General features: G+C 49.3%; 85 protein-coding genes and 2 tRNA genes (1 of these 87 cut by a window edge). 39 read left to right on the forward strand and 48 right to left on the reverse strand.

The genetic code is table 11. From position 1 onward, the window contains the following. The 14 genes from JIN82_RS11205 to JIN82_RS11270 form a co-directional block, all read right to left on the reverse strand. Positions 1-707: the 5' end (the start) of a BatA domain-containing protein gene (locus JIN82_RS11205; protein WP_200311739.1), read on the reverse strand. 1054 nt of this gene lie to the left of the window's left edge; 707 of the gene's 1761 nt are visible here — the first part of the coding sequence; its start codon is at positions 705-707; its stop codon lies beyond the left edge, outside the window. A gap of 6 nt (positions 708-713) precedes the next feature. Further along, positions 714-1616 carry a DUF58 domain-containing protein gene (locus JIN82_RS11210; RefSeq protein ID WP_200311740.1) on the reverse strand — a complete coding sequence of 301 codons (903 nt, stop codon included), beginning with the start codon at positions 1614-1616 and terminating at the stop codon, positions 714-716. 3 nt (positions 1617-1619) lie between these two features. Next, on the reverse strand, positions 1620-3065 hold the full coding sequence (locus tag JIN82_RS11215) for a hypothetical protein (RefSeq protein ID WP_200311741.1): 1446 nt from the start codon (positions 3063-3065) through the stop codon (positions 1620-1622). 13 nt (positions 3066-3078) lie between these two features. Next, positions 3079-4059, reverse strand: coding sequence for an ABC transporter ATP-binding protein (locus JIN82_RS11220; RefSeq protein ID WP_200311742.1), 981 nt, complete (start codon positions 4057-4059; stop codon positions 3079-3081). A gap of 1 nt (position 4060) precedes the next feature. Next, positions 4061-5899 carry a hypothetical protein gene (locus tag JIN82_RS11225; RefSeq protein ID WP_200311743.1) on the reverse strand — a complete coding sequence of 613 codons (1839 nt, stop codon included), beginning with the start codon at positions 5897-5899 and terminating at the stop codon, positions 4061-4063. A gap of 151 nt (positions 5900-6050) precedes the next feature. Beyond that, entirely contained in the window at positions 6051-6755 is a 705-nt protein-coding gene (locus tag JIN82_RS11230; protein ID WP_200311744.1) for a L,D-transpeptidase, read from the reverse strand. 51 nt (positions 6756-6806) lie between these two features. Continuing rightward, a complete protein-coding gene (locus JIN82_RS11235) occupies positions 6807-7250 on the reverse strand; it encodes a hypothetical protein (RefSeq protein WP_200311745.1) in 444 nt (147 codons plus the stop codon). 61 nt (positions 7251-7311) lie between these two features. Further along, a complete protein-coding gene (locus tag JIN82_RS11240; RefSeq protein ID WP_200311746.1) occupies positions 7312-8895 on the reverse strand; it encodes a cell division protein FtsZ in 1584 nt (527 codons plus the stop codon). Positions 8896-8926: 31 nt separating this feature from the next. Beyond that, positions 8927-10153, reverse strand: a complete 1227-nt coding sequence (gene ftsA / locus JIN82_RS11245) for a cell division protein FtsA (RefSeq protein ID WP_200311747.1) — start codon at positions 10151-10153, stop codon at positions 8927-8929. A 51-nt stretch (positions 10154-10204) separates the two neighbouring features. After that, positions 10205-11125, reverse strand: a complete 921-nt coding sequence (locus JIN82_RS11250) for a cell division protein FtsQ/DivIB (RefSeq protein WP_200311748.1) — start codon at positions 11123-11125, stop codon at positions 10205-10207. 1 nt (position 11126) lies between these two features. Beyond that, the gene (locus tag JIN82_RS11255) at positions 11127-12044 is read right to left on the reverse strand and encodes a D-alanine--D-alanine ligase (RefSeq protein ID WP_200311749.1); all 918 of its coding nucleotides are present in this window, start codon (positions 12042-12044) and stop codon (positions 11127-11129) included. Between the two features lie 13 nt (positions 12045-12057). Further along, the gene (gene murC, locus JIN82_RS11260; RefSeq protein WP_200311750.1) at positions 12058-14355 is read right to left on the reverse strand and encodes a UDP-N-acetylmuramate--L-alanine ligase; all 2298 of its coding nucleotides are present in this window, start codon (positions 14353-14355) and stop codon (positions 12058-12060) included. A gap of 15 nt (positions 14356-14370) precedes the next feature. Next, entirely contained in the window at positions 14371-15453 is a 1083-nt protein-coding gene (murG, locus tag JIN82_RS11265; protein ID WP_200311751.1) for an undecaprenyldiphospho-muramoylpentapeptide beta-N-acetylglucosaminyltransferase, read from the reverse strand. Between the two features lie 235 nt (positions 15454-15688). Beyond that, positions 15689-16399, reverse strand: a complete 711-nt coding sequence (locus tag JIN82_RS11270; RefSeq protein WP_200311752.1) for a hypothetical protein — start codon at positions 16397-16399, stop codon at positions 15689-15691. Positions 16400-16686: 287 nt separating this feature from the next. Here JIN82_RS11270 and JIN82_RS11275 point away from each other — a divergent pair, with 287 nt between their 5' ends. The 5 genes from JIN82_RS11275 to JIN82_RS11295 all read left to right on the forward strand — a co-directional run bounded on the left by JIN82_RS11275 (position 16687) and on the right by JIN82_RS11295 (position 21301). Continuing rightward, positions 16687-17181, forward strand: coding sequence for a hypothetical protein (locus JIN82_RS11275; protein ID WP_200311753.1), 495 nt, complete (start codon positions 16687-16689; stop codon positions 17179-17181). 97 nt (positions 17182-17278) lie between these two features. Beyond that, positions 17279-18250 (forward strand): hypothetical protein, encoded by a 972-nt coding sequence (locus JIN82_RS11280; protein ID WP_234041950.1) that lies wholly within the window; start codon positions 17279-17281, stop codon positions 18248-18250. Further along, complete coding sequence (locus tag JIN82_RS11285) at positions 18225-18734, forward strand: hypothetical protein (RefSeq protein ID WP_200311755.1); 510 nt, start codon at positions 18225-18227, stop codon at positions 18732-18734. The genes JIN82_RS11280 and JIN82_RS11285 overlap by 26 nt, the downstream gene beginning before the upstream one ends. Before the next feature lies 1 nt (position 18735). Then, complete coding sequence (locus JIN82_RS11290; protein ID WP_200311756.1) at positions 18736-19311, forward strand: PilW family protein; 576 nt, start codon at positions 18736-18738, stop codon at positions 19309-19311. Beyond that, positions 19289-21301, forward strand: coding sequence for a hypothetical protein (locus JIN82_RS11295; protein WP_200311757.1), 2013 nt, complete (start codon positions 19289-19291; stop codon positions 21299-21301). The genes JIN82_RS11290 and JIN82_RS11295 overlap by 23 nt, the downstream gene beginning before the upstream one ends. Before the next feature lie 4 nt (positions 21302-21305). On the opposite strand, the gene JIN82_RS11300 is transcribed toward JIN82_RS11295, so the two are convergent. From JIN82_RS11300 to JIN82_RS11310, 3 genes are all read right to left on the reverse strand, one after another. Then, a complete protein-coding gene (locus tag JIN82_RS11300; protein ID WP_200311758.1) occupies positions 21306-21950 on the reverse strand; it encodes an HAD family hydrolase in 645 nt (214 codons plus the stop codon). A gap of 88 nt (positions 21951-22038) precedes the next feature. After that, positions 22039-23481 carry a sulfatase gene (locus JIN82_RS11305; RefSeq protein ID WP_200311759.1) on the reverse strand — a complete coding sequence of 481 codons (1443 nt, stop codon included), beginning with the start codon at positions 23479-23481 and terminating at the stop codon, positions 22039-22041. Positions 23482-23614: 133 nt separating this feature from the next. Then, positions 23615-25876 (reverse strand): right-handed parallel beta-helix repeat-containing protein, encoded by a 2262-nt coding sequence (locus tag JIN82_RS11310; protein WP_200311760.1) that lies wholly within the window; start codon positions 25874-25876, stop codon positions 23615-23617. A 117-nt stretch (positions 25877-25993) separates the two neighbouring features. On the opposite strand from JIN82_RS11310, the gene JIN82_RS11315 reads away from it, so the two are divergent. The 3 genes from JIN82_RS11315 (at position 25994) to JIN82_RS11325 (ending at position 28047) form a co-directional block, all read left to right on the forward strand. Then, complete coding sequence (locus JIN82_RS11315) at positions 25994-26956, forward strand: L,D-transpeptidase (RefSeq protein ID WP_200311761.1); 963 nt, start codon at positions 25994-25996, stop codon at positions 26954-26956. A 135-nt stretch (positions 26957-27091) separates the two neighbouring features. After that, positions 27092-27814 carry a PEP-CTERM sorting domain-containing protein gene (locus tag JIN82_RS11320; RefSeq protein WP_200311762.1) on the forward strand — a complete coding sequence of 241 codons (723 nt, stop codon included), beginning with the start codon at positions 27092-27094 and terminating at the stop codon, positions 27812-27814. 38 nt (positions 27815-27852) lie between these two features. Then, complete coding sequence (locus JIN82_RS11325) at positions 27853-28047, forward strand: hypothetical protein (protein WP_200311763.1); 195 nt, start codon at positions 27853-27855, stop codon at positions 28045-28047. A 1-nt stretch (position 28048) separates the two neighbouring features. Here JIN82_RS11325 and JIN82_RS11330 read toward each other — a convergent pair whose 3' ends face one another. The 3 genes from JIN82_RS11330 to JIN82_RS11340 all read right to left on the reverse strand — a co-directional run bounded on the left by JIN82_RS11330 (position 28049) and on the right by JIN82_RS11340 (position 31708). Then, positions 28049-28696: a C40 family peptidase gene (locus JIN82_RS11330; protein ID WP_200311764.1), complete on the reverse strand. Its 648-nt coding sequence runs from the start codon at positions 28694-28696 to the stop codon at positions 28049-28051. 5 nt (positions 28697-28701) lie between these two features. Then, entirely contained in the window at positions 28702-29652 is a 951-nt protein-coding gene (locus JIN82_RS11335) for a L,D-transpeptidase family protein (protein WP_200311765.1), read from the reverse strand. A gap of 412 nt (positions 29653-30064) precedes the next feature. Beyond that, entirely contained in the window at positions 30065-31708 is a 1644-nt protein-coding gene (locus tag JIN82_RS11340) for a sulfatase family protein (RefSeq protein WP_200311766.1), read from the reverse strand. A gap of 753 nt (positions 31709-32461) precedes the next feature. On the opposite strand from JIN82_RS11340, the gene JIN82_RS11345 reads away from it, so the two are divergent. From JIN82_RS11345 to JIN82_RS11355, 3 genes are all read left to right on the forward strand, one after another. After that, positions 32462-34225: an assimilatory sulfite reductase (NADPH) flavoprotein subunit gene (locus tag JIN82_RS11345; RefSeq protein WP_200311767.1), complete on the forward strand. Its 1764-nt coding sequence runs from the start codon at positions 32462-32464 to the stop codon at positions 34223-34225. Between the two features lie 45 nt (positions 34226-34270). Then, positions 34271-35989, forward strand: coding sequence for an NADPH-dependent assimilatory sulfite reductase hemoprotein subunit (locus tag JIN82_RS11350; RefSeq protein ID WP_200311768.1), 1719 nt, complete (start codon positions 34271-34273; stop codon positions 35987-35989). A 105-nt stretch (positions 35990-36094) separates the two neighbouring features. Beyond that, positions 36095-36823, forward strand: a complete 729-nt coding sequence (locus JIN82_RS11355) for a phosphoadenylyl-sulfate reductase (RefSeq protein ID WP_200311769.1) — start codon at positions 36095-36097, stop codon at positions 36821-36823. A 151-nt stretch (positions 36824-36974) separates the two neighbouring features. Here JIN82_RS11355 and trpC read toward each other — a convergent pair whose 3' ends face one another. Continuing rightward, entirely contained in the window at positions 36975-37772 is a 798-nt protein-coding gene (gene trpC / locus JIN82_RS11360) for an indole-3-glycerol phosphate synthase TrpC (RefSeq protein WP_200311770.1), read from the reverse strand. A gap of 222 nt (positions 37773-37994) precedes the next feature. Here trpC and JIN82_RS11365 point away from each other — a divergent pair. Next, positions 37995-38069: transfer RNA gene (locus tag JIN82_RS11365), tRNA-Gly, on the forward strand. A 30-nt stretch (positions 38070-38099) separates the two neighbouring features. Next, positions 38100-38174 (forward strand) — tRNA-Gly (locus JIN82_RS11370). A 70-nt stretch (positions 38175-38244) separates the two neighbouring features. Here JIN82_RS11370 and JIN82_RS17500 read toward each other — a convergent pair. Then, the gene (locus JIN82_RS17500) at positions 38245-38379 is read right to left on the reverse strand and encodes a hypothetical protein (RefSeq protein ID WP_267906531.1); all 135 of its coding nucleotides are present in this window, start codon (positions 38377-38379) and stop codon (positions 38245-38247) included. A 469-nt stretch (positions 38380-38848) separates the two neighbouring features. On the opposite strand from JIN82_RS17500, the gene JIN82_RS11375 reads away from it, so the two are divergent. The 7 genes from JIN82_RS11375 to JIN82_RS11405 all read left to right on the forward strand — a co-directional run bounded on the left by JIN82_RS11375 (position 38849) and on the right by JIN82_RS11405 (position 46658). Further along, the gene (locus tag JIN82_RS11375; RefSeq protein ID WP_200311771.1) at positions 38849-40774 is read left to right on the forward strand and encodes a fructose-bisphosphatase class III; all 1926 of its coding nucleotides are present in this window, start codon (positions 38849-38851) and stop codon (positions 40772-40774) included. A 245-nt stretch (positions 40775-41019) separates the two neighbouring features. After that, complete coding sequence (locus tag JIN82_RS11380; protein ID WP_234041952.1) at positions 41020-41493, forward strand: hypothetical protein; 474 nt, start codon at positions 41020-41022, stop codon at positions 41491-41493. A 153-nt stretch (positions 41494-41646) separates the two neighbouring features. Beyond that, a complete protein-coding gene (locus JIN82_RS11385) occupies positions 41647-43062 on the forward strand; it encodes an efflux RND transporter periplasmic adaptor subunit (protein ID WP_200311773.1) in 1416 nt (471 codons plus the stop codon). 12 nt (positions 43063-43074) lie between these two features. Then, the gene (locus JIN82_RS11390; protein WP_200311774.1) at positions 43075-43785 is read left to right on the forward strand and encodes an ABC transporter ATP-binding protein; all 711 of its coding nucleotides are present in this window, start codon (positions 43075-43077) and stop codon (positions 43783-43785) included. Next, the gene (locus JIN82_RS11395; protein WP_200311775.1) at positions 43782-44921 is read left to right on the forward strand and encodes an ABC transporter permease; all 1140 of its coding nucleotides are present in this window, start codon (positions 43782-43784) and stop codon (positions 44919-44921) included. Before JIN82_RS11390 ends, JIN82_RS11395 begins: the two co-directional genes overlap by 4 nt. A 6-nt stretch (positions 44922-44927) precedes the next feature. Then, the gene (locus tag JIN82_RS11400) at positions 44928-46076 is read left to right on the forward strand and encodes an ABC transporter permease (RefSeq protein ID WP_200311776.1); all 1149 of its coding nucleotides are present in this window, start codon (positions 44928-44930) and stop codon (positions 46074-46076) included. Between the two features lie 45 nt (positions 46077-46121). After that, positions 46122-46658, forward strand: a complete 537-nt coding sequence (locus JIN82_RS11405) for a hypothetical protein (protein WP_200311777.1) — start codon at positions 46122-46124, stop codon at positions 46656-46658. A gap of 72 nt (positions 46659-46730) precedes the next feature. Here JIN82_RS11405 and JIN82_RS11410 read toward each other — a convergent pair whose 3' ends face one another. Further along, complete coding sequence (locus JIN82_RS11410; RefSeq protein ID WP_200311778.1) at positions 46731-48110, reverse strand: hypothetical protein; 1380 nt, start codon at positions 48108-48110, stop codon at positions 46731-46733. Between the two features lie 70 nt (positions 48111-48180). Further along, positions 48181-50025: a hypothetical protein gene (locus tag JIN82_RS11415; RefSeq protein ID WP_200311779.1), complete on the reverse strand. Its 1845-nt coding sequence runs from the start codon at positions 50023-50025 to the stop codon at positions 48181-48183. Between JIN82_RS11415 and JIN82_RS11420 the strand changes: the two genes are divergently transcribed. The 3 genes from JIN82_RS11420 to JIN82_RS11430 all read left to right on the forward strand — a co-directional run bounded on the left by JIN82_RS11420 (position 50024) and on the right by JIN82_RS11430 (position 56142). Beyond that, positions 50024-50470, forward strand: a complete 447-nt coding sequence (locus tag JIN82_RS11420; RefSeq protein ID WP_234041983.1) for a low molecular weight protein-tyrosine-phosphatase — start codon at positions 50024-50026, stop codon at positions 50468-50470. The genes JIN82_RS11415 and JIN82_RS11420 overlap by 2 nt on opposite strands. Before the next feature lie 90 nt (positions 50471-50560). Then, positions 50561-54106: a translocation/assembly module TamB domain-containing protein gene (locus tag JIN82_RS11425; protein ID WP_200311781.1), complete on the forward strand. Its 3546-nt coding sequence runs from the start codon at positions 50561-50563 to the stop codon at positions 54104-54106. Between the two features lie 5 nt (positions 54107-54111). Next, entirely contained in the window at positions 54112-56142 is a 2031-nt protein-coding gene (locus JIN82_RS11430; protein ID WP_200311782.1) for a BamA/OMP85 family outer membrane protein, read from the forward strand. A gap of 3 nt (positions 56143-56145) precedes the next feature. Here JIN82_RS11430 and JIN82_RS11435 read toward each other — a convergent pair whose 3' ends face one another. The 5 genes from JIN82_RS11435 to ffh all read right to left on the reverse strand — a co-directional run bounded on the left by JIN82_RS11435 (position 56146) and on the right by ffh (position 60662). Beyond that, a complete protein-coding gene (locus JIN82_RS11435; protein WP_200311783.1) occupies positions 56146-57195 on the reverse strand; it encodes a DUF481 domain-containing protein in 1050 nt (349 codons plus the stop codon). Positions 57196-57272: 77 nt separating this feature from the next. Further along, complete coding sequence (locus JIN82_RS11440) at positions 57273-58013, reverse strand: sulfite exporter TauE/SafE family protein (protein WP_200311784.1); 741 nt, start codon at positions 58011-58013, stop codon at positions 57273-57275. Between the two features lie 63 nt (positions 58014-58076). Beyond that, complete coding sequence (locus tag JIN82_RS11445) at positions 58077-58634, reverse strand: C39 family peptidase (RefSeq protein WP_200311785.1); 558 nt, start codon at positions 58632-58634, stop codon at positions 58077-58079. 198 nt (positions 58635-58832) lie between these two features. Further along, positions 58833-59084 (reverse strand): 30S ribosomal protein S16, encoded by a 252-nt coding sequence (gene rpsP / locus JIN82_RS11450; RefSeq protein WP_200311786.1) that lies wholly within the window; start codon positions 59082-59084, stop codon positions 58833-58835. Positions 59085-59234: 150 nt separating this feature from the next. Next, positions 59235-60662 (reverse strand): signal recognition particle protein, encoded by a 1428-nt coding sequence (ffh, locus tag JIN82_RS11455; RefSeq protein WP_200311787.1) that lies wholly within the window; start codon positions 60660-60662, stop codon positions 59235-59237. A 712-nt stretch (positions 60663-61374) separates the two neighbouring features. On the opposite strand from ffh, the gene JIN82_RS11460 reads away from it, so the two are divergent. Further along, positions 61375-61635 (forward strand): hypothetical protein, encoded by a 261-nt coding sequence (locus JIN82_RS11460; protein WP_200311788.1) that lies wholly within the window; start codon positions 61375-61377, stop codon positions 61633-61635. A gap of 84 nt (positions 61636-61719) precedes the next feature. On the opposite strand, the gene pbpC is transcribed toward JIN82_RS11460, so the two are convergent. Next, the gene (gene pbpC / locus JIN82_RS11465) at positions 61720-63882 is read right to left on the reverse strand and encodes a penicillin-binding protein 1C (protein ID WP_200311789.1); all 2163 of its coding nucleotides are present in this window, start codon (positions 63880-63882) and stop codon (positions 61720-61722) included. Between the two features lie 353 nt (positions 63883-64235). On the opposite strand from pbpC, the gene JIN82_RS11470 reads away from it, so the two are divergent. Then, positions 64236-65723, forward strand: a complete 1488-nt coding sequence (locus tag JIN82_RS11470; RefSeq protein ID WP_234041953.1) for a cryptochrome/photolyase family protein — start codon at positions 64236-64238, stop codon at positions 65721-65723. Between the two features lie 61 nt (positions 65724-65784). Then, positions 65785-66606 (forward strand): NAD-dependent epimerase/dehydratase family protein, encoded by an 822-nt coding sequence (locus tag JIN82_RS11475; protein ID WP_200311791.1) that lies wholly within the window; start codon positions 65785-65787, stop codon positions 66604-66606. 52 nt (positions 66607-66658) lie between these two features. Here the strand turns inward: JIN82_RS11475 and JIN82_RS11480 are convergent, their stop codons facing one another. Genes JIN82_RS11480 through JIN82_RS11495 form a run of 4 tightly spaced genes read right to left on the reverse strand, consistent with a single transcriptional unit; the run spans position 66659 to position 73015 of the window. Next, entirely contained in the window at positions 66659-69832 is a 3174-nt protein-coding gene (locus JIN82_RS11480; protein WP_200311792.1) for an efflux RND transporter permease subunit, read from the reverse strand. Beyond that, positions 69822-71012, reverse strand: a complete 1191-nt coding sequence (locus tag JIN82_RS11485; RefSeq protein ID WP_200311793.1) for an efflux RND transporter periplasmic adaptor subunit — start codon at positions 71010-71012, stop codon at positions 69822-69824. Before JIN82_RS11485 ends, JIN82_RS11480 begins: the two co-directional genes overlap by 11 nt. Positions 71013-71028: 16 nt before the next feature. After that, positions 71029-72384, reverse strand: coding sequence for an efflux transporter outer membrane subunit (locus JIN82_RS11490; RefSeq protein ID WP_200311794.1), 1356 nt, complete (start codon positions 72382-72384; stop codon positions 71029-71031). 4 nt (positions 72385-72388) lie between these two features. After that, positions 72389-73015, reverse strand: a complete 627-nt coding sequence (locus JIN82_RS11495; RefSeq protein ID WP_200311795.1) for a TetR/AcrR family transcriptional regulator — start codon at positions 73013-73015, stop codon at positions 72389-72391. Positions 73016-73285: 270 nt separating this feature from the next. Between JIN82_RS11495 and JIN82_RS11500 the strand changes: the two genes are divergently transcribed. The 5 genes from JIN82_RS11500 to JIN82_RS11520 all read left to right on the forward strand — a co-directional run bounded on the left by JIN82_RS11500 (position 73286) and on the right by JIN82_RS11520 (position 78664). Next, positions 73286-73765 (forward strand): PTS sugar transporter subunit IIA, encoded by a 480-nt coding sequence (locus JIN82_RS11500; RefSeq protein ID WP_200311796.1) that lies wholly within the window; start codon positions 73286-73288, stop codon positions 73763-73765. An 88-nt stretch (positions 73766-73853) separates the two neighbouring features. Further along, positions 73854-75566 (forward strand): arginine--tRNA ligase, encoded by a 1713-nt coding sequence (gene argS / locus JIN82_RS11505; RefSeq protein WP_200311797.1) that lies wholly within the window; start codon positions 73854-73856, stop codon positions 75564-75566. Between the two features lie 152 nt (positions 75567-75718). Beyond that, entirely contained in the window at positions 75719-76618 is a 900-nt protein-coding gene (locus JIN82_RS11510) for a hypothetical protein (RefSeq protein ID WP_200311798.1), read from the forward strand. A gap of 153 nt (positions 76619-76771) precedes the next feature. Continuing rightward, positions 76772-77449, forward strand: coding sequence for a hypothetical protein (locus JIN82_RS11515; RefSeq protein ID WP_200311799.1), 678 nt, complete (start codon positions 76772-76774; stop codon positions 77447-77449). Between the two features lie 918 nt (positions 77450-78367). Next, complete coding sequence (locus JIN82_RS11520) at positions 78368-78664, forward strand: HigA family addiction module antitoxin (protein WP_200311800.1); 297 nt, start codon at positions 78368-78370, stop codon at positions 78662-78664. 26 nt (positions 78665-78690) lie between these two features. Here JIN82_RS11520 and JIN82_RS11525 read toward each other — a convergent pair whose 3' ends face one another. Further along, complete coding sequence (locus JIN82_RS11525) at positions 78691-79083, reverse strand: hypothetical protein (RefSeq protein ID WP_200311801.1); 393 nt, start codon at positions 79081-79083, stop codon at positions 78691-78693. A gap of 82 nt (positions 79084-79165) precedes the next feature. Here JIN82_RS11525 and JIN82_RS11530 point away from each other — a divergent pair, with 82 nt between their 5' ends. Beyond that, on the forward strand, positions 79166-79729 hold the full coding sequence (locus tag JIN82_RS11530; RefSeq protein ID WP_200311802.1) for a hypothetical protein: 564 nt from the start codon (positions 79166-79168) through the stop codon (positions 79727-79729). A 149-nt stretch (positions 79730-79878) separates the two neighbouring features. Here the strand turns inward: JIN82_RS11530 and JIN82_RS11535 are convergent, their stop codons facing one another. Then, the gene (locus JIN82_RS11535) at positions 79879-80475 is read right to left on the reverse strand and encodes a helicase-related protein (protein ID WP_200311803.1); all 597 of its coding nucleotides are present in this window, start codon (positions 80473-80475) and stop codon (positions 79879-79881) included. On the opposite strand from JIN82_RS11535, the gene JIN82_RS11540 reads away from it, so the two are divergent. Next, the gene (locus JIN82_RS11540) at positions 80474-80656 is read left to right on the forward strand and encodes a hypothetical protein (RefSeq protein WP_200311804.1); all 183 of its coding nucleotides are present in this window, start codon (positions 80474-80476) and stop codon (positions 80654-80656) included. The two genes, JIN82_RS11535 and JIN82_RS11540, sit on opposite strands and share 2 nt — an antisense overlap. Before the next feature lie 255 nt (positions 80657-80911). On the opposite strand, the gene tsf is transcribed toward JIN82_RS11540, so the two are convergent. Beyond that, positions 80912-81787, reverse strand: a complete 876-nt coding sequence (gene tsf / locus JIN82_RS11545) for a translation elongation factor Ts (protein ID WP_200311805.1) — start codon at positions 81785-81787, stop codon at positions 80912-80914. Between the two features lie 72 nt (positions 81788-81859). Further along, on the reverse strand, positions 81860-82582 hold the full coding sequence (gene rpsB / locus JIN82_RS11550; RefSeq protein WP_200311806.1) for a 30S ribosomal protein S2: 723 nt from the start codon (positions 82580-82582) through the stop codon (positions 81860-81862). A gap of 359 nt (positions 82583-82941) precedes the next feature. On the opposite strand from rpsB, the gene JIN82_RS11555 reads away from it, so the two are divergent. From JIN82_RS11555 to JIN82_RS11570, 4 genes are all read left to right on the forward strand, one after another. Then, positions 82942-83637, forward strand: coding sequence for a pseudouridine synthase (locus tag JIN82_RS11555; RefSeq protein ID WP_200311807.1), 696 nt, complete (start codon positions 82942-82944; stop codon positions 83635-83637). Positions 83638-83688: 51 nt separating this feature from the next. Further along, the gene (locus JIN82_RS11560) at positions 83689-84393 is read left to right on the forward strand and encodes an SDR family oxidoreductase (RefSeq protein WP_200311808.1); all 705 of its coding nucleotides are present in this window, start codon (positions 83689-83691) and stop codon (positions 84391-84393) included. A 242-nt stretch (positions 84394-84635) separates the two neighbouring features. Continuing rightward, positions 84636-84803, forward strand: coding sequence for a hypothetical protein (locus tag JIN82_RS11565; protein ID WP_234041954.1), 168 nt, complete (start codon positions 84636-84638; stop codon positions 84801-84803). Between the two features lie 134 nt (positions 84804-84937). Continuing rightward, on the forward strand, positions 84938-86626 hold the full coding sequence (locus JIN82_RS11570; RefSeq protein ID WP_200311810.1) for a cation:proton antiporter: 1689 nt from the start codon (positions 84938-84940) through the stop codon (positions 86624-86626). Here JIN82_RS11570 and JIN82_RS11575 read toward each other — a convergent pair. The 6 genes from JIN82_RS11575 to aroC all read right to left on the reverse strand — a co-directional run bounded on the left by JIN82_RS11575 (position 86623) and on the right by aroC (position 92865). Continuing rightward, positions 86623-87465 (reverse strand): DUF1853 family protein, encoded by an 843-nt coding sequence (locus tag JIN82_RS11575; RefSeq protein WP_200311811.1) that lies wholly within the window; start codon positions 87463-87465, stop codon positions 86623-86625. The two genes, JIN82_RS11570 and JIN82_RS11575, sit on opposite strands and share 4 nt — an antisense overlap. A 50-nt stretch (positions 87466-87515) precedes the next feature. Beyond that, the gene (locus JIN82_RS11580) at positions 87516-88526 is read right to left on the reverse strand and encodes a trypsin-like peptidase domain-containing protein (RefSeq protein WP_234041955.1); all 1011 of its coding nucleotides are present in this window, start codon (positions 88524-88526) and stop codon (positions 87516-87518) included. A 251-nt stretch (positions 88527-88777) separates the two neighbouring features. Further along, positions 88778-89302 carry a hypothetical protein gene (locus tag JIN82_RS11585; protein ID WP_234041956.1) on the reverse strand — a complete coding sequence of 175 codons (525 nt, stop codon included), beginning with the start codon at positions 89300-89302 and terminating at the stop codon, positions 88778-88780. A 131-nt stretch (positions 89303-89433) separates the two neighbouring features. Next, positions 89434-90897: an Asp-tRNA(Asn)/Glu-tRNA(Gln) amidotransferase subunit GatB gene (gene gatB / locus JIN82_RS11590; RefSeq protein WP_200311814.1), complete on the reverse strand. Its 1464-nt coding sequence runs from the start codon at positions 90895-90897 to the stop codon at positions 89434-89436. 39 nt (positions 90898-90936) lie between these two features. Beyond that, a complete protein-coding gene (locus tag JIN82_RS11595) occupies positions 90937-91743 on the reverse strand; it encodes a CvpA family protein (protein ID WP_200311815.1) in 807 nt (268 codons plus the stop codon). A gap of 36 nt (positions 91744-91779) precedes the next feature. Next, positions 91780-92865 (reverse strand): chorismate synthase, encoded by a 1086-nt coding sequence (aroC, locus tag JIN82_RS11600; RefSeq protein ID WP_200311816.1) that lies wholly within the window; start codon positions 92863-92865, stop codon positions 91780-91782. 1028 nt (positions 92866-93893) lie between these two features. On the opposite strand from aroC, the gene JIN82_RS17240 reads away from it, so the two are divergent. Further along, positions 93894-94103, forward strand: a complete 210-nt coding sequence (locus JIN82_RS17240; RefSeq protein ID WP_234041957.1) for a hypothetical protein — start codon at positions 93894-93896, stop codon at positions 94101-94103. A 226-nt stretch (positions 94104-94329) separates the two neighbouring features. On the opposite strand, the gene JIN82_RS17595 is transcribed toward JIN82_RS17240, so the two are convergent. The 4 genes from JIN82_RS17595 to glmM form a co-directional block, all read right to left on the reverse strand. Further along, on the reverse strand, positions 94330-95589 hold the full coding sequence (locus tag JIN82_RS17595) for a thrombospondin type 3 repeat-containing protein (protein WP_325099504.1): 1260 nt from the start codon (positions 95587-95589) through the stop codon (positions 94330-94332). 212 nt (positions 95590-95801) lie between these two features. Continuing rightward, on the reverse strand, positions 95802-97643 hold the full coding sequence (gene glmS / locus JIN82_RS11610; protein ID WP_200311818.1) for a glutamine--fructose-6-phosphate transaminase (isomerizing): 1842 nt from the start codon (positions 97641-97643) through the stop codon (positions 95802-95804). Positions 97644-97665: 22 nt separating this feature from the next. Continuing rightward, positions 97666-98538 carry a DapH/DapD/GlmU-related protein gene (locus JIN82_RS11615; protein WP_200311819.1) on the reverse strand — a complete coding sequence of 291 codons (873 nt, stop codon included), beginning with the start codon at positions 98536-98538 and terminating at the stop codon, positions 97666-97668. A gap of 2 nt (positions 98539-98540) precedes the next feature. Next, positions 98541-99887, reverse strand: coding sequence for a phosphoglucosamine mutase (gene glmM, locus JIN82_RS11620; protein ID WP_200311820.1), 1347 nt, complete (start codon positions 99885-99887; stop codon positions 98541-98543). Between the two features lie 637 nt (positions 99888-100524). On the opposite strand from glmM, the gene JIN82_RS11625 reads away from it, so the two are divergent. Next, the coding region (locus JIN82_RS11625; RefSeq protein WP_200311821.1) for a transposase at positions 100525-101120 on the forward strand (596 nt) is incomplete at its 3' end.

Genomic DNA, 101120 nt, shown 5'->3' on the forward strand with positions numbered 1-101120 from the left:
GTGGCTATAGAAGTATGGTTTTTTACCAAGGCTTTCCACATGAGTCCGTCGGCGCTTGTCTGATAGTCAATGCCTGTGATGCCGACGTTATTGATGGGGTAGCCGATGCTGAGCTCTGCAGCATCGAAAGGTAGTGTTTGGCGGCTCGGCGTATCAGTGAGGTAACAAACGGCACCCTGTGGACCTGCTAGGCTGCGCGCTAGCTGCAGTGATTGGTTAGGCGAAACGGCACCGGTGGCACTTTGGTTTTCGCTGATAGCTAGCGTCGCAGCCTCGATGTCATTGCCGTAATAGATGCGGGGAAGTCGGTGGTCGCTTGGCAGTACCCAGATTTCCGCGTGTGGTGCCACGCCCTTGAGGTCGGCCATCATTTTGCCAACAGGTTCAGGCATGGATTTTTTGAATGCCTGCATCGATGCCGAACTATCAACCACAATGGCAATGCGCTGGCTGGAATTTGATGCCAAATAGCGCGGTTGGACAATCAGCCAAGTAATCAATAGAATGGCTAGAATCTGCAGCAATAGGGGAATGGAGAGAATGAGTCTATCAAAACGGCGACCTTTGGCTGAGACGTAAGCCGCTTGGTTTAACAGAAACAAGGTGCTGGTCGCATAGGTCTTGCTCTTGCGCTGGAGAAAATGAATCGCCAGCAAGGCTGGAATAGCCAGTAGGGCAAAAAATCCATATGGGTTAGCAAATTGCATGATCGGTTAGCTGTTGGTGCTCAGCGCTTGTTTGGGTAGTGCTTGTAGCTGCAGCGATTCTATCAATGAGAGCTCAGCTGGGATTCTAGCAAGCGGTGCTTGAAATTTCTGCGCGCACTGCTGCCACAAACTAAAGTGGTTGTTATAGGCAGTTTTGTAGGCATCGAGCTGTTTGGGATTAATATGCACCTGATGGTCACGCCCTTGCTCAGTATCTTTGAGGTTGCAGTTACCGCGCCAGGCTGGGTTTTCTTCCTCGCTGCAGTAGGGGATAAATAGGCTCATCACGCCTTGGCCGCGCGCTAGCTGATGCAGCCAGCTGGTTGGGTCGCCTAAGTACAATCCGTCAGTCAGTATAAGTCGGAAGCTTTTGGCGCGTAGCGGTAAGTGGTCGACGCGTGGTAAGCTCGGTCCATCAGCCTCGGCTGTTTTTTTCTGCTTGCTAGAAAAGTTAGCTACTTTTTCGAACCATGCGTGAGAGGCTAATTGGTCGCGCTCCACTCTGAGATGGTGGTCACCGTGTAGCAGGTAGATCTGTACCGCCGAGCCAGATTTTTCAGCCAGTGCGTGAAGTAGGTAAATCATCTCGCAGCTACGCATGGCTTTCTGCTTGGTTAGAAACATCGACGGGGTGACGTCCACGATTAGCTCTACCAGCGGGCGCACTTCCTCGCGGTAAAGTTTCATGGTGTAGCTGCCATTGCGCGCGTATGCCTGCCAGTTGATGTGGCGCGGGTCATCACCGGGGTGGTAGTCGCGCTGGTCGTGAAAATCGATAGACGAGCCCGTGCCTGAGCCAGCAAATTCGCCAGCTGGCCCCGACCAATTTTTACCAGCCAGCGGCAGCGCGAGGTGCTGGCTGGCGGCTTGAGCATTTTCTAATGCCAGCTGGAGATCGTCGATGGTCACGTGTTAGTCAGCTGAGTTAGCAATTTGTTTGAGAGCGACGCTTTCCACTTCACGGATATGTTTCCACGCTGGGATAGATTTGAACCATAGGATAATCAAATAGGTGCCTGTGACGAGGCAGCTAATGACCAGCTGTGAGCTATCAGAGACAGTATTATCAAAACTGAGAGCCAGTGCGCCAACTGGCAGCCAACAGAATAATAAGAGCACATCATCAGAGGTGGTGGCAGCCATGATGCCTAGCAGAATCATAAAACCCCAGTGGATACAGAAGATCAGTAGATAGACGGTGAATAGGTTTTTGTATTTTTTGAAAAATAGTTGGGTGATAGCAGCTGGAAAAATGAGTATGCCAAAGTAGGCGATGAAGGCTGATAGGTCTTCTGGCTGAAAACCGTAGGAAGAATTAGATAATGAGCAAATGGTTATCATTACCGGCAAGAGTAATAGTCCAATAATCGTGCAATAGAAGGTACCCGTAGCCCAACCAGGGTAGAGCAGTCGTCCTGCTAGCTGGCCAATTCTGCCACGTTTGACGAATGGTTTGCAAATGCTAGGTACCAGCTGGTGGGTACGAATGAGCGCGCTAACAAAGAGCGGGGTAATGACCGCCATGGTGCCCATGATGATGGCCTCTGGTGAAGTATTGGCGAACATCAATGAGATGCTAACAATGACAGCAGCGATAAAGCCAATGACGCGCTTGATCGTATCACGGTTCTCGGCCAGTGGAGCAATGATAGAAGTGGCAATTTCTAGCATGAGCCAGCTGGTGTAGAGGCTACCAGCAATGATGGCAATGAAGACTGCTGTGAAATCTGAATCAGTAAATGTGAGTTGTTCGATTATGTTGTTGAAAGAATAGGAATTACTAAAGGCTCCGGCAATGGAGATAAAGACGAACATGGATCCTATCAGAGGAATGATACCACGCAGCAAAATGGATGGTGTGGCGCTGAGGCCAACGGTGATGGCACTGAAAAAACCTGAGAAAACCAAGATAGTCATCAGCAATGTGAGCTCCGGCAAAATCTGCATGTTACCAAAGAAGTAACGCATGATTAGATAGGGAAGAATGGCGCTAGCTATCAGTAGCGACTGCGCTACTAACGAGATCCATTTGCCAAAAACAATAGACCAAGCTGACATGCGGGTGAGCTGCAGCATGTCTAGTGTTTTGGCTTTCAGCTCGCTGGATATCCCATTGCAACCACGCAGTGGCTGGACGATGAGCAGGCAGAATGAGAAACAGAAAAAGATCAGCTGGGAGATGTGGGTTCCAGTATCTTGTGAGCTGCTTGAGAGAGTGGCCGTTAGGAGTAAGATCAGCGAGAGGATGATCTGCAAGGTGATGAAGAGGATGAGAAATCCTTTGCCGCGCAGATCTTGGCGAAGTTCTTTGACTACTATCGGGCTGAGCCGATCTGAGAAGTCGTTAGTGAGATTCATGTAGGTAGGAAAATTAAGAGTTAGGTAGAGCTGGAGGAATTGGGTTGGCGTTCGCTTCTTCTAGCGAGCCGAGCATGTCGATGAAGGCGTCTTCGAGGTTGCGTTGCTCGCGGTGGAATTCGGTGACTTCGAGGCCATCGCGTAGCATGTTAGCGAGCACTCTAGCGGCGAGCGCCTTGTCGTCGCCCTCTACTTTAATGCGTCCGCCGTGTTTGCGAGATTCTATCAACTCGACGTATGGCGAGGTGGCTGCCCAGTCGCAGAGTGACTGTGGATCACCGAGAATTTGCACATCGTAGAGCAGTCCAGCGTCTTTGTTATTATGGTTTTTCAGCGAGTCTGAATCGCCGTGGTGGACGATTTTTCCGCTATTGATGAATAGGAGGTGGTCGCACATTTCTCCCAGTTCGGAGAGAATGTGGGAGGAAATGAGAATCGTTTTGCCTTCATCTGCTAGGAGGCGAATGAGGTGCTTGAGTTCGACTCGAGCTTTGGGATCGAGACCGGCCGCGGGCTCATCCATGATGAGAACTTCAGGGTCTTGCAGCAGCGCGCGCGCTAGGCAGAGCCGCTGAGTCATGCCTTTGGAGAGTTTGTCTGAATCCCGATCTACCAATGTATGCAGGTCGGTGAAATCCATCACCTCGTTGAGCCTCTCTTGGCGTTCTTCTCCTTTATAGCCGAGCGCCCTAGCGTAGAAATCGAGGTATTCCCACACCGTCATGTTGGAGTAGTTGCCAATGTCATCGGGCATCCAGCCGAGTTTTTTTCTCACCTCGTCTGGCCTATCCATGATGTCGATGTCACAGATTCTAACTTCACCTTCGTCTGGGTAGTCGAGAGTAGCTAGAATGCGCATGGTGGTGGTTTTACCGGCGCCGTTAGCGCCGACAAACCCACAGACTGAGCCAGCTGGGACGTCGAAGCTGATGCCGTCGACGGCTTTGAGCGCGGCAAAGTTGCGGTGCAGGTTTTTTACAGAAATGGCATTCATGTTAGTTTGTGAGTTTGGCTTTGCCGGTGATGATAGATGTTTTATCGTTCCAGCTGATTTGCTCAAAGCTAGAGATGAATGGTGGCTGGTCGCTGAGCGCAAAGAACCTTTCGTTCTGGCTGCTTAGTAGCTGGATGCGATCACGTAATGTTTCCGAGTAGGCTTTTTGATTGTTAGCTAGGAAGGTTTCAAATTTCTGATTGTGTTCGTCTTTGCTCAGCTGTGTTAGTTTGCCAGGGGTGAGTGATTTTGCCCACCAGACTTGTCCCTCTGCATCGCGGTAGCAAAACTCATTGAGCACCTTGTCGAATGATGAGGTGGCAGCTGGCTGGCCATTGTTGTGGCTGAGCTCAACTTTCGCACGGGTCGGCATTTGCTGTTCGAGATAGAATCCCAGGTCGCTGCGTGAGAGTAACCAATCCCCACTGAGTTGTTTGCCATTTTCACTATCAGCATACTTGAGCCGCAGCGAGGATTCATTCATCGATGAGACTCGAGTCCAATCTGAGACTGGCATCTTGATAGGGCTGATGAAGACGTCGTCGGCTATTTCGCCGCGCGCTTCAACTAGCACGCCAGCTCGCAAACATTGATCTTGTTGGATAATGAATTGGTGGTTGGCTGGATCGACTTCTACTAAGGCTACACGGGCTCCTTTGCCGTTGATGCCATCGATGATTAGAATCAGTGCGATCATTAACAAGCTGGCAATGATGGAGATGGCTGGTGTGGTAATGAAGAGGCGGTGACGTTTGCCTTTTTTGGCAAAGCAGAAAAAGTTGACCGGACCAACGATTAGAGCAAAGAGAACTAGGATGATAACAAAAAACTCTACGAAGCTGGATTTGACACCAAGTGAGCGGTACAGGCTCCAGTCGTGGCTAGTGCGCCCGTTAGCCAGCTGAGTCGACTGCGTGTTGTCTGCTAGGTCGCTCATGGACATGACCAAGTCGGCTTTGTTTTTGATGCTAGAGGTTGAGTTTAGCTGATAGAACTGGATGGTGCCCATGCCCAGCGCGGTGCTGCCTTTGTGTTTGAGTTCCGCTGGCTCAGTGGTGACATTGAATAGCTGCGATGTAGTTAGGCTGCTAGCTGAGTCGCATATGGTTAGCTGGCCACCTTGCTCCACCCAACGCTGAATGGTTTTCTGTGAGGTCGCTGGAGTTTTGCGCCATTCATCGAGCGAGATGAGCATGGCATTAAAACCTGAGTAGATTCGCCAGTCGCTAGGTAATTCCTCGGCGATGAAGGTGCCGGCAAATTTATCGTAGCTGGAGTGCCCCCTAGAGCTAGATTTCGTTAGGTAGGTGACTAGTTCAGATTCTAACTTGCTTAAGTTGTTAACCGACAGCTGATTACTAATGAGGGCTGAGGGCCAATTGTTTTCCTGGGGCATTGAGCTCATTGATCCTTGTTGCTTGCGCTCACCTGAAGCGTAGACGTCAAGCTTTAGAGCGGTGCCGTTAGAGTAGCTGCTGTAGCTTCTGATGCTTGAGCTTAATAGTGAGACTAAGGGCACACTGAGCTCGTAACGTTGTTTGGCGCCAGCTGGGCAGCTAAGGTTATAGCTAGATTCAACGATACTATCCTTAGAATCAAAGCTGTCAGTCCTGTGGATGGAGCGGAATGCAAAGTTCCAGCTGCGTTCGCGGTTGCTGCCATTGCTGAGCTCAACCACGATGGGCGCGTGACCACTAGCAGGGAGGATGTCGAATTTGTTAGTCACTGTGACGGTGCAAAGCCCGTTGCTTTCGCTGTAGTCGATTATTCGTTCTTGCGCTGAGGCCGTTAGCCAGCTCAGAGCCAGAATGACCGACAGAAAATTGATTAGAGATCTCATCTTGCTAGTGAGATTAGTTGATAGATTGACTGTGACAATTACAGAAATGAGAAATTTCTCTCATGTCTCCAGCTGGCTAGAATTTCTATCAAGACAAAAAAATAGCCCATGCCGTGAGTCGGCATGGGCTAGAAATATGGTAATGATTAGATTACTGGAATTTCACAGGTTTGTGATCTGTGAAGATGTTGTTCTTCAGCATTTCCTGTGGGTAGTAATCTGGCAGTGGACCCGCATCTGGAGGACGTGGAATGTTGCGGCCAATAGTCGCGTCTTCAGGCTGCGAGTAGGCGATGTTGATAGGAGTGCCGCTCTTCACTAGGGCAAAGAACTTAGGCGCTACGTTGACATGCAGGCGGATACATCCGTGGGTGCATGGACGATCTTTCATCCAACCAGCATGGATACCATAGGCTGGGGTGAACTCTACCCAGTATGGCATAGGTGTTCCTTTGAATTTCCAGCCAGCTGGCTTTTTCGCAAGGTAAGTTTGGCGGATTTGGCCACTGTCGGTATAGGCGAAACCGTGAGTGTTAGCACGACGGTAGTGTTCCTTGTTAAAGGCACGGAAGTTACCTCTAGGTGTCGGTGTTCCAGCTTTGCCCACACTAGCTGGTGCTATGAGGAGTGGTTCATTGCCTTCCATTACGTAGACCATCTGGTTTTTAAGTGAGATCTTAACGCGAACATTGTTCGGGTTAGATGGTTTTTTAGCAGGTCTGTCGTAAGAGAAGTAGCGTGCTGAAGCTCCACCACCTGGGTGAGTTGATGGTTTGAACGAGCTGCCACCCGTTGAATCACATGAGGTGAAGCAGATGGCTGTTAGTCCGGCGAGGATTAGGGATAGGTATTTCATAGACAAGCGGTATTGTATTGTGTTTGTGGGGGCTTGGTGAAATATTTTGTATTACTCAGCTGGTTGCTGCATTTTTTCCCAGCGTGCGACTTTGTCGTTGGTTAGGAATACGGAAGCTGATTTGTAGGGGATGTAGGTGACTTCAGGAGTGGGCCCACCGTAGCTGCCGACGCCGTAATAGCCGCGTGGGTAGTATCCGTAGCCCCAGTAGTTCCAAGTATAGACAGGCTTAAGGTTGGTGTAATCCCAGCGGACAAATGGGGTATTTCCTTTTTGTCCTTCGCTTTTGGTAGCTGGAGCGCCCCATGCGAGGAAAACGCCGCCGCTTGGCATGCCATTGGAGATGTGTCCTTGGGCGACTTGTTCTTTCTGAGAATCGCTGAGGCTATTGTAGATCTCAGGGTGTTTGGCGATTCTAGATTCGGGGGTTTGTGGTGCGCAGTTGGCTAGCAAAAGCGCGAGCGGAGCAAGCAGGAAGAAGAGTATATTTTTCATGTTGGCTAAAGTTAGTTAAATGAATGTATACCCTGATCTTCCGCTTGTCGCACCATTAGATTTACTTTTTTTTGCGAAGGAATGGAGGGATGTCGAGGTCCTCACCGTCGTAGAGGTTTGGTTTCTCGCCTTCGAATTTACCTTTTGGTCCACCGTCGAGCTCAAGTTCAGCTTGGTCAGGAGAAACGGCTGGTTTGGCTGGGTCAACTGGATCCGCTGAGCTATCAGGGAGTTCGATTTCATCACTGACCTCCTCTTTTACTGGAGGTAGATCGGCTTCGTTGATTGGTGCAAAAATTGAATCAGATACTTTGTCTTCATCTTTCTCGCTTGGTGTAGACCACTCGGCGATAGCGACTTCAGGTTTCTCCTCATCGCTTGAAGAAGTGAGGTCTTCAAAAACTGGTGCGTTGAGGCGAACGATGTCATCATCGTTAGAAGGTGTTTCAGTTAGTCCGCCTTCGATAGTTTGATTGAGCAGATCTAGCGGGTTTTCACTTTCTTCACTAGCTGGAGTGATGCTGCCAAAGTCTGGTGTTGGAGTGCTTTCCTGAGGAGTCACTTCAGCTGGTGTTGAGGCAACTGGCTCAGCGATAGCTGGGCTAGGAACTACTTGGGCAACTGGCTCGAGCTTTGGCTCAGCCTGAACAACTGGCTCTGGCTTGGCATGCAGAGCAGCTTCTGGCAGCGAGCTAATGAGAGTGACGGATACATCGTCTTGCATGCTAGGGTCGACGGCCACACCAAAGAGGATGTGAGCATTGTCTGGCACGTGCTTGCTGAGTGACTGCATGAGAAGCTCAACTTCGTAGAGTGATAGATTGTCACCACCGCAGATGTGAACGAGCACGGTGTCAGCGCGCTTGAGCAGAGCGCCTTTGTCTAGCAGAGGGCTGGTGAGTGCGTTTTCTAATGACTTTGTGCTGCGGTTTTCGCCAGATGCTAGACCTGAACCAAACAGGCAGCGTGAGCTGGTAGTGTTGAGAGCGGTCATCAGATCATCGAGACCGATGTTGATGATGCCTGGGCGAGAAACGATGCGTGTAACGGCCTGGATGCTCTGTGCGATCATGCGGTCAGCAGCGGAGAAGGCATCGTGGATGCCTTTGTCTGCTAGGACGAGTTCACCCATGCGCTGGTTATCAAAAGTGATGAGAGCGTTAGAAAGAACTGAGAGTTCGTTGAGTGATGTCTCAGCTTGTTCGCGGCGGCGCTTGCCTTCAAATGGGAATGGCATGGTGGCAAAAACCACCACAAATGCGCCAGCTTCACGAGCGAGGCGAGCAAGTAGCGGTGCGGCGCCTGAGCCAGTACCACCACCTAAACCTACGCAGATGAAGACGATTTTGTGATTTTTCAGAGAAGCTAGCAGCTCGTCTTGATTTTCTCTAGCAGCGTTGAGACCAACTTCAGGGTCACCACCCGCACCGAGTCCACGAGTAAGGTCGCGTCCGATCTGGATTTTCTCTTTGGCGACAGAAGTAGACAGCGAGCGCATGTCTGTATTGATGGTGAGCATGTCGATGCCACCAAAGCCGTCGAGGGCTGCGCGGTCGATGATGTTAGCGCCTGCGCCACCAATGCCTACGAGCTTGATAGCAGATTCGGGGATCGTTTGTTGCGGATCATTTTTGTAACCGATCATAATAAATTTTTAGTGTGGAGTATGTGTTAAATTAACCGAATGGCCAGATTGCTCGTCCTAATGTTCGAACAAAACGGCTGATTTTGTTGCCGCCGGTGGTTGCTTGTCGTTCGCTATCGATTAGCTGAGCGTAGCGAATGAGACCGATAGCGGTGGCGTATTGGGGAGATCTGAAGTTGGCGTGAACGCCGCTGATGTCTGGCTGATCAGCCTCGTAAACAGGGAGGTCAAAGACGCTGTTTACCAGCTGGGAAAAGCCACGCATCTGGCTGGCTCCACCAGTGAGGAAGACACCGGTGCCGACGCGGCTGAGTTCTTCTTTTGGTAGATTGTTTTTTACTAACTGGAGTGTTTCTTCCAGTCGGTAGTTGATGATGCCATTGAGTGTTTCGCGCTCGATCTCTGTTTCTGTGAAACCTTTGTCGTCGGTAACGCGGATTTTTCCCACGTTGTGAGCCGGGTTTCCGGAGGCGTCACCTTCTGTTTTTTTGACTTTCTCAGCCTCTGATAGAGGGATGCGAGTGACTAGGTGGATGTCATTGGTGACGTGCTCGCCGCCTACTGGGATGCAGCCAGAAGCCGCGATTGAGCCATTGTGATAGAGAACGTAGTCGGTGGTGCCGCCGCCCATGTCGATGACTAAGGCGCCGGAATCTTTGCCTTCGCGGTCCAGCGCCACGAGGGCTGAAGCGATAGGTGAAAATACAACATCATCCACTTCTAGCGGAATCTCACGCACGCATTTGATACTGTTTTGAATGCGTGTGCGGATGCCGTGAACGATGTGGTAGTCGACATCTAGTGTGCGCCCGTGAAGACCAACTGGGCTGACATTGTGGTCGTGGCCGTCGAGGCGGTAGTTGCGGATCAGAGAGTGGAGGTAAACGTTGTCGCTAGGAATGGATACATCTCTAGCAATTTCGGTAGCCTCGGTGACATGGCCGATGTGCACTTCCTCTTCCTCTTCTGGTAGACGGTAGGTGCCACGGTTGTTGACGCCTTTAATGTGTGATCCTGTGACCGCTAGAAATACGCTGTTAATTTCTACGTCGCTGAGGTCTTCAGCCTCCAGCAATGCGGATTTCACCCCAGCTCTAGCGAGCGGGTAATCTGAGATTTCTCCACGTCTAACCCCCGCTGAGCCATTTTCACTGACCGCAAGGATTTTGAGCGAGTCGTCGGGTTTTACCTCAGCAACGACCATGCAGGTTTTGCTGGTGCCTATTTCAAGGCCGACATGAATTTTAGACTTCGCCATAGATGTGGTATTAAAAAAGTTTTAATTATTACGTTTGGTGTGTGGAGAGGTTTATTGATTGGAGGGGGTATTCGTCTCAGCAGGTAGTTCAGGTGACTGGACAAAGCGCACTGGGATGTTCTTATCTGGAATAAGGTTAATGTGTGCGATTTGTCGACCTGTTTTCTTGCAGTGGTTCTGCGCTTGCAGCAAATCAGAGAGTTGACGGTCATGGTCGTACAGGCCAAATATTGCCTCCGTGCCATCCATACAACTCGCTTGCATGGAATAAAAATTTAGCACCTCGACTTTGTCAAATCTCCACTGCTCATTATCCACTTTTTCTTGTGACAGCAGTATTAAATTGAGCGCCCGCTTGATCTCGGTGGAGCCAATCTCTTCGCCTAACTTGATTTTTCTATAATCTTCATCCGAGCATTTGATTAGCGGCAGGTCTTTGGCGTGTTGCCAATAATCAGCATGGCAGAAAAAGGGCACGCCCGATTTGTCTAGCAAAACGCCAGAACCTATCCTGCGCGAGCCGTCATGAGCAACCCAGGCGCGAGCTTCGCGCTCTTCTATCTGCACTTTGATGGTGCCTGGTAGAATGCGCTCAATCTCACAGCTGATGACTTCTGGTTGATCAAGAATGCGTTGACGCGCGTCAGGGAGATCAATGGTGAGAACGTTCGCTTCTGTGTCGATGTTAGTGAGTTGGAGAAACCTGCGGTGGCTGAGATAACCATCAGTTTTCAGCTCGAGCTCTTGTAGCTGGTAGGCTTCATTTTCAATAAACATCTCACGTACGCCAATCGCAGCGGCGACAATCAGGCCGGCGACGATAGCTAACAATAAGGTGGTTTTCATGGCAGACCTCAGAGCATGCATGGACTGGTGCATGACGATGCGCGGCGAGCTTACCTGCAAGTATTGCTTGCGGTAATCGCGGTCGCGGCGCGATCGTGGCGCTCTTGAGGTCCTGCGTTTTGCCATGTTACGAGCGTATAGTTAGCGAGAGTTCAGCTATTCTAATACAAAGAGCTGGGAAGTCGATGCCAGAAGCGGCTGCTGACTTAGGTAATAGGCTGCTAGCAGTCATACCGGGAATGGTATTTGCTTCCAGTACGTAAGGATTATTGTCGCTGTCTAGCAGGACGTCGACGCGTGAATAAACTTCGGTGCCGAGCGAGCGGTGAGCTTCTAACGCTGCCTGTTGGACTTTTTTTGTAGTCTCTTCATCGAGCTCAGCTGGGCAGAAATAATCGGTGCCTCCTTCGTTATTGAGCCATGGGTATTTATTGCTCATGTCATAGAAGCCACTGCGCGGGACAATGTGCACGATAGGCAGGGCTGTATCATCTAAGATGCCTACGGTGAGCTCTTTACCTTCAATAAATTGTTCGATTAGAATTTCCTCACCGTACTTGGCGGCGTCTTGTAGAGCTGGCTGGACGTCGGCTTGTTCTTTGACAATGTGGATGCCTACGCTGGATCCCTCGCGCGGTGGTTTTACCACGTAGGGAATAGGCATTTCTGGCTGCACGATGCCACGGCTACAGTCTATCATTTCTGATTTAGGTGTTGGCACACCAGCGGCTACAAAGGCTTCTTTGCTAGCTGCTTTATCAAAAGCGAGTCGGCTGCTAGATGCGCCAGCACCAGTGTAAGCGATGCCCTTGGCGTCGAGAATATCTTGCAGGGTGCCGTCTTCTCCAAAGGTGCCGTGAATCGTATTGTAGCAGAGCTCCGTGCCCTCAGGCAGCTCAAGTTCGCTGCTAGTGACGTCTACAGCTACGGCATTATAGCCAGCGGTAGTAAGAGCTTCTAACACAGCGTTTCCTGATGCGAGTGATACTTGGCGTTCGGATCCAGGTCCGCCCATGAGGACGGCGATGAGAGTGTTCTTATTCATGATGGTTTGTCAGTTAGAAATGGACTTGGTTGTCACCGATGATTTGCACTTCGGTTTCGAGATCGATGTTGCGTTGAGTTTTTGCTTTATCTTGGATGCGAGAAATCAGCTCTAGCACATCACTTGCAGTGGCTTTGCCGCGGTTGATGATGAAGTTTCCATGAGCCGCGGAAACCTGCGCATTGCCTTGGCTGGCTTCTTTCATACCGAGTTCGTCTACCAGTTTTCCAGCTGGGATTTCAGCTGGATTTTTAAAGATGCATCCGGCGCTAGCGGCAATGGGCTGCGATTCGCGGCGCTTTTGTTTCGACTCCGCGATGCGCTGGTGGATAGATGAGGTATCGGCGGGTGATCCGCGGAAGGTCGCTTGCAGAGCAAAGTTGCGGCGAATTTCTGGCACATTGCGGTAGAATGTTTTGATTTCGTCACGTGTGCGCGTGCGGATTTCTCCATCTTCATCGAGGAAGGTGACACTAACCACATGATCAAATGTCTCCCAGCCCATGGCTCCAGCATTCATGCGCAGGCCACCTCCAACATTGCCTGGTACACCTTCCATCCACTCCATGTCGCCAAGTCCGTTAGCTTCGGCTACGCTGGTAATCTTTTTAAAGCGCACGCCAGAACCAGCGCTGATGAGGTTGCCGTCCACGGTGACTTCGGAGAACTCGCCGCCTTTGGGATGAATAACCGCGCCGCGGATACCACCGTCTCTAACGAGGAGGTTGGAGCCGCGCCCAATCACGCGCAAGGGAATGCTGCGTTCGCGTAAGTAGTTAGTCAGTTTTTGAAATTGGACGAAAGTTGTTGGTTCTAGCCAGAACTGAGCTGGGCCACCCACTAACATGGTGGTGTGGCGGCGCATTGGTTCGTAGAGTTTGTGTTTCATTTCCCCGCAGAAACGCATCATTTCTTCGAGCGTCTGCATGTCGTTGGCAATCTTGGTGCCAGCTTCGTGAACGTTGCCAGCTCCCAGAGTGATGAGCAGGTCTCCTTCCGCTAGTTGGTTGCCGAGCTGGTGGTGAGCGCTGCTAACAGCACCAATGTACTCAGCTGGTGTATCGCCGTGACGCGCCATGGCGTCTACGATCGTTTGGCCGGTGATGCCTTCTATCGGCAGCTCGCTAGCTGGATAGATGTCGGTGATAAATACCCGATCGGCAGCCTGGAGAGCGGCGCCAAATTCATCGGCGAGTTTTTGAGTGCGTGAGAATCGATGTGGCTGGAAGAGCACAACCAAGCGCTTTGGTTTTAGTGAACGCGCTGTTTGTAGAGTAGCCGCTAGTTCTGTTGGGTGATGACCGTAGTCATCAATGATGCGCAGTGTTGGCGAGAGGTATTTGGTTTCAAATCGGCGCTTGGCTCCAGCAAAGCTAGAAAGCGCGCGGGCAATTTGTTGGTGGCTGACACCAGCTGTATCAGCAACTGCGATAGCTGCTAGGCTGTTAAGTACATTGTGGCGGCCTGGAATACCCAGCTCAATGCGGCCAAAATACTCGCCATTTTTTACTACGTCGAAATTCACTGTGCCACCAGTTTCTAGGATGTTAGTCGCTGTGAAATCAGCATTTTCAAAGCCGTAGGAGATGGTGTTTTCTCTATCGGCATTGAGTTTGCTAGCAACTGGACAGCCGGCAAAGTAGATGATAGGGCCAGATGTTTGGCTCTGCAGCTTGGTGAAGACCTCGCAGATATGATCTAGGCCGCTGTAAAAATCGAGGTGTTCTTCCTCGATGTTAAGCATCACGGTTATAGCTGGCTGATAGAGAGCGAGCGTGCCGTCACTTTCATCACCCTCAGCGACCATCAATTCGCCAGCCGGATCCCAACAAGCATTGGTGCCAAGAACTGGAATTTCGGCTCCAACATAATGGCTAGGTTTGACTTCTCCCTGGCGCAGAATGTGAGCACACATCGCAGAGGTGGTTGTTTTGCCGTGGGTGCCGGAGATGATGATACCTTTTTTGGTATGCAAGATGGCTGCTAGGCATTCTGCGCGGCGCATGGTTGGAATACCTAACTCTGTGGCTCGCGCGTAGGCTGGGTTTTCTGGACGGATGGCTGATGAATAGATGACGACTTCGGCGTCATCGACATCTTCGGCGCGATGCGGGCAGGAGAACATGAGGCCTTTGTTTTGCAGGCGTTCGGTTTCTCCGCTAGTCACTCGGTCGCAGCCACTCACTTTGTGGCCCATTCCCAAGAGCAGTGAAGCGAGTCCGCTCATTCCTGATCCGGCCACACCTATCAGGTGGACTCGCATCGGCTGGTCAGATTGGGTAAGTTTGCTGCTGAGGTCGGATATTTTCATGAAAATTCTGTTTTATTAGGCTGATTCGATGGCGCCACAGATCTGGCTGGCGGCGTCTTTGATGGCAATAGAGGCTGATTTTTCTGCCATTTCAGCGAGCTGGTTACTTTCAAAAAGGATTTGGGTGAGGTCGGCTAACAATGACCCGCTATCAAGATCTGCTTCCTGGCGCAGTAGTGCTGCTCCAGCATCGGCAAAAACTTCAGCGTTTTTGGTTTGGTGGTCGTCAGCGGCGTATGGGTAGGGGACTAGTATGGAGGCCATCTCCAAGTAGGAAATTTCACTCAAGCTGGAGGCGCCGGATCTGCATATTGTTAGGTCGCTGGCAGCGTAGGCGCTAGGCATGTCGTCGCAGAATGAAACAACGTGGTGGTTAGGGTGAGCGGCTGCAAGCTCGTTGACGCGATCAAAATCACGGTTTCCAGTTAGGTGGAGGAATTGCACATCAGGCATAGCTGACGCTGTAGTAGCGACTACGGTATTGAGCTGCTTGGCGCCCTGGCTACCACCCATGACGAGGATGGTTTTGAGCTCAGGATTGAGTTTCCATTTGGCTGCGGCGTCATCTCTGCTAGGGAGTTTGGTTAGCTCGCTGCGCACAGGAGTGCCGGTGATGACGACTTTGCTGTTGGGGAAGTAGCTGGATGCTTCTTCCAGACCTAGAAAAACGGCATTACACCAGCGGGAGGTTAGTCGATTTGCTTTTCCCGGTAGAGCGTTGGAGTCGTGGACAAAACTTTTCAGTCCCAATTTATGAGCCGCGTAGACAGGGGCCAGCGAGGTGAAGCCGCCCATGCCAAGCACGGCATCAGCATTGAGCTCTTTGAGGATTTTTTTGCACTGACCAATGGTTTGCCACATCTTCGCCATGAAGGGCACCATTTTGATAGAAAATGTAGCTGGTTTGGCAATCGCAGGAATTGTGCGGAAATCTAGATCGCCGTATTTGCTAGATGCTTGAGCGTCTACTTTTTTCTCAGAAATAAGTAGGGTGACAGTGTGGCCGCGGCGGCGCATTTCTTCTGCTACGGCGATACCGGGAAATAGGTGGCCGCCTGTTCCTCCGCAGGCGATGACTACATTTAGTGATGATGGCATTCTCGATGAGTGGTGAATGCGCAAAGTATGAGAAAAATGGATATATTCAGCAACGCTTAAATACTAATTTGCTGGAGGTTCTGCAGAGTGATAGCAATTTCTCAGATGGTGAGAGGGAAAAATTCTAAAAGTCATCACGAGTCTATCAGAATTGTTGGTTTTTTGAGCTTGAGAAAAATAAAAGAGCGGCAGAAATTCTGCCGCTCTTTGTAGGAAAGAATGATGTTGTTATAGTTTATTCAAAGGTGACGAGAATCACGGCATCCTGGAGATCGTAGTAACTGTTATTTTCTTCTCCAATGTATCCGTAGGCTTCAAAGAAATAGATGACTTCGCGGCGGCCTAAAGTAACGTTTCCATCTTCATCGATGAACTTTTTGATGAAGTCTGCCGCGTCGCCTTGACCACTGTGACCAGTTACATCTGGAGCTTCATCTCCATCGATGCAGGCAACAAGAGTTAGGTACTTGCTGTTTTTATCCAAGTTGGTAGCACGCCAGTTAGCTCGGCTGCCGGTGTAACCATCTTGTTTGATGCGGAAGTCGATGCGGGTATTGCTGTTAACTACCTCACCTGTGCTGTTTGGGCCGTTAAGCACTTTTTCTGGTTGCACGTCACTACTTACACCTTGGAAGATACGTTGCCATGAGCCATTGGCTCCGACTCTGTACTCTACATAAATGTCACCTCTGGTCATTTCTGCAGCTTTGACGCGAATCATCATGCGTAGGCCGTCTACAGAGATTTCTATGGAGCCATCTTCTTCATCAATATCAACGATATCTGAGATGTCTGGGTAATCAATGTCCCATTCAACTTGTGTTTTACTTCCCCAACCCACTGAGTCAGGTACAATGAGCTTACCCGTAGGAATCTCATCATTAGCGGCGACTGTGAGCGAGAATAGAGCGGTCGCTAACAGGGTGATATAGCTTTTAATCTTCATACTTATGTTTTTGTTATGTTAGTATGAGGGCTTTTTTGTTCCTTCCGACAAAATCTAATTAGGCCCCTTGGACAGGACATGTTAAGTACTAAAATTAACGATTTAGTTCCAGTCGTTTGTTTCGGTTAATTTCTATCAAGCGATCGTATAAGTCGGTCATTTAATTGCGTTTGATAGATTTTATGTTAAATCGATTGACGGGTTGTCTGATAAGTTCATATTTGAGTGAAGGAAAGGGGATGCTAAACTGTTTTAGTTTGTCTGTCTATTTCTGATAATTTAATATTATGAAGGTTCTAACTATTGTAAAAAGAGCCCCCCATAACTTAGTTGCATTGCTTCTATCACTTTCACTGGCTGAAAGCGTTGTAGCTCAAGCATCGAAGGTTGAAGTCGTCGAGTTGCAAACTGAGACAGAGCCGCGAAGCAGGCCACAGTCTCAAACTCAATATATAACTGACAGCTCTAAACGTTACACCCGCGTGCCTAAGGGGGCAATTGTCTATCTACCGGAGCATATGCAACGGTTTGTGTCGGAACAAATGCCGCAGCGCGGTGTTGGTTATAAATATGTGAAATGGCAAGAGTTCACTAAGATTAATCGCAACCTTCTGACGACATTTGAGTTACCTGATAGCTTCCTAAGTCGTGACGTGGAGGAACCCTACACGGAAGATGAGTTAATCCGTTTTACCAGCCATAGCCGGATTGTGGTAACGACTCGAGGAGGCAAACCGACTCGAGCTGGAAATAACCCTCGGTTGATGAATACTAACAAATAATCGCAGGACAATGAAAAATAAAATATTCACCTCATTTGGAATCACACTGTTAGCTATAAATACCCTACTAGCTAGCGAACCAAGGTATTATAACTACATGAAGGAATTTTATTTCCTACCTGATGGTACAGGCCCTTGGGAGACCTTACACGACGGCATCGGCGTGAATGGTACTGATGTTTCTCAGTATAATATCTATGGGCAAGGAAGTTATTTTGAACTCTGGTGTGATGATACCGAGTTTAGTGTTCCTCATCTGTTGGATACCAAACTTGTGGGGCCAGCAGTGCCCAAAGCTGACATCGCGATCACTACGGTGGATCCGTATGTTGGAGATTTTAGACGTACCCGTGAAGATAAGGGGTTTAGCTATCAAGTCACTATGTCAGGCATGGTGGTAGATGGATCTAGCGAAGAAGGTAACCATATTCGTCCAGACGTTGTGCACCTGATTCATGACTTCATCGACTGGGGAAATAGCCACACTGTGGACACTAACCATAAGACCCGTGAACTAAAGGGCAATGGATCGACTGCTACCTACAATGAAGGTCAGCTTATCTCCTCTGGTTACGGTGAAGAAAAAGTCTACGTTAGAGCCGTGCTCGATGATGGAGATGGTGAGTATTCCAATCCGTGGATTGGTGAAGAGTTTCCTGAGTTCCTCGTCTATAAAAGAGAGACCGTTAGGGTTTTCCCTTACCCTTATGTTGCCTTTATAGGCATTACTAACGGTGAGACATTCACTTATGATATTCCTCAATGTCAGGTAACTGTGAGAAATGCTTATCCTGACAGTAGGGTCTTGATGAAGGCGTATATGCCAAGCCAGCAGTCGACCACCGAGAAGATTTTGGATCAACGGACTAACGGCAATTATGGATCAACGATCAACTACACGCTTTTCTCACCAACTGAGATGAACAAAGCGATAGATAGAAACGGGACTTGGACTATTGAAGTGATAGATTATTCACCAATCAGCCCTGAAGGAGAGTTGCGCTCAAAGGTGACCTTCAATGTTGATAGACGAATTTCAGTCAATGCAGATCTCCACACAGCACAATAGTAAGTGTGCTTCAAACAAGACGGTGCAGCGTGTGCGCCGTCTTGTTAAAGGAAGCGCTTTGGTGGAGCTTGCGGCGTCAATATGTCTGCTTGTTAGCTTCGCAGGCGTCACCATGAAGACGACTTACTCGAATCTATCAGCTAGAAACTGGGTGGTAACTCAGACGATGGTAGATGCCTATATGAATGTGATTGCTACGGAAGCGCAAGCAATTGCTTTTGAAGAAATTGATGACTTTGGCAGTCATTGGCCTGAGGCCAGTGAGATGAGAGAGACTGAAGTCGAACTGGGTAAGTTATCTTATGGTAAGCCGTTTATGGCTAAATTATACCAAGCACGTATGCCTGTTTATTCCTCAGCGGATATGAATGGTGATGGCGGCGATTATCTTAAGATGGACACGTGGCGGTTGCGCATGGTTATCAAATACGAAATTGATGGCAGGTCGTATGCGAGTTCTCGCACTGTAGTTAGAAATAAATAGTATGAAAAGAATGTCCCCAGCGAAGTCAAAAAGAAAGCTCAAAGGGTTCACTCTGGTAGAACTAACTGTAGCGATAGGTGTTAATCTAGTTATCATTGGAGCAGCGCTTGCTGTGTTGACCCAACAGAGCGCTATTAATAATGAAATCCGTAAGCGGAGTTTCATTCCTGAGCAGGCACCACAGATAAATACTGTGGTGAGCAAAATGATTAAACGAGCAGATCGTTTTCAAATTTATAAAGATGTGGCGGCCGCTCAATCTGCAAATGCAGCTACCAGTTTAGCCGATTGTTCTGCAATTTTGTTAGTTTATCGAGATTCTATAGGAGGAAGGGTTTTTGGGTTAATTGGCGTGGAAGAAGTCGGCGATCAGGTGAACCTTAATTATTATCTGAATTCAGGTTCAGGTTGGGGGGGCGCGCCTAGCTGGAAAATTGCTAGCTGGGGGAAATCTGATACGATCAAAGATAACAACGATCTACCATTTGATCTTTCGGTAGAGAATGGAGTTCTACGGATGAAGTTAACAGGACCATTAGATGAGGAGGTTACTTATGCATCATTGTCAGCATATTAAAAATTCTACTCGTGCTGGATTCTCTTCAGTGCTGAGTATTATCACGATTTTCATTATCGTTATGGGGCTGGTTGTTGTGGGTACCAAGCGTGCAATGTTAGGCCTGGATACAAAACGTGATTCATTGCTGCGCTCTGATTACGCGCAAAAGGAAGAGGCCTTCCAACAAGCGCTGCTGCGGATCTTACCTGAGCGGGCGATGAAAGGCATGGACAGCGGTTCGAAGATTGGCAATGAAGATGACCTTGTCTCGTGGAGTCGCATTTTCAGAGATGCCATTCGCGATGCCAATGCGGCTAACGATGCTGGAGATTTGAGTGATGATATTCTCAGTAAGATTCTGGAAGACGGGGTGATCTCTGGCAATACAGGCTCAACGGAGCTAACTGTAGCCAATTTTAACACCGCGAGTGTGAAAGATCTTCAAGGTGTTAGTGGCCGTGCTACTTCGATTCCAATTGCTGGTCATGATTTTCCTCCTGAGTGGTCGGTGCTAGCTTCTGGTCAAACTTTGGATTCATTAGGCCCTGTAGTTAGCTTGAATAAAACTTATACAAATGGAGGTTCTAGTGGAGATGCCTTTGGCATGGTTGAATACCCGAATGTACGCTTTGGCTATGCGGAAGCGGGCAGTGAGATTGTAGCACGACACAACTGGTGGGCTATCTCTGTTGATTTTTCTGAAGGAGATAGAGAGTCGACAGGGATTGCAGATGGAAAGAAAAAATATCTACTATCACTTTATGAAATACCATCTCAGTTACCGATTACTGCAGATGCTTTGATGGAATTTGGTAACTGGGATAGGCAGAAGGTCACCATTGATGGTAGAGTTTATGCCTCTTCAGCAACTCAGGTCGGCAACCAAGTGGGGACTCAAGATATAGCGGGCATAGCTACTCGTGATGGTGTTGATTTCTCAAACATGTCAGTGATAGAAGGCATTGATGATAGTATGGTTTCTCGTGACGATTTTGAGGCTCAGCATGCAAACCTATACGAGGATGAGATATTTTTTCCTATTTCACAAGTAGGTGATGGAACCAAAGTAGCGTTCTTACCAATCAACCCAGGTAGAGACTTTTATACCGACTACTATGTTGATGGCGCTTATGATGATTTGAATTCTCATTCAGATTCAGCTTGGGATCAATATGCTAGAGGTTCGAAGAAGTGTCAGATTCGTGTGGTTATTGTTGATACTTCTCCAATGACCAGTGAGTATCCAGCGCAGGTCAATACGATTAAAGTGTTAGCTAGAGGGGCTGACGGTTCTGATGTCGTTAGGTATTATTACCGCTTGGAGTTTCCAGAGGTATTGGACACTAGTCACCCTGGGGCACAACATATAACGTGGGAGACATCGAGCCAAACCTTCCCCTTCTCTGTGGACGAAATCGAAAATATTGATGGTAATGGAGGTGCTCAGAGTTCGTTAAATATTGATTTTGCTAAGTTAGCTAACTACATCACGAACGACCTGAGCTTATCCTTGGATGATAATCATACTTTGGTAGTGACTCATCAAGCAGCCGCTCGAGATGGATACTATGTGAATAGTGAACGCTTTAGCTTTCCGCCCGATGACGATGATATCGCTCTAGTGATCAACGGCGCGACTGACATGACGGTTTGGGGAAACCAGGGGTTTTCGTTAGTCAGTAATATGAGGACCTACTTTGATAACGACTTTAACGTCGTCGACCGAAGTTCAGGTGCTGGTAGAGGCAGCCCTCCTCCCGTGAGTATTTTTACTCCAGAGCAGCGTTTCAGTACTCTCTATATTATGGATGTTGATATTACTGGCCGCATACATGTGGTTCATACAGAGACTGGCGAGAGTGTTGACCCCTTGGAAATACGCGGACGTGATGGCACGGTTAATGATAGTAGTACTTCTAGCTTTAATCTGGGGCAGATCAAACGGGTTGAGGATCTACCGCCGATCTTCTTTATGAATTGGCTAGTCGTTATCCGAGAACTACGTTAGGCAATTAGATAGCATCTATCAGCTGACAGAGATGTTGTGGGCTTTGCGCTATCTGATTGGCCTGGCTAGCAGTGAGTTCATCAATGGAACCGTACCCCCAGCTGACACCAATGCTTTTGATATTGTTGTTAGTGGCTCCGATGATGTCGTGTTTGCGATCACCAATCATAACAGCTTCGTCAGCTGGGATCTCATGGCGCTGCAGAATGTAGCTGATTAGTTCGGTTTTATCTGCACGGGTGCCGTCGAGCTCGGCGCCGTGGATGGCAGTGAAAAAATGATCGATTTCAAAATGGGCGAGAATTTTTTCAGCAAAGACACGCGGTTTTGAGGTGGCTATGATGAGCTGGTGACCGTGTTCTTTTAGCTCTGCTAGAATCTGCGGAATGTGCTGGTAGAGCTCATTTTCAAACATGCCCACAGTGGTAAAATATTCGCGTGAGATGAGCACGGCATTGCGCGCCTCGTCATCATTGTCTGTGTCTAGCAGCTTCTTAAATGACTCTGGCATGGGCGGGCCAATGCACCATTTCAGCTCAGCTGGATCAGGTAATGGTTGGCCAAGTTTTTCAAGTGCGTAGATGAAGCTGTTAGCGATGCCGGTAAATGGGTCGCTGAGTGTGCCGTCGAGATCAAAGAGCAGAGTCATAGTAGCAGGTGTGCCGCGAAATATAGGGGGAAATAAAAACGGTGCAAGCCGAACAAGGCCTGCACCGATTGAGTTGATAGAATGACTATTATTTAGCCGGCCAGACCTTGCGATGCTCAGCGGTCATTTGCTCAACCATTTTTTCGTATTCTGGATCAGTTGATAGGTTTTGGTTGCCAGCGGGATCTTCTTGTAGGTCATACAGTTCGATGCCAACGATTTCCTTGTTTTTATCTTTTTCCCAAATGGTGAATCGATAGCGATCTGAGCGGATCGAACGGCCCATGACAGGACCTTTTTTCAGCTGGCTGAAGGCAAATTTGCGTGCGGGTAAGGATGGATCTTTGACTAAGGGAACTAAGCTAGATCCTTCACAATGTGCTGGCGTTTTGATGCCGCTGGCCTCGCAGAGGCTTGGGTACACATCGAGAAATTCTACCAGACCATTGACGCGAACGGCTTTCTTTTGTCCGGCTGTGCGCAGGATGAGAGGGGCGTGGTTAGAGCTTTCCCAGTTGACGCCTTTAGCCCAAGTATTGTGGTTGCCGAGTTGGTAGCCATGGTCACCCCAAATCACAATGACGGTATTGTCGTAGAGACCAGCTTCTTTGAGTGCGCTGACTACTTTGCCGAGTTGTGCGTCTACGTAGCTAACACATGCTAGATAGCCATGTATGGACTGGCGCATTTGCGCTTCAGTTAGCGGGTGCTTTTCTGGAATATCGCTGTAGCCGCCAAGCTCTCCAACAGATTTTTTTAATGCGATCTGTGGAGCATCTTTTGGGTAGTAGTTGTTGTCAGCCAGAGGAAGCGCATCGCGGTCGTACATGTCCCAGTATTTCTTGGGCGCACACCACGGGAGGTGTGGGTGCCTGAAACCCAGCGCCATAAAGAATGGCTTGTCTGAGCCAGAGCGCGCGAGAATTTCCTTAACCGCTGCATCGGCAGCTTGGCCGTCGCAGTAAGCATCATCAGCAACATCTTCTAGCTCGATAGAAGGTGGTAGGCCCTGAGATTTTTTTGGATTGAAAAAGGTAGCTGCTAGTTTCTTGTTTTCAGGACGAATGTGGTCTAACCACTTGGTTTTGAAATACGGCTTTGACCAGCCATCATTCGGGCCTTCGCTAGCGTGATAGATTTTGCCGATACCGATGACGTCGAAGCCTTGCTGCATGAAGTATTTATTCATGACCAAGGTGTCAGTTAGTTCATTGTGAGCTGGCTGGTTATTTCCGTAGACCCCAGAACTATCTGGGCGCAGGCCGCTCATCAAGCTGGTGCGTGAGGCGTTACAGATGGGGTACTGGCAGTAGGCTCTCTCAAATACAGTGCTTTCTTGTGCCAGTTGGTCAATATGGGGAGTTTTGGCTAGCTCGTCACCGTAACATCCAAGTGCTGGCATCAGGTCGTCAATGACGACCATCAGCACGTTTTTTTTCTCCTCAGCGGCTATGGAGGCAGCTGAACACAGCAAAATCCCAGCTGTGAGCTTGAGCATTTTTGCCCAATGTTTGATTCCGAATTTCGACATATCGTTCATTAAGTGGTGTTAAATGAACGATAGTATGATGTTTATTGCAGCTGTTAGCGATCCTTTGTTTACTCCTTATGTTTCAGCTGGGGATGAGCCAGGAGCCATTCTCTAGCTGGCGCGATGTCTTTACTTAGTTCTTAGCTGGTGAGATCTCAATGAAATCTAGCGGAGCTCTGGATTCGCCACTAGCTAGAGCCTTGACCATGATGCGGTCGTATTTTTTCAGAGCAACGTTTTTCAGGTGATGGACAGCAGGTTGTGGGAGGTCTTTGATCTGGCTGGATGCCCACATCCAGCTTGGGTTAGCCTCGGTGCGGTCGTGGTCACATTCGATTTCAAATCTGTAGTTAGCAGAGTTTTTCTCGCCGCCATCAAAGAGAACATCACGCAGGTAGCCGACTTCGATATCATAGCTGCCGTCTTCACCGGTAAAGATAAACTCAGCTTCAGCCCATTGTGGGTTGCCTGATAGATGATCAGTAATCAGCCCTGCCATGGCGACAGCCATGCCGCTAGAAGCTCTATCAGTAGGCATTTTTCTATAAAGGGAAAGGTGCATGTCCTCTGCTTCAATGCGCGAATCCGCAGTAGGCATGGCGAGCTGTTTAGCTCTGAGTTGGCGGAAATCATTTTCTAGGCCAGCTTTGGATTTCACCTCAGCTAGGAGCGGCGAATCAGCTGGAATTGGGGTATTGATCATTGGGCAGTATTCGGCGCCTTTGTTCTGAATGTTGATACGTGGGCCAGTGACTGCGTTGTCTTTAAAGATGATGAATCGGCTTTGAGTTTCTGATTTAGGTCCACCGTCGGTGTATAAGTTGCCTGTCCATGTACGATCGATTCCGTGGCACCAGTTTTCATAAATATAGCTGTTTTGGTAATCTGGATTTTGTTCAGGGTTTTCATCTTCTGCACTGATTCCCTGAAGCCCGAATGTATAGATATTGCCGCCGTCATTCATCGTCTGCATGCTGCGATAGATGTGGTTTCTGCGGACGATGTTGCGGCGCATGCCAGTGTCTCTAACTTTCAGGGTATTGCGTCCTGTTTGGATGCCGATGTATGGCACATCTGAGATGTCATTGTGTTCAACGATGACGTCTTTATGGAAAGTACCTCCAGCGATTCCCTGGGCGCTAAAGTAGTTTCTACCAACCAGGCGAATGATGTTATTCTTCACGGTGACAGACTCAGTTTGTACAGCTGGGTCAATGCTCATATTCATGCCTAACTGGATGCCATTACCCATGATAGTATGGAACACATTGCCTGTGATTTGGGCATTTTTGAAGGTATCAATGATGAGTAGACCACTGTGGCCAGCAGCTTGTACGGTGTTGTTGCTGAACTCGATGTGATGCGCGTTTCTAGCTTCTACCATGCCGCGCATTTTTGGGCCGCGACGTAATCCCTGAGTTAGGTCTAAACCCATGTGATCAGGATCTAGCCAGTTGGTGTGCTCTAGGGTTAGGTTGCTGATTTTGATGTGCTGAGTAATTTTGTCGTCAGCTTGGCCAATTTGAATGAGCGAGACGATTTTTGGCGCAACGATATCTAGCTGGTTAGGATCTACTCCTGGCTCAGGGATGTAGTAGACCACTTGCTCTTGAGCATCGTGGTACCATTCGTTTTGGTCATCTAGCAGCGCGTAGTGACCTTCGAGAAATGACTCTCGTTTGGCGTAGTGGTGGGCGCCAGTATGCACGAGGTTTTCGAAGTTAGGCGAGTGTGCAAAAACTTGATCGCCCTCGGCTGTGTACGAGTCAATGCGCATGCGGGTATGGTACCATACGCCGTGGATGATAAGCTCGAGCTGTTTGCAGTCAGCTGGATCAATGGCAAATCCTTCGATTTCTTTTTTATCGAACTGGAAGTGGTGTTGGTTGAAATCGATCTCGCGGTTGAGGAAGTAGGGTTGCTGTGAATAATAGTCTAGCTGGTTTGGGTGGCGAGCGCGCACCGCATCTTTGCCGTCAACGTAGAGCTGGCGGAAATTGCTGCCGATTGGTTTGCTACTGGCTTTCCAGATGTTTTTCTCAGCATCGTGGATTTCCCAGTTATTAATTTTTCTGCCGCCGCTGATAGAAACGGTGGCTCCATCTTGGGCGCTCAGCGTTGTGGGTGAGTCTGCTGATCCTGACCAGTTAGAAGTTATGCGAATCGGTTCATTGGCCTCGTAATGGCCAGCTGTGAAGATGATATTTAGGCTAGCCTCAGGGTCTAGGGTGGCGACTTTGCCATTGAGACCGTCAATGTGGCCGGGGGATTCTTGAGAGAACGATTGACCTGAGCCGTCTGGAGCTAGATAGATATCGATGGGGCCATCAGCCATTAGTGATGAACTGGTGAGCAGACTAGCTGAAATCGTAGCGAAAATGAATCTTGCGCGCATGATTGTATAGCATCAGGTTTTTTGTAAAATTCAAGCGCAGGTGAATCTATCAATTTTGTCAGATAGAAACGGATTTGGCTCTTGACGCATGCTAATGAAATAGAGAGAACACTTTTGATGAAAACGTTTATTAGAGTATTTCTAGCTGGAATTTTTATCGCGGCTAGCAGTTTGATTCCTTCATGTGCCCCGGTGAGCACGCAAACTAAACTGCAGCCGGGGCAGTACGAGTGGAATCCTGAGCGGGCGACGAGCGGGCCAGTATTGATGGTTGTTAGTATCGATGATCAAATGGCTTATGTTTACCGCAACGGCATACAGATTGGTCGTTCAACAGTAAGTACTGGCCGCGAAGGTAAGGAGACGCCAACCGGTGTATTTACCATCTTGCAGCGCAAAGTGGAACATGAGTCCAACATTTATAAAGGCGCTCAGATGCCATACATGCAGCGTCTAACTTGGTCAGGCATTGCGATGCACGCTGGTCAACTTCCCGGCTACCCAGCCTCTGGCGGGTGTATTCGTCTGCCATATGAATTTTCACAAAAGCTCTATAGTGTAACGGCTAACGGCACGACCGTAGTGATTACCAAGAAGAATACTATTCCTTCGAGCTCATCCACCCCAGCGAGTGTATTGTTAGCTTCCAAATCTAAGACTGGCGAAAAAGTTCATCCAGATCCAGAAGGTCGCATTGTTTGGAATCCATCGAAGTCTCCATCAGGTCCTGTGAATGCGGTGATCAGCTATGGTGATCGCACGATTTATCTGTTCCGCAATGGTGTTGAGATTGGTCAAGCTCCAGTTGGCATCCACGGGACAGGATCACTTCCTGAAGGTGTTTTTGTTAAGTTAGAATCTCCTGGAGGTGTGCCATCATGGTCAGTACTGAGCCTCAAAGGTGGCTCCATCCGTGGTGATGTGGCTAAGGGAATTAAAGATCGCATTACCATCCCAGCGAGCTTCCGTGCTAAAGCGGGTGACCTGCTAGCTCCGGGTAGCATCTTACTGATCACCAAAGAATCTAGCAATGCCGGAACTCGTTCAGGTACTGATTTTGACATCATGAAACCTGAATAGCTTTCATTTCACCCTCAGCTTAGGCAATGGCTGAGGGAGGAAATTTCTAGCTGGCTACCTCGGTAGCCAGCTTTTTTTTTGGCTCAGCCAGATGGCTTGCATTAATAGAATTTCGTATTACTTTACCCATTAGCTATGAACGAGTTTTCAAAGCCATTTGTGTTTGCTGTGATTGCTGGCGGGCTGGCGACTCCGTGTAGCGACGCGGCTATCTTGCGTGATTATCAGAAATCGATCCTCAGCGACCCTGACGTCGTTCTAGCTACAGCGATTCCTGCAGCGGATAAGTCAGGAAAAGCTGATGTCGTGCGCACCACCTCAAACAAATACAATAAGACCGGGCAGGTGATTGAGAGTAGTGCGCTGGATGGCGATGAATTTAATATCTCGTCAATGGTGCTGCAGGCTGGCAGTAGTGGCTCTCTTCCAGATACTGGCATACACCAAATGGAAGTCTGGATAGGCAGCTGGGATGATTCAACAGATTCGCCTGGAGCCGTAATTCACAGTGAAGTCTTTGATCTAACTGGATTTGATTACCAAGACGGCGAATTTTATGAATTTGTCTTCAGCTCGACATTCGATCTAGCTGCGGGAAGTGAATACACCTTTCAGACATGGTGGACGAGTGATGATGCCAGCCACTCACTCAGCTGGGAGCGAGCCAATGGTCAAGGCATCATCGCAGGCGGATTGATTAATGATAGCTCCTCATCAACTTCATTTCCATTTTCTGATACCCCTGAGCCAACACAGGATCTTGTTTTTGCATTTATTCAAGTGCCAGAGCCGTCGAGTGCATTGCTCAGTCTAGCGGGCATGAGCTTGTTGTTATTTAGACGTGGGCGCAAACATTGAGCCTTGAATAGGAGGGTTTTGTTAGCTAGTTAGCTTCTATGAAGTTATGTTTGATGGTTGTAAGCTGTGGTTCTTTTCTTGTTCTATTCTTATCTAGCTGCGTCACTGAGCGCACGGTGACTAACGAATCTGGTGATGTCTTATTGAAAGAGACAGTGGTTAATAAGCCATTTGAGAGTGAGGCAGAAAAACAAGCAGAGGTGCAAGAAGAGCTTCGCCAGCATGGATGGTAGCTTAGCTGCTAGGTGGCGACCCGTAACCAACAAATTTTGATTTCGACTTTGAGCTAGGAAGTTTGAAGTCGAAAACACCAAACCCGCAGCGCGCTTTTCCTTGATAGCTGCGACCGTCGCTAGAGCCTATCATGATGGCTTTGCCCCTTGCTTTTTCTACTCCCAAGTACATCTGGACATGAGTGATTTTATTAGCGCGTTTGTCTTTAGGGGAATAGGTTCCAGACCAAAATAACAAATCGCCTGGCTGGAGATCGGCGAAGGCAGGGTCATCTAGCGAGCTCGTTCCAGCTGGCACGGAATGAATTTCGCCAGCTGATTTGAGCCATTCGTATTGTGCCGATGAGCTACGTGGTGGCTGGTAGCCACATTGCTTTAACAGATAGAAGATCGAACCTGAGCAGTCGAAGCCACCTTTGCTAGGGTCGGCGCTGGCGTAAACGTAGCTGTTGAGTTTTAATTCCTTAGCTTCGCTTAGCGAGGTGTCTACCAGCTTTTTCTGAGCTGCCGAGAATTGTTTATAGTCAGCAATATCTTGGCTGGCGACGAGGCCGGGTAGTGGTCTGTTGGATGGATTTTCTGCGTGACTGCAAGCAGCCAGTAACCAAGCGCCCAGTAGACCTGAGACTAGATAGTGGGGAAGTTTCATGGTATCTACTCGGCTTTTTCTTCCTTGTGGCCAATCAGAATACTAAAGTCGTTTTGGCTGCGTTTGTTAGCGCCTGAGCTTTCGTTAGTAACAATCAAGTTAGTTCCTGGCCCAACGACTTCTGTGAGGTGTTTCTGGAAGGCGGCTGGCATCTTGAACCACTCGTTGAGTTGGTTTTCGTGGTTGCTTTCGTGTCCACCTACTTGTGTCCAGCTAGCGGTTTTCGTACCATCGCGGCCATTGTTTTGCCATTCATGGAAAACAAACGCGCTGGTGCCTTTTGGCCTTTTATCAAACCAGCCTGTGTGCACGGCGCATTCACCAATGGCATGGCCATTGCGAATGACGTAGAGTTTTTTATCTGCCTGACTATATAACAATGACACTGGCCCAGCTGGAGATGCCTGTGGGTTCCAGCTGAATTCACCATCCGTACCTGAGTGGAAGCTCAAGCTATGGCTGCTCGTCACTGGCACACTTGGCGTATCATTAGAAACGACCACTGTGGTTCCTTTGTGAGTCAGGGTGAAAAGCTTTTTAGCAAATTCATAGGGCAGGTGGATGCAGCCGTGTGAGGATGGATAGCCAGGTAGGCCACCGGCATGTAGCGCTACGCCATCCCAGGTCAACCTTTCAGAGTAGGGCATGGATGCATTGCCGTAGGTTTTAGAGTGGTGGTCAGCGTCTTTATTGAGAATTTGAAATACTCCAGTTGGGGTTTCGTGCCCCGGTTTGCCTGAGCTCACTTCACAGTGGCCAATGCGGATACCGTTTCGATAGACCGCAGCGACTTGGCTTTTTAGGCTAACAGAGATAATGATGGGACCTTCTTTTGAGAGCTCAGGGTGCCATGAATAACTGTCTTCGCTGTACTGGCGATCTTTGTGTTGGGCTAGGACGGAGGCGGCTGAGAGTCCAGCTAGGGTTAGGGTGAGTAGGAGATGTTTAGCTTTCACAATAAACTTTTTAGAGTTCAGCTAATATGATGACAAGAGGATTTTCGTTAGCTGGGGTGTTTGAATTGTTTACGGTGATGCAAAATCAGCTGGAATTTGCGAATTCTCTATGGAGGCTAATTATCGTGTATGCACGATTTTACAGCCGCTCTAGCTGCCGTAGCTAGGAGCGCAGCAATGCACTCGTAATTAATGGAGTGGCGGTTCATGTCTGTCTGGCTGCGCCGTTTTTTTGTGACGAATAGTACGCTTGAGATGGATTTTTTCACGGCGCGCTGGGTGGTTCTTTTTTCTGATCCAGCTTACGTTTCTATCATATCTAATGCATGAGAGCTGATGCATCAGGTTTGATAGAACAAAAAAAACGCGCTGGAGGTGACCTCCAGCGCGTTTTATTTGTTAGCGAAATGTGTTATTTCTTTTTCTTGCCTCTGTTGGCAATAGCATCGTCCATTTCTTTTCTGTAAGCGGCAGAGATTTCGATGGCTTCAGCGCGGTTCTCTTCTGTGTAGTCCCAGAATTTATTGATCACCTCGTTGAATGGGAATTTTGGATCGTCGTACTTGTAGTCTGAGCGCAATTGTTTGAGATCAGCTTTGAGCTTTTCGACGATCTCTTTGTACTCAGGGTTGTCGTAGACGTTGTTCATCTCGTTAGGATCTTTATTGAGATCGTAGAGTTCCCATGACGGTGGGGTTTGTGGAGTAGATTCATTCATGCCTGTACCGTAGAACATGATGAGTTTGTGGTTCTTTGTGCGGATGGCCAGGTGAGCTGGGTTTTGGTGGTGAGCCATGTGCAGCCAGTATTGGTAGTATGCCGCTTGTTTCCAGTCAGCTGGCTCTTTGCCAGTTTCGAGGATGGATTTGAAGTTTTTCCCCTGCATGTATTCAGGAGTTTTCTCGAGGCCAGCGAAGGCTAACATTGTAGGAGCAAAGTCGACGTTTTCAGTGATCGCATCTGAGCGGCTACCAGCTGGAATGGATTTAGGATAGCGCACGATGAATGGCATACGCATGCTTTGTTCGTAGGCCCAGCGTTTGTCGATGTAGTCGTGCTCGCCGAGGTAGAAACCTTGATCACCAGTGTAGATGACGACGGTATTGTCGAGGATGTCTTCGCTTTTCATGTAGTCGATGACACGCTTGAGGTTATCGTCGACACCTTTGACGCAGCGCAGGTAGGCTTTGAGGTATCCCTGATAGGCTGCTTTCTGAGCTTCTTCTGGGCTCATGTTAGTGAAGTCGATTTGCTTTGCCCAAGCACCTTGGCGGGTGTAGTTGCGGCGCAGTGAACGTGGGCCAATTGATGAGCCGATGTAACGCACCAGTTCGTCGTTATGACCGCGTGTGCCGATAGAGCCGTGATTGCCTCTAACGGCTAGGTTTTCTGGCTCAGGGATGTGAGTATCTTCGAGGTAGGACTCATAACGAGGCGCGTACTGGAACATATCGTGAGGAGCCTTGAAATGAAGCTTGAGGAAAAATGGTTTGTCCTTGGTGCGGATTTCTTTGAACCAATGGAGTGCTGAGTCTGCCACACAATCTGAGGAATGGCCTTCCATAGTCACTTTGGTACCTTTGATATCGCCTTTGGTTCCCTCCATGAAGTGAGGGTTAAAATATTCACCTTGGCGGATGAGTACTTTGTAGTAATCAAATGCAGCTGGGCGTTTGCTGAGGTGCCACTTGCCGATAACAGCCGTTTGATAACCAGCCTCGCCCATTTCGATGGCAAGGTATTGGTTTTCTGGGTCAAGCGGATCGTTGAGTTTTGGACAGCCATTTACTGAGCTGTACTGGCCGGTCATGATGCTGGCGCGGCTAGGCGTACAGATGGCGTTGTTGCAGAAGGTGTTTTCCATGACGATACCTTCTTTGGCTAAGGAATCGATGGTTGGTGTCGGGTTGAGCTTAGCTAGTCGACTACCGTAGGCACCAATTGCTTGGGATGTGTGGTCGTCGCTCATCACAAACATGATGTTGGGCTTGGCTTCTGCGTATAGAGCCGCTGGCATGACTAGGGCGGCTAGTGTTGAGGTGATTATCTGTTTCATTGTAGCTATATAGAAATCTGGCTAGTACGCGACTGTCTGCGTATGTTATTTCGAGTATATATACCTTGTGAAGTGGATGAATGTTTACATGAAAAAGTAATTTTTTTACCTGTCGGTTCAATTTGATGAATCTTTGGGCATAGAATAACGTGCTGAATCGTTCCAGCGCATTGGAGTTTGATTCGTCAGAGGGGGGGGATAGCTTTGTTCCTTTTGCCCGCTTTAATGAGTTTTTTGGAGGCGGTGGAGATTTCGTTAGCAGTAGCGCGGATTTCATCAGAGTGGTGTCAGCACGGATTGATGAGCTCATGGTAGTCAGTGGAGTCGCCGACCTTGTTGATTATTTGCTGAATAAATATTTTTTTGTTTCCGGCAGTGGCCTCGCGTCTGGTTTATAAATCTCTGGCTGATCTAGCGGTTTTCTTAGCTGCTTAGTTTTAGTCATTTTGTAAAATACTGAGCGGGTAAATGATTTGGCTATTTTGCTAGGGGGCACTGGCTAAGGGCATTTTTGCATGCCTGCAGAAGGCGCAATTGTTCACTACTTATATGGAACAGTAGTTTTTATTTTTTTGAAGAAAGCCGCTGAAGGGCAGTAGTTGACAGGTTTTTGATTGCTAGCGGGCAGTATTATTCAGATGTCTGTTTCGTCGCCAGCAAGTACTGGGCACGATTTGGCGAATTTGGTGTTGCGCAATTTTTTTTGCGTGGCATGGTGCGCACGTAAACGTAAGTAAGTTGATCTAAGAACTAATGATTGAATTTCCCACACACGCTCCATTTAACGATGGGCAGAAGAATTTGTTGTCACAAGCGCTGACTGGATTAGACGCCAACCAGACTTCGTGGCTGAGTGGATATTTGGCAGCGTGGCAGGGTGTTTCTGCTGGAGCCGCAGCTGTAGATACTTCCCTAACGGTACTCTTTGGTACAGAATCTGGTAACTCAGAAGGTCTAGCTGACCTGACGGTGAAGCGCGCTAAGAAAGCGGGCTTTAAGGCGACCATGCTGAACATGTCTGACGCCGAGCCTAAAGATCTCGAGAAAGTAACTAACTTGCTCGTGATCGTTAGTACTTGGGGTGACGGCGAACCACCAGAAGCCGCTGAAAATTTCTACAATACGCTACTCACTGAGAGTGTAAAACTCGACGACCTGAATTTCTCCGTCTGCGCACTGGGTGATACCAGCTACGATCAATTCTGCCAGACTGGTAAAGAAATCGACGAGCGACTTGCTGAGTTAGGCGCGAAGCGTTTGGTTGACCGTGCCGACTGTGATGTCGACTTCGACGACAGCTACGCAGCGTGGGCTGATAGTGTGTTTGATAAACTTGGATCTGCCGCATCGGCTGCTCCTGCAGCTGCTAGTTTTGCTGCAGCACCAGCGATCGAGTACGGCAAGAAAAACCCATTCCCAGCTGAAGTTCTCGACAGCGTGGTCCTCAATGGCGACTACTCGAAGAAAGAAACATTGCACCTTGAGTTCTCACTTGAGGGATCTGGCTTCAGCTATGAGCCGGGTGATGTGCTCTGCGTGGTTCCACAAAATGCCGACGACGTCATTGCTGACTTGCTAGAAGCAGCTGGCCTCAGCGGTGAGGAAGAAGTTGAACTCAAAGGTGGCGAGAAAAAAGCGCTCAAAGTTGCTCTCAAACAAGATCTCGATATCACCAGCCTCAGCCGCAAAGTCGTCAAAGCATGGCAGGAAATCTCTGGCTCATTGAAGCTAGCTGACCTGCTCGCTGACGATGCTAAAGCACAACTGAAAGAATGGATCAATGGCCGTCAGATCGTTGACCTTTTGGTAGAATTTCCAGCTAAAGAGCTCAGCGCAGCTCAGCTTGTTAGCTTGATGCGCAAACTGCCACCGCGTTTGTATTCTATCGCATCTAGCCCGAAGGCCCATGAAGGTGAAGTTCACCTAACTGTGGCTGCCGTGCGCTATAACAGCAATGGCAAAGACCGTAAGGGCGTCGCTTCTACTTTCCTCGCTGACGATGCGAAGAAAGGCGACAAAGTGCTCTGCTACATGCACCATAACAAAAACTTCCGTCTGCCAGAAAATGATGAAACTCCAATCATCATGGTGGGCCCAGGTACTGGGGTGGCACCATTCCGCGCATTTGTGGAAGAGCGCGCCGAGCGTGGTGCAAAAGGTGAGTCATGGTTATTCTTTGGCGACCAGCACTACAACGAGGATTTCCTCTACCAGCTAGAGTGGCAAGACCATCTCAAGAACGGCGATCTGACCAAGATCGATGTCGCCTTCTCACGTGACATGCCTGAGAAAGTGTACGTCCAACACAAGATGCTAGAGCGCGCTGAAGAGCTCTATCAGTGGCTGGAAAAAGGTGCTCATTTCTACGTTTGTGGTGATGCTTCCCGCATGGCTAGCGACGTCAATGACGCCCTGATCGAAGTGATCTCAAGCCAAGGTGGAAAATCAAAAGAAGATGCTGAAGCCTACATTGCCCAGCTCAAGAAAGACAAGCGTTACCAGCGTGATGTGTACTAAGCTAGCTGAATAAACCAACGCACTAACCATTTAAAAAAGAAAATCATGAGTAAGAAACTTTCTGCTAACGAGCCTCTCAAGGTGAACAGCAACTACCTGCGTGGTAATCTCGCCAATGAGATTGCCGACGTTTCTACCGGTGGTATTACTGAAGATAGCATCCAGCTGATCAAGTTCCACGGCGCCTACGTTCAGGATGACCGCGATGTTCGCGCTGGACGTCGCAAGAAGAAGTTAGAAAAATCCTACAGCTTCCTGATCCGCGTTCGCGTACCGGGTGGTGTAGCTACTTCTGACCAATGGCTGCAGATGGACCGCATCGCTGATGAGCTGGCTAACGGCACGCTCAAACTAACTACACGTCAGGCATTCCAGCTGCACGGTGTGATCAAGCGTAACCTCAAGCGTTCTATCCAGGAAATCAACCAAGCGGCGATGGACACCATCGCAGCCTGTGGTGATGTGAACCGCAACGTCATGGCTAACCCAAATCCAGATTTGAGTTTTGCCCACGCTGACGCGCTCAAGCTGGCTGAAGATATTTCAGCTCACCTCACACCACAGACTCGCGCTTACCACGAGATCTGGCTGGACGAGGAAAAAGTAATTTCTAGCGAAGAAGAGCAGGAACCGATCTACGGCAAGACCTATCTTCCGCGTAAGTTCAAGATCACCGTGGCTGTACCACCATCTAACGATGTGGACATCTACGCTCACTGTTTGTCATTTGTAGCTATCATTGATGGCGACAAAGTGGTTGGTTACAACATCGCCGTAGGCGGTGGCATGGGCATGACTCATGGCCAAACAGCGACATTCCCACGTACTGCAGACATCATCGGTTTCTGTACTCCAGAGCAGGCGGTTGATGTAGCTGAGAAGGTTGTGTTAGTACAGCGTGACTTTGGTGACCGTACTGACCGCAAGCATTCTCGCCTCAAGTACACTGTGGAAGACATGGGTGCTGATGGATTCCTCGCCAAGCTCAACGAGTACCTCGGCTACGATCTCGAGCCAGCTCGTCCATTTGAGTTCACTCACAATGGTGACCGCTTTGGTTGGGTAGAAGATACTAACGGCAACAGCCACCTCACTCTGTTTGTACAGGGTGGACGTGTGATTGATAAACCTGGTAGCCAGATGAAAACTGGCCTGCGTGAGATTGCTAAAATCCACAAAGGTGATTTCCGCCTGACCGCTAACCAGAATGTCATGCTGGCTAACATTACGCCAGAAACTCGCCCGCAGATTGAAGCATTGCTTGAGAAATATCAAATTTCTGAGAGCCACGTAGCCTCAGCGCTGCGCCTGAACTCAATCGCCTGTGTGTCTCTACCAACATGTGGACTCGCGCTGGCTGAAGCTGAGCGATTCCTACCTGACGTGATCACCGAGCTGGAAGAAGTCATCGAAGAAGCGGGTCTGCGTCACGACGCAATCACCATCCGCATGACTGGCTGTCCTAACGGCTGCGGTCGTCCGTTCCTCGGCGAGATTGGTTTTGTTGGACGTGCCCCAGGCAAGTACAACGTTTACCTTGGTGCTGGCTTCCACGGCGAGCGCCTCAACAAACTCTACCGTGAGTCATTCCCAGCTGAGAAAATCAAAGATCTTCTCAAGCCTATCATCAAGCAGTACGCCACCGAGCGTGAAGACGGCGAGCACTTCGGTGATTTCTGTGTACGCAAAGGGTTTGTTGCTGCGACTACTGCGGGAAATAACTTCCACGCTAACATCGACACGGAGAACCTCTCCAAAGTCTAATTTATTAACTTACTAACTGGTTAACGGCGGTGGTCTCCGCCGCCGTTATTATTTATCTGGCGAGCTCAGCACTCCTGGGCTCGACCATACAAATCATTGAGAATTGTGTCTGAATCTATCGAACTTTTATCAGAGGCACAGGAAGTGTCTGCTGCATTTGAACACCTTAAAGCTGGCGAGAGAATCGCTTGGCTTTACGAGAAATACGGCTCTAGAGTCGTGCTGAGTAGTAGCTTTGGCCTGCAGGCTGCAGTGATGCTCAGCTTGGTCAAAGAGCATGCGCCTGAGATGCCGATCGTGTGGTTAGATACAGGTTATCTTTTCCCCGAGACATACCGGTATGCTGAGCAGCTCATCGACAAGTTAGACCTCAACGTCACTGTCTATCAGCCGCAGATCACACCAGCGCGCCAAGAAGCGTTGTACGGAAAACTCTGGGAGCAGGGTGAAAAAGGCCACAGCAAATACGGCCTGATCAACAAAGTGGAGCCAATGGCTCGCGCGCTCAAGGAACTGCAGGCTGACGTCTGGGTGAGTGGGGTGAGACGTTCGCAGTCCAGCACCCGTAAAGGGCGCAACTTTGCTGAGCAGCAGAAAAAGACACTCAAAGTATACCCAATCCTTGATTGGGCGGATCCACAGGTGTCTGCTTATTTCTACGACAAAAAGCTACCTAAGCACCCGCTGGAAGCCGAAGGTTACCAAACCATGGGTGACTGGCATTCTACCAATCCTGTGGTCGAAGGCCAAGATGCGGAGTCATCTCGCTTTGGCGGACAGAAGTACGAGTGCGGCCTGCACTTGGACAGCGGCAATGCCGATTTCCAAATTTAACCATTGCCCAATTTCATCATCTATCACCAGCTGGCTGGAAATTCATCCCGCCAGCTGGATGCACAAAAAAGCGCGACTCATCAGAGCCGCGCTTTTTTAGTAAATAAAATCAGACTGGCTATATAGACCAGTCTAGTGACAGGCGAGGGGATTAGCTAGCTGGCTGGGTGCGGGTGAGCTGCGCCCACTCAGCGAGCGTGACCGCTGGATCATTCTCCTTCATCAGCGTTTCGCCAACGAGGATGGCATTGGCTCCAGCATCCAGCACACGCTGTACATCTGCGGTAGTTTTCAGGCCAGACTCGCTGACCAGCAGGCAATCATCCGGCGCCATTGCGGCGAGCTCTTCAGTCACCGCCAGGTCCGTGACAAATGTCTTCAGGTTGCGGTTATTAATACCAATCAGATCTGAGCCCAGATCGATGGCGCGGTACATTTCTTCTTTATTGTGCACCTCCACCAGCACATCCAGTTGGAAGTCGAGCGCTGTTTCGTACAGGTGGTTGAGCGTTTTGTCATCCAGCGCCGCCACAATGAGCAAGATCGCATCTGCTCCAGAAATGATCGCTTCATAAATCTGCGCTTCATGCACCATGAAATCTTTACGCAGCAGCGGGATGTCTGAAAAACGGGAAATCTGTGTGAGGTAGGAGAGTGAACCTTGGAAGTACTTTTCATCCGTCAGGATAGACATGCAGCTGGCGCCACCGTCTAAATACATTCTAGCCTGTTTCTCGGCGTCAAAGTTGGGATCAATGATGCCAGCACTCGGTGAGGCCTTTTTTACCTCAGCAATGATGCCGAGCTGATTTGGCCCACGATCCAGCGCTGAGCGGAACCCACCAAAGTCGTTTCGGTTCAGGGCTGCAGCGCGCAGCATGTCGATTCGTGGCATCAGCAGTTCCACTTCTTTATGTTTTTGGGCAATGATTTCGTCCAAGATGCTCATGGCGCAGATACTAATGCCAGAATGCCAAATGCCAACGGCGAAATGTGGCCAAAATGTTTCTTTTTGGTGTTTTGGTGTAGTTATTTGAAAATCAAATACTCAGAGCTATATTCTAATCAGAGAGGTAAAAAAAATACAAAATTCGTGCAGAAAAGTATTGTCATTTTTCTGAAATCGTGTAAATACCTCCCCGCCCTCCCGAGGGTAAACGAGAAAGTCAAAGCGGGTGTAGCTCAGGGGTAGAGCGCAACCTTGCCAAGGTCGAAGTCGAGAGTTCGAATCTCTTCACCCGCTCCATTTTCTCAACAACAAATCATTTGCATAAAAGCGGGTGTAGCTCAGGGGTAGAGCGCAACCTTGCCAAGGTCGAAGTCGAGAGTTCGAATCTCTTCACCCGCTCCATGCAAAACCAAAAAAGCCAACCAATCGGTTGGCTTTTTTGTTGCCCGCAAACCAGCAAATCCACCCACCGCTATCTCCCCGCGGAAATGCCTGCTGAAGGGAAATTCCAGCTGAGAGGAAATGCCAGCTGAGAGGAAATGCCAGCTGAGAGGAAATGCCAGCTGAGAGGAAATGCCAGCTGAAGGAAAATGCCAGCTTGAGCCATTAAATATCTAGCTAGATGGAGGAGCAAATGCCGAAGGCATACAACAGTCTAGCCTAGGGTAAGGTCGCGCCGAAGGTGCAACGCAACCCTAGGAAAAGGATCGAAAAATAAAAGAGGGCTGAAGGCCCGAGACAGCTCGATGCAGCTACTAATTACCCAGCAGGATATTTGGGAAATGCCAGCTGAGAGAAAATGCCAGCTTGAGCCATTAAATATCCAGCTAGGTCTACGAGCAAATGCCGATGGCATGCAACAGTCTAGCCTAGGGTAAGGTCGCGCCGAAGGTGCAACGCAACCCTAGGAAAAGGATCGAAAAATAAAAGAGGGCTGAAGGCCCGAGACAGCTCGTCGCCGCACCATCAGAGATAGATGCCATCTTTACCGGCTTCATTAGATCTTCTTGATTATTTAAAAATATTATTTACCTGTAAACTGGGCACGGCTTTTGCTATGGGGTGAGGCCGCAATCATGGCTGAACTCATACATAGCATTTTATCTCAAGATTTCCCTAATACCGAGCAAGCTAGCTACGAAATAGCAGCGCTAAAATCTCAGCTAGAAATCCCCAAAGGAGTGATTCATGTGATCTCAGACATTCACGGTGAGGCACGCAAACTCAAGCACGTGATCAATAACGCCTCGGGTCGACTTCGCCCGCTAGTTGATAGCTTGTTTTCCCACCGCCTAACGCCATCGCAGAAGCAAGAGCTGCTGAATGTGCTTTATTATCCGACGGAACTTCTCAGCAGCAAATCAAAAGCACTTTCCGAAAAAGAACGGCTGGCGTGGGTGATGGAGACACTACAGAACCAATTCTCTATCATCCGGGAAATCGTCAAAAACAAACGCCGCAATACCATCTGGAATTACACGCCTGTGGTCTATCGCGAGCTGTTTGATCTGCTGCTCAATTACCCAGCTGGCGGGCATAATCCCGTATTTCTCGAAGTCCAGCTGCAGGAGCTCGTCGCCCGAGAGATGGATTTTCTAGCCATCCAGGCGGCTTCTCGTTTGATCCGCAACCTCGCAGTCGAAGAGCTAATCGTGGCTGGTGATCTCGGCGACCGCGGGTCGCGAATCGATTGGGTCATTGATTACCTGAAACGCCAATCTTCAGTAAGTGTCGTCTGGGGCAACCACGATGTCAGCTGGATGGGCGCGTGCCTAGGAAACCAAGCGTTGATTGCCATCGTGCTGCGCATTTCTCTGCGCTACCGTCGATTATTTCAGCTCGAGGAAGGGTACGGAATTTTAACAAAAGCATTAGAAATATTGGTTGAGCACGTTTATCAAGACGATCCAGCGGCTGATTTTTACCCGAAGCGAGGTGGCGAGCGAGATAGCTTGCTGATTGCTCGTATGCAAAAGGCCATCTCGGTGATTCAGTTTAAGCTCGAGGGGCAGCTGATGGAGCGTCACCCAGAATGGAATATGGATGACCGCAATGTGATGAGCCGTATTGATTATGCCGCGGGCACGATCGAGATCTCAGGAAAAACCTATCAACTCAAAGACAGCTATTTTCCCACCGTTTCTCCAGATGATCCGAACAAACTATCCGCTGAGGAGCAACAGTGTATCGATAGATTGACGGAATCCTTCACCAGCTCAGCTAAACTTTGGCAGCACATGTCGTGGGTTGCTCAGTCTGGGTCGATGTGCCTAGTTAGAGATAAGGCGGTGATCTTCCATGCCTGTTTGGCGCTGGATGAAAACGAGCAATACGAAGCGCTAGAAATCGATGGTCAGACGCATGTAGGGCCGGAGTTATTTCCAGCATTTGATTCAGTGGTAAAGCGCGCCTTTCGGGCTGGAACCAACGCAACTGATGATGATAAAGATTGGTTTTATTACCTCTGGGCTGGGCCAAAATCTCCGCTGTTTGGTAAAGATAAAATGGCTAGTTTTGAAAGCTACTTCATTGCGGAAAAAGAAACTCATCAGGAGCAAAGAAATCCGTATTTTGAGAAACTTCATGATAGGGAGTTTTGTGACCAACTGTGCCGCGAAATCGGCGTGGCTGAAGATGGTCTCATCGTCAACGGCCACGTTCCCGTGAAGGTGGAAAAAGGGGAGAACCCAGTGAAGCGTGGTGGCAATGCCGTGACTATTGACGGTGCTTTTTCCGAGGCCTACGGTGATCGTGGTTACACACTCATCCTCTCGCCAGAAGGCGATGAATTGGCCGAACACCATGGCTTCCGCGACCCCGTTTCCATTGTGCGTTCAGGGGAAGATATCATCCCCAAAATGCAGAATATCCGTCGCCATTTCCCACCACGGCTGACCAAGGACACCGAGCAAGGTGCCGTCATCCGCGAGAAAATCAATGCGCTCGAAGGACTCGTTCAAGCCTACGCCAGCGGCGCCTTGACCGAACGATCCAGACCCTAGCTAGAATGATGGGCTGCAAGTCCGAGACTTCCCTCGGCAAGTGCTGAAAATGCGACGGACGATAGCTGGAAAAGACATATCAAAATGGGCACCGCTGGCGGAGGAAATCTACCAGCAATTGATTTAGCTAGAACCAATATCGTGGCTAAATAGATTGTCTGCAGCTGACTTTACCTGTCCACGTGAGGTCATTTTCCTTGATTTGTGGGGAATAATTTGCCAGCTAGTGTATCGTATTGATGTCTATGTTACACAAAATCACAGCTGCGATCATGCTCTGGATAATGGCCCTTATGGTGACCGTTGCCCAGCCTGGCGTATCTTATTGTTTGTGTGCGGAGGCATTAATTATCGGCGAATGTGATTGCCGCGAGCCCGCGGCAGCTCCATCCAGCTGCGAGAGCGGCTGCCATGACTGTAGCGCTCCGGCCCAGCTAGATGAGTTTAAATCCAGCCAGCCATCTCCTTGCAAGGATGACGATTGCATTCTCGAGCTAGAAATGGATGTCGGTCTGTACCCTGCTGCCTATGGGGCTAACGATTGGGGAAAAAATCCGCTGACTCATTTGGCTATTATCGGACAGTCAGCTGAAGCTGATTGGTCGATTCAAGCGCCTCATATCTTGGTTGACGCCCAAAGGACTCGCGGAAGCCCGCTAGACGAACTGGCATGCAATCCAGTGCCCATATTTATTTGGAATTCTGTTTATCGACTTTGATTCTACGCAATTAATGTCAGTTCTATCTGTTTGAGCTGACAGCGTTTTCTTTTGCCCGCTTGTGGGGCATTTCGCGGCTCTATCACACATTTATGTGAGGAGCGTGCATCAATCTATCAAAGTTATATTTAAACCAATTTCCATTTATCAATCATGTCATTAGACGTACTTAGAAACGCGCCAGCGGAACGGGGGGATCAACCTTCTCGCCGACGGCCAAAGTCATTAGCGTGGCTACTACCAGTGGCCTTGCTGCTAGGTTTTGCCCTCATTTTTGCCTTATTGTTTGGCGATCGCTTATTGCCAGCTCATGAAGTCCAAACCTCTGCAGTCGTTACCATTAGAACGGCTGCTCAAGTAACAGAGGCAGTTGGCAAGAAGGCTCAGCCAGCTGGAACTAGCAAGGGGGAGCTCGCTTTCCAAGCATCTGGCTGGGTGGAGCCAGATCCATACACAATCTATGTGCCGACTCTGCGAGATGGCGTGATAGATAGCGTTCACGTGCTAGAGGGGCAAGCGGTAAAGCAGGGGGATTTGTTAGCTGAGCTAGTTGATGATGACGAAGTTCTCAATCTCCAGCTAGCTGAGAATATGGTTGTTAGCATGCAGCAGACGATTAAGGCCCATTGTGTTGGTCTAGATATTATCGATGCTGAGGAGCACGCTGTAGAACGGCGGATTGAGTCATTGGAGGCTGAGTTAGAGGAGGCCAATGATTCATTTGAAAGGCTCGAACGCATTGGTTCTCGTGCTATTTCTGAACAACAAAAAGTACAGGCAAGGATAGCAGTGAAGCGCCGTGTGGCCTTACTTGATGAAGCCCGTGCCGAGTTGCCTCAGCTGGAGGCGAAGCGCTTGCAGATAAATGCTGAGAAGCTGGCGATGGAGGCAAAACTAGCTGAGCTGAAAACGGCTCGAGCTCAGGCACAGCTCCAGCTAGATCGCACAAGGATTAGCGCGCCAGTGGATGGAGTGGTGCTTCACCTTCACGCCGCGCCAGGTAAAAAGCGTATGTTAGGAATGGATGATCCTAAGTCGGCAGTGATTGTTGAGCTTTATCAGCCAGACAAATTACAAGCTAGGATTGATGTGCCGCTCAATGAAGCTGCGGCCCTACACGAAGGTCAATGGGTGGAACTCACTTGTGACCTTCTAGCTGAAAAAACTTTCAGCGGCATAGTGACACGCATCAATGGCGAGGCCGACATGCAACGCAATACGCTGCAAGCTAAAGTGGCGATCCAAGACCCAGATCCTAGATTGAGGCCTGAGATGCTCATGCGTGCTAGGTTTTTTGCTAGCTCGACTAGTACTGAGGCCAGTTCCGATCAAAGTACCGGACGTCTATCACTCTATGTCGATGAACAGGCTATTTTTGACGACAGTTTCGTCTGGGTAGTTTCTCCTGATGGAAAAGCTGAGCGACGCAGTGTGAAGTTAGGCCGTGAGCAACGTGATGGTTTTCGTCATGTTGAAGACGGTTTGTACTCTGGCGAGCATGTTATTTTACCGCCATTTAACGACCTCCAGCCAGCTAGTAGAGTTCGTGTAATTACTTCTAAACCATAAATTGTAACGATTATGAGTTCATTAATTTCTATCCAATCCGTGAGTAAATCTTTCACTAAGGGCAAGACGGTAATCACGCCATTAGACCAGCTGACACTTGAAGTTGCTAGAGGTGAATTCCTTTCTTTGATGGGGCCGTCGGGTTCAGGGAAAACGACTTTGCTTAACTTGATTGCAGGCATCGATACTCCCACATCTGGCGAGATTATTATTAACGGCGAGAACATCGCGGCGCTATCACGCGCGCAGTTGACCAAGTGGCGGTCCGTTCATGTTGGTTATATCTTCCAGCTCTATCACCTTGTGCCAATTTTATCTGCCTACGAGAATGTTGAGCTGCCATTATTACTGTCAAAGATGAGCAGAGCTGAGCGCAGAGAAAAAGTGCTCGCTGCGCTTGATCTGGTTGGCCTCGCTGATAGGGCTGACCATAGACCTAGCGAGCTTTCAGGGGGGCAAGAACAACGCGTTGCTATTGCTAGAGCGATTGTGCATGACCCTGATCTGTTAGTAGCTGACGAGCCCACTGGTGATCTTGATCGTGAGTCAGCGGATTCTATCTTGCAGCTGCTCAATGAGCTGACTGAGAAGTTTGGCAAAACCGTCATTATGGTGACGCATGATCCCAAGGCTTCAGCTGCGGCGCATCGTTCACTGCAGTTAGAAAAAGGCAAGTTCATCGAAGATGGACATTTGCTTAACAAACAACCCGCAGAGCAATGAGCCCATTACTTACATTAGCGATAAAAAACCTCTGGCGTAACAAGCTGCGCACGGTGCTAACTGTCCTTGGCGTTTCAGCGGGCATGTTCCTTTATGCAGCCGTGCAGACGATGCAACATTCGCTGTCATCTGCCACAGAAATGAATGCTAACGATACGACCTTAGTTGTCTATCGTGAGAACCGTTTTTGTCCGTCGACGTCTCGATTACCTGAGCATTATCTGCCTACGATTGAACGCATCGACGGCGTGCGCGAGGTGATCCCTATTCAGATAGCTGTCAATAACTGTGGGGCGTCGTTAGACGTGATTACTTTTCGAGGTGTACCGGCGGACTCTCTGCAAAAATATAACCCAGCCATCAATGTGATCGCAGGATCTTATGACGATTTCCTTAATCGTAGTGACGCGGCACTGGTTGGTAGAAACTTTGCCCAACGGCGAGGTCTATCACCTGGGGATAAGTTTGAAGCTGTGGGGGTGAATGTTTCCGTAGCTGGAATCATTAGCTCGGATTCCGCTACCGATGAAAATGTTGCCTACGTGCATCTAGCATTTCTCCAACAAGCTTCCCGAGTCGGCCTCGGTGTGGTCACTCAGTTTAACGTCAAAGTTGATTCTGCTGGCCAGCTAGATCGCGTGGCGAGTGAGATTGACGAGACATTCAGCTCAGACCAACAGCCTACCAATACACGTCCTGAGAAGGCCTTTTTTGCAGAAACTGCCAGACAGATGATAGAGTTAATTAGCTTTACCCGCTGGCTTGGTTTGGGCGCTGTTGTCGCTGTTCTAGGTCTTGTGGCTAATGCCGTGTTGTTGATCGTGCGCGGGCGAGTAAAAGAGACTGCCATTCTCCAAACCATCGGATTTTCTCGTCTAGCGATTGCGACGATTGTCCTTTTTGAAGGTCTGCTGCTAGGTCTAGCGGGAGGTTTCATTGGTGTCTTTGGTGCCGCGATCTTTTTCAAGATGCAGTCATTCACTTTAGGAAATGAAGGGCAAACTTTGGCCCTGATTCCATCCGCTAATGTGGTGGTTTCTGGCTTGCTCGTAGCCATCGTTCTCGGATTGTTAGCATCTGTCTACCCAGCGTGGAAAGCCACGTCTAAACCCTTAGTTCATTCATTAAACGCCTAATAGATCATGTTGCCATTTACTTATGCATTGAGAAATTTATTTCGTGATCCTAGCCGCTTGTTGCAAACTGTTGGCGGCTCGGCGCTAGTGGTATTTTTGCTTATCGCAGCCGTTGCGCTGACTCGTGGCATGGATGAAGTCCTATCAGCGTCGGGTTCCACTCAGAACGTACTCCTTGTGGGGAAAGGATCTGAGGAGTCGATAGAAAGGTCCGAGGTCCCTGTAGCTGCAGAGTCAGCTACTGCCACTTCAGTGGTTGGTATTGCTGAAAAGTTAGGTGTCACTGCAGTGTCAGGCGAGATTTTTTACCAAGCCCCTGTGCTCACGGAAGATGGTACGAAAGGGCCAGCATTGTTGCGCGGTGTGTTTGAAAGTGCTTTGTTAGTTCACGTGCAAGTTCGCTTGATAGATGGGCATTTTCCTTCACCTGGTGAAGTCATGGTTGGTCACCTAGCTCATCGTAAGTTGGGTGTGCCAGCCAGCCAGCTAGAAGTGGGGAAATCGATCTTCTGGGGTAATGAAGAGCTTAAAATTTCGGGTATCTTTGTGGCTCCCGGAACGGTGTTGGAGTCAGAGATTTGGTTTGATCGTAATGATCTAGCTAGCCTAACTCAGCGTGATTCGCTTTCTTCCGTCACCCTAAGAATGGACACCGCTGAGCTGGAAGATATCGAGCTCTTCACCTTTCAGCGCAACGATCTGGAACTCTCAGCGATTCGCGAAGATAGATATTATGCTAAGCTCAGCGAGTTCTATGAGCCAATCAAGTTGATGACTTGGGTGACCGCAATTCTCGTGGCTGCTGGCGCGGTATTTGGTGGCTTGAATACCTTGTATGCTGCATTTGCTGCTAGAATCAAAGAGATGGCCACCTTGCAGTCTATAGGATTTGGTCGCGTAGCTTTATTCATCTCGCTGATTCAGGAAAGTTTGTTAGCTACGATGACGGGCACACTACTAGCCTTTCTAGCAGCTTACTTTCTGCTGGATGGCCGCACCGTGCCATTTTCTACTGGGACATTTACCTTGGTTTTATCACCCGCGGTGATTCTCGCTGGATTGTCAGCTGGGCTGCTGCTCGGCTTGATTGGTACCATACCGCCAGCGGCTCGTTGTTTGTTGCCCAAATTACCGAGCGCGCTGAGATCGAACTAACTTTTTTACATACTGAATGAATTAATAACAAAACCAAAAACGATTATGAAAACAAAACTGATGATAGGAATTGGGGCTGCTCTGGCCATTGGCTTGAGCGCCTGTAGTAAAGACGAAGGTCAAGGAGTGGTTGAAAACTCCGCTGAGCAAGCAGCTCTAGCTGGACTGGTTATTTCCGAAAAACCAGCTGATGCGGTTAGCATCGTTCAGCTGCGCAAACAGGCTAAAGCTGGGGATACAGTTACTTTTACTGGCCATGCGCTAGGCAGCCGTTCTGTATTTGTCGACGGGCGAGCGGTGATGATTATGGGGGATCCAGAAGTGCTCATTTCATGTAGCCTGATAGAAGGGGATAACTGCAGCACGCCATGGGACGTATGCTGTGAAGATCCTGATGAAATCAAAGCCTCTATCGTTACCGTTCAGGTGCTTGATGGTGAGGGGAAAATCATCAAAGCTGGCTTGAAAGGTGTCGCTGGAATTACAGAACTTAGCGATCTAACGATTGTAGGTGAGGTTGCTGAAAAATCGACTGATGACAATATGCTCATCAATGCGACAGCGATCTACCTGAACCAGTAGAGGTGATAGTTTGAGAAAAAAAATCCGCAGCTGGAATTTCCAGCTGCGGATGAAAATAATGGCTAGCTAAGTCTAACGACCTCCGCGACCTCTGCCTCCACCCGGGCCGCCGCGACCGCCAGTACTGGTAGCTCTGCGTAGTACGCGCTCGCGCTCATCGTCGCTGATGTATTCGCTGGTATTGATGTATTCTTTAGCCGCTTCTGGATCATCTTTCATCCAAGTGGAAACCGCAGAGCTGATAGAGCGTGCTCTGGTGCCTTCATCACTGATAGTTTCGGCCACCTGCAGAGAGATATCATATTCCTTGCTGTTATTGTTTCTGACAAATGCGGTAGCTGCGGTATCGCGAACGTCGCCAGCTTCTTGGTTATTGAGCCAATCGATAGCGCCGTCGTTGTCGAGCCTAGCCCATGATGACATCACTTCGGACATGGCTGAGCCTTGGGCATCTGTTGATTCCTGCTCCATGACCCACAGCGCAGTAGCAGCTGGATCTTCACGCGCCCATTGCTGGCTGATGTTGCGGATGGTGCTATTTTTTTCATCACCATCTGGTAGAAGGGAAACATTTTCCGCTGCCAGCTTTGGATTGTCAGCAGCTAGACCGCGTAATGCTTGGGCATTAGCTTCATCTCTAGCGTCAGCTGGTAGAGTATTGATCCAAGCTTGAGCTTCGCCCCAATCTTGCGCTCCCCATTCTCTAGCAATGCTTTGGTAGGCCTGGCTACGTGCGTCTTCGTTAGTAATGGTTGCGGCTTGTAGTGCTGCTTCAGACGGATCTACCTTAGCTGTCTGGCTGAAGATACCACGCATGGCACCTGCTTGATCACCATCAGGCAGTGAGTTCGCCCATGTCAGTGCACCTTTTGGATCGATGCGCGCCCACTCGGAGGCAATCGTGCCAGCTGGGCTTGGGCCTCTGCCGTTAGTGTCGAAGCTAGAGCTGTTGGCTAGGTAGTACTGAGAAGCATTCACTGGATCTGTAGACGCCCAACTTTTCAGCACGGTGCCGTTCACAAATCTTCCCATCATGCCCATGCTATCGGTGTAGCTCATTGCCGTGATAGGGTCTTTTTCACCCCACTGCGAGAAGAGCAACTGCATGGCTATCATGCGTTCGCCAAAGGGCAGACGTTCTAGGCTGCGCGCTTCTGATTCAAATAAGCTAGGATCTAATTGAGCGTAATAATCTAGCATCGCCTGGATGCGATCATTCTGCCCCGGAGTGCTAAGCACATCTTGTAGTGATTCCGGTCGACTACTTGCGCGACGGTCTGAAGTGGAGGCAGGACCTGATAGAGATGTTGCAATACTTCTTTTGCTAGAAGTAGGAAGCTCACTCAGAGAATTCGAGCTAGCTTCAGAAGAGCTGTTGGATTGGCCAATGATAAAGCCGCCAGCGGCTCCGACTGCGAGGGTGGCAGCGGGAATGATGATATTAAGCTTCATGGTTAAATTTTTATAATATGTAGATTAAAGAGATTCAACTCAGATATTATCCAACAGTTGCGGAGAGTTTTTATTGTTTTAGCATTTCGGGTGTAATATCGACCTTTTTCTCGCCTAGACGTTTGATCTCAATGAATGGTGCACCGAGTAATTTGTCGGCGCCGAGTTGGTGAGTGAAAACACATTCTAGATGGAATATGCCGGGGTCTAGGTCCATCTGAGATGTAATTCGGCTGGCTCCCTCGTGAATTATTAGATTCATTCTACGGCTACCAATCTGCACGGTCATCTGGCCAGCTCGTAGTCCTGCTAGTCTTTGAAAATCTGCATGACCCGAAAGTGATTGAGGTAGTAAATAGGTTGTTAGCTCGTAATTGCCAGCTTGTTTGACATCGATACTCCAACCGCCTGATGTGGAAGGTATATGACGCCTATGCCGTTCCAGCTGGATGCTTCTGAGTAGCTCTACCAGCTGCTGTTGGGTTTGTAGACCTTGATGTTCTGGTGAATTTTTTTGACCGTCTTTGAAAACTGACTCACTCCACTGGTCGGCAGTTAGTGTGGTGGTTTTTTCATTGTCTGCGCCGACGGTAAATGGTCGTGGATTGTGGATTGCTTGGCGAGCAGCCGCCCACCAAGCTGACTGTTGGGTAATCAAATATTGGAACTCGGCTGGGTGGTCGGTCATAGCGAGCGGGGATGATTTTTCATCAAACCATGATTCCGGCTGGTCCGCTGGATAGAGGTCGATGCCATTGATTAAGGCGAGTTGCTTATTGCTAACGACTGAACCGCGAAAGCGTTCTTGCTCAACTTGCGCATCTTCTGGCCAGTTGGCTAGGTGGCTGTAGGCGAGTGAGCGATCCCATTGCACCGCGCTTGCTTGGGTGGACGATTGGCTTATTTTTAAAAGATAGGCATAGAGTTGGTGATCTGTGAGATTATCTTGCTTAGGAAATGGCTGTGCATATTCAGTCTGGCCAAAGATGGTCAGTTTTCCAGGGAAGTAGGTTAGGGTTTTTGTGAACCCACGATGAACGAGCTGAGCGGTGGGGTTAACTTGAGCGACTACGAGAATCTGTGCGCGCTGTGATTGTCTCTTAGCTAGGGTGTTAGCTAGCTGGACGGTAGCGTTTTCTAGCTGGCTAGTGTTTTGTTTACGTAGGCCAGCAGTCTGCTGCCTAGTGGAGTTCGCAATCATTGGTTTGATGAGGGTGAACAGAGGGGAACGATTAGCTGGGTGTTTATCTATCAGTCTGCTGGCGTTAGCCATGAAGTTTGCTGCTGAAATGGATGAGGGCTCTGACCATTGGTTAGAGATATTCAGTAGCGAGCTTGTCTCAGCTTCGCGCTTGCTTGCGTCGTCCAGCTGGCTTTCATGCCACCAGTTGGCGATACTGTTTGGGTTTTCGTCTGGCTGATAGCTAGCACTAGCAAAGCCAAAGTCTGCTGGCGAAAATGGCGCACATTTACCAAATGGCCAAATGCCGTAAAACTGGCTGTGATAAGCATTGAGCGAGCTGGCAAGTGGGTGAGTTACTAGCGCTGGACGCCGCCGCCAGTCAGCATCAGAGATGACTCCGTGAATCAGTGATTCGTTACCAGTTAGTAGGGCACAGAGGCTGGCGGAAGCGCCCGGTGAGAAATAGATATCTCCACTGTAGATTTGTGGTAAATGAGCGGCTAACTTTTCGCTATCGACTGCTGTCGCTGAATTGTTTGCGGCAGCTGATCCGTCTATCCAAATGATTGTGATGTCGGGCTGTTGGTTTTCACTATGCACAGCTAGGGAGCTGCCCATATATGTCATGAAAATAGAAATGATGAACCAAGCTTGTCTTGCCAGCATGAGATAATCCTTACAGGATACACAGAGTATGCCAAGAACGCCTTTTAGAGTATTGTTTGTTTGCATGGGAAATATTTGTAGATCCCCAGCAGGAGAAAATGTGTTTCGCCATTTTGTGGAATCAAAGGGCTTGCAAGATGTGATAGAAATTGATTCAGCTGGAACGATTGGCTTTCACACTGGAAAACTGCCGGACGCAAGAATGCGCAAGGCGCTCGCGCGCCGAAACTATCCAACTGGAGGTGCTGCGCGTCAGGTTGTTCGAGCCGATATTCAGAATTTTGATCTCATTCTAACCATGGATGATGACAATCTGCGCAACGTGCGGGAATACGTGAAGGATGATAGTGAATCAGCCAAGGTGAAGCGTTTTGTCGACTATTGTGAGCGCTTTGAGGATAAGGAAGTTCCTGACCCATATTACGGTGGTAATGGTGGATTTGAACACGTTCTCGATCTACTAGAAGACGGTTGTGAGAGTCTGTTGGAGGAGATCCAACAAAAGCTCTAGTCTATTTCTGCACAGACAAATTTATCAAGTATTAGAAAAATACTTGTTACGAGGGGAGTACGCAGTACAAAGTAATCAAATGTTTTTTCCATGACTGAGGCTAAGGAGACAAAAGAAAAGAAAGTGAAGCCAGCGAGAAGGCACCGCTGGAAGCGGTTGTTCTTCTTGCTTACTTTACTGCTGGCGGCACTTTTTTTGTTAATTAATGGTCCAGTCACTCGTGGTGTTGCTAGATGGGCTGTGAGGGAAGGTCTCAAAAAGGCTGAGATCGATGGAAGTTTTCATCTAGATGGCACATTGATTGGTGGTTTTCAGCTGACTAAGGTTGATTTGTATAGTGAGAAGGCGGGGATTCGCGGGCTAAGCGCTTCTTTGCTAGAAATTGATTACAGCTTGCGCAGCTTGATGAATAAAGAGATCGAGCTGGTGAAAGCTCGCGACCTTTATTGTTGGATTGATGTGGCTGCCTTTGAGTCTAGCGATGAGGTAAAAGAGCCTAGCGAATCGACTCCAGAGGAGATTGTGGAAATGGTGCGTCCCTACGTGTTGCCTATCGAGTTAGATATTCAGAATACGACGATCATCATTGATAAAGACGAAAAAACTTTGTGGCGGGCTGAGGGTATGAGCCTCACGCATCAGCAAGGAGCTTCAGAGATTTTACTTCATATCAGTCAATTTACTGACATTGAGGAAAAGGTGTTAGTTCAGCAGTCGGCTAAATTAGTGTGGCAAGAGAAGTCGATTGAGTTTGGCGGTTTCCCCGTGACTCACGATGTGATCTTCAGTCATCTCGAGTGGGATTTTGAAGATGCGGAGTCGATTGATTTCATCGCCGACATCCAATTGGGTACTTCTAACCTGAATGCCAAGATGCTTGCCTATACCTCGTTAGAGGTGAAACTAAATGAGGGCCCGCTGCTTCTTACCCTAGCTAACGAGTGGCTGCCTGAAGAGCATCATATTCAGGGGCAAGTTGATCAACTGGCTTTAAAAATAGCTGATCTGAAAGAGGTTCGAGCCCCTAGTGATGCTGAATTCTCGCTGGCGGTATCAGGGCTGAAATATCAAAAATACGCCTTAGATGCAATCCGTATAAGCACTGAGGCTAGCGATTCAGCACTCAACTTAAATTACTTTGTTAAAGATAGATCGACAGTCATTGACGGTACGCTTGGACTAAAACTCAATGATACTGAGAAACAAGAGTGGCAGCATTTTGCCTCTGATGTGGATGTCGCCTTGCAGCTGAAAATTGATCAATATCAAGATTACTTAGACGAGTTAGAGATCGAGGCCCCCATAGGTGGCTGGCCGAAGTTAGGGTTGCACGTGTCAGGTACTACAGCACTGGTGGCTGGGGCGCTACAAGATGCCCATGCTGATCTTGGAGTCACTGATTTTACTTGGGCTGGTTTGGATTATCAGGCTATCGATATCTCAGCTAACTGGCTGGCCTCTGAGCAAGTAGCTAAGGCAGCAGTGACGCTGAAGAAGGACGGACGTGAGGATATTGAGCTGGCAGGAAGCTATGGGATAGAGAGTCAAAATTATTCAGGTCAGTTAGCTTTGCAGTCATTTGTGTTGGATGATTTGCAACCATTGCTAGAAGTTTTCGAAGTCGATTACCCGCTGGCTGGTCAGCTAGATTTGAGTTGGCAAGGTGAGGGGAATGTGGCCGATGTGCTTAAGAGTGCAGGATCACTTCAGCTAACTGGGTCTGAAATATTTGTGGCTGATGAACAGCCAACGATTCAAGCGAAGTTAGATGCGAGTTACGGTGGCGTGAAGGTCGTGACACTCAAAGAGTTTGAAGTGGTTCGCGATAAGCTAGCTCTGACTAGTCGCGGTGCCTGGGCTGACGGCAAACTCGTGCTAGAGACATTGCAGCTTACTGATGACGGCGATACGATTTTTGCTGCTGAGATGGAGATTCCTGCGTCCGAAGAGATACGCGACCTGCAAGGGTTCCTAGAGCAAGAAGATGAGCTAAAGCTGCACATTCAAGCTGATAAATTGCCGCTGGCGAAAATCTATGAGCTTCTACCAATGCTTCCTAACGAGCCATTGGATGGTCTGCTGGATATAGATATCACAGCAAATGGTCAGCTGTCTGATCCGCAGATTGATAGTAAAATTAAGCTGAGTCAGGTGAGCGTAGATGGATATGATTTCTTTGATGGCGCCTCGCTCGAGTTGGATTTGTTGACTGCGGATAAACAAGTGGATCTGAAAGGGATCTGGACGATAACAAATCAGAAGCCATTTTTGGTAAATGCCAAGATGCCATTTGAGTTGATGAAATGGGTTGATAACCCTGACTCTTTGCTAGAGGAGGAATTTCATGTGGATCTAGATTCGCGCGATATCAATCTTAACCGCTACGCCGAATTATTCCCTAAGATCACGGAGGTTGCAGGTAGTCTAACGATTGAACTTGAGGGCTTTGGTAAAATCAAAGAGCCTAAGATTCGTGGCGATATTTTGCTAGATGTAGATCGTTTTGCGATGAAGAAGCGGGCGGTGCCTGAATTTAAGGACATCGATATTAGAATCCGCTTTGATGAAGATCAGGTAGAGATCAAACCATCGAAGATGAGAGCAGCTGGCGGCGCCTTTGAGTTTTCAGGTCTGATAGGCATCGCTGATTATAAAAATCCGGAATTCGATATTACTCTAAAGGCAGACAAGGCCTTGGTTTGGCGTGATGATTCAGTGATTGTTCGTTCAGATGGGCTGATTCAGGTCAAAGGGCCATTATCGGGAGCTGAAATCAGTGGCGAGGTAGCAATTGTAGAGAGCCTATTTTATAAAGATATTGAGATCATTCCGGTTGGTATTCCAGTTTCTCAGCCGGAGAGCGCTGAGTTGCCTAGCTTTACCACAGTTGATACTAGCGAAGGGTTTGGTTTGCCAGAGCCCTTCGATAAATGGACGGTCAATATGTTGGTGCGGACCAAAGATGACTTTTTGGTACGTGGCAATGTAGCTGAGGGGAATATTGCGGCGAATATCAAGGTAACGGGATCGTTGAATGACCCTCTGCCGGATGGCTTTGTGGTATTGAAAGAGGGCAAAGCGAATCTACCATTTAGTCGCTTAGAGGTGAATGAGAGCCGAGTCACCTTCACCCATAAGACAAAATTTGATCCAGAGTTGGAGATTGTTGGGCGGTCGAAAGTTGGTAGTTATACCGTAGAGATGCGAGTATTTGGTCGGGCGAGTGCCCCTAAGACATTGATGACATCTAACCCTCCTTTGCCTGAATCCGAGGTTCTATTATTGCTGCTTACAGGAACCACTTCTTCTGAATTGGAAGACCCTGCGGTAGCCAAGGCCAAAGCCTATCAGTTTTTGCTAGATAGTGTGCGCCGTCAGGCATCTGGCGGGAAACCTAATTTCCTCACGCGGGTACTGAACTTGTCGGAAAAAATAGACATCAACATTGGCGGTGTAGATCCATTTACAGGACGGAAATTTAACTCAGCAACGGTCGACCTTGAAGACTTTAGCTTACCGCGACCTCGTCTTTTTGGTCGTTCATCTCTGGCGGATAACCCGTGGTTTGCCTCGTTTTCTATTGATGACAAAAACAACACTCGTGGGTTGATCCTCTACGTGATCCGATTCAAATAATGAGCATGCAGCTAGACAACGATAAGAGGCATTGGTTAGTGATCTGCTATCTAATGATATCGCTGTGCCTGTTTGTCTCATCGGAGGCAAAAACCAAAGTTACTATCAGAGGGCTGGTAGAAATGAGTGAATCTGAGGCGCTGAACTTATTAGGCGGACGTTTTGAGCACGTGCTCAGTGGCTCGCCGAGTGCTTCACGCGCTGATGATGCGGCCTACCTGCTGCAACGTGAGTTGAGAAAAGCTGGCTACCCGCGCTGTAAGGTAAGCTGGAGTTTGCCTCCAGCTGGCAATGTGATTCTTTTGAGTGTTGATCAAGGACAACCTAGATATGTAGGTGAGGTAACGGTCGTTGGCGTTGATGAAGATTTAGCCGATGAAGTGCAAGCCTACTTCAAGCGAGCACCTATTGGGAGCTCACAAGTGAAGCGGTCTAAAGTTCCGCTGCTAGGATCTAGCATGAAGGCGGCTAGGGAAGATGCTAGTGCTTTGCTAGAGTCGCGTGGATTTTGGTCAGCGGAAGTGAAATCTGAGCGGGACAAGTCACGCGACGACAACCCGAGGGAAGATTATACACAGGATATTACAGTCACGGTGTCTGAGGGGCCATTGTTTACACTGGGCCGCCCGGTAGTGAGTGGTGCTAACGAAAAGGATACTAATATCGTCTACCAGTTGCTCGGTGATTATACCGGAGCTCCAGCAACAACGCAGAATATTAAGGCCTGTTATGACGCGGTACAGCACTATTTCAGGGACGACGGTTACCCTTTTTCTAAGGTTGATTGGGATAAAGAGCTAGGTGAGAAACAGATGACTTTGATCTTCCAAGTTGATCCTGGGGAGAAGTACATTTTGGGTAACGTCTCCGTAGAGGGCACTGAAAAAACGAGGCCGCGTAACGTTTCGCGTCCGTTTAAGCGCTATCAAGGAGCTGCCTATGATGACTCTGTTATGGATAAACAGCGGAAAGAGTTGTTAGCGCGTGGGGCTTTTGATTCCGTGCTTTTTGAACTCTATCCACAGGACGATGGAACCATAGATGTGACTCTTCGAGTTAGGGAAGGGCGCGCCCGAGGCGTATCATTTTTTGCTGGAGCTGGTAGTTTTGAAGGCGCGATTTTTGGTATGGCGTACTATGACCGTAACTTCCTAGGTCGCTTGTGGAACCTGACGATTGCGGGTGAGTATTCAGGTCTCGGTCTGTTTGGCCAAGCGAGTGTGACAGACCCTTGGTTCTTAGGCTCAGACATGGATTTCACGGGGAGCATGATATTGATTTCTCATGACTTTGAAGGATATAGCAAAGTTGAAGCAGGCGTGGGTATTCAGCTAGAGTGGGATATTACCGAGAATTATTCTTGGCGAGCATACTCTGATCTAACGTATACGGATTTGTCTTCTACTGGCCTGCCTAGCCAAGCTCTAGGTTATCAAAGCTATGTAGTGAATAAGATCGGTTTGAGCCAGAGGTTAGATTTCCGTGATAACGCAATCAACCCCAAGAAGGGTTTCAATGGCGAGGTCATTACCGAGTTTGGTGCCATTGATGGGAAAACTATCATTCCTTATTTCAAGGCTGAGTTACGCAGTTCGTATCGTCAGGTGATTAATAAGAAGAGTCTCATCATGTTAGGAGCGCGCGTTGGCTCTATTTGGAACAATGACTCACAGAATTTTCCTATTGATCAACGCTATTTTGTTGGTGGTTCAGACAGTGTACGCTCATTTCCAGATCGTGAGTTAGGCCCGCAAGCTAATGGTTACCCAACTGGTGGCGAAAGCTTCTGGGTGGCTAATATTGAATACATTCGTCAGGCCAAAGGGCCGATCTATGTGGTGGCCTTTGCTGATGCTGGGGCTCTAGCGCTAGGTTTAGAGGATCTAGATAATACGGATCCTAAATATGCGCTGGGCTTAGGTCTTCGATTAGATCTACCCGTTGGACCAGTTAGGATGGAGTATGGTTATAACTTGAACCGTGAGGAAGGTGAGCCACGAGGAACGTTGCATTTTGCTGTTGGTGTGACTTTCTAATGATTACCATTCGTAGCCTAGTTTGAGGCGAAATGTTGTATCGGTCGTCTCATTTTCTAGGGTGCGTTGGCTGTCGTAGTCGATTTGGTATTCGGTACTAGCGACGATTTTCCATACCAAAGGCATGCGTAGGCCAGTCCACGAGTGCCAGAGTACACGACCACTCGTTTCCCCGCCGATGATGATATAGTGGCGGTGATAGAAGCTGATACGGTCCTTCCAAAGTTCGTGTTCGTAGTCGAGTGACCACGTTGGCCCAACGAAAAATTTATCTGGGTATTCAACAAAATCTTCTGAGACGAGGAATAGTCCAAGGGCAGATTCTAGCTTCACCGGTGAGCCATTAAAGAACTGGTAACCAATTGATGGACCTGTCCATTGGCGTAGGTTAAGGCCGTCAAACTTTTCTTGTTTGGCGGCGTAGTCATATGCAAGGTACCATGGTTCAGCGAAATAATTTTTATAATTCACGTTTATAAGCCAGTCTTGTTTGGTATTGGCACCTGATTTCTGATCGTACTCAGCCTGTCCTGATGATGCGATCTCGTGATTGGCAAATTTGTAGCTGAGTGTGTAGTCGAAATCGACCTCACGTTTATCTGAGTTGCCGGTTTCAGTTTTCACAGCTAGACCGAGTCGGCCTTTGAATAGTCCTTTTTGGTGCAGGTCGAAATCGGTCGGCTTGATTTTACTAACATCTTCTAGCTTGATGGTAGATTTGTTGGTTTTTGGGAGGGAGGTCTTTATTGGTGGTTTGGCATCGGGGTCAGCTAGAACCTTAGCGTTCACTAGAGATTCATCATAAAGCTGAATGCGTTGTACTTCGTCCATTTCTAGATTGGCGACGTCAGCCCAATTCACTTGAATCGTGCCCGCGTAGCTGGTTTTAAACCGCAAGGTATTGGCCTCTTTTTTCAAGGTTTCACCAGTGATGCGATCACCATTTTTCATAATCAGCGTGTCGGCTGATAAAGAGCTCGTGAGGGCTGTATAGATGCTCAGGCAGGCTATGACTGGCTTACCTAGCAGGTGTTGATAGGGTGATGTGGGCATAGCAGTGGTCCCTATATATGAGCATGTTGGCTAAATTTCGAGCCTAATTGTTATGCGCAGTACGAAATCCGCACGGCTTAGTAGAAGCACATGCGCAGGCCAGCAAAGAGGGCAAAGGCGATGATGAGTTTTTCGAACAGCGATTGCGGTACTTTGTGAAGTAGGGCTTTACCGCCAAAGACGCCCACGGCGATGAATGGAAGAACGTATAGGTTGGCCGTTAGCGTTTGTTGGCTAATCAAATCCAGCTGGCTATTAAGTGGCAGTTTGAGCAGGTTGATGAACAGGAAAAATCTAGCACCTGTGCCTATCAACTCCATCTTGGGCATTTTGCGGGATAGCAGGTAGAGCTGCATGACGGGGCCAGCTGCATTGGCTAACACGGTGGCTAGGCCTCCTGAGATGGCGGCAAAGGTGCCGAAGCTGCGCGACATGGCTAGCTCGTCCATGTGTACTGGGCTGAGTTTTCTAGCGAGCTGGAGGACAACCATGAGCAAGATGATGATACCAATGAGCACACGCATGGTGTCGTTGTCTGCGCGCTGCAGGATGAGATAGGCGGCGGCCATGCCGATGAGTGCTGGCCATGTTAGTTTCCAGACGTTTTTCCACGATGAGTATTTGCGGAATGCCGGATAGACCATGAGGTCGGCGGCGATGAGCAGCGGGAGCGCCAGACCAACTGATTCACGGGCGCCAACGAGATTGGCTAACAAGAAGACGGAAATCAAAGAGACGCCAGAAAATCCAGCCTTGGAAATGCCGATACAGAGGGCGGCACAGGCGAGGGTGATCCAGTAGGTATAGGCGTCAGGCATGGCCATTGATTGCGGCTAGCTAGCTGAAATTCAAGATTATTAACTAGCGGTTGATTATGGCTGTTAGTTTCTCCTGGTTAGATACCTCACTGCGTAGATGCCGTCTGGGTATTCGTGCATGGAATCGTGTGGGGTGCCGATGCCGAGAGGATCGTGGATGAGGTAGTCATTTCCTTGTTTGCCGGTGATGAGCACCCAGTGGAAAATTCTCTTCTGATAGAAGACTTTGGCGATGACTGGATTGCCGCGTTTGAGTTCTTGGTCGATGAGCTGGTGGCTGGGAGCATCATCGACGGTTACGGAGAGATTGCCATTAGAGATGGTGGAAATGGCTTTCCATATGAGCAGGGCTGATTTGGTGAAGCCGTCATTTTCTATCAGCTGGGTATTTAGCTGAGCTGGGTTTAATGCATAGCCATTGGCGCTGAGAGCCATGGCGGTGGCACACACAGTGCAGCCGTGAGAGGCTATGGTTTCTTCTGTGCCAGCTAGCTGACAGGATGCCCAGCGCGCGTCGTGTTGTCGGTAGAGTTGATCCAGCTGGATTCTCACCTGCATGGGTTCACCTCCTGTGCTGGGCAGGCCAGCTGGCAGGGGGGATGGGAAGAAGTTCTTTTTCACAGCGATGGATCAGCGATAGATGTGCATACCGCCAGCACAGCTAGCAGCATGGCTAGACGGCAGTTTTTCTGCAGGGCTGCGGAGGATTTCATTTATTAAAGCTAGAAATCAAGCAGCTGGAATTAAAGACAAAAAAAGGCCGCCTCATAAAATGAGGTGGCCTTTGGAAATTTTTTGAATCGATGAAGATCGGGTCGCTTAAGCTTCGAGAGCTTGACGACGAGCCTTCTTGATGATGTCACCAACAGTGTCGGATGGCTGAGCGCCGTTGCCGATCCACTTGTCAGTTTTTTCAAGGTCGATGGTCCAGTTCACACCTTCAACCATTGGGTTGTAAGTGCCGAGCTGCTCGATGTAACGGCCGTCGCGACGTGCGCGGCTGTCTACAGCAACGATCTTGTAGTAAGGACGGTCTTTAGAACCTTGGCGGTTGAGTCGAAGTGATACCATAACGTAAAAATGTTGTGTCTATTGAGACGGGGCGGGAAGTTGGACGAAGATTGGCGATTTGCCAAGCGAAAAATGAATCAATTCGCAAAGTTTCTTTAGAATTATTGAAACGAGCTGGCTGAAGCGTGTGAATAGTTTGCTTTGAAGTGGTTAAAATGGCAGTTTGCCGCCGCCTTTTCCGCCGAGTAATCCGCCGAGACCACCTGGGAGTTTTCCACCGCCGCCACCTAGGCCGCCGAGTCCACCCATGTCGTCCATGCCGCCGAGTTGTTTCATCATGTCGCGCATTTTTCCTTTGGACTTCATCATTTTGCGCATTTGGCCAAATTGTTTGAGGAACTGGTTTACCTGAATGACGGTATTGCCAGATCCTTCAGCAATGCGCTTACGGCGTCTGCCTTTGATGAGCTCTGGGCGTGAGCGCTCGGTAGGAGTCATGGAGAGCACGATGGCTTCCATGCGCTTCATACGCTTAGGATCGAGTGCGCCAGCTGGGATTTGCTTTTTGATTTTATTGAATCCAGGAAGCATGCCCATGAGTCCGTCAAGCGGTCCCAGTTTGTTGAGCATCTTCATTTGGTCGAGGAAATCATTGAAGTCGAATTTGCCATCCTGCATGCGCTTGGCTGACTTCATGACGGATTCTTCGTCGATCTTATCAGCGGCATGTTCTACCATGCTGACGATATCGCCCATGCCGAGGATGCGGCTGGCCATACGGTCTGGATAGAATTCGGTAAATTGGTCCATTTTCTCACCTTCACCGATGTATTTGATCGGCTTGCCAGTGACGGCACGCATTGACAGAGCGGCACCACCGCGGGCGTCACCGTCAAGTTTGGTAAGAACGATACCAGTGAGGCCAACTGCGGCGTCGAATGACTGGGCAACAGAAACGGCTTGTTGACCCGTGGCTGAGTCAGCTACCAGCAGAGTTTCTTTTGGCTCGATGAGTTTGTTGAGCTGCTTGAGCTCTTCGATGAGCGTTTCGTCTACTTCTTGGCGGCCAGCGGTATCGAAGATCAAAACGGTACCGTTTTGCTCTTTGGCCCAGCTGAGTGCTTGTTTGGCTACTTTGAGAACGTCAGTCTCGCCAGCTTCAGGGGCAAAACATGGCACTTCTACTTGCTCGGCTAGCGTTTTCAGCTGGTCGATGGCTGCTGGACGGTAAAGGTCACAGGCAATGAGAAGTGGGCGGCGACCGTCTTTTTTCAGGCGCAGCGCGAGTTTGGCTGAGGTAGTAGTTTTACCAGCACCGTTGAGACCACAGATGAGGATGTGCGCTGGAGGATTGAGATCCATGGGCGCTTGGTCACCACCGAGCAGTTTGGTCAGCTCGTCGTTGAAGATTTTAACAATCTGCTCGCCAGGTTTGATGGATTTCATCACCTTTTCACCCATCGCCTGTTCCTTGACGGTGGCGATGAAGGCCTTGGCTACGGAGAATTCAACATCAGCTTCTAAGAGCGAGAGTCGCACTTCGCGCAGTGCGTCGGTGATGTTTTTCTCAGAAATTTTCCCTACGCCACGCAGGTTGCGGAAGGTATTGTCGAGGCTTTCAGAAAGTGCATTAAACATGGTGACAGAATCTCTAAATATAGACGATGGCGCAAAAGTGGTTCTTTCGCGCGCGCATTGATAAGCACTCAAATACAGGAAGATTGAGGAAAAGCAAGGATGGATGCGCCTACTCATGCAGCAGAGCGCTGCCATTGTACCTAGCGATGGAGTGGAAATGGGGGTGGATAATTATCTAACCTAGCGAACTGATTTGCCGTCGATTTGACAAAAATTGTGAATGATACCGATATCTTTTTCGCTCAGGTGAACTTTTTTACCGGTAAATCTAGCTGATTTTGAAAATGATTTCAGCTGAATGTGATGGGCTGGACCATTTACTAGATGGAAAATTGTTTGTGACTGTTGATTTCGCTAGAATATAAATGCTGAATACTAGCTGATGTGAAAATCTATTGTTTCTACCAACAATCTCGTTAACTAATGCTTGTTGGGAAATCGTTATATTGAGCGGTTAATTAGTCGTGTTTGTTTATTTTGTTAATAATAAGTAGGTTAAACACAGTTTTATTTGTTGGGTTTCTGTTTGATTTTAATGCAAGTGTTTTACATTTTGCTACTGCAAGAATGATAAAAACAAGTTACCATTGTTAGTTTCTGTGTTAGTTTCTTCGTAAGTCAATGAGTTGGAGTTAGAAGCGGGGAAGATGATCTGCTTCATAAGCTCGTTGTTCAACCCACTGGGCATGCGCTCATACCCCTAATAAAAAATATGAAATCGAAAAAGAACCTGACTCGTTTCACATACGAAACTACTGCATTCCAAGGCTGGCGTCTAAATATTAGCCGCGCAGGCACGAGCTTCACTAAGTACTATTCAGACAAGAAGTACGGCAGTGGAGCGAAATCCTTGAAAGCAGCTGAAACTGCTCTGAAAGACCTCAAAAATCTTTTGGATAACTCAAGAAGGGTAAAAAACAAGCTAAGCAAAACGACGATCACTAAAGCTGAGAAGATTCTCAAAGGATCTTAAGCTGGAGTGGAAACTACTTCAAAAGAGCTACTAGCCGCGAGGTTAGTAGCTTTTTTGCGTCTAGCGGAATAACAGCGAGCCGCCTTACTGCTGGATGACTTTGATAGTGGCTCTTTTTTGCTCACCGCGGTCGTTGGTGAGTGTGATCTGATGGGTGCCGGGGCTGAGTAGGAGTTGGTATTTTTGTTGTTCTTGGGCAATGGTTAGGCTTTTGCATTGCCAGTTGATTTCCCCTAGGTAGTTGGTCTCAAGGGTTAGTTTTCGCCCTGATGATGGCAGATCAGGGTCGAGCAGATAGGTGGCCTGATCTGCAGGTGAGAGAATTTTCAGCGATGAATTCAGCTGGCGTTGTTGTTGATCACCAGCGGTGCCGTGGATGGCAAATTGCTTATTTTCATCTGCACTGGCTAACCACTCGGAGTAGATAGGGGCGAGCAAGATTTTGCCATCGGCGGAAAAATCGCTAGCTGAGGTGAAGGGCGGAAGTTTGTCTTCTGGTAGAGCTAGCTGGAAGGCGGTGGCTAGCGAGTCATCGTCTGCGATGCGCTTGCCGGTGTATGGGTGGATTTGGCAAGGCACAAAACTAGCTGGAATTTCTGGCCAGCTAGCGGCTGGAGTATCGAGAAATGCGAGGTCTTGGCGGCGGCTGAGCGCGAGCATGATTTGGCGAATGACTGGTCCAGCACTCTGTAAGCCGGTGATTTGTTTGCTGGCTTTGTGGTCGAGGTTGCCGGTCCACACGCCGAGTGTGTAGCGTTGATTGTAGGCGAGGCACCATTGATCGCGGAAATCTGTGGAGGTGCCAGTTTTGGCGGCGATGGCAAATGGCAAGTTGAGCGGTGAGTCGCTGGCGAGCTGGCTGGCGCGCGCTTGTTTGCTGCTCAGCGTTTGGGTAATCATGTTGGCGGCGCTGGCTGAACAAAGCCGTTGGCTAGCTGGCTGGCTGGAATTTTTCAGCAGACTTGGCTGCAGTGATAATCCGCCGCGCGCCAGGCTGGCGTAGCTGGTGCTGAGCTCGAGCAGGTTTACTTCACCGCTGCCTAGTGTGAGTCCCAGCCCGTAATGTTTGGCCGGTTTATTGAGTGTGGTGATGGAGGATTTTTTTAGCCAGTCGAGCAATGTTTGCGGGCCACCGAGTTGGTTGAGAGTATGCACAGCGGGCGTATTGAGCGAGCGTCCGAGCGCAGCGTGTAGAGTGACAGGACCATGGTGAGTGCGGCTGAAATTGACGACCTCATCGGCGCCTAAGTCGCTGGCAAAATGGGTGGGGATGTCAGCCAAAATAGTGGCTGGCGTATATCCGAGCTCGTCGATGGCGAGCAGGTAGGTGAATGGCTTGAGCGCGGAGCCAGGCGAGCGTGCTTGTAGAGCGGCATTAAATTGGCCGCCATTTGGTTGGTTTGGGTCCGCGCTACCGACTAGCGCGAGGATTTCTCCCGAGTGGTGGTCGATGATAATGGCGGCGCCGTGTTGCACCATTTTGGGCGCTAGTTTGTCGAGCTGGGCACGCAGAATCTGTTGCACATTTTCCTGCAGCTGGGCGTCGATGGTAGTGTGAACATCACGCCCGCTGGCGGATTCATTTTTCAACATCTGCGCGAGCTGTGGATGGTGAGCTGGCTGGTAGTCGACCATCTCTAGCGGCTCGGCTTTGGCGCGCGCGATGATTTCAGCATCCATCTGGTAAACGATCTGCATGCGATCGAGAATCCAGTCGCGGCGTTTCAGCGCACGTTCAGGATGGCGGCGCGGGTTGAGCCGAGAAGGAGCCTGTGGTAGGCCCGCTAGCAATGCAGATTCAGCTAGCGAGAGCTGATCGAGTGATTTGTCAAAATAATGTCGAGCCGCTTGCTTTGGCCCGAGGCTGAGGTTGCCGTAGTCGAGGTGGTTAAAATAACAGCTTAGGATTTCTCCCTTCGGCCAAGACATTTCTAGCCGGCGCGCCACCAATGCTTCGTGGGCTTTGGTGAGTAAATTGCGTTGTGCGCGCGGAGATGTGAGTTTTACCGTTTGCTGGGTGACGGTAGAGGCGCCTGAGACAAACCGTCCGGCGTCTAGCGAGTCGTAGATGGCGCGGAAGTTAGCCAGCGGATCAAACCCGCCGTGGTCAAAAAATCGCTTATCTTCAGCTGCCAGCGTGGCCTGAATCAGCGGCTCTGGAATTTCTAATAACCCGACTGGCCGGTGGCGGTAGAAATCTGCCCGCGGAGTGTGGTGAAGAATTTTCCCATCGCGGTCGTAAATCACGCTCGAGCTAGCTGGAGCGGGGGATAGATTGACAGGTAGTGGATAGCAAAATGGTAGCGCATACCAGCCGATGAAAAACACCAGCGCAGCAAGCAAGCTGGCTGTGCCCAGGTGGCTCAGCGGCTTTCGCCAATTTGTGAATTTTGCGCGCACGAGACATAATAAACAATACAGTGGGGATCTTGGCAAGAGGCTAGCCAGTCAATTGTTGGGCCGCTTGTTAGCGCGAATGGTTGTGGCTGTGGAATATATAGAGTACCTTTGTCGTCTATATCTCGTCAAATCGGCATAAATCCACCACATTCTAGCGTTTTGGCGAGCGTCCATACGAATCCCCCCCGTAAATTGAGTCCATGGAAGTTAGCCTCGTTTTTCCCCACCAACTGTACGCCCACTCGCCGGCTTTGTCTCATCAAAGACCGGTCTATCTGCTTGAGGAAAAACATTATTTTGGCGAATACAACGGAGAGGGGAGCCATTTTCACAAACAAAAGCTCGTGCTGCATCGTGCGTCGATGAAAGCCTACGAGCGCTTGCTAAAAAAACACGGTTTTGTGGTCCACTACCTTGAGCATCGTCACGGCCAATCATTTGGCCAGACTATGGAGGATTTATTTCACGGAGAATCTATCGTCGCGCATTGTTGCGATCCAACGGATCATTTTTTGCTAGACGAACTGGAAGCCTGGGGGAAGTCGACCGCATCAGAAATCCATTATTATGAGACACCTAACTTTGTCTGCCAACAACCGTGGCTGAGTGAATTTTTCGAACACGGGCATGACTTGCAGATGTCGTCATTTTATAAAGCTCAGCGCCGGCGACTCGGTGTGATGGTGCACCGTGATGGAAAACCATACGGCGGCAAGTGGAGTTTTGATGAGAGTTTCGAATCCCAACAACTCACACATGAAGTGGAGCTAGCTGAGCCGTGTGCCAGCGAAGCCGATGAAGTCGCTGAGGCCACTGCCTACGTGGAGAAAAAATTCCCTCACGCCCGTGGCCAGCTAGATGGAGGGTTTCATTACCCACACTCACGCCGCGGTGCCTTGTTGTGGCTCAAACAGTTTTTTGAGGAACGTCTGCTAGATGGAGGCGATGAACTAGCTAGCAAAAACAGAAATAAGCAGATCGTCTATCACTCGGTGCTAACGCCAATGCTGAATATTGGCTTACTGCAGCCAGAAGAAGTGCTGCACGTGCTCATGCGTTTTTCTAAGTTGCACAAAGTTCCCGTTCATTACGTGGAGAGTTTTGTGCGCCAAATCATCGGCTGGCGCGAGTTTGTGCGCGGCGTGTACCTGTACCACGGACGCAGTGAGCGGATGGGGAATTTTTGGAAGTTAGAGCGGCGCATGCCGGATTGTTTTTACACCGCTGAAACTGGCGTCGACCCAGTAGATGAATCGATTAGAAAAGTGCTGGCTACTGGCTATTGTCACCAGATGGAGCGCATGATGGTGCAGGGGAGTTTCATGTTGCTCTGCCGCATTCACCCTGACGAAGTACACAAGTGGTTTATGGAAATGATGGTGGATGGCTTTGACTGGGTGGTGGTACCTAACGTCTATGGCATCAGCCAGTTCGCCGATGGTGGATTATTTGTGAACCGTCCCTATCTAGTGAGCTCGCGCACCATTCAAGAACAACTCGGCGTCGCCCACGGCAAGTGGAGCCAACTGTGGGACGCCTTGCTCTGGGCATTTATTGACGACTATCACGATGAATTTATGGACAACCCGCAGCTCAGTTCGATGGCTGAGATGCTGACCCATATGCCTGATAGAATTAAAAAACCGCAGCTGAAAATGGCTAGAAACTTTCTCGCTCAGCTGAGCTGATAGGTATAAAAATTCACGATGCGTAGTTGCATCTCCAGCTAGAGAAAATACCTTGGCGTGCATGAATACTGAAAAACCTAGCACACGCACCGTGCTTATTGCCGGTCGTGGTTATCTCGGCAGCGCCGTGGAAAATCAATTCCAGCTAGCTGGCTGGAAAACGATCGCGGTCACGCGCAGCGGGCGTGAGCAAAGTATCGCCTGTGATCTAGCCAATGCAGATGCGGTGAAAAAACTATCGACTCAGCTGGATGAGATAGATTTGATCATTCTCTGCGCCAGTGCTGGTGGTGGCGGGCTTGAATCCTATCAATCAGCTTACCTCGATGCGGCAAAAAACCTCATCGCATGCTTTCCTAACTGCCGCATTATTTTCACCTCTAGCACCTCGGTGTATGCACAAGGTGACGGTCAGCTGGTAGATGAAACATGCCCGACTGAGCCAAGCCGTGAGACTGGTCAGATATTGGTAGCGGCGGAAAAGGCGATTCTATCAGCTGGAGGCATGGTTGCTAGACTTTCTGGCATTTACGGACCTGAGCGCAATTTTAGCTTACGCAAATTTTTAGCGGGCGATGCACTGATGGAGCCAGCGCGCACCATGAATTTCATCCACCGCGATGATGCGGCAGCGGCGATGTTATTGCTGGCTGATATGGGAGAAGGTGGAAATGCCTACAATGTTAGTGAAGCTCACTCACCGACCCAGCTGGAATTTTACACCGGGCTGGCTGAGCATTTTGCTAAACCACTACCACCAGAAGGCAAAACCATGAGTAAACGTGGCTGGAGCCATAAGCGTGTTAGCAGTAAAAAACTTCAAGCATTAGGCTGGAAACCGAGAAACATTCTCAGCCAGCTAGACGACTGGACAAACCAGTAAAAGATGGTAGCCGCCGTGATCCTTTTGTCAGGATCAGGCGGCTTGCTAGTTTCTAGCTGGATTTTTTCTGCATCAGCGATTTGATGTCGAGCCACGAGTTCTGGTAGAGCACGCGGATGTCGCGGCCAATGAGTAGAAGCATTGGCAGCAGGTACAGCGTGATCAGGGTGGCAAACAGTACCCCAAATCCTAACGATACCGCCATTGGCTTGAGGAACTGAGCTTGCACAGCTGTTTCTAGCAAGAGTGGCGCTAAGCCTACAAAGGTGGTGATAGAAGTGAGCATGATGGCGCGGAATCGCTCGCCACCAGCTTGCACTATGCTGTCTTCTTCCTTATCGTAATCACCTGCTAGATCGTCAATGCGGTGGATGAAAACCAGTGAGTCATTGACCACCACACCGCTCAGAGCAAGGATACCAAACATGGATAGAATACTCACTGGGATGCCGACGATATAGTGGCCTAGCAGCGCACCAATGATACCAAATGGAATCACGCTCATGATGGCTAGCGGTTTGACGTAGGCTTTCAGCGGAATCGCTAACAAAATGTAAATGAGAACCAATGAGACGATGAAGCCAATCTGCAAGGAGCGCATGGATTTTTCACGTTGTTCAGCCTCACCACTGAGGTTGATGCTAACCAGCGGGTGAGTGCTGAGGAATTCATCAAAGTATTCGTCTTGCAGACGCTTGAGGATGACTTCATCAGAGGTGACGGCTTTGTCGATTTCACCTTTCACGGAAACAATGCGCTGGTTATCGTAACGTTCGATTTCAGCTAGACCTTCACCGTATTCCGTTGAGGCAATTAGGCCAAAGGGCATGGCCCTGCCGTCAGCTGAACGCACTCGCATGTCGCGCATGGTTTCGATGTTTTCCCTATCTTCAATGGGGTAACGAACCATCACTTTAACTTCGTCGCGGCCACGCTGAATGCGCTGAGCTTCGCGGCCAAAAAAGCCATCGCGGATGTTAGTTGTTAGGTCTCGCTGGGCAAATCCAGCAGCTTCACCCTCAGGGGTCACGTCGATAGTGATTTCAGGTTTTCCAGCTGAAAAAGTATCCTGCACATCTTCTACGCCTGGGTAGGTTTTGATGACTTCCTTTAGGTCGTTAGCGGCAACCTGCAGCGCATCTAGATCATCACTGCGCAGCTGGATCACCAGTGAGTCACCTGGAGGACCTGCTTTGCCGGAGAATGTTAGCCCTTTTGCGCCAGCGATGCCCTTCACCTTACTGCGCCAAGCATTGACGATTTCATCAGTACCAGTGGTACGCATCTCAGATGGCGAGAGTTCAACCGCAACGGATGATTTGGTATCTGAGCTAGCTGATATCTGCACGCCGGTGACTGGGTTGTGACCGGTTGATTTTTCAAAATCTTCGCCGACTTCGAGAATCGCCTTGCCGATCGCCTCGGATTGCTCGTGCAAGTAACTAACTGGTAATCCTTCCTCTAACTCTAAGTTAGCTGACATGTTGTCGCGCAGAATATCTGGGAAGAATACAAAACGTAGTTGGCCAGATGGTAGCAGCGAGGCGACTAGAATGAAGACGGCTATGAATGCGGCTGTGACCATGTATCGGCCCTTCATCAAGAACCTCAGCGTTGGCTGGTAGATTTTTCTAATGACCCATGCCAGTCCTCCTGCGATCTTTTTCTGAAACCTAACCCAGAGTTTGGAAATGAAGTTAGTTGGTTTTTTATGAACATCAATGTGGGCAAGGTGAGCTGGTAGAATGAGCTTTGACTCAACCACTGAGAAGATGAGGCAAAAGATAACCGCTGTGGCAATGGTGCCAAAGACGTTACCCATACGGCCAGAAACAGTGGTTAGAGGGAGGAAGGCTGCGATGGTTGTGAGTACGCCAAAGATAGCGGGCACGATGACTTTGTTAACTCCTCTAACGGTGCCGCGCAGTGGCGCGAGTCCTTTGTTGCAGTCTTTTTGTTTTTCCTTTTCTGAGTACACACTCTCGCCGATGACGATGGCGTCATCGACCACAATACCTAGCACGATGATGAAGGCAAAGGAGGTGAGTTGGTTGAGAGAGAGGTCAAACATGTCCAGCGGGAATAATGCTAGAGCTCCAGCTAAGGAGATTGGAATTCCTAAAGCCACCCAGAAGGCCAAGCGGAAGTTGAGGAATAACATCAAGACCACGAGAACTAGCAAAATGCCGAGAATGCCGTTGTTAGCTAGTAGGCTAAGGCGCCCTTTAATGGTGCGTGATTCGTCACTCCATGCAGTGATTTGCACACCTTCAGGAAGTGAAGCGGTTTTGCGATATTCTTCTAGCAGCGCCTTGGCTTGGTCGCTGGCGACAATGATATCGTCATTGCCCTCAGTGATGATTTGCAGGCTTGCGGTAGGATCGCCATTAAAGCGTGATAGCGCCTCTTGGTCGACAAAGCCGTCGCGGATGTCAGCTACATCTCGCAGGTAGATGCGGGTGCCATCGTTGTTAGTCCTCAGCGGGATGGTAGCGAAATCATTGGTATTGTATGCCTGTGAGCGCGTGCGCAGGGAGATTTCACCACGTTTGCTGCGAATCACCCCAGCGCCGAGGTCAAAGGAATTCTGGCTGACTGCGTCGGCAACTTCGTCAAAGGTTAGATTGTAAGCTCGTAGTTTGTCCTCGCTGGGTTCGATAGAGATTTCATAGTCGCGAGTACCCGAGGTGTCGACGCGGCTGATGCCGTCTTGCATGAGCAGTTGGTCGCGCAGGTTGCGGGCGATTTCTTTGAGCTCGGCTTCTCCAGCTGGCCCGTGAATTTCTACCCACATCACTGAGTGATCGCGCTTGCGCTCGGCAATGATGGGCTTTTCCGCTTGTTCGGGAAAGCTGGAGATGGCGTCGACTTGGATTTTAACATCATCTAGCAATGTCTTGAGTGGGTAGTTCTCCAGAGCGTCGATGGTGACGGTGGAGCCGGACTCAGTTGATTTGCTAGAAATATGGTCGATGCCTTGAACTGACTCTAATGATTCTTCAATCTTGATAGAGACACCTTTTTCTACATCTTCAGGTGTACCGCCTTGGAAGGGGACTTCAACGGTCACTGTTTCAGCAACGAATGAAGGGAAAACTTCCTTCCTAACGGTGGCTAATGTGAATCCGCCCCATGCGAGAATAGCTAACATCAGGATGTTGGCTACCACTGAGTTTTGGGCAAACCATGCTGTGAATCCTTTGAGTTCGGGATCGTTATTCTTCATGGCTTGCTGGTTTTTCGTTTTTGATTGGCATCACTTTTTGACCATTGTTGAAGCTAACTAATGGGCGGGCGGATAGGCGGATTTGCTTTTGCTCCGTATCTGCTGTGGCGATGATCTGATCGTCGTTAGCGTGAATGCGGGTGATGGTTAGGCGGCGCAGCTGGTTGTTGTCATCCAGCTGCCAAACGTATTTGTCGTCTAAGATAGATGACTCTGGGATGAGGATGGCATTGTCTATCACTTTCGCCTGCGCGGTAGCTTTGACAAAGGTGCCGATAGGCAGTGGGACGTTTTGTTGGTCGAATGGTCTATCAATTTCAGCGACGACGTAGATGACGCGGTTGTTGGCATCCACGCTGGCTTCTGTGCGGGTGATCTGAGCTTTCCAGCTGACGCCTGGGTAGGAAGGCGCTGTGAGGGTAGTTTCTATCGACTCGTTAGTTGCCTGTTCACGAAAAGCAAATGGCAGGTCAATGAGGTTTACTTCATCTGGTGTGAGAGGCAGTCGCACTTCGGCTTTATTGCGAGCAATCAGTTTGCCCAGCTGGGTGCCGGTGGTGACAATGCTACCTGGGCTGGCTGTTCTCTCGGAAACAACCGCATCAAATGGCGCACGAATCTGTGTGCGTTCGAGGTCGAGCTGAGCTCTAGCTAGTGCGGCTTCAGCCGATTCTAACTCAGCGGATGCTGCGATTTGTTGGGGAATACGTAATGTGTATTCTGGTGCGTCTTCGATTTTTCTGCCTGAGGCTAACCAATCGAGTTTGGCTTGTTTGCCGCGGGCGACTTCTTCAGCTAGATCTCTTTTTGCCGTGGAGATGGCTGACTTCCGCTCAGCGACGGCAGATGTGTAGTCGGCTTGGTTTAACGAGACGAGGATTTCACCTTTGTTCACTGATTTACCAGCTTCGAAGTTAGCTGAAACGTCAATGATTTCACCGGTCACCAGGCTAGATAGCTGGGTATCGTAGTAGCTGGCGACAGTGCCAAAGCTAGCTAGCGTGACCGGGTGGGGACCAACTTCCACTTCGATGACTTCGGTGCGCGCGACGATTTCTTTTGGGGCCTTTTTCTTTCGTTCAGGTTTACTGGCTATCATTTTGTTAGCGATGAAAGCAGCCAGAGCGAGAATGGTGATAGGGATGAGGAGGATGGAGAAAAGTTTCTTCAAAATGTCCATGGGTAGGAAAGGTTAGTTAGTAGGCTTTGCCCAGTGCTAGGGCTAGTGAAACACGATTTTTTGCGCGTGCTGCGCGCAGTTGGATGACTTGTTCTTCGGTATTGAAAACTGTGCGCTGGGTGATGAGCAGTTGGAGGATGTCCACCAGTCCGTCTTCGTATTCGCGCATGGTTTTTTCTTCAGCTCGTTTGGCGGCGGTGAGTGCCTGCTCGGTGGCGCTTAGCTGGCTGGCGAGGTAGCGTTCGCTGCCGAGTGCGTTTTCCACTTCGCGAAAGGCTGATAATACAGTGCTTTGGTAGCTGAAGTAGGCCTGCTCAGCACGGGCTGCGGAGGCGCCTAACTCAGCGCGTCGTTGGCCAGCATCAAACAGTGGCGCGGCAAAATTTCCAGCTACTGACCAAACGCTGAATCCTGATTTTGCTAGATCGCTCAGGCTGTTGCTATTTTGCCCTCCGCTGGCAGTTAGTGTGAAGCTAGGAAAGAGGTCGGCATAGGCTACATTGACACGCTCGTCGGTGGCGACAATGGCCTGATAGGCGGCTACAATATCTGGGCGGTTGAGCATGACGTCTGAGGGAATGCCTGCTTTGACACTGCGTCTGAGAGAGGGCAGCTTTGCTTTGGCTGTGAGACTTGCGTCTGGGTAGCTGCCGGTGAGAACACGTACGTTTCTAGCGGCTTGATCGCGCAGGTTTCGCTGGCTTTCTAGTGATGACTTGGAGCTCAGGGTTTCGGTTTTTGCTAGGTCGACGTCAGCGAGCCCACCGGTGCCGTGAACAAATCGGTTGTCGACGAGCTTCTCGGTGGTTTGAAAACTTTGATAGCGACGTGTTGCTAGATCGACGCTTTGTTCAGCTGATGCGAGGTCAAACCACGCCTGCATGGTTTGAGCGGCGATGGATTGTTTGGCTGCTTCGTAGCTGGCGGCTGTGCTGTAATAATCTGCAGCGCTGGCACGTGAGCCGGAGCGGATTTTCCCCCAGATGTCTACTTCCCAGCTGGCATCTAACGTGGCATTGAGTTGATTGTTAGTTCCAAGGCCCATGTCTTGTCGGGCTCCTCCCACATTAGCGCTGAGGCTGGGGAGAAGTGGCGCGTTTGCCTTGGTCATATTAAATGATGACTCATCTAACCTAGCAAGGCTGGTGCGCAGGTCTGGGTTATTTTTCACCGCTTGCTGGACGATGCTATCGAGCGTGGAATCGCGAAATACCTTGCTGAGTGAGTCTACCAGCTCGGGTGTTGGAGGTTGTTTGGCATCAAATTTTCCAGCTGTGATTGATTGCTGGCTGGCTGGTGCGAGTGCGTCTGGTTTGGTAACGCAGCCAGAGATGATGAATGCTGAGCTTAAAGTTAGGGTTAGGATTCTCATGCGACTAGTTGGATTTTGCGATGCTTGCTATCTGGTTGATGCCAGCTAGGGCAAATTGGTATTGCTGCTCTATCATGTCGTCGATGTCTTGAGTGCTTGGGGTGTCTGGGAAAACATTTTTAAGCATGCGAGCTTTGTGAAGTGGGAATAGGCAGAGGCCCACGGTGCTCATTTTAGTTAGCTGGATTTGCACTTCAGATGCGTGGGTCATTTCAGTAATGATTTGATGAAGCAGATCACCTTCGGCTTGTTGGATTTCTTCAAAAATCACTGCGTGAGGGGCATCTTGACGCGTTCCTTCGTGGCTCATGATACGGGCAAAATGGCCCGCTTCGCCTTTGTCAAAGTGGCGCTTGATCAATGAACTCATGAAAATGCGTAGTCGCTCTTCGATGCTGAAGTTTTCATCTGGGGCTGGGGCCACGGGGTAGTGTTTTTTGACCAAATCTAGCGCGCGCCTCATGGCCATGCGAAAGAGCTTCTCTTTGGAGCCAAAGTGGTAGTTTACTGCGGCAATGTTTGCCTCAGCTCGTTCGCAAATATCAGCCACCGTGGTATCGCGGTATCCGTGTTCCGCAAAGGCCTCTACCGCACAGCGGATCAGTCGATCTTTGGTTTTTTCTGCTGCCATGGGCATATCCGTACGCTAGCTTCAAATATATGCAAATGAAAATTTCAAATGAAGATTTGAAATTTTGATTTCATTCAATTTATCATACTGTTTTTCAATGAACTAGGTCATTTTATGCCTTATAAATGTGGTTGACTAATTTTATGCACGTCATACATGTTGGTACCTGCACGTGCATAATTTAATGATTTCTGTCGCTCCATCAGCTTAGGATGGAACGAGGGAAGGCTTGCAAATTGTGACAAACAGGATATTGACCCCTCCAGCCTCATGAAATTAGCAAGTTTACTTACACCTGCTCAGGTGATCCTAGATCTCAGAAGTGAAGATCACATGGATTCCATCGTTGAGCTCGTCGACCACCTGATCAGCAACGATTTAATTGATGTGGAGATCCGCGAGGAAGTGCTCCAGTCACTAAAAGATCGTGAAGACCAGATCAGCACGGGTATCGGCTACGGCGTTGCCATTCCACATGCCTTTTCTGACAACGTTGATAAGGTGACCGCTGTGTTCGGTCGCTCTAAATCAGGCATTGATTTTGAGTCATTAGACAATGCGCCTGTGAATTTCATCGTGCTCTTTGTGGTTCCACGCAAAGATTACAACATGCACCTGCAGACATTGGCGGCAATTGCCAAGATGTTTAATAACTGCGAAGTGCGCCAGCAGCTGGCTGATGCCGAAGACGTTGAAGCGATCCTTGAGATCTTTGCTTCACGTCCATCTCGCATCCACAGCGAGTGCTAAAATTTTTTCGTGCTGGCTTGTCGACGTCCGACAGCCAGCTGACGGCCAATGATTTGGCCGCTTTTGATTATTTTTCATCCAGACGACTATGTTGATATGTGAACTCGAAAAGCGCCTAGCGGGTGCTTTGGAACGTGTGGGGGTAGAGTTACCCGAGGGAATGACAGTGCAAATTTCACCAGCGGCGGATTTACGCTTTGGCGACTATCAGAGCAATACCGCCATGGTATTGGCTAAGCGCGTACGAACCAACCCACGTGAGCTGGCGACCAAAGTGGTTGATGCGCTCGAGCTGGATGGCCTAGCTGAGGCTGACATTGCAGGTCCTGGATTCATTAACTTCAAGATCACTCCGCAAACATGGAGTGAGCGCGTAGCTGGATTGCTTTCTGACGATCGTCTCGGGGTACCTGAGATTGAGGAAAAGCAGACTGTGGTGCTTGATTTCTCAGCGCCTAACGTGGCCAAGCCAATGCACGTTGGCCACATCCGCTCAACCATCATTGGTGATTCGCTGATGCGCATCGCTCGTTTCCTCGGATACAAAGTGATCACCGATAACCATATTGGTGACTGGGGCACGCAGTTTGGCATGATCATTCATGGCTGGAAAACAGTGCTCAATGAAGATGATCTGCAGGCCGACCCAGTGGCTGAGCTGCTGCGTGTTTACCGCTCGGTCAATGCCAAGTGCGGCGAAGATGAAAGCGTGCGCGACACCTGCAAAGAAGAGCTGGTGAAACTGCAAGCTGGTGATGAGGAAAACCTCAAGATCTGGCAGCGCTGTGTAGAACTCTCCAAGCAGGGGCTGCAAGGCATCTATGATAGACTCGATGTGAGCTTTGACTTCTGGTACGGTGAGAGTTTCTACAATGATAGACTCGCGCCGCTGGTAGAAGACATGATTGCTAGCGGCACAGCTCGCGAGAGCGACGGCGCCATTTGCGTATTCTTTGATGCTGATAGCAAGCTCGCTGAGCAGCCAACGATTATTCGTAAGGCTGACGGTGGATTCCTCTACTCAACGACCGATCTAGCAACCATCGACTTCCGCGTAGAAGAATGGAATGCAGACCAAATCTGGTACGTTGTTGGAGCTCCTCAGCAGTTGCATTTCCAGCAAATTTTTGAAGCCACCAGAATGCGTGGTCAGAATCCTAACATGCAGCACATCGCCTTTGGTTCTATCCTTGGCGAAGATCGTAAGCTGATGAAAACTCGCTCTGGGGACAACGTCCAGCTGGTAGATGTGCTCGACGAGGCAATCGTGCGTGCACGTGCTGCTATCGAAGCTAAAAATCCAGACCTCGAAGGTGAGGAGAAGGAAGAAGTCGCTAGAATCGTTGGGCTTGGCGCGGTGAAATTTGCCGAGCTCTCACAGCACCGCATGACTGATTATGTATTCAGCTGGGATAAGATGTTAGCCCTGCAAGGCGATACCGCTCCTTACCTCCAGTACAGCTACGTTCGTGTGCGCTCTATCTTCCGCAAGCTGGAAGATGGCCATCAGCTAGATCCAGCGGCTGTGTCCGTTAGTGAGCCAGCTGAAATCCACCTCGCGCGCACGCTGCTGAAGTTTGGTGAAACCGTACCAATCTTGCTAGATGATTTCCGCCCGAACTTGCTAGCTAACTACCTGCTCGAGCTAGCCAAGGCATTCCATTCATTCTTCGAGGCATGCCCAGTGCTCAAATCAGAAGGTGATGTGCAGATGACACGTCTTGTTCTCTGTGAGCTCACCAGCCAAGTATTGGTGAAAGGACTTGGGTTGCTAGGCATCCAAGTGCCTGAGCGCATGTAGTCGACTTGACTAACTTACTTTTAGGATAGCGGGCCAGCTGGCCCGCTATTTTTTTGAGCATTTCTAGCGAGGACAGGTGATCTACAGTACATCTAATCTAGCGGACTTGGTTATTGTCAGCGTGGACTGGCTATGCTTTAAATCATCTCTATATGAGCATCTTAAGAGCTGTGTTAATCGTTTGTTGTTTTGTTCTATTTGATGTTGCTGATGCTGCGAGCCAAATGAATGAGCTAGATGATTCGGCAAAATCATCTGAAAAGACAGTGACTGTGGCGGTACCCATCAATGTGACAGAGGATGACTTAATGACAGAGGACGCCTTAATGCTTGAGATGAATAAATTCTCGTCACATTTTAACACTGATGAGGAAGCGGTGAAGCTGCGTGTCAGAAAATTGATAGAGCAGAGGGTGGCGGAGTTAAAAAAGACAGGTAAGTCATCGTTCACTGATGTTGAAATCGAGAGCTTTGTTGACGCAGCATGCGCCGAGAGTATCAAGCAGCTCAAGGTTTCATTGAGTGGGCCAAAAGTCATTACGGATAAAAAGCCAGCTGAGGATATTTTACAGGCGATGGAGGAAATGAACCCTCGCTTGCAGATGCGCTCTAGTTTTCAAGAGATTGAGCATGATGGCAGAAAGTTCTTAGCTTGGACTGAGATGAAAAAGGTGCGCTGTATACCGCTGCAGCCCAAAAAGGTATCTAGCAAATTGACTTATCGAGCTACAGTCACCTTAGGAGAAGAGTTTATGGAAGGAATGTTAGGTCAGCTAAGCTATAAAGTGGAGGCTGCAGCTAAGATGGAAATCAGCCTGAAGCTGCGCTACTGTGCACCTGGTCATCCATCTCCTGTTGGCGCGAAGAAGGCTCAGGCGTCAGCCATTCCTTATTTTGCATGCTCTGCTACAGTTGTTCGTGATGGCGGTGACGTGGTGAAATTTGGCATCAATCAGTATCCATCTGTTATTCCCTTCGATGTCAGTTTTATGCGCGTCAGGGGGACATTTGTAGCGGGTGACGATAGCTTCAATGCTCCGCCGAATGACTAAACGTCGGAATAATTATACTAACATGGATAAGGAGATAGACCTTGGACCTCTCGGGCTTTTTAAGTTCTCGAGAAAAGATGTTACCTATAAGGGAGTTAAGACTTTCACCATAGAGCAACCCTTATGTTAGCTGACTTCAATAATTAAGAAACTATGAAAAAAATAATATTCTCGTTAATTTTGATAACAGCTATCATTATAGCTAACATCTATTTTTGGAACCCCTCCAAATTTGAGTACGAAGAATGTAAAATAGAAAACAAAACCATTGAGTGCAAATATCTAGAGTTCAGTCCACCATTAAAAATTAGTAGCATCTCAGGATTTGGAGCATCTTATGACAGTAAAGAATATCCACAATGGGTTCAGGCTATTCAATTTTCTTCTCCAGGATCGAAACTAAATGAAAGTTTTGATCAGTCATTTTTTGTTAACTATAGTGAGCAGAGGACTAATCAAATTATAGAGGACTGGCCTGGCCAAGTAGAAGCATTGAGAAACTTCGCTGAGCGCCTTAGAGAAATCAATAAAGATAATGAAGAAGCATTGTGGCAATCACTCGATGGTTTATTATTTGCGAAATCTGACGGCAAAGAATATCTCCTCATTTCAAAAAGAAATGAAAGTGGCACTCTAACTAAGACGAAGCTCCTCATTAAAAACGAAGTGAAAATTCTTGATATGGAAATGGAAAAAGTCCCTGCCATTATTTCAGATGCTACAAGCCATCTAGATGAAATAATTGCACAGCTAAAATCCACTGAATCAGGATTTCTCAAATATGATAAAGATCCATTCGCGTGGCAAATAGATTGGCAAGCAGAGAACTAATTACATAAAATACTCGCTAACTCTACCTCCCCCAAAAAAAAGAAAAGAATCTAGGTTTAGGGGATCGGCTCCTCTGTAACTCTCTTGTGGCTAACTGCTTGGGTCGGGTTGATTCCTTCCACGTTTTATAAGACAGACAAACTAATCGATAGAAGGCGATTTCGGGCTAGACGCCTAGCTATTAGCTCAGATTGGGCTGTAGTCGTGCTTGTTTGTGTTTTTGTGCATGGTCGCCAATCCGTGGCTGGCTGGAGCTGACTCTGATCATTACGCTTTTGGCCTACTTTCAGCAGGCTGATTTCTTTTTGCGTTTATCCTAGGGCTGAAGCCCTGGGCTTTGTTCTTATGGACCTTCGGCCCAGTGGGTTAGGCTGCGCGTGTGATTGATAAATTCGGTTCTAACGGTCTGTAGCGCGGTCGGTTGATGGACGGTCGCCACTGCGTGGCTAGCTGGCGGGGCTGGTCCAGCTGGTGTTTGGTCTAGTTGATGATGAAATGGATGTTTTCCGAATGGGATAAAATTTGACAGTTATCCCATTTTGGATAAATTTCTTTTAGATGATCGTTGAGTTCAAGTGCCGGCTGACGGAGAAGATATTTCTCTCACAGCGTCCGAAATTGACAAAAAAAGAAAGGTCGCAATTGGGAGGTTTGGATTTTCCTAAGGCACATACTCGTTTGCGGGTGCTCAATGCGGTAGCCAACGAAGCGGAGCTAATGCTACCGCTGCATAGAATTCTACATTATCATCGGCTGCAAGGCTCCGAGTCATACAGTATTGATGCTAATAGGAGGTCGGACCGATGGCGAATTGTTTTCTCTTGGCTAGATAAAAAAGAAGCAAAAATTAGCGCAGTGATTATTAAAGATACTCATTGATACTGACTGGCGCATAAATCAATAAATCACACAAAGAAGATGGATAATAAGCAAAGGGAAATTTCTCCAGCCGCAGATCACCTGCACGATGTGTTGGAGGGTATGGATTTGACGCAAACGAAGGCTGCAGAGATGTTAGGTGTTAAGCCATCAACGCTTAGTAACATACTCAATGGGCGTAAAAATATGTCATTAGAGTTTTGCTGCCGTTTGGAATATGTCTTTGGCCTGAGGGCTTCGTTCTGGGCAAGCTTGGATACAGATTTTCGTTTAGCGCAATGCCAAGATGAATTTACGAGCCGTGACCTCTCTGACTTGCAGCCGATGGTTAGCTAATTCTAGCAACTTTGCTGCAGTATCAATTAGCTTCCAGTTAGGATAATGATGATTAGGTAGATGGCTTCAGCGATGCAGCCGTAAACTAGCCACTTGGAGGGAGCTAGTTTGGTGTTAGCTGGCTCGCTATTGTATAAAACTCGCGATGCTCTGAGGTAGCAGTAGCTTAGAGGAGCAAGAAGGATGATGGCGAAGACGAGGCTGTGATGGGCAGCATAGTTCATCAATAGAATGAAGATGAAGATAGTTGTTGGCCCAAATAGACAGTCGCGTTTTTGCTGCTCTTTTTGTAGCTCGCGCTCTCTAGCAATAGCGTCTTTCTTCGCTACGAGGTGGTATTGATAAACCTGTCTTGTGATATGTCTTGTGATATAAAGAGTTTGCTTATGTGGATCAAACCGATATATTAACGGTTTCAACACTTCGAGCTTACCTTACTCTAATCAAAGCTGATGTAGTTAGTGAAACGGAGGGGACTGATTTAATATTAAACAACGAGTAATGAAAATAGGAATAGCGTTCTTTATAATTTTTTGCGCATCATTTGTAAGTAAGGCTTCAGAGTTAAGGTACGAGCCAATGACAAAAAGCCAGATCGAGGCAGTTGGAGAAGGTGTTGATGACCCCGTATTGAAGTGTTTGGCTTATGTAGATGAAGCTCAGAAATTAAGAAACAAAATTTCGCTAGATCTTCCTGATGTGTATACAAATTTACCGTTCCCTTCTCCATTTGTGAAATATTCGAGGCCTCTGAGAGCGTTGGAGGGTTTGAAAGGGGAGGCTAGAAGGTCTCTGTTGGATCAACTTGAAAAAGAGCATCAGGTAGCTGTACGTAAGAATAGAGAGGCCGCCGCTATGAGAGAGGTTCAACAGTTAATGAATCTAGATGTCAGTTTGTTGCTAGATAATGCTAGGTCAATAGCTCATGGGCAATTACAAGGAGATTCTAAAAAACTAATTATATCAATCATTGAAAACATTGAACACCTCGAGATCAAGAGGAGGCGCGAGATCGACGAGGTGAGGAGTAATAATGGCAGAATGATTGATGCGACAAGTCAATGAGCTGGGTGCTCTTGAGAGGCTGAGTGCACAGCCTATCTTTACAGATGGGGTATAGTAGAGATTGAATTTTATGGTGAGCTAGGAAGAGCCTCTTTTTGTTGAACCAGCTGATTTGCGGTGAGAGATTAGTGCTGTTAGCTTGCAGGGTACTAACGACCAGGTTTTCTCAGTTTTGGTTTTTTGTTTTGCAGTGGTTTTTTGCGTGTGCCTTTTGGGTTTGATGAATGTGGACGCGCGTGGATGAGTTTTTTTGGCTGTTTGTCGTAGCTGAATGATTCGGCTTGGGTGAGTGGGAGCTGGGCTCCAAATACCTTGGTCATTTGTTTTCTCCAGTTGCTATCGCTCTGGCTGACGATGGTGATCAGCTGGCCGTCTAGCTGGGCCAGAGTTTCTGCATTTTTGACGAAGTATTTTGGCTGCTCAGGCGACTCGTAGTAGACGATGTGTTGCACGCCTTCGATGTTGAGGTTTTGGGCAACGGCTTCGGTGGTGCAGAGGATGCGAGTTTCGCCAGCTGCGAATGCGGCGAGTGTGCGGTCGCGCAGTTCAGGTTTTTTCCCGCTGTGCACGGAGTCGGCGTCGAGCTCGGCGTGGTTGAGATCGGCGGTGAGTGCGTGTAGTGATTCTTTGGTTCTGCAGAAGATGAGCACGTTTTCCAGCTGGCTGGTTTCGTTGATCAAGTGAATGAGCAGGTCGAGTTTCTGGTGGTCGAAGGCTTCGTAGATAGCTGGAGAATTTTCAGACATGGCTTTTGCGCAATCTAAGCGGCTTGCCGGTAGTTACAAGGAAAACTATGCAGGGAAGGGGGCGCGCTCCGCGCTGCAGGTGGAAGGTACGCACTGCGTGCTGCAGGTGGAAGGTTCGCACTGCGTGCTGCAGGTGGAAGGTGTGCGCTTTGCGCTGAAGGTGGTGTCATGTCACCTTTAGCGAGCTTGCGAGCACAACTTGCAGGGCGTAGCCCGCACTTGCAGCGAAGCGCACCTTCAGGGCGTAGCCCGAACCTGCAGCGCAGCGCAACTTGCAGGACGTAGCCCAAACTTGCAGCGCACCTTAAGGGCGCAGCCCGCACCTGCAGCGCAGCGGACCTTAAGGGCGTAGCCCGAACCTGCGGCGCAGCTACAAAAAGAAAGCCTCGTCAGCTGAGCTGACGAGGCTTTCGAAATAGATTGATCAGGTGATCAATTAGCCACCAATGCTGAAACGTGAGTAACGAGCGATTGAGAGTGTGTCACCGAACTCTTTGCCTTTGGCGTCGAGCAGTTGTGAGATAGAAACTTTGTCGTCCTTGATGAATGCTTGGTTAACCAGGCAGTTTTCAGCGTAGAACTTGTTGATCTTACCTTTAAGGATGTTCTCGATGATGTTAGCAGGCTTGCCTTGTTCTTCGAGTTGCTTACGGTTGATCTCGTTTTCTTCTTCGATGACAGTTGCGTCGATGTCGTCGCTAGTGAGGCCAGCTGGCTTAGTAGCTGCAACCTGCAGACAGATGTCGTTAGCGAGTGCTTGGAAATCAGCGTTAGCAGCTGTTTCTGCTTTTTCGCAGTTGAGCTCAAGGATCACACCAACTTTACCACCGAGGTGGATGTAGCTAGCGATAGCACCTTGTGTGCCTTCAGCGACTTCGTAACGTGCGTAGTTGCGAACGAGCATGTTTTCGCCGAGTTCGATAACTTTCTCTTGGATGAGGTTAGACACGGTAGTGTCACCTACTTTAACTTCGAGAGCAGCTTCTAGGTCAGCAGCTTTTGCTTCAGCAGTAGCAGCGTTGAGAGTCTTAACGATGTCTTGGAAAATGTCGTTTTTAGCAACAAAGTCAGTTTCGCAGTTGATCTCGATGAGAGTGCCGCTGCGCTTGTCGTCAGAAGAAGTATTAGTGATGGTTCCTTCGCTAGCTTCACGAGAAGCTTTCTTAGCAGCTTTAACGATGCCTTTTTCACGAAGAAGCTTAACAGCAGCGTCGATGTCGCCGTTAGTTTCGCCAAGAACTTTCTTACAGTCCATCATGCCCGCGTTAGTGATGTCGCGGAGTTGTTTTACGAGAGATGCGGTAATAGCCATGTCGTTTGATTATGGTGTAGGTCAAAAAGAGCAGCACCCAGTGAGTGAGTGCTGCATGAATTACAGATTAGATTAAGCAGTCGCTACTGCCTCTTCTTCTTCTTTCTTTTCCTCGATGCTCTTGGCGTCCTTAATGGAGTTTACCAAGTTTTGCAGGATGAGGCGTACGGACTTTGAGGCGTCGTCGTTACCTGGGATAGGGTAAGCTACAGCGCTTGGGTCACCATTGGTGTCAACGAGTGCGATAACTGGGATGTTGAGGCGCTTGGCTTCAGCTACTGCGATGGATTCACGAGCTGAGTCGATGATTACCATAGCGGCTGGAGGCTCTTCCATGTCGCGCACACCACAGAGGTTGCGGAAAAGCTTATCACGCTCACGACCAAGAGCTGAGAGCTCTTTCTTAGACATTTTCTTGAAGTCAGGTGACTTCTCGATGTCTTCGAGGTACTTGAGACGCTCAACAGAACGGCGGATGGTGGAAAGGTTTGTGAGAGTACCACCAAGCCAGCGATGATTTACGAAGTACTGGTTAGAAGCTTCAGCAGCTTCACGAACTGCGTCTTGTGCTTGACGCTTACATCCTACGAAGAGGACTTTTTTACCTTTGCCTGTGATTTCTGTGAGGTAGTCACATGCTTTGTCGAGACACTTAACAGTCTCTTCAAGGTTGATGATGAAAATGCCGCCTTTGTCCTTGAGGAGGTAAGGCTTCATTTTTGGATTCCATTTACGTGTCTGGTGTCCGTAATGAACGCCAGCGTCTACCATTTGTGATACGAGTTCGTTGACCATTGTACTAATTTTGTCCTGCCTTGATTCAGGCAAGGCGCTTTTGATTGGAAAACCCGCCGCATAAGATCGCCCGTTTTCCGTTGTTTAGCGGCAGCGTTTTGGGCTGGGGGTTCCTAGTCTAGATGTTGATGTTTGACAAGTTAAATCTGTGGCTGTTTTCGCCAGCTGGCATGGTCTGGGGAATTTGTGGAGAAATTTCACATTGCTTGATTGGCGATGAACGATTTAGCATTCTCGGATCAATCAGCCGTATAATCGCACATTTGCTGAGTTTAGCTGGATTTCCCGCTAGCTGGCACGGTTGGCTGCAAATTGCGGCAGTGACACCGCGGTGCAGCTGGTATAGTCAGTGGCCGTCCATGAGTGAGGAATTGTGCATTATATATCAAGACGAGTATCTAGTGGCGGTGGATAAACCTGCCGGTCATTTGGTTCATCCAGCTGACGTGCCACAAGATGGTGATCTGGTTGCCATGAAGATTTTGCGCGATCAAATTGGCCAGCACGTATTTCCGATTCACCGGCTAGATCGTCCGACTTCGGGCGTTTTGTTATTTGGGCTGGAGAAATCTGTGACCAAAAAATTACACGCCGCGCTGCGTGAACATGAATTTGAAAAAGTCTACTGGGCAGCGGTGCTCGGCAAGCCGTCGGCTGATGCTTGGGGTTGTCACCAACCGCTGCGCAAAGATGACGATGCGCCGGAGAAATCTGCCCATACTAGCTTTCGGGTGCTCACCAGCTGCCATGCCGAGTCGTTAGCTGGAATTCCAGACATCGATGAGGCCACAGTCACTCTGCTAGAGGCGATACCTCATACAGGAAGGTTTCACCAGATCCGCCGCCACCTGCTGCACCACGGCATGCCTATCATTGGCGACTATCGCTATGCCGGCATTGATAGAAGTAACCAGCTCGGTGAGCTACTCGGCACGGGCACTCGCATGTTGCTGCAGGCGAAAAAACTCACCATCACGCACCCAGCTACTGGTGAGCTGCTAGAAATAGAAGCGCCGGTGAGGGAAAATTTCCAAAAGTGTTTTCCGCATCTTTAGCGGCGTTTAATTTACTATTGAGAAATTCTACACAACCGCGATATTAGCTACATGATAGATCTAGCTGGAAAAGTAGCGGTGGTGACGGGGGCGTCGTCTGGCATCGGCAAGGCAGTGGCGGTGGATTTGCTCAAAGAGGGGGTTAAAGTCTACGGGCTGTGTCGCAATCTCGCTGAGCTGCCAGCTGGCGTGATAGGAATTCACTGCGATATGAGCTCATTAGAGCAAATTGACGCGGCCTTTTTCCAGCTGGGAGATCTCGACATCCTCGTCAATAGCGCTGGCGTAGCTTATCTATCGAGCTTGATCGACGGCGACGTTAGCGACTGGGAAGAGATGTGGCAGGTTAATGTTAGAGGTCTGGCTTATTGCTCCCAGCTGGCGCTGAAAAAGTTTCCCGTAGCTGGCGGTCAGATCGTCAATATCTCAAGTATGAGCGGCCACCGTGTGCCGCCGACAGGTGGATTTTATGCGCCGACGAAGTTTGCCGTACGCGCCGTCACTGAGTCATTGCGTTCGGAGCTGCGCGCGGCTGAAAATCCTACGCGAGTGGCGTCGGTGTCACCTGGATTTGTGGATACTCCGCTGCTGAATAAGTATTTTGCCGGTCGCGATGAAGCGCTCAGGCTGACCAAAGAAAGCATGCAGATGTTGCGCGCCGAGGATGTCGCCCGCTCAGTCATGCATATTTTAGAAACACCACTGCACGTGGAAGTGGGAGATCTGCCACTGCGCAGCGTCGGCCAGAAAGTTTAGCTAGCCAGCCGTGAGCTGCGATAAGATGGCTGCCCAGCTGGATTTATTTCTATCTCAGCGCGGGCTGGTGAAATGGACGTTTTGCTCTCAGATCTCTTGTTTTGTATTGGTTCTGAGTGTTTAGGTCGGTTTTCTGGCTGATTTTTCCCTCAGCTAGCTGGAATTATTTATTGGACAAGGTGGGTTTGCTATTGCATCTCATTCTCAACAAGTTCGTTTATTGAGAGATTATGGGAGCCAAAGTGAAAACATTCTGCAAGTGGAGTCGCAAAGACATTGAAAAGCGCTTTGACCTGCTCGCGGAGCTGGTGGATGAACCACGCTTTGTATGCAAAAAATGTGCGCGTAGCTCAAACGATAAGAAATTGTTATGCAAGCCAGCAGCTTTGCCAGCGATGTCGTTTCGCTAATCTGCAGCTGATTCAACTAGCTAGACATGCTTAGTTAGCTGATTTCCAGTGGCTAAAATAGCCAGCTGGATGATTGTCTTTTTGTTTAACAAATTAGCTTGGCTTTGCTGCCGTGGCGGTGATGATATGTAGCTGTGCTTACATTCTCTCATTTGGCAGCTAGTGCACATGATGTTTCACCATTCTTCGCGTTGTTAGCGTTAGTTTTGGTAATGTCGGTGTTGGTGGCTTTGTTATTGGTACGCTTCAAGCAAAGCTTGTTAGTTGGCTATTTCATCTGTGGCGTGGTGGTGGCTAATAGCGGGCTGCTAGAAATGGTGGTGGGCACTGAGGGCTCGGGATTGATCACTGTATTGGCGGAATTTGGCATCATTTTGTTGATGTTTACGCTCGGGGTAGAATTCCCGCTCAAAGAGCTCAAGCACATGTGGAAGCTAGCCTTCATTGGCGGTGGTGTGCAGATGGGGCTGAGTTCGTTAGTGATTGGTGGCATTGCCTATGCCGCTGGCATGCCTGCCTCACAGGCTGTGGTTCTGGGCATTGCTTTAGGTTTGAGTTCCACCGCAGTTAGTTTGAAATCATTTCAGGACATGGGGCTGGGAAACCATCCAGCGGCGAGGATGTCCTTAGGCATTGCTTTGTTCCAAGATATTTTGGTGATTGCGGTGATGCTATTATTGCCATCTATGTTAGGTGGCTCAGGTGATCAAATCCTCAGCGCCATGGCGCTAGCTGGAGGCAAGGGAATTTTGTTCATCTTGGCGGCTTGGCTGCTAGGTGTGTATGTGATTCCCAAGATGCTCGATCAGGTCGCCTTTACCCGCAGCCGCGAGTTATTTACCCTGACGGTGATTGGCCTGTGTGCAGCGATTGCCTATGCTGGAGCAGCGATGAACTTGAGCCTAGCGCTGGGAGCATTTTGCGCTGGCCTGATTGTTAGCGGGTCCATTTACAGCCACCGGATTTTATCTGAGATTTTACCTTTCAAGGATCTATTTCTCACATTGTTTTTTGTTTCTATCGGCTTGTTGATTGACGTCAGCGTAGCGATGGAACATTGGCTTACGATTGCTATGGGGGTGTTTGTTTTGATTCATCTCAAAGCATTGATTTTGTTGTTAGCGGCACGTTGTTTCAAGCTGCCGCTGGGGCCAGCATTACTATCAGCTGGCGCGCTGGCTAGCTCGGGGGAGTTCTCCTTGGTGCTGCTAACTGAGGCTAATGTGCTGCAGCCAATGCCGGAGTTTTTGGTGCAAATGTTGCTCATCAGCACAGCGGTTAGCATGGGCCTGGTGCCTAGCTTGATGCGATTTGCGCCGACGATTTCTGACTTTGTTAATGCTCGCCGGCCTAGCCGCAAACGTCACGTTCCAGCTGGCGCGCTGTCGGCGTCTCACCGCGTGAAAGAGCTGCAGGACCATGCCATCATCATTGGCTACGGGCCCGTTGGTCAGGCGCTCAATGAGAGCTTGCGCCAGCACAATATTCCAACATTGATCGTCGAGCTGAATGCTAAGACCGTTAGGAAATTGTACGAAAGCGGGCAGGCGGCGATTTTTGCCGATGCTACTCATCACGAGACTATGGAGCTGGCAAAGGTGGCGGATGCGCGCATGGTGGCTTATACCTTCCCAACGGTAGAAACGACCTTGAAATCATTGCCGCTGCTGCGTGCTATCAGCCCTGAGGTGATTGTTTATGGGCGGGCAAAATTTAGCAATGAAGTGGAAATGTTGGATAAGGCTGGTGTGATCGTGATTCACGACGAACGCGAGAGTAGCCGTGCGCTGATAGATTCTGCTCTGGCAACCTATTCAGTCTAACTAGCTGGCTGGTGATCTAGCTCAGCTGGCCACGAATTTGGCATGACAAAGTAGCGTTGATTTTCTAGCGGGTTGTAGATCATGCATGCCCTGTCTAGCGAGGTGATAGCCGCTGGCTGGCTCGGCTCGAGCAATTCTAGCAACTCAGCGGTGACATTAACTGGCCACAGTGGTTTGGGCAATTGGTACATTTGATGGCCTGCATTTTCCAGCTGGAGAAATTCATCTTGGTACAGCCACTTGCCACGCGGGCAGCTGGAGTGAATGAAATCGGCACCTGCTAGCTGGCTACTGTGGATGTGATCAAACAGGTAGCCGTAAATCAGCTGACGGGTGGTGAGCGACGCGTCTGGCCAGCGAGGCTGTAGCGTCTTGAGTGTCGCTGGATTTTTGCTCAGTACGAGTTGGTGCTCGCGCATGCGGTTGAGCTTGATCTGCCAGTTGTCGCGAGCGTTAGGCCCGGGGAAGGTGGTATTTCCAGCTGGATCTACCACCGCTAGATAGAATTTACACGCGAGCTCAAGGTGAACCATCTGCTCGCCGTCGGCGATGAGGAAGTCGAGCTCGCCAATGGTATGGTGTCTATCAGATTGGATTTGCAGGTTGCGCGCCACGACCTGCACGCCAGCTGCCTGCATGAGGTGATAGAGCGCGTCCTCATACAGGTGGCCGAGCTTTTGTTGGAAATTGAGCTCAGGCAGGCTGGCTAGCGAAACTGCAGCTAGCTGGCTACGATTCCAGCTGGCGGCTTCTGGCAGCTCACCAGCTAGGAGCTGGCTACTGGCTAAATATTGATAGATAGCTAGGCTGAACTGGCGTGCGTATGGCGGCTGACTCACTACAGCAGCATGCGTGGATGACCAGCCAGCGCAAGTGGTAATGACATCAGCTAGATTTTTCGGCGTTTCCAGATGATGAGCGCGAGGCTGCTGAGCAGGATGGCGGCATTGGGCTCGGGCACCGGAGATGGCTGTTGGATTCCTTGTACAGCTGCGGCAGCTTGCTGGGAAAAGTCGAGTTCGCCGCCAAAGGTGAGGTCGTATTGCGATAGGTCTGAGCTGTAGGTGACCTTGCCGTCGTAGGCAAATGGCTTTGAGCTGATCTCATCATCGGGATTTCCCGAGTATGGAGATTTATCACTAACGGCATGCATGATGCCTACCAGCTGCCATTCTTCGTTGAGGTAGCTAAATACCGCGCCGCCGGAGTCACCATTAGTTGCCTGAGCTTCGTGCTCGAGTGAGCCAGCTCCAGTATCAAACTGGGTGTAGAATGAGAGAATTTGCCCGTGAGTGCCCAAGCCGATAGTTTGATTTCCTTCGACAATATTTTCCCCCCAGCGAATGGTTTTCCCGCTAGCGGTTTTGTAGCCAAATACATCAGCTTTGTTGGCTTTGGTCGTTTCCGTCCAAACATTTGGGTAAGTTTTTGTGCTGACATCCCACATGGTTTGTTCGCTGGCGCGGTTGTAGCCATTGCCTACCATGATGACGTGATCTCCTGTGGCCACGCCTTCAGTGGCGATGGTTAATGCTGGCAGCTCTGGGATTTCTGTCAGGCGGAAAACTTTGAGGTCAGTATAAGTGCTGAGCCCCGAACTTTCTGGGTTTTGCACTCGTCTGGTGGAGCCAGCTTCGACTTCGTAAGTTTGCCCATTCAGCTGCACAGATCCTGTGCCGACGTGGTTGGCGGTGAGCACATAACCGTTGCCTAGATAAACTGCGGTAGCACTGCCGCGTTGGCCGACGTTATCAAAAGCAAACTCTACTTCTCCAGCTGAGGTATTGCCAGAGCCGTCGCCTGAGCTGATTAAAACCGCTTGCGCACACGGGGCTGTGGCTAGCGTGATTGCGGTAAACAATTTTGCGAGGGGGTGTGAGGGGATGCAAATGGAAGTCATAGCATTCACTATAAAACTTCATAACTGGCTGTGGTTCAATATGTTCCGTGTTGCAAATTTGTGTAAATTGATAACTTAAACGCTGATTTAAACAATGTTTTAACAATGGCGCTAATATTTCACTTTGGCTTGGTTAGATGTTAATAAGTTGTGAATAAAAAATCCGTCATCCATTTGCTGAAATGGATGACGGATGGTGAAAATTCGATTTGTCGACTCAGCGAGCCCGCGAGTGAGTCGTCATTAGCTGCTTACTTCTTTTTTGGTGGCGCGATAAAATCTGAGGTGAAGCGGATGCTGACGCAATATTTCCCCTCAAACATGCCGACGCCGCAGAGTAATGACTGGCGGTTTTCTAATGTCCATAGGCTGGAAAATTGGTTCATGCCCTCGGTGACAATCTTCTGAGGTGGGTATTCGGCTTGATAGGTAGGTGGTCCGTGCATGGAGCCGATGAAGTTGACAGCGTCAGCTAGTGATTGTTTCAGCTGGCCAGTGTATTCGCTGCTTGGGATGCCTTCTGAGCGCAGAACAACTTCTTTGAGCAGTCCTTCTTCGTCCCAGTCGAAGTACAAGCTGTAGTCGAGGCCAGCGAGTTTGGAGGTGCATTTGTAAACGCCATTGAGGCCAGTGCGGCCAAACATGGTTTTTTCAATAGTAGAAACCACCAGCGGGCTGGTTTCTAGTTTTTCGTCGACGATCTTACGCGAATCACCGTATTCGAGTGGACCAAAAACGCCAGCTTGCAGGGCTGCACAGCTGGTAAATAGAATCATTGTGTATGTGAGTTTGCGAAACATGATGGGTGATGGTGGGTGCAAAAAAAAACTGAGCACAGCTGGTAGAGCTGGCTCAGTTTGAACAAGTGATTTGCTAAGGCAATGCTTAGATTGAAATTATTGAATAATTATCCAATCAGTTTTGCTCTGAGGGCGTCTGTTACCAGCTTAGGGTTGGCTTTTCCGCGTGATGCTTTCATCACTTGGCCGGTGAGCCAGTTAAGAAGTTTATCATTGCCTCCCTGAATTTCAGCTACTTTTTCTGGGTTAGCGGCGATGGCTTCGTCGATCAGCCCGTCGATCAGGCTATTATCAGCTGGCTCAAAGCCCATTTCCTTGGCGGTGGCCGCTGGGTCTTTTTCTGGTGATGACCAGAGGACTTCAAAGAGCTCTTTGCCTTGGTTATTGGAAATTGTTCCCGCTTCGATGAGGTCAACCAGCTGGGTAAGTGTAGCGGCTGGAAGTGGGCAGGCGCCGATGGCCAGCTCAGCTTCGTTGAGCTTGGAGAGCAGGTTGTTGATCAGCCAGTTGGCTACTTTTTTAGGTGCCTTGGATGGTTTAGCTGCAGATTCAAAGAAATCAGCCAGCGCGCGCTCGGAGGCAATCACAGCGGCGTCGTATTCGCTGATCTTGTATTCTGCTACAAATCGGTCGCGTTTTTCATGCGGCAGCTCAGGCACAAACGGGCGCATTTTTTCCACAGCGGTTGCGGTGCGGATTGGCAGCAAGTCTGGCTCTGGGAAGTAGCGGTAATCGTGTGCGTCTTCTTTGGTACGCATCAGCTCGGTTTCACCGATGCCATCATTCCAGCGGCGGGTGGACTGGATCTGCGCGATGCCTTGATCCAGCTCGAATGCTTGGCGCTCGATTTCGTAGTTGATGGAGCGGCGCACAGCGGAGATGGAGTTGAGGTTTTTCAGCTCAACTTTTTCACCGAGTTCTTCCTGTCCGTGAGGACGCAGGGAGATGTTGACGTCGCAGCGCATTTGGCCTTTTTCCATGTCGGCGTCAGAGATTTCACCGTAGATGAGGATCTGCTGCAGTGACTTGAGGTAGGCGTAAGCTTCGTCTGCGGTATCGATGTCTGGATCAGAAACGATTTCCATCAGCGGAGTGCCAGCGCGGTTGAAGTCGATGGTGGTATTTTTCGAGTGGTGAGTGGATTTGGCCACATCTTCCTCGAGGTGAATACGGGTCAGCTTGACCACTTTACCTGGCTTAGGGATGTTTTTCTGAACTTCCTTCGGGTAGGCCACATCGTAGAGCGGCACGCCACCACCGATGCACAGCGGTTGGTCAAACTGCGTCAGCTGGTAGTTTTTTGGCATGTCCGGGTAGAAGTAGTTTTTGCGGTCCCACTTGGAGATCTCCGGAGTTTCGCAATCCAGTAGCATGCCAGCGAGGATAGTTTGCTCGATAGCGTGTTGGTTGAGCACTGGTAGCGCGCCGGGCAGGCCGAGGCAGACTGGGCAAGTATTAGTATTTGGGTCGAAACCAAATCCTGTCTGGCAAGCGCAGAACATCTTGCTCTCAGAGTTGATCTGGCAGTGGACTTCTAAGCCGATAGTGACGATGTAATCTTCGATGGGCATGGTAAATAGATAGTGGGCTAGCGTGTTCTTGGCTCTCGTTTAGCGGAGCGCGAGCAGTTCTTCAATCTTGATTTGTTCCAGAGTGGCGAGGAATTGGCGGTCTTCCAGCGCTGGCTTGAGCGCGGGCGCCGTGTAGAAATGGAAAACAGTGCCGTCTTTGGCACTTTCTAGCAGCTCTTTATTGATCACCAATCGGCGGAATGCCAGCTGGTCAAAGGTGCGTCGGCCATCTTCAGTGGCGAGGATTTTCTGTCTCAGCGGCTGGTCAGTATAGGCAATCAACAGCTGGCAAAGTTTGCGTTTGTCGGGGTCGTTAAACGGGTCTGTGGTGATCTGTAGCTGGCCAGCTCGGGTGGCATCAAGCATTTGCCACGCCTGCAGCAAGTACGGCTCAGGCACGTTGGCTGGCTGGTCGCTGGTGACTTTGTTGCGCACGTAGTCGAGCTCGCTGAGCGCGCCACAGTAGCGGATGCCAGAAAATGCTAACCAAACCATGAGGATGCCAGTGCACAGGCTGATCAAGGCAGCTGGCAGGCCAAATCCCCATTTTTTACCCGTCTCGGATTGGTTAAATGGATCCGCCACAAACCGCAGCACAAAGCGCACGATGTAGATGGCAGTGAAGCCAGTAAGTACCGCAACCACCACAGCCATCCACGGCTGCGGGTCACGGAAAAACTTGGAGGCGACACGCAGGCCATTCACATATCCCCAAAATCCGGCATAAGCACCGGCGGCAACCCCCAAGATAGCGCCAAGCGAGCGGACCAGCCCTTTCATAAAACCAAACACACCTAGCGCGACGATGGTAACGCCGATAACACTGGCAATGGTGGTATTATCCATAAGCTGAAAATCCGCTAAAACGGGCGCGATTTGATATTAGTCTAGAATGATAGCACGCTGGTGCAGTGCCATGTCACAGAGGGTCAGAACGGTCATCGCTTCAACGATAGGTACCGCGCGCGGAAGCACACAGGCATCGTGGCGGCCACGTCCTTTCAGCTCAGTATCTTCCTTGCTGGTAGAAACCGTCTGCTGCTCACTCATGATGGTCGCCGTTGGCTTGAATGCCACGCGGAAGAGGATGTTTTCACCATTAGAAATGCCACCTTGGATGCCACCTGAACGGTTGCTCGCAGTGCGCACGCGGTCTTCTTCCATAAAAAATGGATCATTGTGCTCAGCTCCGGTGAGCTGGGTGCCTTCAAAGCCAGAACCCACTTCAAATCCTTTGGTCGCCGGAATGCTCAGCATTGCCTGCGCTAGGATGGCGTCGAGCTTGTCAAAAACAGGATCACCCAAACCTACAGGTGCATTTTTCACCACACACTCAACCACGCCACCTACTGAGTTGCCCTCAGCGCGCACGTCTTTGATCAGCTGGATCATTGGCTCCACCGCATCCGCATCAGCTGTGCGCACGATGTTGGATTCAATCATCTCGCTGGTCACCGTATTCGGGTTCACATCAGCTTTGATGTCTTTGATGGAGTCTACCCACGCGAGGATTTCCATATCAGGAGCAATCTTCGCCAGAACTTTTTTTGCCACCGCAGCTGCCGCTACGCGACCAATGGTCTCGCGAGCAGAGGCACGACCACCACCGTGCCACGCGCGGTGACCGTATTTGGCGTCGTAAGTATAATCGGCGTGCGATGGGCGGTATTTGTCCTTCATCTCAGTATATGACGATGGACGTTGATCTTTGTTGCGCACCAAAATCGCAATTGGAGTGCCCAGAGTTTTGCCTTCAAATACACCAGAAAGAATTTCGCAGGTATCGCTCTCTTTGCGCGGCGTGACAATGTCGCTCTGCCCCGGACGGCGGCGGTCAAGATCAATCTGGATCTCTTCAGCTGAAATCTCGATGTTTGGCGGGCAGCCGTCGATGACGACGCCTACGCCTCCACCGTGAGACTCTCCCCAGGTGGAAATGCGGAATAGGTTACCGAATGTACTTGGCATGATAAATTCTGTGAAATTGGGTGACTAATGTGGGATCTTGCCAGCATTTTGCGAATGCCAGCTAGCGCCTGTGGCCAAAAGATGCAGTGATCTGCGCCAATGCGCAATGATGAAGTGACCCTGTAGCGCTCAAGGACACACATTTCAGCCAATTTCCCGCCGTGGTAGTGGAGATGGACTGAATGTGAAGGCTGAATGGTGGCGAGCTGAACGTGCTGGCTGAATGTGCTGGCTGAATGTGCTGGCTGAATGTGCTGGCTGAATGTGCTGGCTGAATGTGCTGGCTGAATGGTGGCGCCGCGGCGGAGAGCTGGAAGTAGTGAGTCGCGGCTGATAGCTGGAAGTAGTGAGTCGCGGCTGATAGCTGGAAGTATATGGATACGCGTGGCAGGTTAGCTCGCCAGTGAACTTTAGGTCCCTCTGCGCGATGTAGCCCAGCTATCTGGCTGGGTGCTTTGGGCGGCTAGATAGAGGATGCGGCTGGGGATGAAATCACTCAGGAAAAACCCGAATGTGTTTGTGTCTATTTTGGGTGAATCATTGATTTAATCATGATCACAGCGCTGCTAGCTCAGAAATGCCGTGCATCTTTTAGCTAGCCTGTAGGCGCATCTAGAGGCTGGGGCTAAAGCTTTCCTCTACCAACTAGCTGCTGGATCAAGAATTTCCTGAGCGGGTATTTTTCGGCGAGAAAGGGAGCTGAAGTGGCTGGAAATCATTCAGGAAAACCCGAGCCTGAATGTGCTTATTTTGAGTCAATCATTGATTTAATCATGATCACAGCAATGCTAGCTGAAAAATGCCGTGCATCTTTTAGCTAGTCTGTAGGCGCATCTAGAGGCTGGGGCTAAAGCTTTCCTCTCACCAGCTAGCTGCTGGATCAAGCATTTCCTGCGCGGGTATTTTTCGGCGCTGAAGGGAGCTAAAGTGGCTGGAAATCACTCAGGAAAAACCCGAGTTTGAATGTGCTTATTTTGAGTGAATCATTGATTTAATCATGATCACAGCGCTGCTAGCTATAAAATGCCGTGCATCTTTCTGTCATGGGGTTTATGGGTTTGCCTGTCAAAAAATGCCGTGCATATTTTTGCGGGAAGGGAATTTTTGTGGCGAGAACCGCTCAGGAAAAACCCGAAAATGAAAGTGGCTTTCGCGAGATAATCGTTATTCTCATGGGGTTTATGGGTTTGCCTGTCAAAAAATGCCGTGCATTTTTTTGCGCTGGTTTGACCAATTAGCTGGCTTGCTCATGGCGCTGAAAGCGGCAAAGAACAAAGCCCATGGCTTCAGCCATGGGGAATGGCGTTGGCTGAGATGCACGCTGAAAGTGTGCCAGACATCTCGCTCATACCACTGGGCCATCTGGCTGATATAGATTGAGCAAGCCTGGGAACGGCTCTCATTACCGGAGGCGAAAATCGCGATGCTGCCCCTTCTAGCTAGGGGGGATTTCAGCGGCGGCGTCTACTCTCCATCTTTAACGGCCAGACGATAGAAGATTTTCTCTTCATCGAGATGTTGGGTATTGGTGAACTCAGCTTGGTCAGGTGATAGATTCTCGGCGAGCAGTTGGAAATTGATTAGGTCGGTGGACCAATAAAGCGAATAGAGCTTGTTGTGTTTTGTTGGCCAGCTGATTTGATGTCCTGCCAGCTGGCCATTTTCATAAACGGCAACTGGAGTCGAAGTTTTCAAAAAGTCATCTGGGTCGAACCTATCAGTTCCAGCTAGAATCTCATCGGCATCGCTAAATCCATCACCGTCGCTGTCGGCATGTTCGCTGAGAACAATGTCGTCAAAGTAGATATATTGGTCTTGGTTATTGGCCCAACTGTTATCGCTGCCGCCATGGAAAATGGTGAAGAGCAGGGTGTCGATAGAGAAATCGTTGATGTAGCGGAACCTCAGGTTATGCACGGAGACGACCTTTACACCATCAACCCATGCTTCTAGCACGCCATCGTAATGGGCTGTATTATCGTCATCGATGGTATTCATTTTCACTCTGTGGGTGATGTGATACCACTTGCCTGATTCGATGGTTAGCAGTTCGTTAGCATCGTTTTTATCTGTGTAATAAAAAAGTGTGCCGTAAGGGTCAGTTAGTGATCCACTGCTCGGCTGGTAGCCATCTGTTTGGTCTGATGGGTCTGGCTGGTAGACGTATTGCACCAGTCGCGCCACGGAGCGGGATTCGTCAGCCTCGTAGGTTCCGCCAGCATGCCACATCATGCGAGCGCTGAAACCATCGTAACCAGTGGGCTTTTTCCCACCAGTTGGTGGTCGGTCGGTGGCAATGGTATCATCGTCGATGGTTTCGGTTCCGTTAGTATTTGTGGTCGTATAGCCGCCAGCTAGCCCTGGCAATTTTCCGCCTCTGGCAAAATCATAACCGTCTGAGAATTTCAGCCGATAGCTGAGGTAAAGTTCGTCGTAGCGTGGTTTTTTGTCTCTAGTCCATGAATGCACGTTAGAGTTGCTGTCAAAGCGAGTCCTCCAGGCGACACCTCCAGCCACGGTTGAAGGTGAATTGTTATCTCTATCGTCATTGGTGACGGAGTTCTCAGGAAGGAACACTTCGAGAATATGATTGCCGTTTTCCTCGATCACTTTGGCTCGTCCGTCGCTAACACCTTTGTCCCATTTCGACCACCAATCGCCTTTCCACGTATTGTTGCTGGCGTAAGTTTGAATGGCTGAATTCTCAAGGTTTTGAGAAAACACAGCGTTAGATTGTGCGTCGCACAATGATAGTGATCCGGCAAAAGCAAGCAACTGGATTAACGAGCGAAACATAAGCGGTAAAGGATGATTACGAATTCTACATAAATGACAGACTGAATATGTCTAGGTCGCTTTTAGTTGCTGTCAGTAAAAGAAAAAACCTCCCACGAGCTAAATCGTAGGAGGTTGGTGAATAGTACTTAATCAGTGGTTTACTCAACGGTCACACTTTTCGCCAAGTTGCGAGGTTGGTCGATAGAGCAACCGCGCAGACGCGCCACGTGATAGGAGAATAGCTGCAGGGCTACGGCAGCTGGAATGACTGAGGTATATTGCGGACAATCTGGGATCTCGATAACGTGATCGAAGATGTCGGCTGATTCTTTATCGCCAGCTGTGACTACACCGAGCACAGGTGCTGAACGCGCTTTACATTCTTCCACGTTGCTCAGAGTTTTGTCCTGACCTGCACCTTTGTTAGCTAGTGCGATGACTGGCATGTTTTCGTCTAGCAGGGCGATAGGACCATGCTTGAGTTCAGCGGCATTGTAGCCTTCTGCGTGGATGTAAGAAATTTCCTTAATCTTCAGCGCACCTTCCATGGCGACGGGATACATGTAGCCGCGGCCGATGTAGAACATGTTCTGGTAGTTAGTATAGTGCTGAGCAACCTCTGCGATCTTATCGTTAGTTTCTAGCACCCATTCGATGAGCTCAGGGATGCGCTTGATTTCTTGGACAATCTCAATGCCACGCGCCTGTGATAGACGACGTCCACGAGCCAGCTTGAGGGCAATCATTAACAGAACTGAAACCTGGCTGGTGAATGCTTTAGTTGAGGCTACTGAGATCTCTGGGCCAGCGTGCAGATAGATGCCTCGGCCTGTTTCACGGGCGATGGTAGAGCCGACAACGTTGACTAGACCAGCAACTAGAGAACCTTTTTCCACGGCTTCGCGCACAGCTGCTAGAGTGTCGGCAGTTTCACCCGACTGGCTGATAGCGAGCACGAGGTCGCGGCTGCCTACGATTGGATTGCGGTAGCGGAACTCAGCTGCTTGTTCAACTTCAGCTGGAATGCCAGCAAAATCTTCAATGGCGTATTCACCAATAAGGCCAGCGTTCATTGAGGTGCCACAGCCAACGATCAGAAGTCGCTGGATGTCTACCAGCTCGCGTGGACTGAGGTTAAGACCTGATAGAATAGAGGTGCCGCGTTCCGCGTCGAGACGACCACGGGTGGTATTGCGGATCGTTTCTGGCTGCTCAAAGATCTCCTTGGTCATGTAGTGCTCGAAACCACCTTTTTCTGCGGCGTCTGGTGACCAATCAATTTCTGATGGTGTGCGGGTGACAGAACCTGATGTTAGGCTGCGGATGTCAACCTGAGCGCCATTGATTTCAGCAATGTCGTTGTCATCCAGATAGATCGCTTGGCGAGTCCAGCGGATGATGGCTGATGCGTCTGATGCGACGATGGTTTCATCTTCACCAAGTCCCAGAACGATAGGGGAGCCGCGACGGGCAACCACTAATTTGCCTGGCTCATCTTTAGCCATACAGGTGATGCCGTAGGTGCCTTCTACTTGCTGTAGTGCTTCAGTAACGGCTTCTAGCAGGTTGCCACGATAACAAGATTCTACCAGGTGAGCGAGAACTTCGGAGTCAGTTTCAGAAACAAATACATTGCCCTGAGATTCGAGTTTTTGGCGCAGTGAGTTGTGGTTTTCAATGATGCCATTGTGCACCAAAATCACCTTTGATTCTGGGCCGGGATGCGGGTGGGCATTGATAGATGTTGGAGGACCGTGAGTGGCCCAGCGGGTGTGAGCAATGCCGCTGTGAGCAGCCTCAAGCTCGTCGACATTTTCATCGGTTTTGATTTGTTCGATCAGCCCCTGCACCTTGCCGTCGCGCTTGCTAACGAGAATCTTATTATTTTCGTTAACGGCAACGCCAGCTGAGTCGTAACCGCGATATTCGAGTTTTTTGAGTCCGCTCAAAAGCACGGGCATGGCTGAGCGTTTTCCGGTGTATCCTACAATTCCACACATAATGTTATGATTCTGTTAAATTTTATTGGATGTCCTTTTGGACGGTTTCGTTAGGGCGGGTGGTGGTGTTGGCTGCGAGCTTGCGGCCTGGGTAGATGGCAGTGTGAATGCCAGTGTGTGTGCCGTCGCCGATGATGGCGCCAAATTTTCGGCGCCCGGTATCAATGAGGTTTTCGTCCACTATTGAGCGGTGGTTTTTGCCATCGTGACGTAAGTTAGAGGTAATGGTTCCGGCGCCGAGGTTGACGCCGTGGCCGAGCACACTGTCGCCGATGTAGCTGAGGTGGCCGACGGCAGTTTTGTTGCCAATGAGAGAGTTTTTGATTTCGACGGCTTGGCCGATGTGGCAGTTGTCGCCGATAGTGGTAGAACCGCGAAGGTAGCAGTTAGGGCCAATTTTGCAATTTTCCCCAATCACCACATTGCCTTCGATAAAGACACCAGGGAGGATGCGCGATCCTTTACCGAGTGTGATGTGACCCTCTATCACAGCTTGTGGGTGAACCTCGCCTTCGATGACATCGCGGTCGAGAGTGACAACAATCTGCTCGTTGACGGCAATCAGCTGCCACGGGAAGCGAATGCGGAATGAGTTAGCGCTAGCAACAACGATAAGCGCGCCAACTGGACGTTCCGCTGAATCGCCTGTCCAAGCGAGAACTTCAGCGTCGGCTGACTCGAGCACGGCGTCTTGGCCAGACTCTAGCAATGCCAGCCAATCGCTGTGGCTGATCCACGCATTGTCAAACTGTGTGAGCCGCACATCCGCTGGCACCATGGCCAGTTGGAGGTCGTGCAGTGTGCTGCCGGCAATTTGATAATCACCTGCTTTGTCGACCGTATTGAGAGGCCACCAGCTGGTGAGTTCATTAGATGGGATGAGCTGAATAGACATGGTTAGGCTCCGATAGTTTGGTTGATGATTTCGGCCATCTTGTTAGCTTCTGCGCTTGCCAGCTGACCATCGGCGCATTCGGTGAGAATGCGAATTTTTTTCTCGGTACCTGAGTAGCGCACGAGTACACGACCTCTATCACCAAAGACCTTTTCGGCGGAAGCGATGGCCTCCGTCATGCCGGGAATGTCTTCAACAGCTGGTTTTTCAGTCACCATCATATTGAGCAGGACTTGTGGATAGATCTCCATGCAGTTAGCTAACTCAGCGAGTGACTTGCCGGCTTTGCTCATGAAGGTGAGAACTTTCAGAGCGCTAACGATTCCGTCACCCGTAGTGCCGAAGTCTGAGAAAATAATATGGCCAGAGTTTTCCCCTCCGAGGTTGAAGCCTTTGTCGCGCATGCACTCTAGCACGTGTCTATCACCTACAGGCGTAGTTTCCAGCTTGATGCCGTCAGCTGCGAGCGAGTCGCGCATGCCGAGGTTGCTCATCACTGTGGCGACGAGTGTATCACCTTTCAGTTGGCCAGCGGCTTTCATCGCTTTGGCACACAGGCAGAGCACTTGGTCGCCGTTTACGATTGCTCCTGTATGGTCGCAGAAAATTACCCGGTCGGCGTCACCATCTAGGCAGATGCCGATGTCGGCACCGTGTTCGATTACCGCCTGAGCACAGGCTTCTGGGTGCATCGCACCACAATCGGCATTGATGTTAGTTCCGTTCGGATGAGTAGACATGGCAACCACCTCAGCGCCTAGTTCGTTGAAAATCAGAGGCGCAGCGTAGTAGCCCGCGCCGTGCGCGCAGTCGATGACCACTTTGAGCCCTTTGAGCGAAGTATCGCCTGCGGCTGTTTTGGCAAATTCTATGTAGCGGCCAATGGCGTCGTCGATGCGCTTGGCTTTACCTATAGTGGTTTCTTTTTCAGCGACTTTTTCGGCGAGGATGATTTTTTCTACCTCGAGCTCGAGTGCGTCGTTGAGCTTAAATCCATCTGGCCCAAAAATCTTGATACCGTTATCCGGGTATGGGTTGTGCGATGCTGTTAGCATGATGCCGGCGTCGCAGCGCATGGTGCGCGTGAAATGGGCAACCGCAGGTGTCGGCGCTGGACCTGTGAGCAGGACCGTAGCTCCCTCAGCCACCAGACCACTGGTGATGGCGGTCTCAAGCATGTAACCTGAAATTCGTGTATCTTTGCCTATCACCACCTTGTGCTTACCGGCTTGCTGAGCGTCGAGCACACGTGCCACCGCTCGCCCAAGGCGTAAGGCTAGCTCTGGTGTAATTGGCCATTCATTAGCCGTGCCGCGGATTCCGTCTGTTCCAAATAATTTCTTGCTCATCTTGTACGTCAAATCGGTAAAGTTAATTTCTGCGCTGTTTTGTAGCTTTTGCCAAGGGTATTCTGACTCCTCTGACTTAAGATTAAAACAGTTTATTCAAAAATATAGGCAAAGTTCAAAAAAAAATGAACTTAAATCCTGTTTTTTAACCTCAGTGAATGATTTTCAGCCTTCTAGAAGGTGATTGGAACAAAGATCGAGAAGTGAAAAGTGGACGATACGGGCTATGAAATACGACTTTTAGAAGAGAATCGAGCAAGCAAGGGCGAAAATTGGATGACAAGTGAAATACTCAAATGTCCACAAAAACTAGCAGCTGAATTGCTAGCTGAGTGATAGATTTTGAGCCGCGCAGAGAGAGGGCTGGGCTCTGAAAAGTATCACGAGGGCTATGCGGATGCAGGGCAGGAGCGGTCATTATTAGCTGATCTGTCTGGCGTGGTGAGGGCTATAGGCAAAGCTCAGCGTGCTGTTTTAGTGGCACTTTGGCTAACGGAGATGGCGTGCGTCGGCTCAGAGAGATGAGCGGGATGCTTCAGCTGAAAGCTCAGATGTAGATGCACAGGATGAGTATAGTATAAAAGATGCACGGCATTTTTTAGATGCAAGCCACTGATTCTGTGCGATATTGGTGATTATGAAATCTCCAGAACCAATGCAGAACCAACAAAAACCAGCGGAAACGAAGCCGCTGACGCCGCTGCAGCTGGCGGATTGTAAAACGGGTTTTTCTGGTGGCGCAGCGGGCATGATTTGTGCGCCGCCGTCAGGTGGGCATGTGCGCATTGTTGGCGATGATCAGCACTCGTATTGCTACCACGTGATGAGTCGCACGGCGGGCGGAGATTACCTGTTTGGCGACCGGGAAAAAGAAGCATTTTTGCGCATCATGTGGCGCATGGCGCGCTTCTCAGGCATAAAAATCCTGACTTATTGTTTGATGGATAACCATTTTCACTTGCTCATTCGCGTGCCTAGCAGGGTGAAATTCAATGCCAAATTCGAAGCCTACGAGTCACAAGGTCGGCCAGATGAAAGACCGTCGCAAACCAAGCAGCAAGGGGAAGAGCGGCTGATCGACCACCTGCGAACGCTGTATAGCAAAGCGTACATCAGCCAGCTACGAGCCGAGCTGGCTCACATGCGCGCCAATGGCATGGAGCGCTATGCTGATGAGCAACTAACTAAATACAAAGAGCGTTTTTGTAACTTAGAAAAATTCGTTAAAGAACT

The sequence above is a fragment of the Persicirhabdus sediminis genome (assembly GCF_016595495.1).
In the GTDB taxonomy this organism is placed as follows: Bacteria; Verrucomicrobiota; Verrucomicrobiia; order Verrucomicrobiales; family Akkermansiaceae; genus Persicirhabdus; species Persicirhabdus sediminis.

What these genes read in the sequence shown, in the direction of transcription:
- argS (WP_200311797.1), top strand. Translation starts at nt 73,854, where the DNA reads ATGTTGATATGTGAACTCGAAAAGCGCCTAGCGGGTGCTTTGGAACGT.
- JIN82_RS11250 (WP_200311748.1), bottom strand. Translation starts at nt 11,125, where the DNA reads ATGGCAAAACGCAGGACCTCAAGAGCGCCACGATCGCGCCGCGACCGC.
- JIN82_RS11330 (WP_200311764.1), bottom strand. Translation starts at nt 28,696, where the DNA reads ATGAAACTTCCCCACTATCTAGTCTCAGGTCTACTGGGCGCTTGGTTA.
- JIN82_RS11585 (WP_234041956.1), bottom strand. Translation starts at nt 89,302, where the DNA reads ATGATTCTATTTACCAGCTGTGCAGCCCTGCAAGCTGGCGTTTTTGGT.
- murG (WP_200311751.1), bottom strand. Translation starts at nt 15,453, where the DNA reads ATGCCATCATCACTAAATGTAGTCATCGCCTGCGGAGGAACAGGCGGC.
- JIN82_RS11480 (WP_200311792.1), bottom strand. Translation starts at nt 69,832, where the DNA reads ATGAAGAATAACGATCCCGAACTCAAAGGATTCACAGCATGGTTTGCC.
- JIN82_RS11375 (WP_200311771.1), top strand. Translation starts at nt 38,849, where the DNA reads ATGGCTGAACTCATACATAGCATTTTATCTCAAGATTTCCCTAATACC.
- JIN82_RS11495 (WP_200311795.1), bottom strand. Translation starts at nt 73,015, where the DNA reads ATGGCAGCAGAAAAAACCAAAGATCGACTGATCCGCTGTGCGGTAGAG.
- JIN82_RS11230 (WP_200311744.1), bottom strand. Translation starts at nt 6,755, where the DNA reads ATGAAATACCTATCCCTAATCCTCGCCGGACTAACAGCCATCTGCTTC.
- JIN82_RS11560 (WP_200311808.1), top strand. Translation starts at nt 83,689, where the DNA reads ATGATAGATCTAGCTGGAAAAGTAGCGGTGGTGACGGGGGCGTCGTCT.
- JIN82_RS11440 (WP_200311784.1), bottom strand. Translation starts at nt 58,013, where the DNA reads ATGCCTGACGCCTATACCTACTGGATCACCCTCGCCTGTGCCGCCCTC.
- trpC (WP_200311770.1), bottom strand. Translation starts at nt 37,772, where the DNA reads ATGAGCATCTTGGACGAAATCATTGCCCAAAAACATAAAGAAGTGGAA.
- JIN82_RS17500 (WP_267906531.1), bottom strand. Translation starts at nt 38,379, where the DNA reads ATGGCTCAAGCTGGCATTTTCCTTCAGCTGGCATTTCCTCTCAGCTGG.
- JIN82_RS11555 (WP_200311807.1), top strand. Translation starts at nt 82,942, where the DNA reads ATGAGTGAGGAATTGTGCATTATATATCAAGACGAGTATCTAGTGGCG.
- gatB (WP_200311814.1), bottom strand. Translation starts at nt 90,897, where the DNA reads ATGCCCATCGAAGATTACATCGTCACTATCGGCTTAGAAGTCCACTGC.
- tsf (WP_200311805.1), bottom strand. Translation starts at nt 81,787, where the DNA reads ATGGCTATTACCGCATCTCTCGTAAAACAACTCCGCGACATCACTAAC.
- JIN82_RS11340 (WP_200311766.1), bottom strand. Translation starts at nt 31,708, where the DNA reads ATGAAACAGATAATCACCTCAACACTAGCCGCCCTAGTCATGCCAGCG.
- JIN82_RS11390 (WP_200311774.1), top strand. Translation starts at nt 43,075, where the DNA reads ATGAGTTCATTAATTTCTATCCAATCCGTGAGTAAATCTTTCACTAAG.
- JIN82_RS11305 (WP_200311759.1), bottom strand. Translation starts at nt 23,481, where the DNA reads ATGTCGAAATTCGGAATCAAACATTGGGCAAAAATGCTCAAGCTCACA.
- JIN82_RS11595 (WP_200311815.1), bottom strand. Translation starts at nt 91,743, where the DNA reads ATGGATAATACCACCATTGCCAGTGTTATCGGCGTTACCATCGTCGCG.
- JIN82_RS11485 (WP_200311793.1), bottom strand. Translation starts at nt 71,012, where the DNA reads ATGGACATTTTGAAGAAACTTTTCTCCATCCTCCTCATCCCTATCACC.
- JIN82_RS11235 (WP_200311745.1), bottom strand. Translation starts at nt 7,250, where the DNA reads ATGAAAAATATACTCTTCTTCCTGCTTGCTCCGCTCGCGCTTTTGCTA.
- JIN82_RS11435 (WP_200311783.1), bottom strand. Translation starts at nt 57,195, where the DNA reads ATGCCCACATCACCCTATCAACACCTGCTAGGTAAGCCAGTCATAGCC.
- JIN82_RS11420 (WP_234041983.1), top strand. Translation starts at nt 50,024, where the DNA reads ATGGGAAATATTTGTAGATCCCCAGCAGGAGAAAATGTGTTTCGCCAT.
- JIN82_RS11615 (WP_200311819.1), bottom strand. Translation starts at nt 98,538, where the DNA reads ATGTCTATTCAGCTCATCCCATCTAATGAACTCACCAGCTGGTGGCCT.
- JIN82_RS11300 (WP_200311758.1), bottom strand. Translation starts at nt 21,950, where the DNA reads ATGACTCTGCTCTTTGATCTCGACGGCACACTCAGCGACCCATTTACC.
- JIN82_RS11350 (WP_200311768.1), top strand. Translation starts at nt 34,271, where the DNA reads ATGAGTAAGAAACTTTCTGCTAACGAGCCTCTCAAGGTGAACAGCAAC.
- JIN82_RS11325 (WP_200311763.1), top strand. Translation starts at nt 27,853, where the DNA reads ATGAAGTTATGTTTGATGGTTGTAAGCTGTGGTTCTTTTCTTGTTCTA.
- aroC (WP_200311816.1), bottom strand. Translation starts at nt 92,865, where the DNA reads ATGCCAAGTACATTCGGTAACCTATTCCGCATTTCCACCTGGGGAGAG.
- JIN82_RS11410 (WP_200311778.1), bottom strand. Translation starts at nt 48,110, where the DNA reads ATGAAGCTTAATATCATCATTCCCGCTGCCACCCTCGCAGTCGGAGCC.
- JIN82_RS11380 (WP_234041952.1), top strand. Translation starts at nt 41,020, where the DNA reads ATGTTACACAAAATCACAGCTGCGATCATGCTCTGGATAATGGCCCTT.
- JIN82_RS11280 (WP_234041950.1), top strand. Translation starts at nt 17,279, where the DNA reads ATGAAGGAATTTTATTTCCTACCTGATGGTACAGGCCCTTGGGAGACC.
- rpsB (WP_200311806.1), bottom strand. Translation starts at nt 82,582, where the DNA reads ATGGTCAACGAACTCGTATCACAAATGGTAGACGCTGGCGTTCATTAC.
- JIN82_RS11535 (WP_200311803.1), bottom strand. Translation starts at nt 80,475, where the DNA reads ATGTCTGAAAATTCTCCAGCTATCTACGAAGCCTTCGACCACCAGAAA.
- JIN82_RS11540 (WP_200311804.1), top strand. Translation starts at nt 80,474, where the DNA reads ATGGCTTTTGCGCAATCTAAGCGGCTTGCCGGTAGTTACAAGGAAAAC.
- JIN82_RS11290 (WP_200311756.1), top strand. Translation starts at nt 18,736, where the DNA reads ATGAAAAGAATGTCCCCAGCGAAGTCAAAAAGAAAGCTCAAAGGGTTC.
- JIN82_RS11220 (WP_200311742.1), bottom strand. Translation starts at nt 4,059, where the DNA reads ATGAATGCCATTTCTGTAAAAAACCTGCACCGCAACTTTGCCGCGCTC.
- JIN82_RS11215 (WP_200311741.1), bottom strand. Translation starts at nt 3,065, where the DNA reads ATGAATCTCACTAACGACTTCTCAGATCGGCTCAGCCCGATAGTAGTC.
- ffh (WP_200311787.1), bottom strand. Translation starts at nt 60,662, where the DNA reads ATGTTTAATGCACTTTCTGAAAGCCTCGACAATACCTTCCGCAACCTG.
- JIN82_RS11405 (WP_200311777.1), top strand. Translation starts at nt 46,122, where the DNA reads ATGAAAACAAAACTGATGATAGGAATTGGGGCTGCTCTGGCCATTGGC.
- JIN82_RS11315 (WP_200311761.1), top strand. Translation starts at nt 25,994, where the DNA reads ATGAAAACGTTTATTAGAGTATTTCTAGCTGGAATTTTTATCGCGGCT.
- rpsP (WP_200311786.1), bottom strand. Translation starts at nt 59,084, where the DNA reads ATGGTATCACTTCGACTCAACCGCCAAGGTTCTAAAGACCGTCCTTAC.
- JIN82_RS11345 (WP_200311767.1), top strand. Translation starts at nt 32,462, where the DNA reads ATGATTGAATTTCCCACACACGCTCCATTTAACGATGGGCAGAAGAAT.
- JIN82_RS11425 (WP_200311781.1), top strand. Translation starts at nt 50,561, where the DNA reads ATGACTGAGGCTAAGGAGACAAAAGAAAAGAAAGTGAAGCCAGCGAGA.
- JIN82_RS11530 (WP_200311802.1), top strand. Translation starts at nt 79,166, where the DNA reads ATGAAAATAGGAATAGCGTTCTTTATAATTTTTTGCGCATCATTTGTA.
- JIN82_RS11470 (WP_234041953.1), top strand. Translation starts at nt 64,236, where the DNA reads ATGGAAGTTAGCCTCGTTTTTCCCCACCAACTGTACGCCCACTCGCCG.
- JIN82_RS11580 (WP_234041955.1), bottom strand. Translation starts at nt 88,526, where the DNA reads ATGACTTCCATTTGCATCCCCTCACACCCCCTCGCAAAATTGTTTACC.
- JIN82_RS11515 (WP_200311799.1), top strand. Translation starts at nt 76,772, where the DNA reads ATGAAAAAAATAATATTCTCGTTAATTTTGATAACAGCTATCATTATA.
- JIN82_RS11310 (WP_200311760.1), bottom strand. Translation starts at nt 25,876, where the DNA reads ATGCGCGCAAGATTCATTTTCGCTACGATTTCAGCTAGTCTGCTCACC.
- JIN82_RS11295 (WP_200311757.1), top strand. Translation starts at nt 19,289, where the DNA reads ATGCATCATTGTCAGCATATTAAAAATTCTACTCGTGCTGGATTCTCT.
- JIN82_RS11270 (WP_200311752.1), bottom strand. Translation starts at nt 16,399, where the DNA reads ATGAAGATTAAAAGCTATATCACCCTGTTAGCGACCGCTCTATTCTCG.
- JIN82_RS11500 (WP_200311796.1), top strand. Translation starts at nt 73,286, where the DNA reads ATGAAATTAGCAAGTTTACTTACACCTGCTCAGGTGATCCTAGATCTC.
- JIN82_RS11240 (WP_200311746.1), bottom strand. Translation starts at nt 8,895, where the DNA reads ATGATCGGTTACAAAAATGATCCGCAACAAACGATCCCCGAATCTGCT.
- JIN82_RS11490 (WP_200311794.1), bottom strand. Translation starts at nt 72,384, where the DNA reads ATGAGAATCCTAACCCTAACTTTAAGCTCAGCATTCATCATCTCTGGC.
- JIN82_RS11510 (WP_200311798.1), top strand. Translation starts at nt 75,719, where the DNA reads ATGAGCATCTTAAGAGCTGTGTTAATCGTTTGTTGTTTTGTTCTATTT.
- glmS (WP_200311818.1), bottom strand. Translation starts at nt 97,643, where the DNA reads ATGTGTGGAATTGTAGGATACACCGGAAAACGCTCAGCCATGCCCGTG.
- JIN82_RS11285 (WP_200311755.1), top strand. Translation starts at nt 18,225, where the DNA reads ATGCAGATCTCCACACAGCACAATAGTAAGTGTGCTTCAAACAAGACG.
- JIN82_RS11320 (WP_200311762.1), top strand. Translation starts at nt 27,092, where the DNA reads ATGAACGAGTTTTCAAAGCCATTTGTGTTTGCTGTGATTGCTGGCGGG.
- JIN82_RS11460 (WP_200311788.1), top strand. Translation starts at nt 61,375, where the DNA reads ATGAAATCGAAAAAGAACCTGACTCGTTTCACATACGAAACTACTGCA.
- JIN82_RS11275 (WP_200311753.1), top strand. Translation starts at nt 16,687, where the DNA reads ATGAAGGTTCTAACTATTGTAAAAAGAGCCCCCCATAACTTAGTTGCA.
- JIN82_RS11255 (WP_200311749.1), bottom strand. Translation starts at nt 12,044, where the DNA reads ATGAATAAGAACACTCTCATCGCCGTCCTCATGGGCGGACCTGGATCC.
- JIN82_RS11520 (WP_200311800.1), top strand. Translation starts at nt 78,368, where the DNA reads ATGGATAATAAGCAAAGGGAAATTTCTCCAGCCGCAGATCACCTGCAC.
- JIN82_RS11395 (WP_200311775.1), top strand. Translation starts at nt 43,782, where the DNA reads ATGAGCCCATTACTTACATTAGCGATAAAAAACCTCTGGCGTAACAAG.
- JIN82_RS11415 (WP_200311779.1), bottom strand. Translation starts at nt 50,025, where the DNA reads ATGCAAACAAACAATACTCTAAAAGGCGTTCTTGGCATACTCTGTGTA.
- JIN82_RS11225 (WP_200311743.1), bottom strand. Translation starts at nt 5,899, where the DNA reads ATGAGATCTCTAATCAATTTTCTGTCGGTCATTCTGGCTCTGAGCTGG.
- ftsA (WP_200311747.1), bottom strand. Translation starts at nt 10,153, where the DNA reads ATGGCGAAGTCTAAAATTCATGTCGGCCTTGAAATAGGCACCAGCAAA.
- JIN82_RS11400 (WP_200311776.1), top strand. Translation starts at nt 44,928, where the DNA reads ATGTTGCCATTTACTTATGCATTGAGAAATTTATTTCGTGATCCTAGC.
- murC (WP_200311750.1), bottom strand. Translation starts at nt 14,355, where the DNA reads ATGAAAATATCCGACCTCAGCAGCAAACTTACCCAATCTGACCAGCCG.
- JIN82_RS11430 (WP_200311782.1), top strand. Translation starts at nt 54,112, where the DNA reads ATGCAGCTAGACAACGATAAGAGGCATTGGTTAGTGATCTGCTATCTA.
- glmM (WP_200311820.1), bottom strand. Translation starts at nt 99,887, where the DNA reads ATGAGCAAGAAATTATTTGGAACAGACGGAATCCGCGGCACGGCTAAT.
- JIN82_RS11385 (WP_200311773.1), top strand. Translation starts at nt 41,647, where the DNA reads ATGTCATTAGACGTACTTAGAAACGCGCCAGCGGAACGGGGGGATCAA.
- JIN82_RS11475 (WP_200311791.1), top strand. Translation starts at nt 65,785, where the DNA reads ATGAATACTGAAAAACCTAGCACACGCACCGTGCTTATTGCCGGTCGT.